The sequence below is a fragment of the Mycoplasmopsis caviae genome, assembly GCF_024498215.1.
GTDB classification, from domain to species: Bacteria; Bacillota_I; Bacilli_A; order Mycoplasmatales; family Metamycoplasmataceae; genus Mycoplasmopsis; species Mycoplasmopsis caviae.
Window position 1 is genome coordinate 807399 of sequence record NZ_CP101806.1, and the last position, 115343, is coordinate 922741.

General features: G+C 28.8%; 81 protein-coding genes, 1 tRNA gene, 3 pseudogenes and 1 riboswitch (2 of these 86 cut by a window edge). Of the genes and pseudogenes, 24 read left to right on the forward strand and 61 right to left on the reverse strand.

Annotated features, from left to right (window positions below):
* Positions 1-735 carry the 3' portion of an ABC-F family ATP-binding cassette domain-containing protein gene (locus NPA07_RS04065; protein WP_126118427.1) on the forward strand. It extends 879 nt beyond the left edge of the window, so 735 of the gene's 1614 nt are visible here — the last part of the coding sequence; the start codon falls outside the window, past its left edge; it ends in the stop codon at positions 733-735.
* Positions 736-757: 22 nt separating this feature from the next.
* Positions 758-1975, forward strand: a complete 1218-nt coding sequence (locus NPA07_RS04070) for a trigger factor-related chaperone (protein ID WP_126118426.1) — start codon at positions 758-760, stop codon at positions 1973-1975.
* Between the two features lie 23 nt (positions 1976-1998).
* Here NPA07_RS04070 and NPA07_RS04075 read toward each other — a convergent pair whose 3' ends face one another.
* From NPA07_RS04075 to rpsF, 4 genes are read right to left on the reverse strand one after another with little or no spacing between them, the layout of a single operon-like run.
* Positions 1999-2454, reverse strand: a complete 456-nt coding sequence (locus NPA07_RS04075) for a Sua5/YciO/YrdC/YwlC family protein (protein ID WP_126118425.1) — start codon at positions 2452-2454, stop codon at positions 1999-2001.
* Positions 2455-2514: 60 nt separating this feature from the next.
* Positions 2515-2769, reverse strand: a complete 255-nt coding sequence (gene rpsR, locus NPA07_RS04080; RefSeq protein WP_126118424.1) for a 30S ribosomal protein S18 — start codon at positions 2767-2769, stop codon at positions 2515-2517.
* An 8-nt stretch (positions 2770-2777) separates the two neighbouring features.
* Positions 2778-3311 (reverse strand): single-stranded DNA-binding protein, encoded by a 534-nt coding sequence (locus tag NPA07_RS04085; protein ID WP_126118423.1) that lies wholly within the window; start codon positions 3309-3311, stop codon positions 2778-2780.
* A 27-nt stretch (positions 3312-3338) separates the two neighbouring features.
* Positions 3339-3779, reverse strand: coding sequence for a 30S ribosomal protein S6 (gene rpsF / locus NPA07_RS04090; RefSeq protein WP_126118422.1), 441 nt, complete (start codon positions 3777-3779; stop codon positions 3339-3341).
* A gap of 409 nt (positions 3780-4188) precedes the next feature.
* Between rpsF and NPA07_RS04095 the strand changes: the two genes are divergently transcribed.
* The 6 genes from NPA07_RS04095 to topA all read left to right on the forward strand — a co-directional run bounded on the left by NPA07_RS04095 (position 4189) and on the right by topA (position 8215).
* Positions 4189-4389, forward strand: a complete 201-nt coding sequence (locus NPA07_RS04095; protein WP_256553151.1) for a hypothetical protein — start codon at positions 4189-4191, stop codon at positions 4387-4389.
* Between the two features lie 59 nt (positions 4390-4448).
* Complete coding sequence (locus tag NPA07_RS04100) at positions 4449-4793, forward strand: hypothetical protein (protein ID WP_256553152.1); 345 nt, start codon at positions 4449-4451, stop codon at positions 4791-4793.
* Between the two features lie 75 nt (positions 4794-4868).
* Positions 4869-5147 carry a hypothetical protein gene (locus NPA07_RS04105; RefSeq protein ID WP_256553153.1) on the forward strand — a complete coding sequence of 93 codons (279 nt, stop codon included), beginning with the start codon at positions 4869-4871 and terminating at the stop codon, positions 5145-5147.
* Positions 5135-5407: a hypothetical protein gene (locus tag NPA07_RS04110; protein ID WP_256553154.1), complete on the forward strand. Its 273-nt coding sequence runs from the start codon at positions 5135-5137 to the stop codon at positions 5405-5407. Before NPA07_RS04105 ends, NPA07_RS04110 begins: the two co-directional genes overlap by 13 nt.
* 4 nt (positions 5408-5411) lie before the next feature.
* Positions 5412-5603: a hypothetical protein gene (locus NPA07_RS04115; RefSeq protein WP_256553072.1), complete on the forward strand. Its 192-nt coding sequence runs from the start codon at positions 5412-5414 to the stop codon at positions 5601-5603.
* Between the two features lie 731 nt (positions 5604-6334).
* Positions 6335-8215: a type I DNA topoisomerase gene (gene topA, locus NPA07_RS04120; RefSeq protein WP_126118421.1), complete on the forward strand. Its 1881-nt coding sequence runs from the start codon at positions 6335-6337 to the stop codon at positions 8213-8215.
* A 31-nt stretch (positions 8216-8246) separates the two neighbouring features.
* On the opposite strand, the gene NPA07_RS04125 is transcribed toward topA, so the two are convergent.
* The 8 genes from NPA07_RS04125 to NPA07_RS04160 all read right to left on the reverse strand — a co-directional run bounded on the left by NPA07_RS04125 (position 8247) and on the right by NPA07_RS04160 (position 29895).
* Positions 8247-8489 carry a YneF family protein gene (locus NPA07_RS04125; RefSeq protein ID WP_126118420.1) on the reverse strand — a complete coding sequence of 81 codons (243 nt, stop codon included), beginning with the start codon at positions 8487-8489 and terminating at the stop codon, positions 8247-8249.
* Between the two features lie 60 nt (positions 8490-8549).
* The gene (locus NPA07_RS04130) at positions 8550-9635 is read right to left on the reverse strand and encodes a M42 family peptidase (RefSeq protein ID WP_126118419.1); all 1086 of its coding nucleotides are present in this window, start codon (positions 9633-9635) and stop codon (positions 8550-8552) included.
* A gap of 9 nt (positions 9636-9644) precedes the next feature.
* Complete coding sequence (locus NPA07_RS04135) at positions 9645-15020, reverse strand: SGNH/GDSL hydrolase family protein (protein WP_126118418.1); 5376 nt, start codon at positions 15018-15020, stop codon at positions 9645-9647.
* Between the two features lie 168 nt (positions 15021-15188).
* Positions 15189-19661, reverse strand: a complete 4473-nt coding sequence (rpoC, locus tag NPA07_RS04140) for a DNA-directed RNA polymerase subunit beta' (RefSeq protein WP_126118417.1) — start codon at positions 19659-19661, stop codon at positions 15189-15191.
* Positions 19654-23271 (reverse strand): DNA-directed RNA polymerase subunit beta, encoded by a 3618-nt coding sequence (gene rpoB / locus NPA07_RS04145; RefSeq protein WP_126118416.1) that lies wholly within the window; start codon positions 23269-23271, stop codon positions 19654-19656. The genes rpoC and rpoB overlap by 8 nt, the downstream gene beginning before the upstream one ends.
* A 299-nt stretch (positions 23272-23570) precedes the next feature.
* Positions 23571-26405 (reverse strand): excinuclease ABC subunit UvrA, encoded by a 2835-nt coding sequence (uvrA, locus tag NPA07_RS04150; protein WP_126118415.1) that lies wholly within the window; start codon positions 26403-26405, stop codon positions 23571-23573.
* 93 nt (positions 26406-26498) lie between these two features.
* Positions 26499-28508: an excinuclease ABC subunit UvrB gene (uvrB, locus tag NPA07_RS04155; RefSeq protein ID WP_126118414.1), complete on the reverse strand. Its 2010-nt coding sequence runs from the start codon at positions 28506-28508 to the stop codon at positions 26499-26501.
* 118 nt (positions 28509-28626) lie between these two features.
* Entirely contained in the window at positions 28627-29895 is a 1269-nt protein-coding gene (locus tag NPA07_RS04160; protein ID WP_126118413.1) for an endonuclease, read from the reverse strand.
* A 270-nt stretch (positions 29896-30165) separates the two neighbouring features.
* On the opposite strand from NPA07_RS04160, the gene NPA07_RS04165 reads away from it, so the two are divergent.
* Both NPA07_RS04165 and NPA07_RS04170 read left to right on the forward strand, forming a co-directional pair.
* Positions 30166-32838, forward strand: coding sequence for a lipoprotein 17-related variable surface protein (locus tag NPA07_RS04165; RefSeq protein WP_126118412.1), 2673 nt, complete (start codon positions 30166-30168; stop codon positions 32836-32838).
* 166 nt (positions 32839-33004) lie between these two features.
* The gene (locus NPA07_RS04170; RefSeq protein ID WP_126118411.1) at positions 33005-33235 is read left to right on the forward strand and encodes a DUF2188 domain-containing protein; all 231 of its coding nucleotides are present in this window, start codon (positions 33005-33007) and stop codon (positions 33233-33235) included.
* A 39-nt stretch (positions 33236-33274) separates the two neighbouring features.
* Here NPA07_RS04170 and NPA07_RS04175 read toward each other — a convergent pair whose 3' ends face one another.
* The 6 genes from NPA07_RS04175 to NPA07_RS04200 all read right to left on the reverse strand — a co-directional run bounded on the left by NPA07_RS04175 (position 33275) and on the right by NPA07_RS04200 (position 42800).
* Positions 33275-34501 carry a DUF2179 domain-containing protein gene (locus NPA07_RS04175; RefSeq protein ID WP_126118410.1) on the reverse strand — a complete coding sequence of 409 codons (1227 nt, stop codon included), beginning with the start codon at positions 34499-34501 and terminating at the stop codon, positions 33275-33277.
* Between the two features lie 159 nt (positions 34502-34660).
* A complete protein-coding gene (gene secA, locus NPA07_RS04180; RefSeq protein WP_126118409.1) occupies positions 34661-37186 on the reverse strand; it encodes a preprotein translocase subunit SecA in 2526 nt (841 codons plus the stop codon).
* Between the two features lie 172 nt (positions 37187-37358).
* Positions 37359-38477: a hypothetical protein gene (locus NPA07_RS04185; RefSeq protein ID WP_126118408.1), complete on the reverse strand. Its 1119-nt coding sequence runs from the start codon at positions 38475-38477 to the stop codon at positions 37359-37361.
* Positions 38478-38632: 155 nt separating this feature from the next.
* Entirely contained in the window at positions 38633-39517 is an 885-nt protein-coding gene (locus tag NPA07_RS04190) for a Cof-type HAD-IIB family hydrolase (RefSeq protein WP_126118407.1), read from the reverse strand.
* A gap of 287 nt (positions 39518-39804) precedes the next feature.
* Positions 39805-41337: a 2,3-bisphosphoglycerate-independent phosphoglycerate mutase gene (gene gpmI / locus NPA07_RS04195; RefSeq protein WP_256553155.1), complete on the reverse strand. Its 1533-nt coding sequence runs from the start codon at positions 41335-41337 to the stop codon at positions 39805-39807.
* A 212-nt stretch (positions 41338-41549) separates the two neighbouring features.
* Complete coding sequence (locus NPA07_RS04200; protein ID WP_126118406.1) at positions 41550-42800, reverse strand: ATP-binding protein; 1251 nt, start codon at positions 42798-42800, stop codon at positions 41550-41552.
* Positions 42801-43061: 261 nt separating this feature from the next.
* On the opposite strand from NPA07_RS04200, the gene NPA07_RS04205 reads away from it, so the two are divergent.
* Positions 43062-44018 (forward strand): SAM-dependent methyltransferase, encoded by a 957-nt coding sequence (locus NPA07_RS04205; protein ID WP_174705417.1) that lies wholly within the window; start codon positions 43062-43064, stop codon positions 44016-44018.
* Positions 44019-44146: 128 nt separating this feature from the next.
* Here NPA07_RS04205 and NPA07_RS04210 read toward each other — a convergent pair whose 3' ends face one another.
* The 9 genes from NPA07_RS04210 to NPA07_RS04250 form a co-directional block, all read right to left on the reverse strand.
* Positions 44147-45511 (reverse strand): M17 family metallopeptidase, encoded by a 1365-nt coding sequence (locus tag NPA07_RS04210; RefSeq protein ID WP_126118405.1) that lies wholly within the window; start codon positions 45509-45511, stop codon positions 44147-44149.
* 86 nt (positions 45512-45597) lie between these two features.
* Complete coding sequence (locus NPA07_RS04215) at positions 45598-46080, reverse strand: DUF3899 domain-containing protein (RefSeq protein WP_126118404.1); 483 nt, start codon at positions 46078-46080, stop codon at positions 45598-45600.
* A 49-nt stretch (positions 46081-46129) separates the two neighbouring features.
* Entirely contained in the window at positions 46130-48739 is a 2610-nt protein-coding gene (locus tag NPA07_RS04220; RefSeq protein WP_126118403.1) for an ATP-binding cassette domain-containing protein, read from the reverse strand.
* Positions 48732-49826, reverse strand: a complete 1095-nt coding sequence (locus NPA07_RS04225) for an ABC transporter ATP-binding protein (RefSeq protein WP_126118402.1) — start codon at positions 49824-49826, stop codon at positions 48732-48734. Before NPA07_RS04225 ends, NPA07_RS04220 begins: the two co-directional genes overlap by 8 nt.
* A gap of 3 nt (positions 49827-49829) precedes the next feature.
* Complete coding sequence (locus tag NPA07_RS04230) at positions 49830-51053, reverse strand: ABC transporter permease (RefSeq protein ID WP_126118401.1); 1224 nt, start codon at positions 51051-51053, stop codon at positions 49830-49832.
* A 4-nt stretch (positions 51054-51057) separates the two neighbouring features.
* Positions 51058-52134: an ABC transporter permease gene (locus NPA07_RS04235; RefSeq protein WP_126118400.1), complete on the reverse strand. Its 1077-nt coding sequence runs from the start codon at positions 52132-52134 to the stop codon at positions 51058-51060.
* Positions 52135-52159: 25 nt separating this feature from the next.
* Positions 52160-54928 (reverse strand): OppA family ABC transporter substrate-binding lipoprotein, encoded by a 2769-nt coding sequence (locus NPA07_RS04240; RefSeq protein WP_126118399.1) that lies wholly within the window; start codon positions 54926-54928, stop codon positions 52160-52162.
* Positions 54929-55066: 138 nt separating this feature from the next.
* A riboswitch (Lysine riboswitch) is annotated at positions 55067-55239 on the reverse strand.
* Between the two features lie 363 nt (positions 55240-55602).
* Positions 55603-56583 carry an aquaporin gene (locus NPA07_RS04245; protein WP_126118398.1) on the reverse strand — a complete coding sequence of 327 codons (981 nt, stop codon included), beginning with the start codon at positions 56581-56583 and terminating at the stop codon, positions 55603-55605.
* Positions 56584-56622: 39 nt separating this feature from the next.
* On the reverse strand, positions 56623-57660 hold the full coding sequence (locus NPA07_RS04250) for a 2-hydroxyacid dehydrogenase (protein WP_126118397.1): 1038 nt from the start codon (positions 57658-57660) through the stop codon (positions 56623-56625).
* Between the two features lie 241 nt (positions 57661-57901).
* Between NPA07_RS04250 and NPA07_RS04255 the strand changes: the two genes are divergently transcribed.
* Positions 57902-58783, forward strand: a complete 882-nt coding sequence (locus NPA07_RS04255; RefSeq protein ID WP_256553156.1) for a glucose PTS transporter subunit IIA — start codon at positions 57902-57904, stop codon at positions 58781-58783.
* Between the two features lie 450 nt (positions 58784-59233).
* Positions 59234-59686, forward strand: a complete 453-nt coding sequence (locus tag NPA07_RS04260) for a PTS sugar transporter subunit IIA (RefSeq protein WP_256553315.1) — start codon at positions 59234-59236, stop codon at positions 59684-59686.
* Positions 59687-59793: 107 nt separating this feature from the next.
* Here the strand turns inward: NPA07_RS04260 and NPA07_RS04265 are convergent, their stop codons facing one another.
* The 3 genes from NPA07_RS04265 to NPA07_RS04275 form a co-directional block, all read right to left on the reverse strand.
* The gene (locus tag NPA07_RS04265; protein ID WP_126118394.1) at positions 59794-60093 is read right to left on the reverse strand and encodes a hypothetical protein; all 300 of its coding nucleotides are present in this window, start codon (positions 60091-60093) and stop codon (positions 59794-59796) included.
* Between the two features lie 199 nt (positions 60094-60292).
* A complete protein-coding gene (gene glf, locus NPA07_RS04270) occupies positions 60293-61474 on the reverse strand; it encodes a UDP-galactopyranose mutase (protein ID WP_126118393.1) in 1182 nt (393 codons plus the stop codon).
* A 142-nt stretch (positions 61475-61616) separates the two neighbouring features.
* Entirely contained in the window at positions 61617-62924 is a 1308-nt protein-coding gene (locus tag NPA07_RS04275) for a glycosyltransferase family 2 protein (protein ID WP_126118392.1), read from the reverse strand.
* Between the two features lie 199 nt (positions 62925-63123).
* Here NPA07_RS04275 and NPA07_RS04280 point away from each other — a divergent pair, with 199 nt between their 5' ends.
* On the forward strand, positions 63124-63279 hold the full coding sequence (locus tag NPA07_RS04280; RefSeq protein WP_235659552.1) for a hypothetical protein: 156 nt from the start codon (positions 63124-63126) through the stop codon (positions 63277-63279).
* Positions 63280-63974: 695 nt separating this feature from the next.
* Here the strand turns inward: NPA07_RS04280 and NPA07_RS04285 are convergent.
* The 5 genes and pseudogenes from NPA07_RS04285 to NPA07_RS04305 all read right to left on the reverse strand — a co-directional run bounded on the left by NPA07_RS04285 (position 63975) and on the right by NPA07_RS04305 (position 68331).
* Positions 63975-66574 (reverse strand): annotated as a pseudogene (locus NPA07_RS04285) (DEAD/DEAH box helicase family protein).
* A gap of 1 nt (position 66575) precedes the next feature.
* Positions 66576-67724: pseudogene (locus NPA07_RS04295) on the reverse strand (site-specific DNA-methyltransferase); the annotation flags it as partial.
* Between the two features lie 12 nt (positions 67725-67736).
* Positions 67737-68081, reverse strand: coding sequence for a hypothetical protein (locus NPA07_RS04300; protein ID WP_126118388.1), 345 nt, complete (start codon positions 68079-68081; stop codon positions 67737-67739).
* On the reverse strand, positions 68033-68188 hold the full coding sequence (locus NPA07_RS05720; RefSeq protein WP_408634433.1) for a site-specific DNA-methyltransferase: 156 nt from the start codon (positions 68186-68188) through the stop codon (positions 68033-68035). Before NPA07_RS05720 ends, NPA07_RS04300 begins: the two co-directional genes overlap by 49 nt.
* The gene (locus tag NPA07_RS04305) at positions 68116-68331 is read right to left on the reverse strand and encodes a hypothetical protein (protein ID WP_235659551.1); all 216 of its coding nucleotides are present in this window, start codon (positions 68329-68331) and stop codon (positions 68116-68118) included. Before NPA07_RS04305 ends, NPA07_RS05720 begins: the two co-directional genes overlap by 73 nt.
* A gap of 146 nt (positions 68332-68477) precedes the next feature.
* Between NPA07_RS04305 and NPA07_RS04310 the strand changes: the two genes are divergently transcribed.
* Positions 68478-68990, forward strand: a complete 513-nt coding sequence (locus NPA07_RS04310; RefSeq protein WP_126118387.1) for a helix-turn-helix domain-containing protein — start codon at positions 68478-68480, stop codon at positions 68988-68990.
* A 295-nt stretch (positions 68991-69285) separates the two neighbouring features.
* On the opposite strand, the gene NPA07_RS04315 is transcribed toward NPA07_RS04310, so the two are convergent.
* From NPA07_RS04315 to NPA07_RS04380, 14 genes are all read right to left on the reverse strand, one after another.
* Positions 69286-69359 (reverse strand) — tRNA-Gly (locus NPA07_RS04315).
* A gap of 99 nt (positions 69360-69458) precedes the next feature.
* Positions 69459-69884 (reverse strand): F0F1 ATP synthase subunit epsilon, encoded by a 426-nt coding sequence (locus NPA07_RS04320; RefSeq protein ID WP_126118386.1) that lies wholly within the window; start codon positions 69882-69884, stop codon positions 69459-69461.
* A gap of 51 nt (positions 69885-69935) precedes the next feature.
* Positions 69936-71411 (reverse strand): F0F1 ATP synthase subunit beta, encoded by a 1476-nt coding sequence (atpD, locus tag NPA07_RS04325; protein WP_126118385.1) that lies wholly within the window; start codon positions 71409-71411, stop codon positions 69936-69938.
* Positions 71412-71419: 8 nt separating this feature from the next.
* Positions 71420-72292 carry an ATP synthase F1 subunit gamma gene (atpG, locus tag NPA07_RS04330; RefSeq protein ID WP_126118384.1) on the reverse strand — a complete coding sequence of 291 codons (873 nt, stop codon included), beginning with the start codon at positions 72290-72292 and terminating at the stop codon, positions 71420-71422.
* Positions 72292-73878 carry a F0F1 ATP synthase subunit alpha gene (gene atpA / locus NPA07_RS04335; protein WP_126118383.1) on the reverse strand — a complete coding sequence of 529 codons (1587 nt, stop codon included), beginning with the start codon at positions 73876-73878 and terminating at the stop codon, positions 72292-72294. The genes atpG and atpA overlap by 1 nt, the downstream gene beginning before the upstream one ends.
* Positions 73871-74428, reverse strand: coding sequence for an ATP synthase F1 subunit delta (gene atpH, locus NPA07_RS04340; RefSeq protein WP_126118382.1), 558 nt, complete (start codon positions 74426-74428; stop codon positions 73871-73873). Before atpH ends, atpA begins: the two co-directional genes overlap by 8 nt.
* A 40-nt stretch (positions 74429-74468) precedes the next feature.
* Positions 74469-74996, reverse strand: a complete 528-nt coding sequence (atpF, locus tag NPA07_RS04345) for a F0F1 ATP synthase subunit B (RefSeq protein WP_126118381.1) — start codon at positions 74994-74996, stop codon at positions 74469-74471.
* A gap of 1 nt (position 74997) precedes the next feature.
* On the reverse strand, positions 74998-75234 hold the full coding sequence (gene atpE, locus NPA07_RS04350; protein WP_126118380.1) for an ATP synthase F0 subunit C: 237 nt from the start codon (positions 75232-75234) through the stop codon (positions 74998-75000).
* A gap of 24 nt (positions 75235-75258) precedes the next feature.
* Complete coding sequence (locus NPA07_RS04355; RefSeq protein WP_126118379.1) at positions 75259-76053, reverse strand: F0F1 ATP synthase subunit A; 795 nt, start codon at positions 76051-76053, stop codon at positions 75259-75261.
* A gap of 28 nt (positions 76054-76081) precedes the next feature.
* Positions 76082-76510: a hypothetical protein gene (locus NPA07_RS04360; protein WP_126118378.1), complete on the reverse strand. Its 429-nt coding sequence runs from the start codon at positions 76508-76510 to the stop codon at positions 76082-76084.
* 118 nt (positions 76511-76628) lie between these two features.
* On the reverse strand, positions 76629-77606 hold the full coding sequence (locus NPA07_RS04365) for a YwaF family protein (protein ID WP_126118377.1): 978 nt from the start codon (positions 77604-77606) through the stop codon (positions 76629-76631).
* A gap of 2 nt (positions 77607-77608) precedes the next feature.
* Positions 77609-78970, reverse strand: coding sequence for a signal recognition particle protein (gene ffh / locus NPA07_RS04370; protein ID WP_126118376.1), 1362 nt, complete (start codon positions 78968-78970; stop codon positions 77609-77611).
* A gap of 9 nt (positions 78971-78979) precedes the next feature.
* Entirely contained in the window at positions 78980-79780 is an 801-nt protein-coding gene (locus NPA07_RS04375; RefSeq protein WP_126118375.1) for a GNAT family N-acetyltransferase, read from the reverse strand.
* The gene (locus NPA07_RS04380; RefSeq protein WP_126118374.1) at positions 79780-80022 is read right to left on the reverse strand and encodes a YdbC family protein; all 243 of its coding nucleotides are present in this window, start codon (positions 80020-80022) and stop codon (positions 79780-79782) included. The genes NPA07_RS04375 and NPA07_RS04380 overlap by 1 nt, the downstream gene beginning before the upstream one ends.
* 355 nt (positions 80023-80377) lie before the next feature.
* Here NPA07_RS04380 and NPA07_RS04385 point away from each other — a divergent pair, with 355 nt between their 5' ends.
* From NPA07_RS04385 to NPA07_RS04395, 3 genes are read left to right on the forward strand one after another with little or no spacing between them, the layout of a single operon-like run.
* Positions 80378-85894 (forward strand): hypothetical protein, encoded by a 5517-nt coding sequence (locus NPA07_RS04385; protein ID WP_126118373.1) that lies wholly within the window; start codon positions 80378-80380, stop codon positions 85892-85894.
* A gap of 37 nt (positions 85895-85931) precedes the next feature.
* Positions 85932-89792: a ligand-binding sensor domain-containing protein gene (locus tag NPA07_RS04390; RefSeq protein WP_126118372.1), complete on the forward strand. Its 3861-nt coding sequence runs from the start codon at positions 85932-85934 to the stop codon at positions 89790-89792.
* 1 nt (position 89793) lies between these two features.
* Entirely contained in the window at positions 89794-92505 is a 2712-nt protein-coding gene (locus NPA07_RS04395) for a hypothetical protein (protein ID WP_126118371.1), read from the forward strand.
* Here the strand turns inward: NPA07_RS04395 and tsaD are convergent.
* The 6 genes from tsaD to NPA07_RS04425 form a co-directional block, all read right to left on the reverse strand.
* The gene (tsaD, locus tag NPA07_RS04400) at positions 92500-93435 is read right to left on the reverse strand and encodes a tRNA (adenosine(37)-N6)-threonylcarbamoyltransferase complex transferase subunit TsaD (RefSeq protein ID WP_126118370.1); all 936 of its coding nucleotides are present in this window, start codon (positions 93433-93435) and stop codon (positions 92500-92502) included. The genes NPA07_RS04395 and tsaD overlap by 6 nt on opposite strands.
* Positions 93435-93995 carry a tRNA (adenosine(37)-N6)-threonylcarbamoyltransferase complex dimerization subunit type 1 TsaB gene (gene tsaB, locus NPA07_RS04405; RefSeq protein WP_126118369.1) on the reverse strand — a complete coding sequence of 187 codons (561 nt, stop codon included), beginning with the start codon at positions 93993-93995 and terminating at the stop codon, positions 93435-93437. Before tsaB ends, tsaD begins: the two co-directional genes overlap by 1 nt.
* The gene (gene tsaE / locus NPA07_RS04410; protein ID WP_126118368.1) at positions 93995-94396 is read right to left on the reverse strand and encodes a tRNA (adenosine(37)-N6)-threonylcarbamoyltransferase complex ATPase subunit type 1 TsaE; all 402 of its coding nucleotides are present in this window, start codon (positions 94394-94396) and stop codon (positions 93995-93997) included. Before tsaE ends, tsaB begins: the two co-directional genes overlap by 1 nt.
* Before the next feature lie 119 nt (positions 94397-94515).
* A complete protein-coding gene (tuf, locus tag NPA07_RS04415; protein WP_126118367.1) occupies positions 94516-95703 on the reverse strand; it encodes an elongation factor Tu in 1188 nt (395 codons plus the stop codon).
* A gap of 306 nt (positions 95704-96009) precedes the next feature.
* Positions 96010-98988: a lysylphosphatidylglycerol synthase transmembrane domain-containing protein gene (locus NPA07_RS04420; protein WP_126118366.1), complete on the reverse strand. Its 2979-nt coding sequence runs from the start codon at positions 98986-98988 to the stop codon at positions 96010-96012.
* 98 nt (positions 98989-99086) lie between these two features.
* Positions 99087-100091, reverse strand: a complete 1005-nt coding sequence (locus NPA07_RS04425) for a glycosyltransferase family 2 protein (RefSeq protein ID WP_164535721.1) — start codon at positions 100089-100091, stop codon at positions 99087-99089.
* Positions 100092-100368: 277 nt separating this feature from the next.
* Here NPA07_RS04425 and eno point away from each other — a divergent pair, with 277 nt between their 5' ends.
* The 6 genes from eno (at position 100369) to NPA07_RS04455 (ending at position 105974) form a co-directional block, all read left to right on the forward strand.
* On the forward strand, positions 100369-101733 hold the full coding sequence (gene eno / locus NPA07_RS04430) for a phosphopyruvate hydratase (RefSeq protein WP_126118364.1): 1365 nt from the start codon (positions 100369-100371) through the stop codon (positions 101731-101733).
* 191 nt (positions 101734-101924) lie between these two features.
* Positions 101925-102749, forward strand: coding sequence for a PQ-loop domain-containing transporter (locus tag NPA07_RS04435; RefSeq protein ID WP_126118363.1), 825 nt, complete (start codon positions 101925-101927; stop codon positions 102747-102749).
* Between the two features lie 2 nt (positions 102750-102751).
* Complete coding sequence (locus NPA07_RS04440) at positions 102752-103732, forward strand: aspartate--ammonia ligase (RefSeq protein WP_126118362.1); 981 nt, start codon at positions 102752-102754, stop codon at positions 103730-103732.
* A 140-nt stretch (positions 103733-103872) separates the two neighbouring features.
* A complete protein-coding gene (locus NPA07_RS04445) occupies positions 103873-104217 on the forward strand; it encodes an MG284/MPN403 family protein (RefSeq protein WP_126118361.1) in 345 nt (114 codons plus the stop codon).
* Positions 104218-104230: 13 nt separating this feature from the next.
* Complete coding sequence (locus NPA07_RS04450; protein ID WP_126118360.1) at positions 104231-105580, forward strand: MHO_1580 family protein; 1350 nt, start codon at positions 104231-104233, stop codon at positions 105578-105580.
* Positions 105573-105974, forward strand: coding sequence for an MHO_1590 family protein (locus tag NPA07_RS04455; protein ID WP_126118359.1), 402 nt, complete (start codon positions 105573-105575; stop codon positions 105972-105974). Before NPA07_RS04450 ends, NPA07_RS04455 begins: the two co-directional genes overlap by 8 nt.
* A 67-nt stretch (positions 105975-106041) precedes the next feature.
* On the opposite strand, the gene NPA07_RS04460 is transcribed toward NPA07_RS04455, so the two are convergent.
* The 6 genes and pseudogenes from NPA07_RS04460 to NPA07_RS04485 all read right to left on the reverse strand — a co-directional run.
* On the reverse strand, positions 106042-107742 hold the full coding sequence (locus NPA07_RS04460; protein ID WP_235659550.1) for an ABC transporter ATP-binding protein: 1701 nt from the start codon (positions 107740-107742) through the stop codon (positions 106042-106044).
* Positions 107735-109234: pseudogene (locus tag NPA07_RS04465) on the reverse strand (ABC transporter ATP-binding protein). The gene NPA07_RS04460 and the pseudogene NPA07_RS04465 overlap by 8 nt, the downstream one beginning before the upstream one ends.
* Complete coding sequence (locus tag NPA07_RS04470; RefSeq protein WP_126118358.1) at positions 109234-110265, reverse strand: ABC transporter permease; 1032 nt, start codon at positions 110263-110265, stop codon at positions 109234-109236. The pseudogene NPA07_RS04465 and the gene NPA07_RS04470 overlap by 1 nt, the downstream one beginning before the upstream one ends.
* A gap of 10 nt (positions 110266-110275) precedes the next feature.
* Positions 110276-111343, reverse strand: coding sequence for an ABC transporter permease (locus NPA07_RS04475; protein ID WP_126118357.1), 1068 nt, complete (start codon positions 111341-111343; stop codon positions 110276-110278).
* Positions 111344-111354: 11 nt separating this feature from the next.
* Entirely contained in the window at positions 111355-114183 is a 2829-nt protein-coding gene (locus NPA07_RS04480; RefSeq protein ID WP_256553157.1) for an ABC transporter substrate-binding protein, read from the reverse strand.
* Between the two features lie 33 nt (positions 114184-114216).
* Positions 114217-115343, reverse strand: the 3' portion of a protein-coding gene (locus NPA07_RS04485; RefSeq protein ID WP_256553158.1) for a rhoptry family protein. It continues 5332 nt past the right edge of the window; only the last 1127 of its 6459 coding nucleotides appear in the window; the start codon falls outside the window, past its right edge; its stop codon occupies positions 114217-114219.

Here is a 115343-nt window from a genome sequence, read left to right on the forward strand (position 1 = left end):
CTTGATGAAATTAAACCTTCTAATCGCAAGTATCCATACATAAGTTGAGATATCAATAGAGAACCTGGAAAAGATATCTTAAATGTTGAAAACCTAACTTATGTTGACGAGAAAGGCAATACACTATTTCAAAATGTTTCATTCACATTAGCTCGTGGTGAAAAAATGGTTTTAATTGGCGATGATGACATTGCTAAAACTAAATTTTTAGAGTGCCTAATTGGAAAAGTTAAGCCGACAAATGGCACTATAAAATGGGGTCAAACAATAAAACACACATATTATCCAAACGATAATAAAGAATACTTTAAAGATGATATCACAATCCTTGATTGAATTGCGAAATGACCACCATATAATTCAACCGAAGAAACAAAAGATGTTAGTGATCAAAGAATGAGAGGTTTTTTAGGTAGAATGCTATTCTCAAATGATTCAGTCTTTAAAAATGTTAAGGTAACATCTGGTGGAGAAAAAGCTCGACTAATGTTCTCGAGAATGATGCTACTTGAAGCAAACTTTTTAATACTAGACCAACCACTCGACCACCTTGATGCTGAAAGTATTGATAGTGTTATTTCAGGTCTTAAATCATATAAAGGTGGCGTTATTGTTACTACCTACAACAGAGCATTAGTTAACCAAGTGGCCAATGTTATTGTTGAAATTGCACCTGATAAAAGTTTTATATATCACGGTACACTTGATGAATATGAGAAAATAATGAACTATTAGAGTTCAAGATTAAAGAGGAACAATGATTAAATATGTTTTAGAATCAAAAAATGTGGAATATAAGGACCAAAACTGAAAACAAATTCAAAATAATTTCTTAATGGATAGTATTAAAGAGGGTAAAAAAATTTCACCAGACCAATTAATTCATGAAGCTTTTAAAAAAGATATGAACATTGCAATTAAGCAAATGGGTGACGAAATAACAGCAAAATATCCAAAAGCATTAATTTTTTCACCAATTGTTGTTGTGGAAGAAATTGACAAGGAAAAAGCAAAAGCGACAATAACTTTTGTTGTTTATCCAAAAGCTGAACTTGATAAATTCGATGTTAACATTAAACCTGATTCAAAATATGAACCAGTAACAAAAGTTGCAGTTGATGAAGTATATAAAAAGTTTATTGCAGAATACCCACTACTCAAAGAAGTTGATGAACCAATCAAAGATAATGACTATGTAAGATATGATATTGAAGTAACAAAAGATAATCAAGTGCTTTATTCTAAAAAAGATTTAGATACAAAAGTTGCAACTGACTTCTTGCCTGCTTCACTTAGCAATGAATTAGTTAATCATAAACTAAATGATGTCTTTACTTTTGAATCACCTGAAAAAGAAACAATTAAGATAACTGTAAATAAAATCTTTAGACCATTTAAAACTCAATTAACAAATGATAATATTAAGGAAATTAAGGTTGCAGGTATAAATAGCCTTGACGATTTATATAAACAATTATCAGCTAATTTTAAAAAAGAAATGGCATCAGGTTATCTTCTAAATTTCTTAAAGAAAGTTTTCATAACATTAAGTGAAAAATATGGCTTTGATTTGGCTCCAATTTTAATTGATACACAAGTTCAAAACTTTATTGATGATAAATTAGCTACCTTCCCACCTCAAAGAGCTCAAGAAATTAGAAATGCTATTGCAAACAAACAAAAAGATGGTTATGAAATTATTGATATAGCAAAAACTAATGTAAGAAACTCACTAATCAACTCAATTATTGAATACACACTTTCATCATTAATGAAAAATAAAATTAGTGATGAAGAAATTGACAAGTTTTATGAAATTGTTAAAGAAGAAACAGCCTTTAGCGGTCCAGTAAAACTAAGTAGAGAAAACGCTGCTGATATTTTAGTTAAGCAAAAGATGGCTCTTAACTTACTTAATTTAAATGATAAAGATAGTTATCAAGCTCTTTCGAATGATTTAGGGCTAAGAATTTAATTAACTGCATAAGTGCAGTTTTTTTAACGCAATCATTGGTTGCTTTGAGCATCAATAATTCTACTTGCTTGCTTGCTTCCTTGACCAAAATTATAAATGTTTTTGACTTGTGGAAAAACTTTACTTGCTTGATTAATATCAATGGGTTCATGGCCTGAAATGTTTGCACTCGTTACATACATAGGACCATTTTTTTCTAAAAATTCAAGCAGTTCCTTATTATCTGGCATTCTAAAACCTTGGTTATTACTAATTATTGAATAAGCACCAGGTCAATATTTAAGAGCTAAATTATTAGCCTCATCGCTTCATTGGCTAAATTTTTGTGCCTGTTGAATTGAAGAAACTAAAATCATTACTTTTTTATTTTTTGGGCGCTTCTTTAGAAAATAAAGTGCATCTAATGTTTCTTGGCATACTGGTCCACCTATTCCTGTGACTGTGTCAGTTGTACAAATAAAAATTTTTTCAAAATTCATAGTGGTTTAATTATATTACTAAAATAAAAATCACCTCAAAGGTGACTTTAAAATTACTAATTATTTAACTAAACGAACACGTTCTTTTGAAAAAGGCATAAGTGCCACAAAACGAGCTCTTTTGATTGCTCCAGCAATTTTTCTTTGGTCCTTTGCACAAGCACCTGTTGCTGAACGAGGTTTGATTTGTCCTGTTGTTGTAACAAATTTACTTAAGAATTCAGTGTTTTTGTAATCGATGTAAGTTAATTTTAAATCGCAAGTTTCACATCTACGACGTCTAAAGTTTGTTTTCTTTTTGTTTTTTAATGCCATGATTCTCCTTATTTAGTTTCATCAACATCAATTGAAAATGTATGATAATTTTCCTCTTCATCATCATCGCCATCAATTAAGAAGCCACCAAATTGATTAGCTGGTTGTTCCTCTTGTTTAATGTTGGCCTTAGGTGTTGTTGACTTTGCGGTTGTATTTTGTTTTTTAGTTTGATTATTATATGAATTACTTCCTGATGTAAATTCACCACTTCTACCTAATCTTTGTTCTCTAACAGAACGTGGTTCAAGTAAAGAAATATTTTCAACAGTAACTTCATATGATCAAACTGTTCCATTTTGTCCTTCATATTGTGATGAAGTAAATGAACCTTCTATTGAAACAAGTGCACCTTTTGTTGCAAAATTATTTAGAAATTCTGCTGAATTTCTTCATGCGACAATAGGAACAAAATCAGTGATTTTATCATTTGATGAACGACGATTTACTGCAACAGAAGTTCTAGCATAGGCAATTCCGCTGTTTGTTCTATACATTCTTATTTCATTAGAAATACGACCTACAAGCAATACTTTATTCATAATTTCTCCTTAATGAGAAGTTAATAACTATTCTGCTTTTTTAGCTTTACTTTGACGTGGCTTAACTTCTTTTTCTTGCGATTCTTTTTTAACTGCTACTTTTTTAGTTTCATCATTTTTTACAACTTTTTTGAATTCTCTTTTTTCTTCAAATTTAGCTCTGCGGCTTTCTTTTTTAACTTTGCCATAACCTTTTTCTGTATCTAAGTTAATTACTAAATGTCTTCAAATTTCTTTTGAAATATTAACACGACGAGTTAATTCAGCAATTAAATTACTTTCAGCTTCAAGTTCAAAAAGCAAGTATTGTGCCTTTAATGAACCATTAATAGGGTATGCTAAGTCAGTTCTTTCAAGCTTTTCAGCTTTTTTAATATTTGATTTTTTGAAGATACTTTCAACTAAACTAATGCTTTTTGATGCATCACTTTTAGGATCAAGTATCATCATAATTTCATATTTATGCATTTTTTTCTCCTTCTGGACTTCAGGGTCTCAATCGACCAAGGAGTATTATTATCCTTAAAATACTCTGCTATATTATAATACATATTTTAATTAATATACTAATGTATTTTTAAAAGTTTAATGGTTTTATTTTATTTTGTCCACCCTGTTTTTATCTTTTATTTTGTCCATTTTTAGGTTTCAATTATTATTTTAAAAAGGAGAATTTAAATTATGGAAAATCTTGTAATTAAAACCAGATTTCAAGCAGTTGATACAGGTAAAACAACTGATTATGAAGATAAAAAAATTTTAGATTTAAAAAATTCAACAATATTGAAATAGACCAAATGCCGAAATATCAAAAATATTAGGAAAATTAGGTTGTAGAACATCAACAAAAACAATTAAAAGATATAGAAATCAAATATTGATTGCATCTACAAATAACCAAGATGCAATCAGTATATCACATGGTAATAAAAATAAACTTAGGGGTGTGAAAGTAAGTGATTCAGTTATTATTGATTTAACTAATAGATATTATGAATTAGTGGAACATATTGAGAAAATATCAAAAGGTGATCTTAGTGTAGCCTTGTTGCATTTTTACAATAATGAGACTTACTAATGATGAAAAAAATTGTTGCCTTTCACTACCTTTTATAAAAGAATGCTTAGACTTGGTTATTGCAGTTCATATGCAACGAGAAAAGTAAAAAATGAGTTAAGAGAAGAAGAATGTTTTTAGAAAACGGTCAAGATATTTCTAAAATCGAGGCACAGTTTATTAAAATTTATGAAAAAATTCTAAATAAAAATCCATTAAAAGGTGTTTACCAAAATAAAAGTTCTGACTATGATTTTGGGCAAATTATTGAAATTGATGCAACACCACTTCATCTTTTTGGAGAAAGTAAGAAGTACCATATTTATAATGCTTGTTGATGCAGCAACAAAAAGTTTGTTAGCAATCTGAATTGACATTGAGGAAACAACAATTGGATATCAAAATCTTCTAACACAATTATTTAAAAGGTATGGCATTCCACAAGTAATAATAACGGATAGAAGAAGAACTTTTGAGGTTCAGATAGTACAAGAACAAATATGGAAGAAGCACTAAATGCAAGAGGAATTGAACTTATAACAAGCGAGCAATCCAAAGGCAAAACCAAATGTTGAAAGATCATTTTGAACATTGCAAAGATGAATAGGAACATTCTTTCATACAAACGGAATCAACTGTTTTGAAGACTTTTGGGAAAAATTGAACTTTTAATTGATGAATACAACAAACAATTTAAAAAGGCCGAAGCAGTAAGTAAAAATCAAATGTTTTTAGAAAGCCAAATACTGAAATTTTTGAAGAAGAGATGAATCTTGTAATTAAAAGAAAAATAGTTAATCATACTGTGAGATATGACAACAAATATCTTGCTCCATTTGATAATAATGGCGCTAGGGTTTCTATGTTTGAAAGTGGAGAGGCAAAGCTTATGGTAACTCCTGAAAATAAATTATTCTTTGTTGAGGGAAAAGAAAATATGAAGCCAGAGTACCGAAAGGAAACGAATTGAGTGCAATCGATGTATATGCAATATCAAAAATCTTGATCCACAACATCAAGGTGTAAGAGCTACAATTAAAACCATGCTTCATAATAGAACATGAACATCCAGTACATTTGAAAAACTTGAAAATATATTTAAGAATTCTGCAAACCCAAACAATAAAGACATTGAATTTATTAAAAAACTATTAAGTGAAAATCTTGAAAAGTTAAATGATATTACAAAAGAAATGAAGGAATTTATTGACGCTAATTACAAATCATTTAAGTAAGTTTTTCTTGTTTCTTCTTTTTTAAAAAGAAGAAAGCCTGTCTTAGCAAGACAAAAGAAGTTTTGCTTCTTAAGACCGACAGGTCTTAATAAGAGCCAACGGCTCAATACTTATTAAATAAGTTATTTTTTATTTCAATCAACAATTTATTTGTTGATTGAAGAATATTTAAAAGAAATTAACAAATGATGTCAATCCCCAAAAGTTATGAAAAAACTTTAGGATTGAAGACAAAATGAATTAATTAAAAGCAACTTCTTAATGATGTTGTATGTTTTAATATGCAAAATTTTAAAAAATGTAATTTAACATTTAAAAATGCGGTAAACCTTAATGTTGTACACACAAAAACAAAAAATAACACATTTTTTGCTGTTTTAGTTAAAAAATAGCCAAACTTTTATGTGTTTTGGCTATAATTTTTACAACCTTAAAAATTGGACAAAATAGAAGAAAATTATCAAATATACTAATGTATTTTTAAAAGTTGATTTATTAGAAAACTTATGTTAACTATAAGTCAAAATAATTATAAATTTTATAGATATCCTAATTTACTATAATGACTATAAAACAGCCTAATTTGGTAATTATTTTGATTGTTGAGTGCTAAGAGAAAAAAACAAAATTATTTTTTGAACATAATATTAAATTTAATATTAGTGTCGCTTTTGTGAAAAATTAGTTAAAAAAATAGTTGTAAGTTTGCAAGAATATGATAAATTAAAAATATGCATAAGTTAGTTATAGTAGAGTCACCTAACAAGGTTGAAACAATCAAAAAATATCTAGGAAGTGACTTTGATGTTATTGCATCAGTAGGTCATATTGCTATTATGAGCACGAGAAAGGGGGAACAAGGTCTAGGTATTGATTTAGAAAATTGAGAACCATATTATTCACTTGATAGTAGTAAAAAAAATGTTATAAAGGCCCTTAAAGAAGCAATTGCTAAGGCAGATATTATTTATATTGCAACTGACCCCGATCGTGAAGGAGAAGCAATAGGAGACCATATTGTTAGCTTCTTAATCAATAAAGATCGAAATAAGTCAAAAAAACAATATTATCGAATTAAGTACAATGAAATAACAAAAGAAGCAATTCAAAAAGCAATTGAAAATCCATGCGAACTGGATAAAAATTTAATTGATTCACAAAAAGCAAGAAGAATGTTAGATCGAATAATTGGCTTCAAATTAAGTCAATTAATGCAGAAAAAAATTTCTAATAGCCCAAGAGTTCCAAGTGCAGGTAGAGTTCAATCAATAGCACTTAAATTGGTAGTTGATCGTGAAGATGAAATTAATGCTTTTGTACCAAGAAGTTATCACAAAGTTGAAGCAAAGCTTAGCAATATATTAAGTGCTAATATCTACTTTGAAAATCATATTTCTGGTGAAAAGAATTGAGTTTACCCAGAAGAGTTAGATGAAGTTAAGGCTGAACTTAATATTGAACCGGTTAATATTTTAGAAGTTGTTGATATAAAAGAAACTAGAAAATCACTAGCCAAATATACACCTCTAAAACAAGCAGTTTTATACAAAAAAAGCCCGCTTACTTCTAAACAAACTCAAATTGCGGCTCAAAAATTGTATGAGGGTTATGGTGATGGTGGTCTAATAAGTTACCCAAGAACTGATAGTACAAGACTTAGTCAACATTTCTTAAATTTAGCTCGCTCTTATATTAAAAATAAATTTGGTCAAGAATATATTCTTGAAGAAATTAAAGGTTTTGCAGGAGACCAAGATGCCCATGAAGCAATAAGACCTACTGATATAACCTTACAACCTGAAGCTGCGCGAATTAAGTTCAACCTTGAAAACAATGAATACATTGTCTATAAATTAATTTATGAACACACTTTAATGTCGCTAATTAATCCACCTATTAAAGCAAGCAAATCTTACACATTTAAGAAGAACAACTTAACTTTTAAAACCAATGTAAGTAAAACAATTTTTCCTGGTTATTATGTAGTTCGTAACGAAAATGAAGATTTAGATGATCCAAATTATCAACTTTTCCAAAAAGTTGGTGTACTCAAATATGAAATTAGTGATCATGAAACTAAACCACCAGCAAGATATAGCGAAGGTTCATTAATTGAAGCACTTGATAATATAAAAGTTGGTCGCCCTTCAACTTTTGCAACAACAGTTGCAGTTAATTTAGAGAGAAAATATTTTGAAAACATTGATAAAGGCTTACATCCAACAGACTTTGGTCGACTTGTTTTAAATAAACTAATTAATGGATTCTCAAATATTATTAATGAAGGCTATACAGCTGAGGTTGAAGAACAATTAGACCTAATTGCTTCTAATAAAATAACGATCCAACCAATTATGTATGAATTTTGAAACAGATTTAACCAAACCTATGAAAATGCAACACAAACATTAGAACTTACAACAATAGCTTTTGAATACATTAATGAAAAATGCCCTGATGACAATGGTGAATTAATAATTAGAAATAATAAGCGAACCGATTCACGTTTTGTCGGGTGTGCCAACTTCCCTAATTGTCACTATGCTCGAAGTATTGAGGGTGAGTCAAATAATCAAGGTAAACGCAAATGATTCTTTAGAAAGAAAAAATAAAATATTTGTCGCACGACAAATATTTTTTTGCTTAATTATTATTTTCGTTTTTAGCGTTTGTCATTGAACGCATAACAGCTTTAATTTGTGACTCAGAAGCTTTTCTACCCATTTGTAAGAACATTGCTCTAATCATTTTTTCAGTAATAGGAGGGTTTTCTCTAATTTGTTTTTCAAAGAGTTTCTTTGAAACTATAAAAGCAATAAAACCACCCATTACAAAGAATAAAACAGCCATACCGATAACTAGTCCTATTCATCCACCTGTACTCATAATTAGCCTCCTTCATAATATAAATTAATTATTAAATATTATAAATTAAAAGTTACAAAATTAATGATATTTAATTTCGCTCTCATAAAGTTTAGGACTCATTGACTTAATAGTTTCAACAATTAAGTCACCTGCTGCCATGAGATCTTCAATGTTGCAAACACCAATTGGTGAGTGAAGATATCTTTGTGCTAGCGAGATAGTTAATGTAGCTGCTCCGCCCCTAGCGTATTGAAGTGCGCTTGCATCAGTACCACCACCCATAGCAACAAATTTATAATGCTTGATTTTTTCTTTTCTGCCTATTTTACACATTAATTCAACTAATTTTGGATTAGCCATCATTGCTCCATCCATAACTCTAATTGCAGCACCTTTACCCAATGCTGTTGTGCCTGCAATAGTACCAATTGTATCATGTGTACTAGTAGTATCAAGTGCAATTGCAATCTCTGGATCAATAAGTGATACAGATGTTTTTGCACCTCTAGTACCTACTTCTTCTTGAGCTGTACCAACTAGATACAAATCAACTGCTAAGTCTAGGTTGCTTAATTTGTGTGCTATGTATTCAAGAGTTGTAACTCCAGCACGATTGTCCATAGCCTTAGCACCAGCTAAATTTTCATTATCAAAAATTATTGTTTCCCCTGACATTAGAACTCTATCGCCAATTTGAACATTTTTAGAAATTGCTTCTTCTTTATCTTTAAATCCAAAGTCTGCATAAATTTCTTTGTTAGTTAGCGCCTTAGTTCTTGCTTCTGCTTCCATAATATGAACTGATGTGTGGCCAAAAAGTCCACAGAATCTTTTATTATCACTAGTGATAAGTGTTGCTTTTGTTCCAATAGCAACACTTGGTCAAATTCCACCAACTGGACTTAGTAATAGTTGACCATTTTCGTGAATTTGTCTAACTAAGTAACCAACCTCATCCATATGTGCAGCTACCATAAATTTAGGTGCGTTTTTAATTTTTGACTCTTTATGTAAAATAACTGAACCAAAATTGTCATAGCTAACTTTAAAGTTCTTTGAGTTAATATTTTTTACTAATGTCTTAGCTACATTTTCCTCATATCTACTAAGACCCTCTAATTCACAATATTCAATTAATCTCTTTTTAAATTCTTGTTTGTTCATATTACCTTCTTATTTATAGGGCATATAGCCTTGGTGCATATAATCAATAAGTCCTTCTTTAAATGTTTTATGAGTGAATTTATCATCACGTTTATCTTTGTAATAAATATAAACTAATACGTGGTCACTACCGTAGTTTGAACTACTCAAACCATTTGAACGACTATATAATGTGCCTGTTCAATTTCAAGTTGTTGTCATACCACTTAAATAATAATTGAGTGGATTCATGTTATTATCATAACCAATTAAAACTTTTGAATTTCCGTCTGTATATTTTGCCATTAAGGCTGTTTTATAGTCATTTAAGTTACTTGAAAAAGCATTCATAAAGCCACCCATCAAGTAACCTTCAGATGTTAAATTAGTTGCGTTTCAGAAGAGACCCCTTGGTGTATTTGAATACAAGATTGAAGCCATAAAACTATAAACTCTTCATAGTGCTTGAAAACCGGAATTGTTCTTTCTTATGTCATTATGGTCGCTATATGTTTTTTCACTTGCTTGTTTTAGAAATTCTTTAACAAGTGGAGAAGCAATAGCAGAAATTAAATTTGAAAGTTTTCCACGGATGATGTCTCATAATCCGCTTCAACCAATACCAACTTCGAATTTTTCAGTTCCTTGTGCTGAATTAAACATAACTTTATATAAACCTGCTTGGTCATTTTTAGGAGTTGATTTAAACATTAAGTTAATAAAGTCAACAATTTCAGCTTGTGGCACCTCGCTAAGCAATTGATTAATTAAAGGAATCTGGTTAAAGATATTTGATAAGTAAACCTTGCCACCTGAGCTAATGAATTTAATAGCACCTTCTTTGGTTGCATTTTTTAAGTTTTCTGAAAGTTTCTCAAAGCCATATTCATTTATTTTCTTTAATCTCTCAAAAATGCTTTCAACTATGTCATCTAAAATCGAAGTCTTAAGCAATGCTTTACCAAATGAGTGAATAAATTTTTGAATTTTAACATCTTCATTTTTATCAACACTTCAGCCACTATTTCTTAGGTTTGTTGCCAAAATTGTTCCAATTGAATAAGCAACTTCTTGGTTCTTTGTAAATAATTCACTAATATATTTTTTTATTGAATCCTTAATAATAGTTGCATTTGATGAATTCATAAATTTACTTATTGCCTCAGTTCATGAATTAAGTTGTGCATATTCAAGGTTTTTGTCTAAGACTTCTTTAATAAAAGCATCTAAAATATTTTTTAGGTTTTGCGACTTAATAACCTCTTTTAAGAAATCGCGGGCTTTTTGTTCACTTAAACCATATTGGGTAAATGGACTAACTAGATGAAAGTCATCAATAAACTTGTTAACTAATTCATCTTTTGAAGTAATACCAATAATAACCTTGTTTAGATTTTCTCTAATTACATCCTTATGTTTATTAACTATATTATTTTTAAGGATAGTTGCCACAAATGAGTATTCTTTTAATTTAAGTCCATTAACCAAAATTGGCGAAATATCTTTAATAATTTGGTCAAAATTATTGTATTTCTTGAAACTATCAACCATTGTGTTAGCTAAGTTAGGCACCATTTTTAATTCCACAAAGAAATTATGTAGATTTGCTAATAAATCATCAACTAGTGCTTTGTTTTCTGCTGATGTTGAATCAATGTCATATGGTTTAACATGTTCATCAAACAAACCTCTTAATAGTTTATGTAATGACTTATTTTTTAAGAAATCTTTTAAAACATCTTCAAGATTTTGTGCTAGTTTATCAGCTCTCTCTTGAGGCATTACATAAATTTTTAGAATATCAATTAAGCTATTTGCACTTTGGTATGAATCAATATCATTAAATAGTGAGTCTAAAATATTGTCAACAATTCTTTGTAGGCCTTCTGTGTGTTGGAATAGATCAATAAACATATTGTTAAAGTCAGCTTCACTTATATGTTTATCAATTACACTGTGAACTTTTTGAGGCAATTGTTTAAATAATTTGCTACCTAAAGCAATATCATCGCTTACATAAACTAGAATATTTTTAATGAATTTTCTTAAAAATGTATGGTGTTTAGATACTGTGTTTTTAGTTACTAAAATTTTAATTAACTTAACGCTGTTTGCTTCTCAATTAGTTTTATTAAAGAATTTTTCATTGATACTTTTAGCAAATTCAAGCATAAATGCCTTAAAGTCAATTTGTGTACCTTTTGTTTTTAGTTCAGGTAATAGTTTACCTAAAATATCTTTTGTAATGTTAAATTCTTTATCTAACGTTGGAACAATAGTCAAGAGATCACTAATAAAGTCTTGCATTTCTTGTTGAGAAATACCTTTAATAAGATTTTTTCTTTTAGACAATGACTCATATAACAATGAAGTTAATATTCTTTTAATTGAGTCTTGTTGTGAAACATTTAAGACAAATTTAGAAGCTTTTTCCACAAGATAATCTATATTGTTTTGTTCATTAAATCACAATTTGATTATGTTATTAAAATCACCTAACTTATCAATTGACATTGAATTATCAAAAATTGCTTTTGTTAAAAAGTTCTCTAGTATGTCCTTAAATTCTTTGTTATCTAAAATGTATGCAACAATATCAACAACATCTTGATCATTAAGGTTTTTAGCTTCATCAGTAGGTAATTTAGCAATTAGTTTTTTAAATAAACTTTTTGTCTCAGGGAAGTCAAAAATTTTCTTAATTAATGGCGAAATATAGTCATATGCTGACGTATTTACAAAGTTTTTAAAGATAACTTTTAGAGCATCAAATAGATTGTTAGTATTAGCCAATTGACTTTGATCAGTTTTCAATAAATCATTAATCAACTGAAATATTAAGTTTCCGAATTCATCTGTTTTAAAGGTCTTTTCGAATAATTTAGTCAAATCTTCTTTACTAATGTATTCACTAATTTTAGGTTGATTTTTATCATAAAATAAGTTAACTATTTTTTCTGCAATTGAGTTTTTAGAATTAACAAATCGAAGTGCATTTTTAACTAATTGTGAAATTGTTGCACGATATTGTGATAAGTTCGAACTAGAAACAATTTTAATCAACTTATAGGTTGATTCTTGTCAGTTTTGCTTGTCAAATATCTTGTTAAATTCATCAAGTGTGTTAGATATCACATCAGAAAATTTAAAGTTCTTAATATTACCTTTTGACAACTCGCTTAATAGAGAATCAATAAATTTGGTACTTAATTGTAATTCGTTATTTACTTCACCACTTAATGAAAGAAGTTCATAAATTAATTTTTTTAAATTATTTTCATCAATATCCTTAACTAATTCTGGATATTGTTTAATAACATTACTACCTAAACGAGAAATAATTTGTTTAAATTCATTATCATTAAACAAGTCTTTTGCAATTGATTCAAAAAACTTTCTGATGTTTTCCTTGTTTTTATTGTTGTTAATAAATACATTAAATAATTCAATGAAATTCTTACATTTAGCATATTCATGTGCACTATCGATTAGTTCAACAACCAAATTGCCAAAAGCTTCCTTAAGTGATTTTGTATTTAAAATTATTTTTATTAAGTTAGTTAAGTCGCTTTGCGAAATAAATCTTGCTATATTGTCATTATAAAATGTTTTAACAAGTGAATGAATGTCATCGTAATCTACTTCTTGAGCTACAATATTTGAAAAAATTTCTTCAAAAATTGATTTTAGTTCATCCTTATGGCCACTGATTACAGGATTTGAGCAGAAGCTTGTGATGAATTCAATAATTCTTTCTTCTTTTAAAATCTGTGTCTTAAGTGATTGCAAAAAATAAGTTAGTTGATAATTTTTTGCTCCAGGTTCATTATCCTGATCTCAGTCATATTCAAAAAGTTGCTTTTGAACATCAAGCAAGAATTTAGCCACAAACTTTTCATTAAAGAATCAATCACGAAGTGCTTTTTGATGTTCATGGTCATTTTTATACATAAAATTCTGAAGTCTTTTATTTGGATCAATTTTTGCATAAACATTTGACTTAAACATTGAATTCATAAGGTCAATAAATATTAGATTTCCTAGACCATTGTAACTTAAAACTCGATTAATATAGTTTTGTTGACTAATTTTACTCTTGTGAACTAAAAACAAATCGTCCTCTTGTTTTAAAAAAGCTTCCAAATTATCATTAAATATTTCTTTAATCTTTTCAAAAGGTTTTTCAACGTCAATTTGATGTTCAAATGAGTCTTGATCACTCTGTAGATATTTGTTATCTCATAAAATCTTATTTTGATGATATTTATTAAGATCACGTGATGGATTAATTAGTTTAATAAATACATCCATTGCCATTTTTTTATATCCAAATGTTGATGGGTGTATATCAAAAATATTTGGAGTTAGTAACTTCAAATCATTTTTTCATAAACTACTATGATATGGATTTATAAAGTATGTCTTATTACTTATAGCTGTATACTTATTTTTTTTATTAAGCAAGTCTAAAAGAATATGTCCAATGCTTAAGAGATTACCTTGGTCATTCTTGTTAATTGCTTTATCAACTAAATCCATCAAAAATGTTAATGGTAATGGATAACCCACGAAATTAACATTAGCCTTATTATTAATTTTTTTAAGAGTGCTAATAAGTTCCTTTTGTCTTATTTCTAATTTTTCAAAAACATTTTTGAAAATTACATTGAAATGTGAAACAAGCATATTATAGTCAAGGTTCTTACTTCTAATTTGTTTAACTAGATCCAAAATTGGAATATTAACTATTGCTTTTGATAATAGTTCCTTAATAAAATCATTAGCACCAAGTGTGATAGTTATTAAATTCGAATTTTTTATTTTTTCAATAATTTCATTTTTGACACTTAATAAATCTGGTCCAAACTTTGTGTTTAATTCCTTTAAGTCATCATTGTTTATTGAACTATTAGATTCATAATTTAAAAGCAGGTTTCATTCTTTGAATGTAGAACCTGAGACAGCTTTATTGTCAAAAGACTCAAGTTTATCATTAGACAATTTTTGTAGAAATGAAGCAAGGTAAGCAGGGAATGATAGTCCTTCCACACTTGAGTTAACTAGTTTTCCAGGATAATCATTATCAAGTTTTGCATCAAAACCTGCTGATATTGAATCACCAAGTGCTAAATATTTAACTGACTCATTTTCTGAAATTAAATTAAGAGATTTGGGACGATTATTTAATACTAATGCAGGTTCGCTATTATTTTTTGGCGAACTTTCGCTAGGTAGTCCTGGGATATTTGGATCATTGTGCTTTTTTGTATTATTATCAAATGATTGACTTCCACGTGGAACTACTTTGTCTTTGGTTGGCAGAAAACTTAGGCCTGTTGCTAGACCAACTGTTCCTACTAGTGTAGTTGACAAAATAATTATTGTCTGCTTTAATTTAACTTTCATAAGTTATCACCTATTTTTAATTAATAAAGAATATAAGCAATTATACTAAATTGATGCAAAAAACAAAGCAAGGGGACTACTCGCTTTGTTTTTTAGTACTTATATTATTTTTTTGCTAAAAATACTGTTTTATAGTACTTTTAGTAAATTATTAAAGTAGTTAAAATGTTAATTATTTTCGTCATCGAATGTGTCGGTGTAATAATCATCCTCATAAATCTCTTCAATGCCCATTTCTTCTTCGGTAGCTAAATCCTCAACATTTATATTAGTAAATTGTTCAAATTGGTTGTGGATATTACCAAAAACATCGCCAAAATTTGAGTCGAATAAATCAGGTCTATCGGCAAATTTATTTTTGAAATATGAACGTGGATCACGGATATCATACTTACCTTTTTCTTCAAAGTTGCAATTTGTACCCGCTGGAATTCTATGACCTAAAATAATGTTTTCTTTAAGACCTTCAAGTCTATCAGACTGTGCTGCAATAGATGCATTAACAAGAATTTTTGGAGTTTCTTGGTATGAAGCAGCTGCAAGGAATGAATCAGATAATAGAGGTGTTTGTTTAGCACCTTTAATCTTAACTTCACCAAATGGTGGTTTTTTACCTTGTGAAATTAAACGCGCACTTTCATGTTGATATGCAAAAATATCTACAAGGTTTCCACTAAAGAATTTACTATCACCTGGGTCAGTAATAACAATTTTTGAAAGCATTTGACGAATGATGATTTCAATATATTTATCACTAATTGTAATACCTTGAAGACGGTAAAGTCTTTGAACTTCTTTTAATAAATAGTTTTGAACTGCACGTGTGTCAGCAACTTTAAGAAGTTCATTAAGAATAATTGGCCCTTCAACAATTTTTTGACCTGGAACAACTTTCTCATTCTTCTTAACTCTAAGTCTACGGTCCTTACGAGCTGTATAAATCTTGCTTTGTGTGTTACCCTCTTCATCCTTATATTCAAGAGTAATTGCTTGATAATCTGTTGAGTTTCCAAGAGTGTCTTTTCTATCTTCAATCTTGGTAATCTTTCCATAATGTTCTGCAATAATAGCAGGTTTACCTCATGGAGAATCATAAGCATCAATTAACTCCATCAAACGGCCAAAACCACCTGTGATATCTTCAACGCCAGCAACACCACCAGTATGGAATGTACGCATAGTAAGCTGAGTACCTGGTTCACCAATTGATTGCGCAGCAACAACACCAACAGCTTCCCCTATATTAACAACACGGTTAAGAGATAAATCTTTACCATAACATTTCTTACATACACCATTTCTTGTATAACAAGAAAGAACTGAACGAATTTCAACAGATTTAATTCCCGCTTTAATAATTTCTTCAGTAATTTGAGGTGTAATTAATTTGTCAGCATCAAGAATTACCTTTTTAGTTTTAGGGTGAATAATTGGAACGTTAGAGAAACGACCTTCTATTCTTTCAGCAAGCGATTCAATTATTGTGTTTGTCTTTGTGTCAAGAATATCTTTAACTTCAAATCCATAATCAGTTCCACAATCATCCTCGCGAACAACAATACCTTGAGCAACGTCAACTAATCTACGTGTTAGATAACCTGACTTAGCTGTGTTAAGAGCTGTATCAGTAAGACCCTTACGAGCACCGTGAGTTGATGAATAGAATTCATAAGCTGTAAGACCATCAAGGAAAGATGATTTAACTGGAATTTCAACAGTTGAACGAACAACACGTTCATTTTCAGCATCAGCCTTAAGAATTTTAGTGTTGTTATTCATAAGACCACGCATACCAGCTAATTGAACAAAGTTTGATGAATTACCACGAGCACCTGATGTAAACATCATAAATAATGGGTTATCAGGGTCTGTTTTTGTAACTTCTTTTAAATCTTTTTCAATTGAGTCTTTAATTTCTGCTCATTTTTGAATAGTTAATGCATATCTTTCATCATCAGTTAAAAGACCTTGTTCAAAATAGTCTTTCAATTCTGCGATGTATTTATCGCCTTCCTTAATTTTGTCTTTTGTAGAAGGTAATGTTGTAACATCAGCAATTGAAATAGTTGTACCAGAAATTGTTGAATATTGATAACCAAGTGACTTAATTTTGTCTAAAACATCAGCCACAAAGTTTGTGTATCTAAATCATACTCGATCAAGCATCTTTGTATATTCGCTAACTCTTCAACCGATCTCATGATCTATTTTTCTGTATTCCATCATTAATTCTTCATTAATTGTTTCATATTCTTCTTTAATAATACGAACTAAGTTTTCAGTATGTCATACAGGAATTGGATTGTTGTTGTAATCAACTAAATTTGCACAACTGTTGAATAAATCATTTATTGTCTCACTATTTAAATCAGCAATAATTGTGGCCAAATCTTCCATTGTAACTATTGCTACGTAACGGTCAAAAATACGACGCACAATTTTTGCAATATCCTTTTTGTTTAAAGGTAAGTTCAAAGGCATATTTTTAATTACCTCTGGAAAATTAATTCCATAAGGTAATAAATAATTTTTTAATTGGTTTGCATCACCTGAAGTGTGTAAAACTTCTTTTTCACCTACTTTCTTAACTCCATCAACTTCTTTGATTTCTCTTTCAATATATTTACCAAAAATAAATTCAAAACTGTCCGGAAGAATTGAGTTGAAAATGAATTTACCAACTGTTGAAACAATGTAACGATCTTGTTCTTCAACTGGTAGAACCCTTTTGTTAACTTGACTAATCGGTAAAACAATACGAGCGTGAAGTGAAACAAGTTTGTTTTCATATGCTGTCATCATTTCATCAAATGAATTGAAATAACGACCCTCACCAACTACTTTTTCACCACTTGATTCTTGAGTTAAGTAGTATAAACCAAGGATAATATCTTGGCCTGGGTTAATGATAGGTTCACCATCTTTTGGTCCAAGGATATTTTTAGATGCAAGCATTAATTCTTTTGCTTCTCTAACAGCTTCATCACTAATAGGTACATGGACAGCCATTTGGTCACCATCAAAGTCAGCATTAAATGGAGTACATGAGAGTGGATGAAGTTTAATAGCTTTACCACGAATTAAAACAGGTTCATAAGCTTGAATTGATAAACGGTGCAATGTAGGTGCACGGTTTAGTAAAACTGGACGCCCTTGAATTGCTTTTTCAACATATGGTCAAATAATAGGATCAAGATTTTCAACTGCTTTCTTACCAGCTTTAATTGAATTAATTTGATTATCGCCTTTAATTAATTCTTTAATAATTCATGGTTCAAACAATTTAGCAGCCATTTCACGTGGAATACCAACTTGGTGCATTTTAAGTTCAGGCCCAACAACAATAACTGAACGACCTGAATAGTCAACACGTTTACCAAGTAGGTTTTGACGGAAACGACCTTTTTTACCTGTTAGTGCATCTGAGATAGATTTAAGTGGACGGCTATCTTTTGATGTAACAGGGTTTGGTTTTTTACGTGCATTATCAATTAATGAATCAACTGCTTCTTGAATCATACGATACTCATTTTGTTTAATTAACATAGGAGCATCAGTTTCTTCTCATTTTTTAAGACGGTTATTTCTAATAATAATACGACGATAAAGTTCATTAATATCACTAGTTGAGTGACGACCACCATCTAATTGAACAAGTGGACGTAAATCAGCAGGAATAACTGGAAGATCATAAATTAACATACTTTTTGGATCTTGACCAGAGTTAATAAACGCATTAATTACAGCTAAACGTTTGTATAATTTTGCTCGTTCCTGAGTTCTTGCACTTGATTGACTTTTATCCTTAAGTGAACGATTAATTTTCTTAATTTCTTCATCAATTAGTTTTGCTTCTTTATGTAAGTCAACATGTTCTAATAAGTATTCAATTGCTTTTGAACCAGTTGAAATAATTGCATCACTATATTCATGAATAATTTCATTATATTCATAGAAATCGATACCATAATCTTTACCCATTTTACTGGTTGCATATGATTCAAGTTCGCCTAATGATTCGCTGATTATTTCGAATTCTTCTGTACCTTCTTCATATTTGCTTTTAATTTCTAATAAAGCATCACGGTAGATAACAGCAGCATCAGCAATATCGATTATTGAATTCTTTTGCAATGATTTTATTCCACCACTTTCCAAAACTATGTGGCTCTTGTAGTAAATAAGTTTTTCTAAGTCAGCTTTTGAAACTGCTTTAGAACTATTAGCAACTTTTAAACCTAATAATTTTGAAATAATTGAGTGGTCGATTTTAAAGAATCAAAAGTGAACAACTGGATTTTGTAGATGAATGTGCCCCATACGACTACGACGTGAAATTTTAGCTAAAATTGTTGCTTTTGATTTTTCACATAATGGAGTTTTTGAACATTGAGTTCCCTCATCACTTCTTTTGTATTTAGTTCCACAAACTGGACACTTAAAATCAGTTGTTGGTCCAAAAATTAATTCATCAAATAAACCTTCACGTTCAGGTTTGTAACTTTTATAATTAATTGTTTCAGGTTTTGTTACTTCACCATTTGATCATTCCAAAACATCTTCTTTAGTTGCTAAAGAAAGAGTAATCTTTTCAATTTCACGATCTTTATTCATTTTTTCTCTATCTGTAAAATTATTCATTTGAATCTCCTCCTCTAATATCGAAGTGTTGTTGGAAATCATTTTCGTCTTGTTTTACTTTTTTAAGACCAAGTTTCATTCCTAATCCTTTTAATTCGTAACTTAATACATTAAATGATTCTGGAACACCTGGCTTAGGTAATTCACGACCTGATGCTAGTGCTGCATAAAGTTGGTTACGACCATTAATATCATCTGACTTATATGTCAAAATTTCTTGAAGAACATTTGTAGCACCATATGATTCAAGTGCTCATGTTTCCATTTCACCAAATCTTTGGCCACCGTTTTGGCTTTTTCCACCAAGTGGTTGTTGTGTAATGAGTGAGTAAGGTCCAACTGAACGCGAGTGCATTTTATCGTCAACCATGTGGTTAAGTTTTAACATATACATAACACCAACTGAAACTGGTTTGTCGAATTTATTACCTGTAATTGGGTCAATTAATCATTGTTTTCCACTTAAAGGTAATCCGGCTTCCATTGTAACATCGTGGATTTCTTCTTTCTTAACACCATCAAAAGTAGGTGTAACAAATTTACATCCAAGTTTTTTAGCAGCCATACCTAAGTGAATTTCAAGTACTTGGCCAATGTTCATACGCGAAGGAACACCTTGTGGATTAAGCATAACATCAACTGGTGTACCATCTTCAAGATAAGGCATATCTTCCTCTGGTAAAACTATTGAAACAACACCTTTGTTACCATGTCGACCTGACATTTTGTCACCAACTTTGATTTTACGTTTGATAGCAATTGAAACCTTAACGATTTTTTCAATTCCATCCTCAAGAGTATCACCATTATCACGACTTAATACATCAACACCAATAACTGTACCATTATGACCATTTTTAACTTTTAATGATGTATCTTTAACATTTTGTTGTCTTTGTTGAAGAACTGCTGAAAGAAGTTTTTCTTCTTGTGATGGATTATCATCGCCTTTTGGACTAACACGACCAACCAAAACATCACCAGGTACAACTTCTGAACCAATTCTTACAATACCATATTCATCTAAGTGTCTTGTTGCATATTTAGAAACGTTAGGAATATCTAATGTTAATTCGTCATCGCCTGCTTTTGATGTTCTAAATTGAATTGTTTGCTCTTCAATATGAATCGAAGTGAAAACATCATCCTTAACTAAACGTTCATTAAGAATAACAGCATCTTCATAGTTATAACCTTTGTATGTTGTGAAAGCTACAACAACATTTTTACCTAATGCTAATTCTCCATCTTTAAAGCTTGAGCCATCTACAAGTAAGTCGCCTTTTTTAACTTCTTGACCCTCTTTAACAAGTGGTCTTTGGTGTACTACTGTATCTTGGTTTGAACGTTGGAAATTTTTAAGATAGTAAGTATCAAGTGCACCTTTTTGGTTTCTAACCTTAATTTTCTTACCATCAACAAACTCAACAACTCCGTCATTTTTAGCAACAAAGTTTCCTGATGAGTATTTAGCAATATCAGCCTCAATACCTGTTGCAACAAAAGGTGCTTCTGGAATTAATAAAGGAACTGCTTGACGTTGCATGTTTGAACCCATAAGTGCACGATTAGCATCATCGTTTTCTAGAAATGGAATACATCCAGCAGCAACTGAAACCATTTGATTTGGTGCAACTTCAATAAAGTCAACTTCTTCTGGTTTACCAATAATGTATGAATAATTATGACGCATTGTTAATTGATTATCAACTAACCTGTTTTTTTCATCAACCTTAACAATTGATTGTGCAATATTAAAACCTATTTCCTCAGCAGCTGTTAAGTAATGAACTTCTGAATAGTCAACTACACCATTTTCAACTTTAAAGTAAGGAGTTTGAAGAAAACCATATTTATTAACCTGAGCATATGTTGCAAAGTTTAAGATAAGACCAATGTTAGGTCCTTCAGGTGTTTCAATAGGACAAATTCTTCCATAGTGTGTTGCATGAACGTCACGAACTTCAAATTGTGCAGTATCACGATTAAGACCACCAGGCCCAAGAGATGTAATACGACGTTTGTTTGAAATTTCAGCAAGTGGATTAATTTGATCCATAAATTGAGAAAGTTTTGATGAGTTAAAGAATGTTTTCATTTGTGTTGAAATGAGTTTATTGTTTGTAACATTCTTTGGTGTTACCTTATCTGGTTCTTTTGCCCCCATTCTTTCACGAGTTGTTTTTTCAAGTTTAGCTAAACCAACATTTAATTGGTTTTGTAATAATTCACCAACGGCAACAATACGCTTATTAGTCATTGAGTCTGGATCATCATCTTGTCCAATACCATCAAGCAAGTTAAAGTAGTAACCAACTGCAGCAATAATGTCAGAAACTAATAAATGTTGTTCATTAGATTTAGGATCATTACCAATAACTTTAACTGGTTTAAAACCTTTATCCATTCATTTTTTAGTTGGATAAACCTTTAAAACAATAATTTTGTTTCTGTGTTTTAGTGACTTATTTTGTGCATCACTTAATAATTTAGCATAAGCAATCTCAGGCTTAACCCCTTCAATTTCAACAGAAGGTAATTTACCACTATCAAAATTGCTTTGGATTAATAATGCAATTTTATGTGTGATTAATGTACCTTTTTTTAGTTTTTCTTCATTACCTTTTGCGTTAACAACAACTAAATCTTCAGCTAAGAATGTATCTGAAATACGATCCACTAAATTTAGTTTTTTGTTTAACATGTAACGACCTGTTTCACTAAGGCTGTAACGTTTTCAATGGAAAAGTAGCCCTGGAATTAAGTTAGCAATTGACTCATCAGTAATACGATCACCACGACGAAGAACTCTAAATAATTCTTCTTGACAATTCTTGATAATTAAGTCAGCATCATGTTCAGGGTTAATTTTTTTATCCTTTTTGATTGTTTCTTTTAAAACATCTGAATTACCAAAAAGGTCTACAATGCTTTCTTGGTTTAAGCCAAGTGAACCTAAGAAAGTAACCAAGTTAACATTTTTATTTTTGTCAATTCTAATTTTTACAGTATCAGGGGTTTTGGTTGTAACCTTGTGTGAAATTTCAATTCATGAACCAATACGTGGAAGAATTTCTACCTTGTTAAATAGGTCATCAGATTGTTTATTTCTAACACCACGACCAAAGTAAGCACCTGGTGATCTAATTAGTTGGCTAACAATAACTTTTTCACTACCGTTTATGATAAAACTTCCACCGCTTGTCATAAGTGGAATTTCACCTAAAAGAACCTTGTCATCTTTAACGATACCTGTTTCGGTAGTAGTTGCTCTAAATTTTGCATAAAGCTTAGCTGAATAGTTTGTACCTTTAACTCTTGCTTCGCTAATTGCTTCATATTCCCTAGATGGAATTTCCAAATCAGCAGAATTTGGAATGTATTCTAATGAAACTTTTCTGTTGGTAGCTGAAATTGGGTAATGTTCTCTCAATGATTCTTCAATACCTGTTTTTTTGAATCACTCAAATGATTCCTTGCTTGTAACTAAAAAGTCAGGAACATTTCAAGTTAATTTAGTTACAGAATAGTCACGACGTTCAGTAATAGGCCCATATTTACGAACTTTGTAAGGGTATTTATTTACATATTTTTTTGTTGCAACATCCATACAGTAATACTCCTTTTGTACATATAATAAAAACTTGCTAGTTTATTTATATACCATAAAATTTGAATTTCTAAAATAAATATTAATATTAAATAAAAATAGCAAATGTGTTTATATTTTACCAATAAAAACAAAAATAACAAGAAAAAAATTTTTTGTTTTTTTCGCTTTGTTTTCTTTTTCCTGAATCAAATAGTTTTGACATTTTTTAAATTTTCCAAAACAACTGTTTTATAGTTGTTTTGGTCAAAACTAGGCTTTTTCAATATAATAAAAAGAAGCCTTTAAACTTCTTTAAATTATGGCCTTAAAATCACTTTTAAATATTGGCCTGTGTAACTTTTTTCATTTCTTGCAACTTGTTCAGGTGTTCCAGTTGCAACAATATGACCACCGTTTTTACCACCTTCTGGACCTAAATCAATTAGATAATCACAACATTTAATAACATCTAAATTATGTTCAATAACCACAACAGTGTCGCCGTTATCTACTATTTTATTAAGCACATTTAATAAATTCGCAACATCATAAGAGTGCAATCCTGTGGTAGGCTCATCCAAAACATAAATAGTTTTACCAGTTGCTTTTTTCTGCAAATAAGTGGCTAATTTTACACGTTGAGCTTCGCCACCGCTAAGTGTAGTTGATGATTGACCAAGTTTAATATAACCCAATCCAACTGAAGCTAATGTTTCTAATTTAGTCTTTATATTACTTCTATTTTGGAAGAATTTAAGTGCTTCATCAACACTCATATCAAGTACTTGTGCTATATTTTTATTCTTATATCTAATTTGCAATGTTTCAGCATTGTATCTTTGGCCCTCACATTGATCACAAGGGACAAAAACATCAGGTAAAAAGTGCATTTCAACTTTTATTGAGCCATCTCCTTGACATTTTTCACATCGTCCACCAGGTACATTGAAACTAAATCTTGAGCGACTATAAGCTCGAGCTCGTGATTCTTCAACTGAAGCAAAAATATCTCTTATATCATCAAAAACTGAGGTATATGTAGCAGGATTTGAACGCGGAGTTCGACCAATTGGGCTTTGATTTACTGGCACAATTTTATCAATTTGATTTACGCCACTAATACTTTTAAATTTACCAACTTTGTGATTGATATCTGAGCGACTAAGTGCTTGTTGAATTCCTTTAACTAGGATCTCATTAACTAGGCTGCTTTTACCACTGCCACTTAATCCACTAACACCTATAAATTTACCAAGAGGAAATTTAACATCGATATTTTTAAGGTTATTTTCACTGGCGCCACTAATAGTTATTACTTTACCATTACCACTTCTGCGAAAACTTGGTACCTCAATTTTGTATTCACCGCTTAGATATTTTCCTGTAATACTGCGAGGCTCACTGATTATATTTTCTATTGAACCTTGAGCAATAATTTCACCACCATCTATTCCTGCTTTTGGGCCAATATCAACTATGTGTTCAGCTTCTCTAATTGTTTCTTCATCATGCTCAACAACAATTAAGGTGTTACCAATTTCAACCATGTCTTTAAGAGTCTTAATCAGTCTTTCATTGTCTTTTTGATGTAGTCCAATCGAAGGTTCATCTAAAACATATAAAACACCTGTAAGATTTGAACCGATTTGAGTGGCTAATTTAATTCTTTGGCTTTCTCCACCACTTAATGTTTCAGCATTTCTATTGAGTGTTAGATAGTTAAGTCCAACATTTTTAAGAAAACTTAATCGATTAATTAATTCATTTATAACCAAAGTTGAAATCTTTGACTCTTCTTGATTTAATTTTAAATTTTCAATTGTTTCCAGTGCATCTTCAACTGACATCTTGCTTAGGTCTTCAATATTAAGATTGTTTATTTTAACTGCAAGAGCATATTTGTTTAGTCTAGTACCCTTACATTTTGAACAATCAAAAGTACCCATATATTTTTTGAGTCAATCTCTTATTCTCTCACTAGTTGTTTCCATATAGAGCCTTTGAATTTTGGCTAGAATACCTTCAATTTTTTTATTTCTTCTTCATTTGTTTCCACTTTCAGAAATTAAGACATATTCAATCTCATCCTTTGAACCATATTTAATAATTTCTAAATCATTTTTACTTAGGTCCTCGACTGGTGTATTTTTGTCTATTTTATAGTGTTTTAGTAATGTATCGAATTCTTGCCACTCTAAATTTTGTGTATCTTTTGTATTTTCAAAATATTTAATTGCACCCTCATTAATTGATCTTCATGGCTCAGGAACTATGGCACTAAAGTCAGCTTTTAAATCTACTCCAAGACCCTTACAGTTTTGACACATACCATAAGGCGAATTGAATGAAAATAACTTGGTTTCAATTTTTGGCATTTCAAAGTCTTTATAAATACAAGAGTGTAATTTTGAATATGATTTAATTAATCCATCGGTAGTTTCAACTTTAACTAAGCCTTTGCTATATTCAAGGGCAACTGAAATAGCTTCGCTGATTCTAATTCTATTTTCTTCACTCAAAACTACACGGTCAACAAGAATGTCAATTGTATGGCGAATATTTTTTTCTAACTTAATTTCTTCATCAAGATTTCTAATTTCGCCATCAACTTTAACTCTTAAAAAGCCTTCTTTTTTTAGTTTCTCAAGCAATGCAACTCATGTACCTTTTTCACCATCAACAACGGGTGATAGAATATATAATTTTGAACTTTCAGGAAGTTCAAAAATTGAGTCAATAATATCTTTATTAGTTTGGCTTGTTATCTCAATGTTATGATTAGGACAATAAGGCTTGCCAATACGAGCAAAAAGTAATCTAAAAAAGTCATAAATTTCAGTTACTGTACCAACAGTTGAACGAGGATTATTGTGCGTTGTTTTTTGCTCAATTGATATTGAAGGACTTAGACCTTCAATACTATCAACATCAGGTTTACTAGTTCCGCCCAAAAACAATCGTGCATAGTTACTTAAACTGTCGACATATTTTCTTCTCCCTTCCTCATAAATAGTATTGAATGCTAAAGAAGACTTTCCACTTCCTGAAAGTCCAGTAAAAACAATTAATTTATTTTTAGGTAGAGTTAATGAAACATTTTTTAAATTGTGTTCTCTTGCACCTTTTATAATAATCTCTTCTTTTGCTGACATATTGTTCCCTTTCTTGTGTTCTTAATATTATGTTTTAGTTTTAAAAATTTACCAAAAAACCTGTTTTAAAGGTTTTTTAGGAAAAATACAAAATTATTCATTGCTAACTTTATTGCTGCCTGCTTGTAATTCAAGAATAATATCACGAAGTTCAATAGCTCTCTCATAATCAAGTTCTTTTGCTGCTTGATTCATTTGTTCTCGTAGTTTTTTGATCAATTCTTCCTTGGCTTGTTTGCTACTTTTTGACTGATTTCTTTTCTCATTTTTAAAAAAGAATTCAATTTCACCACTAATACCCTCGCCAACTAGTGGCTCTGGAATTGGTTTACTAATTGTTTTAGGAACAATATTGTGCTCCTTATTATATGCTATTTGCATAGCACGCTTAATCTCATTATCTTCAATACACTCTTGCATACTTTTAGTTACTTTATCACCGTAAAAAATAACTCGCCCGTTAGCGTTACGTGCTGCACGACCACTAATCTGAATAAGACTTTTTGTTGAACGCATAAAGCCTTCTTTATCAGCATCCAGCACTATAATTAAACTTACTTCAGGTAAGTCAACACCTTCACGTAATAAGTTGATTCCAATAACACAATCATAAACGCCTTTTCGCAGTTTTCTTAAAATTTCATTACGTTCAAAAGTGTTATGTTCTGAGTGAATATAAGCTATTTTTTGTCCTCTTTCCAAATAGTGTCTGCTTAATTCTTCTGAAAGTCTTTTTGTCGTTGTTAAAATTAATGTACGCTCATTTTTCTCTTTTTGTTTTTGCAGTTCATCAAAAATATCTTCAACTTGATTTTTGCTGCTTCTTACTTCAATTTTAGGATCAAGCAACCCCGTTGGACGTACATATAATTTAGTTAACAATCCATAGGTTTTGTTTAATTCATAATCGTCTGGTGTAGCTGAAATATAGATTGTTTGAAAGTTAAATTGACTTTCAAACTCACTAAATTTTAGGGGTCGATTATCTAGTGCACTAGGAAGTCTAAAACCATAGTCAACAAGGTTCTTTTTTCGTGAATAATCCCCTGCATACATACCATTTAATTGTGGAATCATCATATGGCTTTCATCAATAATCAAAAGTGGATTTTTGCCACTAAAATAGTCCAACAAAGTATAAGGTCGCTCACCCTCTTTACGTCTATCCATAAAGCGAGCATAGTTTTCAATTCCTGGGCAAATACCAAATTCTCTTAAACTATCAACATCCTTTTCAACTCGCTCTTTGATTCTTTGTGCTTCAATTAATTGATTATTTGATTCAAAATATTTAATTCTCTCTTCGAGTTCTTCTAAAATTTTTTCACATGCCTCATTGATAACACTACGATCAACTGTATAAGCATCTCCTGGGAAAATTGTATATTGTTTATGGTGCTCAATTATCTCCTTAGTTAATGGATGACAAGTAGTAATTGAGTCAATTTCATCGCCAAAAAAATCAATGCGAATTAAATATTGATCACTGTGAGCTGGTTGAATATAAACGGCATCACCTTTTGAACTAAATGAACCAAGTTCAAGATCAATTTGATTACGCTTATAATTTCGTTGAACCAGTTTTTTAAAAAATTCATCTCTTTTAATTTGCATCCCTACTTCAATAACAAAAACAGATGCATAGTATTCGCTTGGATTAAGAGCACCATAAATAGCAGAAACTGATGCTACAACTATAGTATCATTTCTTGACATTAGTGAATTCATTGCTGACATTCGCATTGCATCTAATTCCTTATTACCTTGAGACACTTTATCAATATATGTATCTGAGGATGGTATATAAGCTTCAGGGCGATAGTAGTCAAAATAAGAAACATAATATTCAACATTATTGTGCGGAAAAAAGCCCTTAAGTTCACTATAGAGTTGTGAAGCAAGGGTTTTATTGTGGCTAAGAACTAGAACGGGGCGATCAAATTCCTTGATAACATTAGCAATAGTAAAGGTTTTTCCACTGCCAGTTACCCCTTTAAGTACTTGATGCTTCATATTTGCTTTAATATTTTCAACTAGTTCGCTAATGGCTTGTGGTTGGTGGCCTGCTGGTTGATATGATGAAGATAACTTATAAATTGACATATGTTTAAATTATAAACATAAATAAGAATTATTAATTTAGGTTACATTATTTTTTGAACTTGGTGCACACTTGCCTTGAGTTGACAAATAAAACAAGCACAGTGTGTGCTTGTAAATATTATTGATTTAGGCCTGTCATAATTCCATGGTTTTCAAAAACCTTATTGTTATTTCCTCAAATTAGATCAGTTAGTTCAGGATAATCACTAAATGGGTTTCTAAGGCCACCATAATGACTAGCTATTGCATTGTTACGTTCAATATCAATAATATCAATTTGGTCTTTAATTGACCATTGAGAATAAACGCTTAAGAAGTGTTGTTTTACATATGGAAATGAACTTCTATTAAATACTTTATCACCTTGAGCATGACTAACTAAACTATTAATATGAGTTATAGCAAAATAGAAATAAGCACGAGCAATGTCACCTTTAAAGGCATCAATTGGTTCACAGGCAGTAGAACTAATTTTGGTTCCATTTAAGCTTGTTCGAGAAGGCCTGCTAACGTTATCATGTGGTAAGTTTCCACGAAGTGCATTGACCTTAATATCTGTTGGTCATATAAAGTGAGCATCATTTCTAGCAGGTTGTTTTTTAGCAAATCATGATTGCGGAATTAAGTGTTCTCGATTAAAACCGTCTCCTTCGCTTCTTCCGCCTTTATGTTTTTTGCTTCAAGTAAAAGTATATGGGTCATCACCATTTGGATTTTCAGAATAAATGTCTAAAATTGTGCCATCTTTTTCAAAATATTTATCAATGAAGCAGTCTTGGTAAACTGTGTAAAGATAGTCATAACCTTTAATATTATTAATTCTACTTTGTTGATTTCCTAATAGTGCTATAAACAATTCCTCGCCTTTTAATCCTTGAAGTGATGAGTAGTAGTTATTTGATGAATCATATATGTATTTGCCAACTACTTTTACCGCATTATTTGGCTGAGCAGGTGTATTAGTTTCACCAGGATTTACTGGTGGATTATTTGGTTGACCTGGTGTATTGGTCCCTAAATTAATTACAAAAATACTTGTTTTTAAATAAGTTGTTTTATAGGTTTTTGTGTCAAATAGTTCATAATTCAGTGTTAACAATTTTGTTGCCGGATCATATGAAGTCTTAATATTTTTTACTTCTTCTCAAATTGCTTTACCTTCAAAATTAAATCATTCAGCCTTTGGTTTTGAGAACTGATTAATCTTCGTAGTTAAATCAATAACAGGCTTAACATTAATATCTCTATATTGTTTAATAATATCATCTTGCTTAGTTTCGCGATCTCGCTTTACTAATGATGTAGATATTGCTAATGCTGAAAATAATGCACCAGTAACAATAATGTTTGCACCAACCACGATACCAATTTTTGTTTTAGTTCTCATCTATTGCACCCCCTTTACTTTACTTAATTACTTACTTAAAAATTATATATTTTTCTATCATAAAAAGTCTTTTTGCAAAGAATAAAAATTTGCTCACTAAATAAGAATAATTCCCAAAAATTCTGTTTTATAGCATACTAGGATTAAAAAGTTAAAATGTTAATATTTTTGTTTCTTATGAGAAAAAAAGGTTTTTTTTCACTACTGCAAAAAGTTTTTTTATTATTTTATAATAAGTATATAAGAATAATTTATAAAGAGGGGGTTTTAATGAAAAATAAAATTAAATTGAGTCTAATTTTTACTACAATTAGTGCTGGTACTTTACCATTAGCATCCTGCTATGGTACTGATAAAAAAGAAGAAGAAATAAAAGCACAAGATGACTTTAGACTTAAGTCAATTGCTAATATTAATAACGCTGTTTTTGATCAAGGACAAAAAGTTTATAAAATTAGCAACACTACTAAAGTAGCTAGTGAAATTGAGAAAGAACATATAAAATGAGAAAGTGTAAGTGGTAAATATTCTTACACAATTGACAAGTTAGATGCTAATGATTCAAAAGGTGAATTAGAAATTTTTCTTACGCAGAAAAAAGGTACAAGCGAAATTTCTAAATTCACTATTAGATTTCAAGGATTTTATGTTGACAAATTTGACGAAAAGCTCAATTTTATAGAGAGTTTTGACTTAAAAGAAAAAGAGAAGTACACTGTTAAAGAATATGTTGCTAAATTTGATAATCTGCAAAAATTACAATCAAATTTAGTATTAAAGACTTCAAATAATAAAGATTTAAACACATTTCTTAATGAATATGAAGTTTCAATTAAAAGCATAACAATTGAAGAAATTAGTACATTTGATGGTGAAGCAAATTTAAAAGTTACATTTGAAAACAAAACTAAATCAAAAACAAAAGAGATTGTTTACAAATTAGTTGGTTTTAAAAAAGAAATTCAAACACTCGAAAAGGTTTTAAAATCTATTTTTGACAGAATTGATGTTTTAGAGGATAAAAAGAATTCAAATGTGTTTAACTATCAAATTAGCGATTTAAGATATTTTAAAAATAATCTATTGGTTGATGCTACACAAGAATTTGCTAAAAAAGGTATTATAGTAAAACAAAAAGAGACTGATTCTTCATCATATGAAACTGATGCTTTTGCTGGTATGTTGAAAGTTAATATAACTTTTGGTTGAAGTGATCTAAATAAAAGCGAAACGTTTACTTGAAGTGAAATTGTTGAAGGATTTAAAGAAATTAAAAATAATACAGAACTAGAAAATTCCTTTAATGTTGATCTAAAAGAAAAATCAAATAAAACCGCTCAAGAATATGCAAATAATTTTAATGCACTTGATGATGCACAAAAAGAAGCACACATTGAATTCACAAATCCAGAATATCAAAATAGTTTTGCTAAACTTAAATCTGAAGAAGCAATTGAAAGTTTAAAATTCGAAATTAAGGTAATTGATAATTTCTTAGGCAAAGTTGAACTAATAATTAAATGACAACAATGAAAACAATTACCATATACCTGCAAAAAAATAATAGTTGGTTTTGTTCAAAAGGAATCGATTGAACAAATAATGAATAAGGTAACTAACGTTAACCTTAGTGATAAAGAAACAAAAACTGTTGAAGAATACATAAGTGAAAACAAGGACAACCTAACTAATAAGATAACTGCTACCACTCCAGACTCAAGCACATTAGTTGATTATTTAACCTCAAAAAAAGTCAAAATTGACAAACATGAATTAATTAATATCAATCCTGTTGAAGGTGTTGCTAAATTGAAATTAACTTTGAGTTACCTTGACAAAAGCCAAGAGGGTGCTGTAATTGAATATACAATTAGTGGATTTAAAAAAGTTAATTCATTGAATGATGACAGATTTAAAAACTTAATTAACTCATTAGAAATCATAAACAGTCCAAACAACTACTATGGCGATTTTGTAAAAGAAATTAGTCTTCTTAAATTACAATATACAAACCCAGATAATAATAAAAAAGAAGACTTCAATGAAGAAAATCTCAAGAAGTTAAATATTAGTCAAATTGATTTTACTCAAAATCTTTATGAAGTTAAGCAAATTGAAAACAAACACAAAATAGTTGTAAATGTTAAATATACTATCAGCGGTTCTGGTGAAACAAAATCAGTTGAACTTGTCTTAAAAGAGGGAACTTTCGGTTATAATTCTCAAACTTTTGTTGAAGAAATTAAGGCAAGCCTTGATGCTAACTTCGATCCAGAAACAGTTAAAGATAGTGATCTAAAATATGACCAAAGTAAAAAAGATAAAGAAACAACAACTAATTCTTTATTCAAATTTGTTTCAGTTCAAATAGATTGACCTAAACAAGATAGTTATAAAAAAGATCTTCAAAGTAAAGGACAAGTTAGAGTTAAATATATCTTTATAAATAGTGAAACAAATAAAGAATATGAAGTGCATGACATTATCGAAGGTGGTAAAAAGAAACCTAAAACAACGGATGTTGATGTTGAAAAGTTAAAAGAGTTAGCACAAAATAACACTATATTCACTATTGATAAGACTCATTCAAATTACAGTTCAGATATTGAAGCAATTAAAAAAATGATCGGGACAGATGGAAAGGGCAAAAATAGACTAGATCAAGTAAATAATAAAAACAAGTTCCAACTTAGAAAAGGAAGTAAAAATAATGGAACAGTGCTTGAGTCTATTAAACTAAGTGAAGATGCTTGAAAATGTTTTACAACTAAGAAGAAAATAAATGATTTTATTGCTTCTCCAAGTAGATTTAACACAGGTCATAAAGCAGGAATATCTAAGTATATGTGTTTCGGCTTAGATAATAGTGGAAAATTAGTAATAATGTTCTCAATTGTTGATGTTGAAGGTAATAGAACAGATTATCAAATGCCAGTTGAGTAGTTAAAATAGTCGCTGTAAAAGTGGCTATTTTTTCTAAAATACTATAAAAAAGCATTATTAGTAAAATAGTTAGGCAATTAATTTCATGTGCTAAATGCAAAAAATTTTAATAATATTGTTTTTAGCATATAATTTATTTAATACTAATTTTAAGAAAGGATAATTTATGGCTGAGTCAAAAAATAATAAAGAAGCAACCATTTACCATGTAACACCAAAAGGTTTAGGGTGACAAGTTAAGGGTGTTGGTAATTCAAGACCAACAAAAATTGTTAAAACCCAAAAAGAAGCAATTGAATTAGCAAATGAAATAGCAAAAAAACGTGGTGGTTCTGTATTAATTCACAAAACAACAGGTCGTGTTAGAGATTCAATTAGTTACAAGGACAAAAAATAATTTCACTTAATAATAAAAATCGGGAATAACCCGATTTTTTTAGTCTAATGAACTTTGATTAATGTTAGTGTCGCTTTGTTCTTGTTTATTATCTTTGTTTTTGCGTTCTCTACGTTCAAGTGTTTTAGTAAATAAACTCTTATAATTTTCAACAGAAACATAGAAATATCCATCTGCTTTTTTAAGGTCTGTAACTGTAAATAAAGCATTTTGGTCAAACTCGCGCACAATTTCAAGTAAGAGAGCTGCATCTAAATATAAACACATTGTTAATAATACTTCCTGTTCTTGACCTGAATAACCACCTTTAACACTTAAGTGACTTGTTGCAAAGCGAACGTTCGTCAATGTATTAATTTTGTCTTGAATTTGTGGAATCTTTGAAGAATAAATTTCAGCTTTAACAATTTTATATTTTGGAAATAAAACATTTAAGACAACACCATTTATTAAAACCATAATTATGCCAGCCACAAATGATGGATTAAAGAAATATTCAGGCTTAAATGCGTCTACTTTAAAACCACCGGTCGGTTTAGTTATTAATGGAATATATGTACCAATTAAATTTGCTACTGTTAAAAATGCTAAATGAACAAATATAAATGTACCACCCACATCCTTAAATGTTTTGTGAGATCAATAAACACCAAGAACATCGCTTCCACCTGTACTTGAACTAATTATCAATAGTGCAGCTGCAATTCCTGCTTGCAAGAATGCTCAAACCATTGCATAAACAAAGATAGTCAAATCACTAAATTGTGCTTTTTCTCATGTTAACTCTTCTGCTTTAATGTGTGTAAATATAAATCAACCATCGCTCCCTGGTATATAACCAATTATTAAACCGAAAATTGTGGCTGTTGACATAAATATTATTGTTAGAAAACCAAAACGTTTATTAATTTTTTTATAACCCAATATAAATAAAGGAATATTAGCAAGCAAGTTAATTATTCAAAATAAAGAATTATAGACAATATTAGCAATCTTATCATTTATTATAAAATGCTTTGCAATTCTGGCTACTGATTGACAAAACGCGTCTAACCCAAGATTATAAAGGCCTGTTATTTGGACTAAGAGAAATTGGCCAATCCCAAAAATTAAACCAATTAAGACACTCAAGATCACTTGAACCCTAAGTTTTTTAACACGATATAATGTCCCAAAATGCAAAAATGATTGTCTCACCTTTGATCTCTTGATTTCAACTTCAACTCTCTTGTCATTTTTGTTCTGTTCATTATTTGCGTTATTCATATTTTTATTATATTTAAAAAATAATTTATATATATCAAAAAAACTATAAAATGGACGTTTTGACAACTTTTTGCATATTTTTACAAAATAAAAAGTCCGTCTGCGGACTTTTTCGCCATTAAAGTTTTAACCTCAATGTCGGCTCAATGAAATTATAAACTAATTATCATTATTGCTATCAATTTGTTTCTTAATATTATTATACATTTCAAGAAGTTGTATTTCTTTGTCTTCAGGTGAAGTATTTTCATTAAAAATAATTGTGTTTTGAATTTGATCAAATAGCGGATCTTCTTGAACTTCAAGTGGAATAATTGATGGAACACCTAATCGATCATCAAATATTGTTTTTGTTACATCATAGGCTATGTTTTCAAGCATTTGATCAAATTTCCTGCTACCTTCATCAGTATAAACCTGATAAGGATTCTTTTGAGAGTATTGAACAAGGTTTACATTAGATCGTAATTTATCCATTGTATCAATATGACTTTGTCAATAACTATCAATTATTCTTAAAACAATATCTTTTTCATATCAGGCAATATACTCAAAATCTTCTCGTACATTTTCGCCAGCAATTGATTTTCATTTCTTATAAAATGAAATCAATTTATCAGCTAAAAAGTCTTTAATATCAGCATCATGAATCTTTTTAACCTCTTCATAAATCAATCGTTCTTTTGTACCTTGACCTAAGAAAACATTATTTATATAATCAGTAAATACTTGGTGCTTAAATAAACCATTTTTTTCTTTGAAATTAGGGTAATTGCTTAAAATTTGTGCTGTTTTCTTTATCATTCTTTCAACAATAAATGAAACATCTTCATTAATCAAAATTAGGTCACGTTGTGCATAGAATAAGTCTCTTTGCTGTCTAATAACATCATCATAATGAAGAACACTTTTACGACTATCATAGTTAAAACCCTCAATTTTCTTTTGAGCTTGTTTAAAACCATGTAAAAGTGTTTTTGAAGTTATTTCTTTGTCGCCTTCTGATGCATAAGATTCCTTGAATTCTTCATAGTTAGAAAAACGTCTCATCAATTGATCATCAAGTGAAATATAAAACTTAGAAACACCAGGATCACCTTGACGACCACTACGACCTCGTAATTGGTTGTCAATTCTTCTACTTTCTGCTCTATCGGTGCCAATTACATAGAGACCACCTAATTCAAGTGCTTCTTTACTTGGTTTAATATCAGTTCCACGGCCAGCCATATTTGTTGCAATTGTAATTGATTTAACTTGTCCAGCCTTTGAAATAATTTCAGCTTCTGATGCATTTTGCTTAGCATTCAAGACAGTGTGTGGAATATTTGCATTATATAAATATTTGTGAAGTATTTCACTATCTTCTATTTGTGCCGTACCAACTAAAACAGGTTGACCTTTTTCATAAAGTTCTTTAATTTTTTCAGTAACTGCTTTTCATTTTGCATCATATGATGCATAAATTGAATCATCTAAGTCTTGTCTAATTACTGGCTTATTTGTTGGTACAACATTTACACGCATGTTGTAAATGTCAATAAACTCTTGTTCTTCAGTTTTTGCTGTACCTGTCATTCCACAAAGTTTATCAAACATACGGAAAAAGTTTTGATATGTAATAGTAGCTAATGTTTTTGTTTCAAATTCAATTTCGACAATTTCTTTAGCTTGTATTGCTTGTTGTAGACCTTCAGAATATGATCTACCTTCCATAACACGGCCTGTAAAAGCATCAACTAATTCAATTTTGCCATCTCTAACAATATATTCAACATTATCTCTCATTATTTTATGAGCTCTTAAGGCGTTTTGAACACGGTGAACTATTTCAGAGTTTTCAATGTCATAAAGGTTCTTAAAGTTGAAGAACTTATTTGCTTTTTCTATACCACTTGAAGTTAATGAAATTGCTTTTGTTTCTTCATCAATTTCATAATCCTTTTCATCTAGTGTTCGAACAAATTGATCGGCTGCATAATAAATGTTAGCATTAGAAACCTTGCCGTTTGGTCCACTACTTCCACCACCTGAAATAATAAGAGGTGTCTTGGCCTCATCAATTAAAATTGAATCAGCCTCATCAATTAAGCAAAAGTGTAAACCACGTTGAACTTTTTCACTAAGAGATTGTGCCATATTATCACGTAAATAATCAAAACCTAATTCTGAGTGAACTGAATATGTTATATCACAATCATAAGCTTTTCTTTTTAAATATGGATCCATTTGAGCTTTATTAACACCAACTGTCATGCCAAGAAAGTTGAATACTTGACCCATTTCTTCTGCGTCACGTTCAGTAAGATATTCATTAACTGTTGAAACAATTGCACCTTTACCTTCAAGAGCATTCAAATAAACTGGTGCAATAGAAGTAATTGTCTTACCTTCACCAGTTTTCATTTCTGCAATTGAACTTAAATCAAGTAGAACACCACCAATCATTTGCACATCAAAAGGTCTCTTACCTAAAACCCTTTTTGTGGCTTCTCGACAAACCGCAAAAACCTCAGGTCTCATTCTTTCTAACGTTTCGCCCTCTGCAAGTCTTGTTTTAAATTGATGTGTTTTTTGTTTAAGTTCATCATCACTTAAACGAGAAATTAGTGGTTCAAATTGATTAATTTTTTTCAATGTTTTTTCTGCAATACGCATTTCAGTTGATTTAAAATTAAAACTCATAATATTTTAATTTTATACTAATATTAATAATTAATATTAATATTAATTATCTGTTACAAAATATGTTACAAAAATACGTAAATTTATTTGACCAAAAAGGTTGTTTTATAGGTAAATACAAAAAACCTGCACGTCTGCAAGTTTTTTATTATTTTTATTTATTTTGTTAAATTTAACGTGGATTAAATCCATTAGGATTTTGCATGTTTGGGTCTGGGAACATACCTGATGATTGTTGTGGACCGTATGGGTTAGGTTGTTGTGGACCGAATTGTGGACCTCTTGGAGGAACATTGAACATACCAGTTGGTTGTTGTGGACCGTATGGGTTAGGTTGTGGTCCTCTTGGAGGAACATTGAACATACCAGTTGGTTGTTGTGGACCATATGGATTTGGTTGTGGTTGTGGTCCTCTTGGAGGAACATTGAACATACCTGTTGCTTGTGGATTTGGTTGTGGACCAAAAGATTGTTGTGGTTGTGTATTAAACATACCTGATGGTTGTTGTGGACCATATGGGTTTGGTTGTGGTCCTCTTGGAGGAACATTGAACATACCTGTTGCTTGTGGATTTGGTTGTGGGCCAAATGGTTGTTGAGGTTGTGCATTAAACATACCAGTTGGTTGTTGTGGACCATATGGATTTGGTTGTGGTTGTGGTTGTGGTTGTGGTCCTCTTGGAGGAACATTGAACATACCTGTTGCTTGTGGATTTGGTTGTTGGCCAAATGGTTGTTGTGGACCATATGGATCTGGTTGTGGTTGTGCAGAATAAGAACCTGTGTATTGTCCAGTTAAAGCAAATGTACGTGTTTGTGAACCTCATGCAGGATTGAATCCATAGCCATTAGCAGCTGAATAAGGATTGAACACTTCTTCTGGTTCAGGTGGATCCATTCTTCCATTCAATACTGAACATCAAATTAGCATAAATGGAAAAATAACTATCGAAATTATAAAGAATACTTTCGCAGTCTTAAATGCTTGCTCACTTCTTCCTATTCATAATACTAAGAAATAAATCATCAATATTAATGTAATCAAGAAACCTCATGAACCAAAGAAAATTAAACAAACATAAGCTTCAATTTTCTTGCCTGAACCATCTTCAGGTTGTGCAAGGAAATATGACCCTAAAATAACAAATATGAGCATTAATGCCATAATTGGTCCAATTACACCAAAGTATCATCACTTTTTAGGCTGCACTAATGATGCATTTCATTCGTTCGGTCTTCAGAATTTTGGGCTAGGTGTTTGATTCATATCAAAATCGTTGTAATAATTCATAAATAACCTATTACCTTTCTATTTAAATTTTTATTTTAATTAAAATAAGACAAATTATATAATTTGCTTAATAGAATTATATATTAATTATTTTATTTACATAATTTTTTGAAAAATGAGAAAATTTAAAAAAACAGGCTTTAAAATAGCCTATTTTAATACTTACCACGCTTTTTTTGGCTGTCTAATTTGTTTTTTAATTCTTGTTTTTCAAGTAATAAATGAGTTCTAAAAATATAATCATTTATTGCTTCACCTAACCCGTTTTGGTTGACATCACTTGTATAAAATTTAGCAGCATCTTTTGCTACTTTTTTAGCATTATCCATAGCATATGAATACCCAGCTGCTTCAAGCATTGCTACATCATTTTCACTATCGCCAATAGACATAACATAATTTGGATCACATTTAAAAATGTTATTGCAAATTCATCGTAGTCCATAACCTTTATCAACATTATTAGGTGTGATTTCAATATGAGATCCAAAGAAAATAACATTAAGTTTTAAATTTAATTTTTTAAGTTTCTCATATGCTTTCTTAACTTCTTCAACAGTTCCAAATAATTCAATTTTGTGTATATCATCATTGATAATTCCACTTTTATCTCATGCATCATACTCACTAAATTTTGTTAAAAATTCTTCCATTTCAACTGATGCATTATAAAGGTAATATTGTTTTTTTCCAAAGTAATATAAATGAACAAAATCAGGATTTTTAGAAGATAAGTCAAATATTTTTTTGGCTTCACTTTTATCAATTAATTCGAGGTGAATATATTCATCTTTTTTCATGTCATAAACACCAGCTCCACCAGCTGTTATTATGTATCTTGAACCCATAGTTTTAGCTAATTTTTTGATTTTTTCATTCGCTGGATTCCCTGTTGCAATAATAAATTCAAGGTTATATCTTTCTTCTGCATCTTTAACAGAATCGACAACATCTTGTTTTAATTCTTTGTTTGGAAATCCATAAATTGTTCCATCAACATCACTAAAACAAACTCTTTTAATTAATTTTTCATTACTCATACATTAATTATAAATTTAATTTAGATTTTAAAAAATCTTTAATATTCATTTAATTAGTGTGAATTTTATAAATAATTTAGCATTTTAATTATCTCGTTTGACAATTGAAAGAAGTACTCCATTATAACACATTTAATAAATCTCATTTTTACTAAACTAACTATTTTATAGTGATTTTAGTAAATTCAAGATTTTACAATTGTCAAATAAGTTTAATTTGTTTTAAGTCTTATACATGATAGCTTAAAGTATAAAAAAATGCCAAATAATGGCATTAATTTATATTACTAACATCCACAACTTTTGGCACATTTACAATCGCATGATTTAATTAGCAATGATTTTTCATCCATTTCTTTTGGTTGTTTAACACCAATGTAATCTAGAACTGTTGGAGCAATATTTGCTAATTTACCATCTGCAAGTTTAACACTTTTATCAGTACAAATAAGCATTACAGGACTGCTTGTGTGTTTTGTTGCCGGCTTACCTTTTTCATCCTCTGTGATTTCTGCATTACCATGATCGGCAGTAATGAAAATTGTTACATCATTTTTAGCAGCTCAGTCTCATAATCTTTTAATTTGAGAATCAAGGAATGTAACAGCTTCAATAGTTGATTTTAGGTTTCCAGTGTGACCAACCATATCAGGGTTTGCAAAGTTCATAATTGTAATATCATAATCTAAAACATTTTTAATTAATTCATCTACAATACCTTCAGCAGACATATGTGGAGCATCAGCATATGATTCAACCTTTAATGATGGAACCATGATACGTTTTGAGTTTTTAAATTCAATATCATTTCCACCATCCATAAAGTAAGTAACGTGAGCATATTTTTGGGTTTCAGCAACACGTAATTGGCTTTTTCCTGCTTTTTCCAAAACACGACCAATAGGCATACTTACTTCCATTTCTTCAAATGCAACAAGTGTGCTTATTCCTTCATATTTCATCATTGAGCAATATTTAGAAATTTTAACTGGGTGTTTTGGTTTGTTATCATAAAGTTTTGAACCAATAAATAAATGTGTTAACTGTCTTGCTCTATCAGGACGGAAGTTAAAGAAGATAATTGAATCATTATCTTTAATAAAGTGAGCACTCTTATCAATTGCTGGTACAAAAAACTCATCTGTTACATTTTCAGCATATTGTTTATTAACATAGTCAATAACTGATGTATATGTACTTGTTGAATTACCTAATAATGCTTCATAGTGTTTTTCAACTCTATCAAACATTTTATCTCGATCCATTCCATAGAATCTTCCACCAATTGAGGCTATTTTATAGCCATATTTGTCAACTTGTGCTTGTAATTTTTTAAGTGAATCTAAGATACTTTTTGGTGCTACATCACGACCATCACCAAATGCATGAACTGAAACTTTTTTAAGTCCATATGTATGTGCCATATCAATTAATTTAAATAAGTGATCTTCAAGTGAGTGAACACCACCAGGACTAAGTAAACCCATTAAGTGAAGTGTTGAGTCTTTTGCTTTTACATCAGCAAAAACTTCATTAAAGGTTTTATTTTTTTCAAATTTACCATCTTTTAATGCTTTATTAATTAAACTTAAACCTGTGTAAACAACAGTTCCTGCTCCAATGTTTAAGTGTCCTACTTCTGAATTACCCATTTGACCTTTTGGTAAACCTACGTATTCTCCACTTGCTTGAATAATTGAGTTTGGATATTCTTTAAATAATTTATCAAAGGTAGGGGTTTTAGCTAATTTGAAACCATTCCCTTGTTTTTCATCACGTAATCCTAAACCATCAATAACAACTAAAATTGTACGTTTCATATTTCTCCTTATAATTAGTTAATAATATTTTATTATTTATTTAGCTATTTAAGTTCAATAATTTAACAATGAGATCAAAAACTATGAAAACATAAGCATATAAGCAAAATGCAAAATGAGTATAACAGATACCTAAAATATGCACATTTGCATTAAAATTATAAATTTTCTACATTACGCTTTTTTTCTAAAACAATTGTTTTATAGTTGTTTTAGAAAATATTGTCATCTAACAGAAAATCAAACAGGTTAATAGTTTCGATTCCATAATTATCTCTTTTATAAACAAAAGCATCTTTTGTAATTATTATTCTTCTATTCGCAGTTTTTAGCAATTTGAGTGGTTTTTTCTCTCTTGCCTCATTATTCTCATTAAGTTGCAAGCAACATTGAATATAAATGATTTGACCTGATTTATTTGCAACAAAATCAATCTCAAATTCTTTTCTTATATATTCACCTTTCTCGTTATATTCTCTCTTTTCTAATGAACCAATTGAAACATTAAAACCTCTTCTCTTTAATTCGAGTGATATTACATTTTCCATAATGTGGCCTTCATCACTTGAAACAAGGCCACATAATTGATTTCTAATTCCTAATTCAACAAAGTAATACTTATTTAGACTTTTAAAAATTTCATAACTTTTTACACTTTGCCTACTAACTTGATCAACAATAAAGGCATCACAAAAATAATCTAGATATTTACTTATGGTATTGTAACTTATGTCTGATTTTTTTAAACTTTTGAAATAATTAAAAATTTTATTAGTATTAATTAGTGATCCAATATTTTGAGCTAAAAATTTAATTATCTCTCTAAGATATTCCTTATTTTTGATTTTGTATCTTAATACAACATCATTTAAATATGTGTTATTAAAGAGGTTTTGTAGATAGTCCTCTTTTCTAGCAATTTCTTGATATAAAGCTGTCATAGGCATTGAGCCAAATTGGCAGTATTCTCTTCATAACTCATCATTAGATTTATCTTTATTTATACTTTTAAATTCCTGAAAACTTAAAGGATATAATCTTACTTCCTCTCCTCTTGATGCAAATTCAGTTGCTATATCACTTGAAAGTAATTTTGAGTTGCTTCCTGTTACATAAATATCAATATTCTCTCGTTGCATAAAACCATTTAAGACATCAATAAAGTTTGAGACATTTTGAATTTCATCTAATAAAAGATAGTATTGCTCATCTTTATTTTTTATTAAACTAATCACATAATTAAATAATGCTGTCCCATCTCTCAAATGAAGGCTCTCTATTGAATCCAATGAAATTCTAATTATTTGTTCCTCACTAATACCTGCATTTAACAAGTGCTTATAGAATAAATTGAAAAGCAAATAACTTTTTCCAACCCTTCTTGGTCCAGTTATTATTTTGACAAGTTTATCACGTTTCATTTGAATCAATTTATTTAAGTAAAAATCTCTTTTAATTTCCATAAGTTACCTCAAAATAATTATACTTGTTTGCATATTAAAGTGAAAAAATATGGTCATTTGACCAATTTTTTTCAGTTAAAATATTCTTTTTTGCTTCTTTTGTTATATTTTAGTGAAAAAAGTTGGTTATATGACCTAGTTTTTTCACTAATATGATTTATGGCTAATTACTGATTCTATTCAAATTAAAATTTTTAATTTTTTTAGTAAAAACAAGCAAATAAATATAAAATAATAATAAGTTAAGGAAGATAAATTAAAATGAATAATTTTGAAAGCAAATACAAATATGTTAATGGTAGAAAAATGGTTATAAACCAAAAAAATATTTTAGACCAGTATTTTACTAAATCACAAATTGCATCAGAACTTTATAAGGATGCAATTGATATTATTTCAAAATATGAAGACATAAATAAATATGTATGAATTGAACCTTCTGTAGGTGAAAGTTGTTTTTTTGATTTGCTTCCAAAAGATAAAAAAATAGGAATTGATATTGAACCAAAAAGAAATGATGTAATAAAAAGTGATTTCTTACAATACAAATTTCCTAATCAACCTACAATTGTTATTGGAAATCCACCGTTTGGACACCGTGGTGTTTTAGCACTTGAATTTATTCAGCATTCTAAGGAAGCTGACTTTATTTGTTTTATACTTCCAATGTTTTTTGAAAGCAAAGGAAAGGGCTCAATTAAATATAGAATTAATAAAGAATTTAATTTATTGTATAGTAAGCAATTGCCACAAAAATCTTTCTACACACCCGATGGAAATGATGCGGATGTTAAATGTGTTTTTCAAATTTGATCAAGAAAGCATAAAATCGAAAATAAAAATGACTTTAGTTGATATAGTTTAAAAGAAAATAACCCTTTTGAAAAATTTGTTTCACTCTACACTGTATCAACTGCAAAAAATAGAGAATGTGGTAAGAAATGAATTCATGAGAAAAAAGCTAACTACTATCTATCATCTACATTTTTTAAAAGTAATTCGGTTGTTGGCTCATTTAAAGATGTTAAATATGGAAGCGGAATAGCAATTGTTTATAATACAAGCGACATCAATGTTGTTAAAAAACTTGATTCAATTTTTAAAAATGCTAATTGAAATAAATATAGCAGTCTTGCAACTAACTCTTGTAGACACATTGGAAAAGCACATATTTATGAACTATTATGAGACAATAATATCCTAAATGAGGAATGATAATATGGATTTTAATGAGACGTTACTAAAAGCGATATGAAGCCTATTGAGAACATTGTCAGTGAGTTATCAAAAGTTTTATAAAATGACCAAAACACTTGTTTTATAGGTGTTTTGGTCATTTTTGAATTTTATTTCAATAAAGCAAATTCAACAAGAGTATCTATTAAGACACCTTGTGGCTTCCCTTTAATGTCTGCTGTTCCAGCTACATCACAGTGAATGTATGGAACATTATTTGTAAATTCTTTTAAGAACATAGCTGCTGTATTACAATCTGATTTTTCATCATTATTGTAATTGTTTAAGTCTGCAACTATTGATGCAGTATTAGGTTCATGAAAGTCTTTATGAAGTGGCATTCTTCATACTTTTTCCTTTGCAATATTCGCTGCCTTGTTGAATATTTCTCAATTGTTTTCGCAAGTTGAATAAATACCTGAGTAACTTGAGCCTAATGCTCTAACAATTGCACCTGTTAGTGTTGCTACATCAACTAATGTTGTTGCTTTAAGGACTTTTGCACCATAATAAAGACCATCAGCTAAAACAAGTCTCCCTTCTGCATCAGTATCAGTTACTTCGACACTAATTCCACTCATTGACTCATAAACATTTTCAGGAAGTGAAGCATCTCCGTCTTGTCTATTATCAGTTATACACATAACTGCTGCAACATTTTTCTTAGCCTTTAATTGTGCTAGTGTTTTAATTGTATATGCAACAATGACACTACCTGACATATCAAATTTCATACCTTCCATATGATAACCTTTTGTATTCATACCGCCAGTATCAAATGTTATACCCTTGCCAACATAAACAATTTTATCTTTGCTTTTACTATCTCCATTGTATTCAATAACTACAACACGTGGTTCATGTGTAGAACCTTTGTTAACCGAAAGCAATAAACCCATATTTAATTTTTCTATGTCTTTTTTATTTAAAACACTTACTTTTAAACCATCTATATTTTTGAAATCATCAACAATATATTGTGCTAATTGTTCGGAGTTACAAAAGTTTTCAGGCATTACTTGGAGATTTCTTGCTAAATTTCTATTTGTTGCGATTATTTCAAATTTGTTAGCTAAGTCTTTAAGTGAGTCGTCTTTCAATAAGAATGTGAATTCATTTTTCTTCGTTTCTTCTTTCTTCTTATTAAACAAGTTATATGAGTAAAAAATTACTCTTGAATAGAATGCTTTAAGAACTTCTTTTCTAGTAATTTCATCTGTCACAAAACTTTCTAAATCTATTTGGTAATCTCTTGAACTAGTTACTATTTTAGTGTCAATTAATTCAATTAATTGATCATATGTCTTAAACTTTTTATCTAAAAAAATGTAAGCTGTTTTTTGAACAAAAAATTCAGTGATTGCACCTGTTTTACAGTTAATTTGGTCAATTTTGACCTCGTTGTTTTTGCTTACTTCAAAATAAGCTTTTAATAATATTTTTTCATCTCTTTTAGTGTTGTATAAATTTGCCATTTTTACTCCTTTTAAAGGTTTATTTAATTATATTATAATTATCATTCTTATTGGTATTGATAAATTAAAATGCACAAATTGTGCATTTAATTAATGTACGCTACTATGCTGCTTGAAATAAGAAAAATTGTACCTATCACAAGCATTAAATAATATATAAAACGATTGATTTTTTTATTTTCGCATTGTTCAATCTTTTCGCTTTTAATTTTAATTTCTTTTTCTAAAATACGAATTTTTGCTCTTTGTTCTTCACTGCTTGGTTTTCTTTTTTCACTTTCTAATTCATTTTTTGCTCTTGTGAGTGAATTGTTTCTTATACTTTTGAAAAAAGTTGTTCCAAAACCTAAGCTAAACAGTATAACAATAGTTGAATAAGCTAAATTAATTGCACCAATTACTAGTAGCGTGTCGCTAACATTAGATTTATATGGAATCTCACTTTTATAACTGCGGCGGTAAAAATAAAGTGAAATACCTGCTATTATGGATAATAATAAAACAATTGTGAAGTGAAGTATTTTCTTTCATCCAAAAGCTTCTTTAAAATATTCTCTTGCTGGATTCATATTAGTGAAATTTTAACAAAATTTATTTTTTTATTGTTTTTTTAGCACTTTAAGTCTTTCTAGAAACACTTTTCTTTTTAGTCTCTTTGACTTCAGGTTTAGTTTTATCACTTTCACTTAAGCCTGGTTTTGTGAAATCAAAATTTGATGATATTTTGATTTCACTGGTTTCTTCATCAATTTTGATCTCATCAGTATATTCAATATTTGAGGGGACATCATCACGACCATCATATGGCTTATGATCAATTTGTGAATCATACTCTTCATCAGTTTGCTTACTTGTTGCAAGGTTGAAATTATTAATACCAAAAGGTTTAATTCATTCTTCAATTTGCGTCATAGTTCCATAAAGATAATGGTCACTTTCAACTTTGTAAAGTTGAGGAACATTTGGATAAACTTGTTCCTTAAGATAATCAAGTTCAAAACTAACATTTTCAAATTTTTCACTGGCATTAGAAATCTTAGGCACAGCTTTAAATAAGTTAATTGTATAAGGATGCATTGGACGATTATAAACAGATTCTGTACTTCCACTTTCCACAATCTTGCCAAGGTGCATAATTTGCACTCTATCAGCTATATATTCAACCATTGATAAGTCATGTGCAATGAAAATCATACCTATGTTCTTCTTTTCACATAAGTCTTTGAGTAAGTTAACAACTTGGGCTTGAATTGAGATGTCTAATGAGGCAATTGGTTCATCAGCAACAATAACTTTAGGTTCACTAATTAATGCTCGAGCAATGACAATTCTTTGTCTTTGACCACCTGAAAATTCATGTGGATAACGATATGCAAATTGTTTAAGTAAACCAACATCCTCAAGAGCTTTGTAAATTGTTGTTTTAGTTAACAAGTTTGAAATTGATGAACGATAGTAGTATTTTGCAAAGTGTTTTTGGATAAATTTACCAAATTTATTTCCAAAAACCGCAAGCATTTTGGAATTTTTAATACCAAGTAATTTATTAATATCATTAATATCTTTTTTAAGATATTTAACTTCAATATGGAATGACTTAAGTGTATTTAATTTGTCAGCAATTTTTGTTTTATAGATATTTTTTAACTTAACAAGCTCTTTGTATTTAGTCTTGTCAGCTTTTGCAGCTAAAATTAATTTTCTTAGTTCATCAAAGAAAATATCTTTAACTCTTGTAAATTCACTATCAGCTATTGATTGCTGTGAAACAAGCGAGTGATATTGGTCGCTTTGTTGCTTAATCTTGTCTTGAATTTGAGCAATAACAGACTTGTTTTTTTCAATGTATTTAGCTAATTCATAATCATGAACTTCTTGTGCTAAATCTAATGATTTTTTAGCCTTTTCTAAGTCTTCTTGAGTTTTTGATGGTTCTTGTGCAGACTTAATTATAAATTTTAATTGAACAATTTCTTCTTTTAATTTTGCAACAGCAGTAGCAAACGCTTCTTCTTCACTTTTATCAATGCTTACAAATTTATCATAACTAAAATTGAATTTCTCACTTATTGTTTTCTCCACAAGTTTTATAACTTTTCGTTGATACTTAATTGGTGTTAAATATTGTTCAAAAAATTCTTTTGAATATTGTTTTAAATTCTCAATAAGTTCGCTAATTTGAGCATATGATAAATGAGTTAATTCCTTTTTAATTTTGCTAATAATTTTAGATATTTTTTTGTTGATTAACTCATTTTTATAGTTAAATAAGTAAAAATCTAAGTCATATGATGTTAGTCTTGCTACACGACAAATTCTTGACTCACTTTTATATTCGGCTATAAAATTTTTAAAAGTGTTTCTGTTATCGTTACTCTTTTCGTTTTGAACTTTAATTAATTCCTTAAGTTCATTTTTCTTTTGAGTAAGCTTATTTTTTGCTTCATATTGCTTTTGAGATATTTTTGTTAATTGTAAGACTCTTTCATATCTTTCTTTTGCATTAATCAAACCAGTTTCAGCAAAATCTAAGTTCTGATTTCGATAATCTTTTTGCTTTTCATAGAAAAAACTAATAAGATTATCGGTGTTTGAATACATATTATCAACAATTTCGCTTTCCATATTTTGTTTTTCTTCTAAATAGTTAAAGAAATTGTTGAAATTATCTTCTAGGTCCAATTCACTATCATAGTGAATTTTTTTAAACTTCTCAATTCAATATGGGAAGAATTTTTGTGCTAAAAGAGTAATTGACTCAAGATTACTTAATTCAAGTTCTAGTGCTCTTTGTTTAAAGGTATAGTGAAAGTTTTCTTTAATGTCATATCAATCTTTAAAGATGTCGTTTATTCGTTCTTTTGTAATTCCATTAACAACTAGTGGTTCCTTAAGTGTTGAATAAATGTTCTTTTGACCGTTAAGTGCAGCATGTGGATCTTGGAAAATCATTTGAATATTTCTTCTCAAATGTTTCCTTTGCTTATTTGAAATTCTTGAACCACTAACAATTTTGCCATCTAATGTAACAAAACCATTGAAGTCATCATAAAGTCTTAAAAGCGATCGACCAACTGTTGTTTTACCACTACCGCTTTCGCCTATAAGTCCAACTATTTCACCTTCATGTAGACTGAAAGTTATATCATCTGCAGCTTTGTTAGTAATTCCACTATTAGTAAAGTATTTTTTGAGACCTTTAATATCTAAAACAATATTTTTATTCATCTTTAAATACCTTTCTAAAGCTTTCTATTCTAAATTTAAGCTCTTCTGGTTTTTCAACTTTCGGACTATCAGGGTGCAGTAGTCATGTGGCAGCTGAGTGAGTTGAAGTAACTTCAATAAGCGGTGGTTCTTTATAGAAGTCAATTTCAAGTGCATAATCATTACGTGGAGCAAAAGGATCACCTAGCGGTAGGTTAGCCATATCTGGTGGGGCACCTTTAATTGAATAAAGTCTTGATTGAGAATTTTCTGGAATGGCTGAAATTAGTGCTCATGTATAAGGATGTCTTGGGTCAGTAAAGATTTCTTTTCTAGTTCCTTTTTCTACAATTTTACCTGCATACATTACATAGATAAAGTCACAGAATTTAGCAACAACTGAAATGTTGTGTGATATTAGAATAATTGAAATGTTCATTTCTTGGCGAATTTTTTCAAATAATGCAAGAACAGAAGCCTGAACTGTTGGGTCTAAAGCTGTTGTAGGTTCATCGGCAATAATTAAGCTAGGTTTAAGAGCAACTACCATTGTAATAACAATACGTTGCTTCATACCACCACTTAATGTATGTGGATAACGATCAAAAACTTGTTCTGCATTTCTAATACCAAATTTGTCCAAAAGACCTACCAAATAGGTTCTCTTGTCTTTATAACTCTTGCCTTTTCAATCATTGTTTAAGTTAAGTGCATCTAAAAGTTGAAGACCAATTTTTCTGGTTGGATTTAAACTTGTTAGTGGATCTTGAGGAATATATCCTATGTATTTACCTCTAATTGATTGTCATTGACGTTCTTTTTTAAATTTAGTTAAATCAATATTGTCAATTTCCATTATTTCTGCTTTTGTTGTAGCACCTTCATTAACATTAATTAGTGACTTCGATGTAACTGTTTTACCACTACCACTTTCGCCTACTAGTCCAACAATTTGACCTTTGTAGATATCTAAGTCAATACCTCTAACAATTCTTAAATACTTGCCTCTTCCGACCTTAAAGTCAACTCTTAAATTTCTTACTTTTAAAAGTAAGTCATTTTTTGTTGAGTTTTCTTGAATATTACTTGTTTCTTTTTCAAAAGTCATATTTTATCCTTTTACTTTAATTACTCTTGGATCTAGTGCATCATGAAGACCAATAGCAATAAATTGTAAACTTACTGAAAGTGTTAATAAGATTAAGGTTGGAAGTCACATCAATCATACATTTGTTCTTGAGTCGATAATGTTATCATTAATAAACTTACCTAGGTTTATGTCTGTATCTTTGTTATAGAAACCTAAAAATGCAAGCGATGCAATTGAAAGAATTATTGCTGGAATTCTACGAACATAGTTCATAGCAATTTTACCTAAAATTGCTGGTAATGCGTGTAAAAATATTTGTCTTGTTGTTGAGGCACCAACACTTTTAGCAGCCGTAATGTATTCTTCATCTTTAACAGTAATAATAAACATTCTAGTTGCTCGAATTGGCCAGGTTCATCCAACAAAAAGTAAGCCTAAAATTAATATACCTTCACTTGTACCAGCAGCTGAAATAAATAAAAGTAATCAGATAACTGATGGTGGTGCTTGAAAAATTTCAATCACTCTCATCATAACTGTATCAATTCATTTTCCAGCATGGAAGCCGAGTATAGCACCAACTGCAACACCAATAACAACTTCAATAGTAGCAACAATTAGTGCAATTTTGATTGAACTTAATGCACCAAATCATACTGATGTTCAAATATCAACTTCTTTAAATGTTGTTCCAAAGTATGTTTTCAATGTTGGCATTGAGTTAACAATTTGTTGAATATCTGAAGCACTTATACTACTTCCTTTTGATATTGCATGAGTGTAAATATAGTTAGCTTTTCAGAAACTATATGCATTATAAGTTAATAATTGTGTATCATAATCTGCTTTAATATCACTTAGATATTGATCAAGTGGCCTAAATGAAATAGTATTGTTTCATGCAACCATTCTTTCATATGTGATAAAGTTGTCTGCATTAGTTACAATTGGACTAAAAAGTGGTGGTAAATTTGATGTTAGTTCATTCCCGTCTTTAAATATTTTGCCAGTAGCTGAATATGGAGAAGTTAAAGTTACAATAATTCCAGTTAATATTAGTGTTATAAAAACTGCAAAAGCAATTAGTACAACTGGGTTTTTGAAAAATCGTTTGCAAATTTCATAGAATAAAACCTTTGGTTTACCAACAATGTTGGTTGACTTTTTTTCTTTGTCAGCAAACTTAATTTTTTCAATTAAATCTTGTGGAATGTTGTACTTTTTGTTAAAAGTTTTTTGTTCCATAATTTTATGCTTCTCCTTTTGCTAATAATTCTTGATCTTGTTGCTTAAATAATTCTTTTTCAGCCTTAATACGAGCTTTCTTAGCTTTAATAACTTCAAATCAGTTAATTCCACCACCTTTTGAATACTTAATTCTTGGATCAATTAGTGTAAATGTTACATCAACAAGAACATCGGTAAATAATGATAAAGTAGTAAAGAATAAGATATTAAACATTACAATGTTTGTTTCTCCATTAGGAAATGCATTAATAATTAAGTCTGAGGTACCTTTAACTAACCAGAATCTTTCAATAATAATACTTCCGCTTAATAGTGTAATATATGAAGGAATAATAATAGCAGCTAATGGAATTGATATGTTTCTAAAAACATATTTAAAGAAAATTTGTGAACCGCTCAAACCTTTAGTTTTAGCAATTAAAACATAGTTTGATGTTAATACAGTAATAACTTGGTTTCTTGAATAAAGTGTGTAAACAGCTAGAGAACCAAATGACAATAGTGATATAGGTGCAATAATTGACTTAATTGTTTTGGCTCATGAACCACCTAATTCATATGGTGATATAAATGAACGACCAAAGCCCATTTTGTTAAATATGTTAATAAAGAATGGTGCTAAAACAAATGATGGCACTGCTATAAAAATGAAAACAAAGACATTAATTAACGAATCTCAAATTGTACCTCTTTTGTAGCCAGCTAAAATACCAATTGTGGTGCCTAAAATTGCACTAATAATAAAGGCAGGTAGTGAAATTAAAATAGTTCACTTAAGTGGATCAAAAAACATTTCAGGAATTGTTTCATATTCAGATTTATATGTATAAACTTTTCCATATTCGAATTTGAGAATGTCTCCTAAGTAACCAAATAACTTAACAATTCCAGGAATTTTATCAAATTCATCTGCATCTCTAAGTCTTTGAGCCCTTTCAAAGGTGCTTAAGCCTTCTTGTCCTGCAGCAATACGATAAGGGTTTTGTTGAAAAGCAATTATAATTGAGTAAGAAAATATAATAATAATAAATAATGTGAGAATAGCAAAAGCTATTCTCTTAAAAATATACTTAATCATTGTAATTTAAGTAATTTACATTATTTTATTTCTTAACACTTATATCTGCTAATCACAAGTTGTTATCGGCAACAAAAGGAACGTTATAGTTTTTGTTTACTAATGTTGGTTCAAGGTTTTCATTTGAAATTGTCTTTCTTTCATCAACTTGAATTCCTAAATAGTTAGCTATTTCTTTTGCAAGTCTTATAACTGTTTCATTTGTATTCTTTTTAACATATGAAATAAAGAATTCTGCTGATATACTTGAAGACATTGTGTAGTTTGCTGTTTCATCAAGAACAAATTTTTTGTCTGTTTCATCATATTTTAAGTGATGTAACTTTTCGCCTAGATCAAATGAATAAGCAGTAGGAATTTTATTGAAGTCATCAAGTTTGAAACCAAATTTGTAGTCATTTTTGGTATCTTTTGCAAATTCCAATAGTTTTTTTGACGCTTCAACAAGAGTAGGAAAAGCAGTTTTTAATTTATTTTCTAATTTTGTGTTTGTTGCAATTGCTAACATTACACTTAAGAAACCACTGTTTGACACACCATCAAGACCTGAACCAATACTATCAACATCATATCCTCATGAAATTATTCTAGCTATTGACCCACCAAATAGTGCATTAATTCATTGAGACTTCTCCGTAGTCTCATATCTCCTATAAGTTGGAACCAATCTTGGATCAATGCTTTTAATAAGAGATTGAACGTTGCTAAACACACTTTCCATTTTACCTGGTCTTCAGTTTGCTCATCTATGTGGAACAATTCATTCAACCTTAAATCCATTTTTTTGTTCAGAAGACAATTTTTCTTGATATTCATCTAGTATCTTTTTGATTGCTTCTTGAATTTCTTTAAACTTAGCTGATTTATATTTATCAGCAGTTGTTGTTGCTGTTGTTGCAATATTAGCATTATCAGATGGTTTTATTGTGTTTGTAATATTACCATTCTCATCAACTGTGTAAAGAGTATTTAAATCTTCATAGTAATCAATAGGTCTTTTTTTAGTATTTGATTCTTGATCAGTTCCACCAATTGAACTATGAGGAGCAACATTAGCTAGTCATGGTCTATCATTGTTGCTTGATAGGGTGTTTGCAACAGCATTTCAGTTTATAGCAGCACTTAATAACGATCTAAATGATACAGATCTACCTGATAACATATTTTCGTATAGTTGTTCATTTGTTTCTTCATCTTTTGTTCCATTTAAAACTTGCTCAGCTGACAAACCATAGAACAATTTGGCTGCATGTTCATTCAAAAACATATCTGTTGCTTTATCATTTGCGCCTTTTGCATAAGGAATTACACTTGTTAATAATCTAAATGCACCAGAACTTCTATTCAGCGATTGTTGATATGTTAAGCCATACTCTTCAGGGTTTGCTCGAACATCCGCTTGTTGAGAACTAAGTAAGTCTTTAAATGAGAATCTAAATGAATTGCCTTTTCTATATTCATTAAATGTTTGATCTATGAAAATATCACGTGATGTTTTGTAGTATTTTGTTACAGCCATAGCAACATTTGTCTCTGATTCAACAAAATCTTTGTCAAAATGAAACCTGTTCTTGTAATATCTGTATTCTTGCGCCTCTGGATAGTATCCACCTGAAAAGTATCGTCCAGCATAAAGAAGTTCTGATTCATTTTGACCATATGTGTAAACTCCAGCAAGTCTTAATAAGTTATCTTCTGGCAATTGTGATAATGCATTTAATAATGATGCTTTTGCACCCTCACCACGTTTACCATTTTTAGCTGTGAATCTTGGTTCTTTTAATGTTTCTTTAATATATTGAGATGGTGCAGCAAGGAAGTCCTTAGCTGTTGCAAAATAGTCCACTAAATCCTTAAAACTTAAAATGTCAGTCTTATTTGCAAGTGGATGAAAGTTAAGAAATTCTCTACCATCTTTTTTGCTAATAAAATCATCTTTCTTAGAAAATTTACTGCTGTCAATTCCAAATAGAGCGTAAATATATTCATTTGGATATCTTAATCCATCAGTGAAATTCTTCGTTCCTTCTGAAAGCATTTCTGTTTCATATTTATCAAGTTCAGTAACTTTGTTTTCAAGTGTTGTACCTTTTAGATAATTACCACGTGAACCTCTTGAAAGAGTGTGCGTTCTTATTCAAGAAATAAAGAAGTCTTCAGCAACAACATTATATTTTGTTTGTTTACCATAAGCATCTATTCATTTAACATCTTTTCTTATACGAAGTTGTACTTTCTTTGCGCCTTTTAATGCCTCCTCGAACTTTTTACTATTAATACTTCTTTCATTATTCGAAGTTGCTTTATAGTTTGCAAAATTATAATGAGCAGGAGTTCCTTTTGTTTGGTCAGCCGGGTTTTCTGCACTTTGTTTTAGCTCAGCATCATCTTTATCAAAAACTTCCTCAGTGTTGTCACTTTTAGTTACAACAACAGCATCGGCATATTCAAGTGAATATTTTCAATATGATGGTTCAATAATGTACTTTTTGCCATCTTCTTTTTTTGTTTCAATCTTAGGTACTCCAAATGTTCTTGCCATAAGCAAGTATGCACCAGTTTCTTCTCTTAATTCACCTAAAAATCCACCGTAAATTGCAGACATATCATTTATAAATGAGTCACCTGAAAAATCTGCATTTGCCGCACTTCAAACTCTTTGTCCTTTTAATTGATCAACACCTTCAATTGTACGCCCTTTTTTGCCGCAACTTGCACTTATTAATATTGGTGTAAGTGCACTAAAAGCTGCTAACGGGGCTAGTGATCAAAATATCTTTTTACTTTTAGTCATAAATTCCTTTCGATATAAATATCTACTTGTTGTTTTATTATTATCTTTTTTATATAAATTTAATGTTATGTGTATAAATAAAAATTTTGTAAAGCTCTCTTAAACTTCACAAAATAATAATTTAGCATTATTTATTTGTAAAGTTATAGCACCAATGGTTAAAAGGACCAAAGAATAACAAACTATTATGAATTGTTACCACTAACAACTACCGCCGTAGTTAGTAGTTCGGCTCCCATACCCTTTCTATTAGTCTCAACACATACCTGCTAAACTAATATACTTTTGTTAAGAGCTCCTCTATAACTTTAATATAAAAGCAGGTCTGTTCATACCTGCTTAAAAACTACAAAACTTATATATTTTGAAACCTTAAGAGGTATTGAATTAAGAAATAATCATCATCATGTGTGAGATAATGCAAATATTCTTTCCAATACGATTAAAGTTTCTATTTTTTAACATAACGCAATAATTATATATGCTTTTGCTTTATATTTCAACTATTTTTTTATTACCGGGGCTAAAAATTTTGCTAAAAACCAATCAAAAATATGCAAAAAGTTATTTTTAAGCATAAAAAAATGCAATTTTTTAACTTTTTGCATATTTAAAGTTTTTTATAAAAAAATTAAAAATGAATTTAACTTTTAGGTTAAATTCATCAAAAATTATTATTTTTCTACTTGTGTTTTATCACTTTGTTCACTTTGCGATACATAATGACTAGCTCTGTTGTTTTTATGATTCATCATTCACAATAGTGCACCATTACCATATTTTTCTGTAAATCCTTGTGAAAGTGCATAAAGAACAGGAGATAATAAGTTACCTAAAATCATTGAGAATGTGGCAACAATAATATCATATTTAGCCATTGCATTTAAATTCTTCATATCAAAGAATAGTGTTGGTACTTGTTGAGCTAGCCCACGTGCAGGGTTAATCGCTGCTGATCCTAGTAAAATACCCATTCAAACATCCAAACTAATAATAAAGCAAATAAATGTATCACGATATTTTGCTTCTAATCTAGGGCTAAAAATTGGAAATAGTAAAATAGCTCCTAAAACCATTTCTCCAAAGAATATTCAAGTAGCACCACTTCAAATTGTTTTATTGCTAATTGCTGAACCTTGCTTAAATGAAGAGTCAAATTGACCAATAAATGATTTTAAACTAACGTTGTGAGCACTAATATAGTGGTTAGCTTGAATACTTGCCTGAGTTGAGTTAGCTGCATAAGTTGTTGAGAATGTAACACTTGAAGCATAATGTCCAATAGCATAAATAATTAAGCCAGCGATAATTGCACCAACAATTTGGATTGCAATTTTAACAAATACATAAGTGCTTTTGTTAGTTCCACTAAGTCAGCGATAAATTGTAACAAGTGGATTTAAATCCACTGATCATCTTCCAAAGAAGATTAGACATGAACCTACAATTACAAAACCAGCATAAAATCCAACAATGACATTGTGTAATAGGTAGTGTTCAACTATTTTGTCTTTAACAATAATACTTAATCCAGCAAGCCCAAGCGAAATTCAAATTGTTCCAATAAGTTCACTAATTATATGACTAATTCAGTGCTTCGCCTTAGCTGGTTGCAAAGCATTCTGTCGATTTTTAAAATTAAAAAATTTAAACATAAATTCACCTTTTTTAATAAAAGCCTGTTTTATAGGCTTTTATCCATTTCTAACTTTTCCATTTTCCATAATCACAAGTGATTTAGAAAAATCTCCATTTTGAGCACTATCAGCATTGTCTAATGTAATTTTTGCAATTTGAGTTAGCGCTACATCTGTTAAGAACGCTTGGTGTGAAGTAATAATTACATTTTCATTACTAATTAATTCTTCTCATTCAGGATCATTCTTCTTATATTCTTTAGCTTCAACTGAAATATCTTGATAAAATCTTCCTTCTTCTCTTTCAAGAACATCACTAGCAAGACCTCTAATAATACCTTTTTTAAGCCCATAAAGAACACCAGGAATGTCAATTAACTCACCTCTAGCTGTATTAACTAAGATGACACCTTTTTTCATCATCTTAACAGCATCTTTGTCAATTAAATGGTTTGTCGAAGGAAGTAATGGTGCATGAAGCGAAATAAAATCACTTTCTTTTATAACTTTTGTAAATGAAACATATTCAAAACCTAACTCACTTGCTAATGCTGGAAAGTGTTTTTCATTATATGAGTCAAATACTAAAACACGAGCTCCCATACCTTTCATAATTTTAATAAAGCATTGTCCAATTTTACCAGCGCCAATAACACCAACTGTTGAGCCATAAATTGCTTTACCATCAAGTCCATTAAGTGAGAAATTATATTTTGAAACCAAACGGTCAGCTTTAACTATGTTTCTATTAATAGCCATAAGTGTTGCAGCAGCAAATTCTGCTACACTTTCAGCTGAATAGTTTGGTACTCTAAAAACTTTAATTCCCAATTCTGCTGCCTTAGTTAAGTCAACTTTGTTATATCCCATTGATCTTTGCAATCAAACTTTAACACCCATTTTGGCTAATAATTCAAGAATGTACTTGTCGCCGTATGTGTTAACAAATGCACAAACTGCATCAAAACCCTTTGCTTTTGTAACAGTATTAATGTTCAAGTTTTCTTCAAAATACTCAATTTGGTGTCTTGAGTTATTAACTGCATTAAAATATTTCTTATCATACTCTTTTGCATCAAAAAAAGCTATTTTCATCTTTTCTCCTAAAAAACATACAAAATTTAATTAAGTTAAACTTAATCATTATATTTAATAATTATATGGAACATATTGGCTTTTAAACTTCGCTTTTTAAAATAAGTTACCTTATTAATGTTAACATTTTCACATATTATTTAAATATTAGTTTAAAGATAAAGTTAAAATGACTATATTTATATTAATATTAAGGTATATAGTTAAAAAATCTTGTTATTTTTAAGGAGTTAATCAAATTATGGGTTTAAAAAATTGATTTAAAAATCTTTTTGCTCGTGGAGACAAAAATAAGCAACAGCCTGCATTAAAAAAGAATGTTGAAGTTTCTCAAATGTCTCGTGATATTGTAGAAGCAATGGGTGGCATTAAAAACATTACAGGCTTTAACAACTGTGCAGCTAGATTAAGATATGATGTTAAGGATACTTCATTAGTTAATGAAGAAGAACTTAAAAAAATTGGTGCTAGTGAAGTTATTTTCATCGGTAAGAGACATGTTCAAGCTAAATTTGGTGAAGTTAGTGAAAAATTAAATATTGACATTCAAGCGGCAATACCAACATTGGAAGATGAAGAAAGAAAGAAGAAAGTTATTGAAGTATCTTCTGATGTAAACTTATTTGAAGAAAAGCCAATTGAAGTTAAGAAAAGCAAAGATGACTTTACAATCTATGCACCTTGTATAGGCACTAGAAAATCACTTGAAGATTTAAGTGATTCAACATTTAGTTTGCTTGGTTCAGGTTATGCAGTTGAATTAGATTCAAAATTAAATAAAATTGAAATCTATGCTCCTATTAGTGGTACATTAATTATGACATATCCTACAAAACATGCTTATGGTATTGTTAACGAGAGTGGCCTTGAAGTACTAGTTCACATTGGTATTGACACAGTTAAATTAAATGGTTTAGGTTTTGAAACAAATCTTAAACAAAATGACAAAGTTGAAAAAGGTCAACTATTAGCAACTGTAGATCTTAAAAAATTAAAGAACAGTAAAATATGCAGTGATGTAATTATTTTAATTACAGATAATGAAAATAAAACTAAACAAACAAAATTACTTTGCCCACTAGAAATTAAAGAAGCCAAAACTCCTTGATTCAAAATGGTTTAGTAATAATATTAGTAACTCTAATGAGTTACTTTTTTATTAAAACTTAAACTTTTCCCGAGTTTCGGAGTTAGACACACTAAAAAGGCTCAATTTTTGGCAAAAAGCACAAAAAACATTAATTTTTAGGCATTTTTTAAGCTTTTTCTCAAAAACGTGTTATATGCATTTAATTACACTTTTTCCCTTATTATTGACAGAAAAAGAATTAATTACATTTAACTATTTTGTGGTATTATTTAATTTATCGGCACATTTTAACCTTAAAATTGTAAAAGTGTTATTAAAATTATTGCCAAAATTTTACCAATATGCCTATTTTATAGGCAAATTGTTCATTTTTTTAATTTTTAACTCCGAAAGTCGGAGAAGAAAGTTATTGAAGTATCTTCTGATGTAAACTTATTTGAAGAAAAGCCAATTGAAGTTAAGAAAAGCAAAGATGACTTTACAATCTATGCACCTTGTATAGGCACTAGAAAATCACTTGAAGATTTAAGTGATTCAACATTTAGTTTGCTTGGTTCAGGTTATGCAGTTGAATTAGATTCAAAATTAAATAAAATTGAAATCTATGCTCCTATTAGTGGTACATTAATTATGACATATCCTACAAAACATGCTTATGGTATTGTTAACGAGAGTGGCCTTGAAGTACTAGTTCACATTGGTATTGACACAGTTAAATTAAATGGTTTAGGTTTTGAAACAAATCTTAAACAAAATGACAAAGTTGAAAAAGGTCAACTATTAGCAACTGTAGATCTTAAAAAATTAAAGAACAGTAAAATATGCAGTGATGTAATTATTTTAATTACAGATAATGAAAATAAAACTAAACAAACAAAATTACTTTGCCCACTAGAAATTAAAGAAGCCAAAACTCCTTGATTCAAAATGGTTTAGTAATAATTCAAGTAGTTCTAATGAACTACTTTTTACAAAGTTTGACGAATCAATTTAAAAATGACCAATACGCCTTATTTATAGGTGTATTGGTCATTTTTAAAATTTTAGCCATGTGTTATAATACCCTCAATTTCATCGACTTTTCCCATCAGAGGAAGCCTTTTAATATTTAATTTTTCAATTAAATCAAGGTATTCAATTGGTTCATCAGTTCTCATAAAATACTCTGTATCATTCTCATAATCTTTAAAAGTTATTAGTTCAACTTCTCTAATACTGTTGAGTATTTTTTCGGTAGTAAATTTGTGATCATCTTCAACTATTGAGTCAATAGTGAATTCTAGAAATCATTGGAGTACAAGAACTAAATAACAAATAAGAAAATGCCCTTCAATTGTCTTCATTTTTTACAAATTTTGTATCTTTACGATCTCTAATAAAGTAGTTTTCAGTTATTTTATCATATAAATCTAAGTCAAGTATTTCAGGAGCAATTTTGCCTTTTGCTCTAATTTTTTCTGCCATTATAAAGTTAAAACCATTGTCAATTATTGCTTGTCAAAAAAACTTATTCTTGTTTATACGAAGAATAAGTCTAAAAATTTATTTATTTTCTTTTAATGATTTTGCAAAATCAATTGCTTTTCTAACGGCTTGATCCATATTTATGTATTCATATTTTGCAAGACGTCCAAGTTGATATAAGTTAGATAAACTTTTTGCTTTTTCTACATATTTATTGTATTGTTCTCTGGATATTTCATTTGGAATTGGATAATATCTTTCTGAAAATAATTTATAATTTTCATTAAATTCACCTGGAAATTCTTTTGAAATAATTGTGTTTTTTTCATTAGAAACTTCTGGGTAAAAGTTTTTATATTCACTAATTCTTGTCATTTTTGGATCTTCAGGATAATTAACTACTGCCGTTTCCTGAAAATGAGCTTTTTTTAATTCTTCGAATTTAATATTTAAAGATCTATAAGGCAATTTTCCAAATTCGAAATTAAAAATTTCGTCAATTGGAGCACAGTTAATTATTGGATTCACTATTTGTTGATTGTCAATTAAAATTTGGTTATTTTTAATTTTTAAATGATCTTTAATGTTGCAATTTAAAACAATATCAACATTATTTCCATCTAACATTTTTTCAACCATTTTTGTATAGCCTTCAACTGGCAATCCTTCATATTTATCAGTAAAATAAGTGTTTCTTTTGCTCATATAAATAGGAACTCTAGCAAATACAGACACATCAAGTTCTTCAACTTTTTTATTTCACATTTTAACTGTATAGCTTACAAATACTCTTTTGTATAATTCTTGAAAAATATGTTGAAATTTATCAATTTTTGATAATTCCAATATTGTGATTTTTTCTTGATTTGGAAACTTTTCTTTTAAATAACTAATAAATTCTTCTGCTTCATTTGGAAACAAAATATTTATTGAGTCAATATTTATTGGCAATGGAATTAGTTTATCGCCTAATTTTGCTTGCACAACATTTTTATATGAATTAAATTTTGTATATTTTTTCAAAAATTCAAATACTTCTGAATCATTTGTGTGAAAAATATGTGGACCATATTTTTGCACTCATATTTGATTTTTGTTGTAATCAAAAATATTACCTGCTATATTTTCTCTTTTTTCTATAATTAATATTTTTTTTGATTTAGGTAAATTGGCAACAACTGTTGCTGTGCTTAATCCACATCCAATAAAAATATAATCATAATTGTTCAATAATTTTGGCATATTTTTTAAAATCTTCATTTGTGCCTACCGTTTTTTGCGTATATTTAATTAATAATTTTTTAAATTATATATGATTTTATTTTTTATAAACATATTATGTTTAAAGAAGTGCAAAATAAAATGAGACTTATCGCAAATCTCATTTTTTTAGTCTAAAAAATTAAATCATTGTTTTTGTCGATCTTTCTTTTTTAGTGTTAACAAATTTCATATTAATATTTTTTTGTGCATAAATTGAAATTGGAACATTTAGGAATAAGAAAATAGGATATCCAAAAAGTGCTTTGAATTTGCTTCAGCCACTAATCCTTTTCATCTTCTTACATTGTCTTATAATGACTGCCAGACCCATAAATCAGGCTGATAAGTAATATCAAACAAACATAAGCGGTAATGATAAAACACCTAAGAATTTTCAAAAGTCTACTTGACCAAATCCTAATAAGACTCCATTTAATACTGTTAGAGTCGTGTTAAATATAAATAAAACAACGAATCAAATTCAAGCAGGTGATAGCATTGCTATGTAATCTAAATAATTCAATTTCTTTTGAGGCGCTTCAAATTTAAAGAATAAGTTTTTAAATATTTTTCCTCAAATGGTGTGTCCTAATTTAAGGTTTCCAACAGTTCATCTTGTTCTTTGTTTTCAAGAAACAGACATTTTTGTTGGTTGTAAATCGTAGAATCTGGCACCATCTACATAAATACCTTTATAGTTATTACTTAAAGCATCAAATGAGAATTCAGTATCGTGAACCATTGATTTATATTTTCCTCAATAGTCGTTCTTTTCTAAAATTTCTCAACGAACCATAAAACCTGTTCCACCAACCATGTGTGGATTTTTGAATACACTTCTTACTGTTGCAATTTGAGAAACTAAACGATAGAATTCAATTGAGTATGAAGATGAAATTCAGTTGTCTTCAAAGTTTTGTGTATCTCTAAATGATGTGAAATAATCATATTTTTTAGGATGATTAAATGCATCATTCATTTTTGATAATCATTCTTTTTCAACAATGTTATCAGCATCAAATCATGAGAATGAATCGAATGTTCCAAATTCATCTTTAATTTTTAATAAAGTTTCATGAATCGCAAAGTTAGGTCCAATTAATTCTTTATTAAATCTTTCATAAACTTTATCTGCTCCAGCTTCACGAGCAACATCAGCAGTATTGTCAGTGCAGTTATCTGCAACAACAAAAACCTTAAATTTATCTGCTGGATAGTCCATTGCTTTAAGTGATTTTACTAAATCAGCAATAATGTGTCCTTCATTGTGAGCAGGAATTAAAATCGCATGATTATTGTAAACATCGGTCTTTTTAAATTTTTTGTTCTTAATAAATAAAGCTAAAAATGTATAAGCAATTTGTAGAAAAAATATTAAGAAGAACAAAATTGAAATACCTAATGTTATATAACCAATAATAACTGTACTTAAATTAAGCTTTTCCATTTTTTGATTTTCCTTTTTTTATAATTTTTTATATATCTTTAAGGACTAGTGAAATTTATAAATTTTTTTACATTAATATTTATAGGCACTTCACTTTTATAATTTGCAAATTTATACAATAACACAGACCGTAATAAGATTTTAAAATTATATATAATTTTAAAAATTTATAAAAAACTTTAATAATATAAATTGCAAAATGAAAAAAATTTCATATACTTTAGTATATGAAGTGTTTATTTTTATTTTTGGTTCGTCAAACTTGCGAGATAATGAAAATAAAACTAAACAAACTAAATTACTTTGCCCGCTAGAAATTAAAGAAGTCAAAACTCCTTGATTCAAAATGGTTTAGTAATAATTCAAGTAGTTCTAATGAACTACTTTTTTATTAAAACTTAAACTATTTCACAGTTTATACTACTAATAGGATTTAATTGTATATTTCATTGATGAAAAATTAAATTGAAAAAGTGAAATAGTACATTCAACAATTTCACAGCAAAAAATTCATACATAATTCTTCACGCTTTTTCACAAGATTGACAGTTTGAAAATTGACTTTCCGGATTTGCTTATTTTATAGGTATTTATGGAAAATCTATTTTTTAGTTTCTAGTAAAACCTATTTTAATTTGTCATCCTTAGATGGTTTGAAATGTGTTTACAATTTAATAATTTCTCATAAATTGTGAAACTTTTACTTTTACAAACTCGTATGAATTTTATTATCTACTGTCCTTTTCAACTAATGATGCAAAGTCGTTTTAAATATCACAATACTCATGAAAAAGATTTTTTAAATCATCATATAACTTATTAGATTGTTCTTGTACTCCCGACTTTTGGAGTTGCGGCTTAAAAAAATAACCCATATGCCTATAAAATAGACATATTAGGAAATTTTAATTATTATTTTTAATAACACTTTTTGCTTTTTTGTCTTTAGATTATTTATTCAATGGAAAAACAGTAGACAAATTTTTGTTGCTTGTTTTTACATTTAATGAGATTCTTTCTTATTTTTTTCTGGCATATTATTTTATCCATTTAAGCAATGAAATTTTTATCAAAATACTCATTGAAGTCATCAAGAGTGTTATCTTGATTAAATAATGGTGTTCCCCAAATTTTATAATCATTATCATCAGCAAATTTAACTATTGGAACAGCTGATTTTGAAAATTCTTTTAATGCCTCTCCCTTCCATGAATCTTTTTCTAAAAGATGTCCTCCTTTTGCCTCAACAAATATATTTAAATATAAATTTTTTGGTTGTTTTTTCTTAATTAATAATAAAATGAAATCTGGCTCAAAAGCCTCTCCGTTTTCAAATGAATATACCTTTACCTGTTTTTCATTTCTTATTACATATATTTTGTCGTAGATTTTTCTAAGGCTATCAATTTTGGATGCAAAATATTTAATAAACAATTTTTCTTCTGTGGTTCCATAATTATTATTGAAAACATACCAATCTTTATCAGTAACATCATATCTATATTTTTCATCTATACATTTATCATTTTGAGGAATTCCTTCTCCATTATTAAAATCCAATCTGTCTTTACTATATTTTCTAACTAAATTTGTAATTTTCTCATTAATTGGAACAGCTCTAAATTCTTTAGTCCCTTCATAAGTAACTTGTATTTTACTAACAAAAGAAGATACTTGTTCCATTACTTTTTCACACGCTTTTAATTGGTCTTCTCGAGTAACAATTTTGCCATCAAATTGATAAAAAATAATTCCGATATTTCCTAAATACGAATCTGATGTTAAAAATTCCTCAATGTTATTCAAATTTGGAAATTTACTTTTCAAAAAATCAAAACCTAATGATGCACTAAATTTTCTATAAGATTTATACAAAATAGATAAATCAATTTCAGACATTTTTTTAGTGCATACTTCCTTTCTGGTTAAAGAGTGCTCGCTAGTTCTTTCGAACAATAATCCTGTTTGTGAAGAAAAAGAATAACAATTAAAAGAAATAATTAAATTCCTGATTGCACTTGGTAAGCTAGTAATTGAATTTCTGGACTTTTCGACCTTTTCATTTACAAAAATATAACCAGTCCTATAAATTGGATTCTTTTTAAAACTATCCTTCAAACAATAATGAACTTCTATTGTTTCTTCTGCTGGTGTTAAACCAGTTTCAATTAAAGCACGCTTAAGTTCTTCTATATATCTAGAATCCTGCATGCAATGATATATTAATGTTTCACATATAGCTTCTGGTGTCCCAATAACATTACTATATTTACGTTTTTCTGGTACCTGATCGCTTTCAAATTTGAACGGATGATATCTAGCACCACGGCCTATTAGCTGAGCCTCACTAATTGTATATTTTGATACTGTGCCTTTAGCTCCGCCTTGTCTGGTATCATAAAGACGCACAATATCGAACAAGGATAAAACATCCCAGCCTTCAGTTAATTTATCAACAATAAAAATTAATCTATACTTATTATCTTTTTCATCTAGATTATTAACTATATTTTCATTTTCAGGGTCTAATTTATTCATGTTTACGGAGAATTCTTCTGAAAAATCTATTTTTAACAAATCAATTAATTTAGTATCAGTTAATCTATTTTTGGCAAAAAAATCAAAAGCATTGGCTAAAAAAACATTAGAATTAGCACCAGATTTTATCGATTGAATTGTAGCCAGGTCTAATGACTTTAACTTTTCAAAAAATTCATCATAAAAAGTTTTAGAGTCATTTATCGTTTTTGATTTTAATAAAACAACAGGTTTTATAGATATGTGTTTGCTTTCAAACATTAATTTTCTAAATTCACTTAAGATAAGAGCTTGCAATGTTCTTGTGAATTTATCTCCGTTATTTTGATTATTAGAAAATTCTTTTGTGTATCCAGCTTCTCTAAACTCTTTTAATCTAAAATTGAATATTATTTTATCCTTGTATTTTGCTTCAACATTTGGATCACGAAGATCACATGTTGCAGTGTACTCCAATAAAACATTATCTTTATTTGTTAAAAACATTTTATAAACAATATCTTCCCATGTTTGATTATCTTCATTTTCCTGCTTATCTTTTATTGTTGTTGTATTAAGATGGTGTGCTTCATCAGCAATTAGAACAACCTTATCATTTTCAAAGTCAGATATATCCAATCTGCCTTCATGAAGAAGGTTTAATGAACTTTTAATTCCCTGAACAGTGTTAAAGCAGATATTTACAGAATCTTTTTCACTTTCTTGAAAAGTCTCTACTACATTAATTGGCACATATTTTCCATCTATGACTATTCGATCAGAAAATAAAAATTTAATTGATTCCTTTTTTGTAAAATTTATTTTAGTTTTTGATACAATGTTCGTTCTATTTGTAAAAAAATAAAATTTCTATATCCTTTTTTATAGTAATAAAGGATATCCATTGCCATTATGACTGTTTTTTCGCTTCCAGTTGCCATATGGTAAAGAATATGCGTTTGTTTATTTTTCGATAATTCAGACTCAAGATACACTAATGTATAAACTAAGGCATCATTTTGATAAGTTCTAAGTTTAATATTTTTTGATAAATTATTTGCAATATATTCAGGAACTTCTTTTTTTACAAAACCTGATTTTAAAATACTATCAATTGTTTCAAATAGATACATATTATTTTACCTCATAGAAACTACGCGTAAATTGTTTATCATCATCACTTATTTTATTTTTGTTATCATCTATATCTGAATAATTAACATATAGTGTATTAACATCAATCAATTCAAATAATACTTTTTTCTTTTCTTCTAGTGTTAATTGCTTAAATTGTGACATTCCTTCCTCAGATTTAGCAAAATATGCATCACACCTATAATTCAATACAAAGGGATTGTTTAATATTTCAGTTAATAAAGTCACACATTGTTCATCATTAGCTTTATTAATTTCTTCGAAGTATGAAATACTGTTTTCCATTAATTCTAAACTAATAAATGAACCTCCACCTGTCCAATTTACACTTTGTGTTATTCCATCCTCATCTAATCCATCAACAATTTTTTCATGTCTAGGTAAAACAGAACTGTTAAAATAATTCATTTGATCTATTCCAATATATCTTCTTTTCATCTTATGTGCAGCGGCGGATGTTGTTCCACTTCCTAAGAAGAAGTCCAAAACTATGTCGCCTTCATCGGTTGCTGATTCAATTATTCGCTTAAGTAATTTTTCGGGTTTTTGTCCTTTAAAGTTTCTGCCATCAACTATGATGGTCTCGCCAACTCTTGATGTGGAACTTTTGATTGCAATGCTTTCTAAATCATCTCATTTATTGCAATTCCATGTATCTTCTAATGCGTATCTTTCTCCTCTTGATTCGTGATTGATATATTCTAATATTTCGAGACATGTTTTTTCGCTTATTCCTCTTTTTGCAAATTCTTTTATTAAATCTTTACTAGGTTTAACAATTTCTTTAAAATCCTTATTTTCAATATAGTTTTTCTTAAAATCTAATAATTTTGAATTCTTAGAATAGAATAATATAGTATCATGATTTCTTACAAAACTATTAACCATCGTTTTGTATCCAGAAAGAAAACCCATACGCCAAATAATTTCTCTCTGAAAATTATCAGGTCCAAACACTTCATCCATCAATACTTTTAAATAGTGAACCTCATTATAATCAATAGTTAGATAAATACTCCCATCATCAGATAATAATTCCGTTGCAACTTCAAGTCTATTCTTCATAAAAGTTAACCAACTAGAATGATTAAAACTATCATTGTATTGGAACGTATCACTATCGGTGTTGTATGGAGGATCTTAAAAAATAAGTTTTACCTTTCCTCTAAATCTAGGTAACAATGAATAAAGTGCAAATATATTATTACCTTTAATTAATAAATTTTCCTCATTGTATTGTGTTACATTTTGATAAGAGCCATTGATATATTTTTTTATTTTTGTAAAACATTTAGGTAATGTTAAAACATCAATTTCATCTTTTTTTATTTTTGTGTTAAAAAAGACTTCATTTCTTTTCTCGTCACCCTCTTTTTGATCACCAACTAAAAAACAATCTTTGAAAGGAAAACTCAAACAAACGTCATTGATGTTTTTTATAAAACTGCCATCAGAGTTAATAAGTCCAATTTTGTTTTTATACATAGTATAACTATCTGGTAAAACTCTTTATTTGAAATTAACCAAATGAACTCATTTCTATCAAAAACTTGTACGCCATTAACTTCTTTAAAAAATCTTTTTTTAAATAATCATTTGATAGAAGAGCGGAAATTAAATCAGTATTTAATTGTAACGCTGACACCTTTGTGATTTCTTTGTTTAATTTACCATGTCCATCTAAAAAAATTTTTTTATCTTTAAATGTTTCTTTTAAAATCGAATAAATGTTCATATAACCACCTCAAAACCGAATTATACAATTTTTCATAAAAATTGTCTAGTATACAATAATAACAAGAAACTATATTTGTTCAATTTAATTGATTTTGTCCCTTTTTTAAGAAAAATTATTAAAATTTTAGAAAAGGAGAAAGAACTATGAACCTAAGTGGCGAAAAATTAATGAAATTAACATTATATGAGTCTAAAAAGCTCAGAAGTCTAACATTTATTCTAAAAGAAACAAAAATGAAAGCAAGACAAATTGCTAAACGTCTTGGTATTTCAGTAAAGACAGTTAGAAGATATAAAAAAGAATTGCAAGACACCCCTGTTATTAATGAAAACGGAACAAGAATACTATGTATTCAACATAAAAACAAATACAAACCAAATCAAAGAAGAATTGATGATGCTGTGTTTGAAGAAATAGGAAAAAAGTATTTTGAGATTTGTAAAGATCAGGAAAGTAGAAGAAATAGTGAATTAGTAATTTCTTTTAGTGATTTTTATTATGAATATGTTAAGGATTTTTATCCTATTAGTAGATCGACATTCTACAAAAGAATGCTTGAACAGGGTTTTTGCAGTGCTTTCGCAAATAAAAAAACATTAAGAAAAGCAAAAAGAAATTTAAATATAAAGATTCTTGAAAAGAAGTGTAAGTTTTAAAACAATTTGAGCTCTTTTTTATGTTTAATTCCAAAACAATTTAGCGCTTATAAGTACTAATTTTGTTTTGGAATAAACTATTATTTTTTAAAATAAAAATGAAGAATTAAATTCTCCGTTTGAAGTGAACCCCTAAAGTTGTACAAAAGAACTTTGGGGGTTCACATCACTTTTTTGCCTTTATATTTTTCTCCCTAAAGAGGGAAACATAGGAATAATATTAGTAACTCTAATAAGTTACTTTTTTATTAAAAAAGTCTTCCATTTAAGGAAGACGAAAGGAGATATAATCAAATGGAGCGGATGACGGGAATCGAACCCGCATAGTCAGCTTGGAAGGCTGAAGTTCTACCATTGAACTACATCCGCACTTGCTTTAAAGCATTGTTATTATAGTATAAAATTCATTTATAAGAAGCAAAAAAAATAAAATAATGAACCTCATGGTGGTTCATTAAAATATTTTAACTAGTTATTATTGCGATTATAGACATCAATACGGTTTAGTGCTTTGCGTAATTTGATTTCATATTGAACTTCTTCTTTTGTGTCACGGAATTTTTCAAGTTGAGCAAGTGCAAAATCACGGTCAATTTTTGCTCTTTCAATATTAATATTTTTACCAAAAATAATGTCATCAGTAATTATATTAATATTACTTGCATCAGCATAAACTAAACCACCACCGATTGAGCAAATTTTATAATCTTTGTCTCTTGGAGTATTAATAGTTAATTCACAAATGTCAATGGTACTAAAAAAAGGGGTTCGGTTTGGTTGCAAGCAAATAGCACCACCTGCTTTTGTTCTCAAAGTTACACTTTTAACAGGACCTTCAAAGAAAATTTCTTGCAGTGTTGTTATTTTTAAATATGTTGTTTTTCTATTTATCATTTTTCTAAAAAACCTATAAAACAGTTGTTTTGGTAAAATTAAATTATTAATTTATTGTTTAATTTGTGCTTTCTTGCTGATATAGTCGCGGTATTTGACCTCGACATCGTCAATTGAACCTACATATAAGAAGAAGTCTTCAGGACAATCATCATATTTGCCATCAAGTATATCTTTGAAACTTCTAATTGTGTCTGATATTGTAACAAACTTACCTTTCTTACCTGAAAACTTCTCTGCAACAGTAAAAGGTTGAGATAAGAAGTTTCTTATTCTTCGGGCACGTGCAACAAGTAATTTGTCTTCTTCACTTAACTCACCCATACCAAGAATTGCAATAATATCTTGCAATTCCTTAAATCTTTGAAGAATGTTTACAACTCCATGAGCTACTTCATAGTGTTCTTGTCCAACAACAAGGGGATCAAGAAGTCTTGAGTTTGACTCTAGTGGATCAACTGCTGGATAAATACCTAATGCAGCTATATTTCTATCTAGCACTGTTTTAGCATCAAGGTGACTAAATGTTGTGGCTGGTGCTGGATCAGTTAAGTCATCAGCTGGTACATAAACAGCTTGAACTGATGTAATTGAACCTCTCCTTGTTGAAGTAATTCTTTCTTGTAACTGACCCATTTCAGTTGCAAGTGTTGGTTGATAACCAACAGCTGAAGGCATACGACCTAAAAGTGCAGAAACTTCACTACCCGCTTGTGTGAAACGGAATATGTTATCAATAAATAAAAGCACATCTTGATTTTCTTTATCTCTAAAATATTCAGCCATTGTTAAACCTGTAAGTGCAACACGCATTCTGGCTCCAGGTGGCTCATTCATTTGACCAAATACTAATGCAGTTTTATTTAAAACACCCGATGCTTTCATCTCATGATAAAGGTCATTACCTTCGCGGGTACGCTCTCCAACTCCAGCAAAAACTGAAAGTCCACCATGTTCAGTTGCTATATTATTAATTAATTCTTGAACAAGGACAGTTTTACCTACTCCTGCTCCACCAAAAAGACCTATTTTACCACCTTTTGCATATGGAATTAGAAGGTCAATAACTTTAATACCGGTTTCTAAAACTTCACTAACCGTTTTTTGCTCTTCATAACTTGGTGCTGGTGCATGAATTGGCATAAGAGGTGAATTAGGTGCTTCTTTAAGGTCAATTGGCTGACCTAAAACATCAAACATACGACCTAAAACACCATCACCAACCGGTACACTAATAGCAGCACCTGTATCAATAACATCAAGACCTCTAGCAAGTCCATTTGTAGAAACCATTGCAATGGTTCTAACAGTATCATCACCAATATGTTGTGCCACTTCAAGGGTATAAACTTGATTGTCCAAATAAACTTTAAGTGCATTTAGTAAAGAGGGTAAGCAACCTTTATTGAACTTAACATCAACAACAGGTCCTAGAACTTGAACTATTTTACCAACATTACTTTTGTTTGCTTTTGTAGTATTTTTAGTAGTTTCATTATCTTTGGTAACTTTTTTTCTTGTTGCCATAATACCTCCTATACTGCATCGGCTCCAGCAACTATTTCATTTAATTCCTGTGTAATAGATGCTTGGCGCTTTCTATTGAATTCAAGGTTTAAGTTGTCAACTAACTCATCGGCATTATCTGTTGCCGACTCCATTGCACTTCTTCGTGCTGCCATTTCACTTAATTTTGCAGAAGCATAAGCTAGGTAAAGAGTGGCATTGATATAAAGTGAAATTGACTCACTTAAAACCTGGTGGGCACTTGGTTCAAATTCAATAGTTGAATTAAGTGATTCTTTGTGTTTTTCAGCATGCACTTGCTTTTTAGTTTCATCAAATTTAAATGGGAAAACCTGTTCACTAACTTCTTGTTGAACCAGATTGTTAACATATTTATTGTAAATTACATTTATACTATTAATTTGTTTTTTGTTATATAACTCAAGTACAATAGTCATAATGTCATAAACTATGTTGTAGTTTTTTTCGTTACTATCACAATTAAACTGCGTAATAATTTGGTTTTCGAATAATGTCCCTAAAGCACTTATAGCTTTTCGACCAATTAATATTACCTTATCAGTCTTTTTTATAGTGTTTTTGGCAAATTTAATAATGTTTGAATTATAACTTCCAGCCAACCCTAAATCGCTTGTCATAATGATGTACATTTTTGACTCAACATTATGAATTGGAAATAAGTGTTTGATTTCTGTGCTACTGAGATGATCTAAAATTAGGTGAAAGGTCTCACTAATTAGATCATTGTATGCTTTAACATTCTCAAATTCAACTCTTGCTCTTCTCAGTTTACTAGCTGCCACTAACTCCATTGCATGTGTAATTTTACGAATTGACTGCACGGCAGCAATTCGACTTTTAATTGCTTGTGTACCAGCCATTATTTTTTGCTTTCTTGTAAGTACTTTTCAGGCATAGGTAAATAATCACTTGGGTCATAGTTTGGAATTGTAGCAATTATTTTGTTAACTATTTTAAGAATTGCCTTAGTAATGATTGATAGATGCTCATCGCTAAATTCATTATTATTGTTATGAATTTCAAGAGCTACTGAAACACCTTCTGGATCACTCTCAATATATTTAATTACTTCCTCGCGATACCTTGAAATATATTTTTTAGGGAGAGGATTAATAATTCTTTCTTTAACACCAAGTAAAATTGCTACTTGTGCAATTTGACTAATAGGTGCATATTGTTCTTGTTTCAATATTTCGTAAACCTTTGCACCATGTTGCAAGATTGCTTTTGTTGAATCATCTAAATCAGAGCCAAATTGAGCAAATGCAAGCATTTCGTTATATTGAGCTAATTCTAACTTAAGTGAACCAGCTACTTTTTTCATTGCTTTTATCTGAGCAGCACTACCAACACGGCTAACACTAAAACCAACATCAACTGCTGGTCTTTGACCAGAGTTAAATAAGTTTTCTTTTGTAAAAATTTGACCATCGGTTATAGAAATAACATTTGTTGGAATATAAGCTGAAATATCGCCTTGTTGAGTTTCGATAATGGGTAGTGCAGTTATTGAACCACCGCCATATTCCTTTGTAACTCTGGCAGCACGTTCTAAAAGTTGAGAGTGAAGATAAAAGACATCTCCTGGATATGCCTCTCGACCTGGGGGTCTTCTAAGTAGAAGTGAAAGTGTTCGATATGCAATAGCATGTTTTGATAGATCATCATAGACTATCAAAACATCTTTACCTTTTGCCATTCATTCTTCAGCAATAGTAACGCCTGAATATGGAGCAATATATTGTTGGGGGGCAAGTTCACTAGCACCTGAAACAACAACAGTTGTATATTCCATAGCACCTGTGTCTTGTAGTTTTTTAACAATTTGAGCCACTGTTGAGTTTTTTTGACCAATAGCAACATAAATACAATTTACACCTTTACCTTTTTGATTAATAATTGTGTCAATTGCAATTGCACTCTTACCAGTTTGACGGTCACCGATTATTAATTCACGTTGGCCTTTGCCAATTGGAATCATTGAGTCAATTGAAATAATTCCTGTTTCAAGTGGTTGATTAACCTCTTGTCTGGTCATAACACCAGGAGCAACCTTAAAGATTTCTCGTTTTTCTGATGTATTAATTTTACCTTTTCCATCAATTGGTTGACCAAGTGCATTAACTACACGACCAAGCAGTTTGTCACCAACAGGAATGGAAATAACTTCTCCGCTTCTTTTGCAACTATCACCCTCAGCAAGTAAATTAGCATCACCAAAAATTGTTACACCAACTACTTCTTCTTCAAGGTTTAAAACTAGACCGTAAATATTATCTTTAAATAGAATAATTTCACCATTTCTGGCATTATCAAGACCTTTAACTAATGCAATTCCATCGCCAATAGTAATAATTGTTCCAACTTCTGAGTAATCAACTTTTGAGTCGAAACTACGAATACGATCTTTTATAATTGCACTAATATCGTCGATTCTGCTAGTCATTTAAACCTCCTTTTTTAGTTAAAATAGTATTTATCTCTTCTAAATCCTTTTTGTAGTTTTGTTCAATAACCAAACTATCCATTTTGATTTTAAAACCCGAAATTAAACTTTCATCAATTTGATGTTTTAAGACAATTTCGGTGTTATATTGTTTTTCTAACTTTTGTTTAATTTTCCTAAGTTTTTCATCGCTTAATTCAAATGCTGTTGTAATTAATGCAAAACGAATATTTAAATGCTTATTAGCTAGTTTTAAATAATGTTCAAGCGATCTTCTTAAAAGACTAACTGCATTACGTTCAACTAGTACTTTAAGAAAATTTGCTATAAGTTTACTATTTGAAATATTTTTAAAAATTTTGTCAATGTAATCATATTTTTTGTTTTTTTCAAAACTTTGATCACTAAGTTTTTCAACAAGAGAATTACTTTCACAAATTACATTGTAAAGTGAAACAACATTGTCATTAATTGCTTTCATTTGCTTGTCCGCTTTTGCTAATTCAAAAAGAGCTAAAGCATAGCCTTCTGGGTTCGCTTTTGAGTACATAATTTTACCAATTTAACTGTTTTATAGACAAGTACAGAAATTAAGATTCGAGAAACTTGTCAATAATTTCACTTTCAGTTTTCTTTGAAACTTCTTTTTTGAGTATTTGTCTTGATAATTCACTTGCTGCTTTAGCAATATTGTTTTTTGAATCTTCCATTAATGAATCTCTTTGTTGTTTAATATCTAATTCTGCTTCTTCTAGTATTCTTTTTGATTCAATTTTAGCTTTTGCAGTATAAGAAATAATAACTTTCTCAGCCCTTACTTTAGCATTTTTGACTAAGTTATTAGCTTCTTGATGTGCTTGAGTTAATTTGTCATTTGCTTCTTTTAATTTGTCTTGTGACAAATCATTAGTTTGCTTAGCTTGATCAATATTACTTTGAATATAATCTTGTCTTGCTTTTATAGACTTTTTAATTGGTTTGTATAGTAAGAAGAAAAGAATCAAAATAACAATTGCAAAAGCAACTAATGTTGCCACCATCATTGGCACACTAGGAAATAGTCCACTTAATTCTTTTTGAATTCTAGCGCCTAGTGTATCTTTGTAAACTACATGCATATTACTTGTTGTATGCAAATGCAAGAATGAACGCAATAACTAGACAATAAATAGCTGATGATTCTGCAACACCTTGTCCAATAAGTAACATTGAACGAATTTTAGCTGCTGCTTCAGGATTACGACCAACTGCTTCGGTTGCTTTTCCAGCAGCCAAACCTTGACCTAGTCCTGTACCAAAACTACCTAACATTGCAATCCCGATACCGATTGCAACTAATCCACCACCTTGTGTCATAATAACCTCCTAATTAAAATTTAATTAATACACATTATTTGAATGCGATCAAGCAGCTGCTTTAATTTCAACATTGGCAACTGCTTGGTCTGCTTCGCTTTTTTCTTGTGCTTCTTTAATTCTTTTTTCTTCATTGGTTTCAGCTTCCTTTGACCAATAAACAGTTGTTAATGTACAAAAGACCAAAGCTTGAATTATCGCACCAAACATATCAAAATACATATGTAAAAGCGGGGTAATCAGTGAACCAATAAAGAATCACTCACCTGGTAACCCAGGGATTTTAGTTCATATTCAACCAGTAAAGATGTAAGTTAGAAACACAATAACTCCACCACCAGTTATATTTCCGAAAATACGAAATCCTAGTGAAATTAAAGGAGCAAATTGACCCACAACTTCAATAGGACTTAAAAATCGACTAAAGAACCTAAATTTTTGATATAGTAAACCAACTACATAAATACCAGCAAAAGAAATGAAAGCCAGTGAAAACGTTATTGAATAGTTAGTTGCTATTGGTTTAAGTCCAAAAAGGCCTAATAAATTCCCTAAAAGCAAAAATGTAAATAGTGCAAAGATATAAAATTTTGCCTTTGGCAATGCACCTTCGGTGTTTTCATCAAAACTTGAGTCTAGGAAATTAACATACCCTTCCATGACTATTAGAAAGCCAATTGGAGCTTTATTTGGTTGTGCTGTTTTCTTAATTAAAATAAATGTTGTTAATGAAACAATAAAAATTAAAATCACTAAAACAAATAATGAAAACATTTGCTCCATATTTCATTTTCACAAATTTTGCGTTAATGTATTCACTAAACCTCCTTTCTGCTTATTATCTTAATTATTTATCTTTTGAACCTACATAAACAATAAAAATTGATATGTAAAAAGTTAAAAAACCAGGTATAAAAGCAACAATATTAATTGGTCAAAAACTATTTCTTTCAATTTTGCTACTATAAGGATTATTAAGTGCACTTGAGTTAATTTTAAAAAGTGCAAAGAGCAATAATCCAATTCATACCATATTTAAAAGTGTTCCACCAAAACCAAGTGCAAAAGCTCTTGGTTTGTTGCTTACTATAATCTTGTAAGATAATAAATTTCTTAATTCATAAGCTAAAAATCCTGATGCTGAGCCAATTAGATAGCCAAGTGCAACAGCAAATCTAGTGTTTTTATAATTAAAAAAAGAAAGTGATAATAAACCTAAGATAAGTGTTAAACATCAAAAGATTATATGCACTTTTTTTTCTTTTTGGTTATCCATTAGATCTCTAGTGTATTTTTCATTAAAAAGTACACAAAAAGCATGTTCGAAACAACTAACATGTAAGTATTATAATACTTATGTTTTTTTGAATAAAAATTTTTAAGATTTTTTTACCTTAAAAATTTTGGTTTTCTGTTTCAAGATTTGTATTGTTGCTTTTTGAACTTTTTAGTTCACTAAATGAGTTCTTATATATTTTTCAATTTTCACTTTTGGCTCATTTAAATACTCATTTATTGTCTTCTTTTGCAAGATAAACTTTATCTTGAACACAGTAAAATATTGTTGAAATAATAATTAGAACAGCGCCTAAAACTATATATGTCAAAATATTAAATGGTCACCTACTTAGTGGTCCAAAGAAGTTTTTAAATCCATTAAACTCATCTTTTCCTAAGTATCAATAATTTATTGTTTTTCAACCAAAATCGCTTGCATATGTGTAAACAGCTCAATTTAAGAAGAAAATAATTAAAGCCAGCGCTACGAAGAATGCACCACTATAAAGTGTATCCTTAAATTTAATTTTATCATTGCTTAAAGCATAAAAAACGGTTGGAATAATTACAACAGAACAATGTGCAAAAATATAGTCTCAATAATAAATGTTGTCTATTCCAATTGGAAATGGTATAGTTTTATCTTTTTCCTTCAAGAAGTTAAAGTCAGGCTTCATTAGGGCTAAAAGACCACAAATGATTGCAAGATATCCATAGTATTTAACATATTCCATTCTATTAGTTATTAAACTTAATGCAATAAACAATAACATTATCCTACAAAAATGGAGTGGTAAATATTCTCAATAATTGTAAAACTTATCTATGGATAAAATAACAATGTGGATTATCATGCCAATTAAAATAATAGAGCCACAAATTAGTCAAAATATTCTTTTGCTTAAGAAAAGAATTTTTTCTTTTTGTTCATAATTTTTCTTAATTTCCCTGCGAAACAGTCAAATTAGTAAAACTGATATAAATGTTAAGGCAGTAACTATAAAGAAAAATACATATGAGAAACCACTAAAATTCAACTTGTTACCTGTATAAGAAAGAAAACCTTTCGGATGATTTGGATCTATTTTTCACATAATTAAGACATACCTCCACCTAATCCACCCATTTTGGCAATATCGCCAAAATTACCTGAATTTATTCTTTTAGCCATCTCAGCCATATTTTTAACTAACTGCTCGAAATCATTAAGCAATCTATTGTATTCTTGGACACTTCGGCCACTACCTTTAATAATTCTTGCTTTACGGTTTGCATTTTTGAGTAGTTTAGGATTTTTTCTCTCTTTTATTGTCATTGATGAAATCAATATTTCATATGTGTGCATTTTAACTTCTGCTTCTGCAACTTTTTCTTCATCAATTTTTTTAGCTAAACCAGGAATCATTTTTAAAATTTTGCTCATCTTACCAAGTTTTTTAATTTGAGCTAATTGTTCCATTAAATCATCAAGAGTAAAATTACCTCTTAAAATTTTGGCGACCATATTATTTGCCATTTTAGGATCAATAACTTCTTCTGCTTTTTCAATCAAGCTCATTACATCACCCATGCCTAAAATACGATCAGCCATTCTATCAGGGTAGAATAAATCTAAATTAGAAACTTTTTCACCTGTACCAATAAATCTAATTGGCAACTTTAACATTTTACTCAAACTTAATGCTGCACCACCACGAGCATCAGAGTCAAGTTTTGTAATAATTGAACCTGTTAATTTAAGTTTATTGTTAAATGTTTCAGCAACATTTAAAATATCTTGACCACTAAGTGCATCAGCAACAAAGAAAATTTCATTTGGATTTGCAATCTTTTTTAAATCAAACAATTCTTGCATAAGAGGTTCATCAATAGATAAACGACCAGCTGTATCAATAATTATTAAATCGTTCTTTTGACTATTAGCAACACTTAGTGCTTCCTTAACTATTTCCTGTGCACTGAATTTTGTGCCTTTTTCAAAATAATCTATTTGAATGGTTTTGGCTAGTGTTACTAATTGTTGAACAGCAGCTGGACGATAAATATCAGCTGCCACAACAAGCGGTTTATTAATAAAGTTTTTCTTTTTCAAATAGTATGCTAATTTAGCACAAGCAGTAGTTTTACCTGAACCTTGAAGACCAGCCATCATAATAATATAAGGACGTGAACTGATTTTAACTTCTTGCACACTGCCACCCAAAATATCCACTAATTCAGCATGAACTATCTTAATCATTTGTTGGCTAGCGTTTAATGAACCAACAAGTTTACTTTCTAAGGCTTTTTGTTTAACATTAGCAATAAATTCCTTAACTACTTTTAGGTTAACATCAGCCTCTAGAAGAGCCATCTTAATATCTCTTGTTACTTCTAAAATATCTTCTTCATTAACTATAGTTTTCTTAGCCATTTTTGCAATTGACTTTTGAATCCTACTTTCTAAAAAATTAAGCATTTTTCTCCTTTATTTATTAATTTTAACTGTAAAAATTTTGCCAAAGTCTTCAAAACCTATTTTATAATAAAGTTTACCCGCTGCTGGATTATCAAAAAATAATATTGGTGTTCTTTTGTTTGAAATAATATGATTACACAAAGCACCAACAACTTGAAGAGCATAGCCTTTTTGACGGTGTTCTTTTAATGTATAGACTCCACCAATCATAGAAGCTTTATCTGTGGATATTGCTATGCAAGCGTGCGATGCTATGTAACCTTTTTTATCCTTAATAATAAAAGGCGTTGAAACTTTTTTAATTAAAGCATTCTTATATGTTTTAAGTTCTTGTTGAAATGTTCCTCTAAAATCTTCAAATTCATCAATTAAAAAACGACTTCTAACAATGGCTTCCAAATCATCAAAAATTGCTTTTTTGGCCAATGAGGTATCACCGCTATAACGGTGTTTTAGCAAAGCCATTGTTTGTCGATGAATATTATACTTGTCTTTATTTGATTCAAATTCTTCTTCATAATGTCGGTACATCTTTTCACTTAAATTAATATTAACAAGAGAGTGTTTTTCAATTAGTAATTTTAAATCATCCAGACTAATTTTAAACTCTGGATCATAAATTAATATTGTTTTATTAAAGATTAAAGATACTGCTTTAATCTCTTCTTGTTCCTTAATAATATAAGTAAAAATAAAAGATGTTCTCACACCATAAGTCATTATGTCACCAATAATTAATAAATTATTAATTGGCTCTTGATTTAAAAATTTTAGAATTGCATCCTTATCATTTCTGGTTGCAAGAATCATTATTTAATTCTTTCTAATTCTTGTTCAATTAATACATATAAACGTTTTAATTCTTCAAGATTAAGTGTAATACCTTTACTTGAACGTGTATGGTCTTCGCTTCAATCTCTTATGTCATATTTAGCTTCTTCATTGTTTCATGAAACTAGATTTAGTTCTTTTTTGTAACCGCTATTTGTGGTTGAAATTTCGCCCATGTGATGAACAATTTTGTTTGTGATTTCTGGTTTTCTGTATGCCATGATTTAACTCCTATATATAAATAATATATAAATATTATATTAAATTATATATTAATAGTAAATATATTTTTTACGACATAAATTTCCACAATAATCATATTGTTTTATATTAGACTAAAAAACCTATAAAACAGGTTTATTGGTCAAAATTTGGCATTTTTTATATAAAAAACATATCATAAAAATTAAAAAATATTTTTCTATAATTTTTTGACAACTTTTTTGCCCAAAAATGCTATAAAACAGATTTATACAAAAAAACAATTTTTTTGTTTTATTTGCAGGCTTTTTTTATTAAAAAATAGCAAAAAAATATAATGTATAATTTATAAATAAATTATAAGTAGGGGATAATATGATAAAAAATAGAAAAAGAAAGGCAATGGTGGCTATTACCATGGCTCTTTCGCTAACAACTGCTGGTGTTGTTGGTATGACAACTCTTTATAATCTAAATAGTTGGTCAAAAATATCATTTAAGTACACAAGCAAAACTAATGAGGTTAAAAAACTAGATCCAATAAGAGTTAGATCAGGAAGCACATGAGAACAAGTTTTTCAAATTTTACAAAAAAATGAAGAAGTTAAGAAAATTTGTATAGATAACAATTGAAGAATCGATGAATATACATCAAAAATAAATGACAACGATCTAAAATTAGATGATAAATTTACCGCAAACAAAACAGTATATTTAAATTTTGTTCCAACTGAGAGCAGACAAGTCAATGTTGACTTGCATTTTTACTTTACTAAAAATATCATTGACTGAAGTAACTCGAATATTGCAAACAAGATAAACTTCGAAAAAATTAAAGACGAATTAACAAGAAGATTTAAAAGTAAGTTAATTAACTTTGGTGAAAAAGTATCAAAAGTTGAAGCAGTTAAAGGTCAAGTGCAAGACCCAAATTATGATGTTGTTATTTTAAAAGTAAATAATCTTTTTATAAATTCAGGCGATCCATCAGTTGAGTCAAAAGATAATACAAAGTGAACTATTAATTTGAAAAAATTGTTCTTGGCGAAAGGTTTTATCAAGGAAGAAACATTTAAGATTGAGAATAACAATAAAATAAATGTTGATTATCCATTTTACTCAAGTGAACATCTAAAAGATCAAAACTTTAGAAACTCAGCTGTTTTTGGTAATGAATCAAATAAGGTTACAATTGCAAAAGACTCAGTCAATACTTATGCTATAAGATATGACATTTCTCCAAGAATAAAAATAAACAACATTGGCATTGATCTATCAAATGCTAATCATATCAACGAAATTAATTCACTATTGACATCTAATACATTGGCCGATATTAAAAATAAAGAAATTTTTAAAAATAATAACAGTGATGAGGAACTTTTACCACCTGAAAAGTTTGCTAAATTGTCTAGTCGCATAAGTTACGATGATTTTATTACATCATATGCAGAAAACAGAAAGTACAATACCAAATTAGTTTCTGCTAACATTAATAGCCCATTAGTTAATCTATACTTTATTTGAGAAAACATACTATACAAAGTACCTGAATTCAAAGATGAACAAAATGAGGTTTACAAGAAGTTTAAATTATATTGAGAGTCTTCAAATGAAGGCGAGATTCACTTTTATACAAATGTAAATTTATACACATATTCAATTAAAGTTTTAAATCAAACATTTAAGGTAAAACGAAAAATTGAAAATGGTAAGTGAACTCTTGGTGAAGAAGATTTTAAACGGTTGGTTGAAGCACTTAAAATTAATGACAGGCGTGAATGATTTGAGCAAAATGTTCCAAGTCATAAAACTTTTTATCGAACTGAGGATTTGAAAAAATATATTGTTGATAACAATATTAATTTGTCTTTTATTGATCCATCACAAAATGACACTAAATATGAAAAAATCAATATCTCCTTTGTTGGAAGAAATAATGAAAACAGCGACTATGAACAAGGAACAAATGGTAGCAGTAACAGAGATGTTGCTATTACATCATTAAATATTTCTGTTAAAAATATTGCAAGTTGAGAAAAAGATGGTCGTTCAAAATTAATTAGTGAACTAAACAAAAGATTAATATCTGATCATAATATTCATAATAAAATTATTAGTCTAATTACAAACCAATACATAAATACTTCAAACAATAGGTATTACACAGAAGATTTAAATAATGTTAATTATAAAGTTGTAGACTGCTTACCTGATATAGCAAATAAAACATTAAATTTATCATTTGCTAAATTTATGAACATTAAGTTTGCAGCTAACAATAGCACAATTGAACCTGAGGTTTTCAAAGAAACTAATAAAGGATTTAGTCTAAATTATTATGACAGTTTGGAATTTTTAACTGAAAGAATTGGCAAGGACCAAAATTATCCAAGTAGTTATATTTTGAACCAAAATGGTTATGGTTTATTTTTACTTGATGCATCAAAAAGTGGGGCTTATGAATTTAACACCAACAAAGATTACTTTAAGATGCCAATTTGAAAATATGACAACAATTCTGCACCTTTAAGTATTCAAACAAACAAAAACGTTGTAGTTGAAACAAAATGAATTAGTGCAAAAGTATTTTATTTAGGAAATAATAAATATATACTAATGCCTAATCTCGAAGATGATGATACTCGTAAAATTGTTAGAGAATATGTTGATAAATCATTAGACCTTAATGATAAAAATGCAATATTTAAGGCATTTGTTACTAAATATATTGTTTCTAGTAACCTAGAAATTTCTAAATTTACAAGCTTGTTTGAAAATATACTTTTAAGTACAAGTAGTGAAAGAAAAAGTTTTTATTATGATAATCTAACTTTTTCAAATGTTGAAGATAAATTTAACTCAATTATTAATTTCTTCTATCCATCAAATTCTCAAAGTTCTTCTCAATTCTTCAATAATTTTCCTAAAAATGAATTTACATACCAAGCACAATTACAAAATACTAATTACACAAGAGTTATAAAAAATGCAGGTCAATTAGTAAATGAAGTAATACAAAATATCAATTTAGACAAATCTATAAGTGTAACATATAACATTGCAGAAGGAACTTATAGATTCAACAATACCGGTTTGTTTTCAACTGGTGTAATTGACAATTTAGTCAATGCTCTTTTTAGTGAAAAAAATAATATATTCAAATATCCATCTGTAATTTGTAGCTATGAAAAATGTAAAAGTGATTTAGTTTTAGCTATTCAAAATGATATTAAGAATAAATTAATTAATCCTTATGTTAAAACAATAAACAATGAAACTAATTTAAGTAACATTAATATTAAACATGACATTAATTATCCACTTGAGTACAAGGATAAAAATATCAAAATTCACACACTTGAACAAAGTTCATTAAATTCTTACGATGAAGATGCTATTAAGGGTTATTTAACTAATAATGTGACATTTGTAGAATTCGAAAATGGTAAATGAGAAATAATAAAAAATGACAATGTACAGAAGACAAATTTAATTAATGAAATTATTTCTAAAATTAAAGCAAAAATAGGTGAAAATTCACAAGAAAATTGTGCAATTATTTTGAAGGAAATATTTAACTCTATTGATCATAATGGCAAGACAATAAAACTTATCAATGCACTTCAATTTATTGATAAAGATTTAGATGGCAATAAAGTTGAAGTTAAATACTTGCCATCAACGCTTAATGAAACTGATTTTAATACTTTAATAAGTTCGTTTTTTGATGCATTAAATAATAAAAACTTATTTAAACCAAGTACAGGCATGGACCAAAAAACAAACTTTACAAATGATTTCGAAAACTTGTTAAAGAACATCAATGTTGTTAATGGTGACAAGATAACACTTCGTAAAAGTGATTTTGAAAATGTTGAATGAACAAGTTCACTTGATCAAAAAGTGTTTATCCTTAATGCTGCTGGCTATACAAAAACATTTGTATACAAAAATGTTGTTGATTTACAACAACTAATTGTTGATTACCTTAAAAAAATGTATGATGAGAATATTTTTGGAATTTTTGAAATCCATAAAAGCAACACTGGACACACAACAAGATCAATGCATAATGAGTTTGCAACTTGATTATGTAAACGTGATGAAATAGTAAATAACAAAAATATATATGAAACTGACATATATGGTTATTTAAATGATTTTAAGAAATATAATGGTTTTACAAGCCCTAGCTCTAACTATGACATATTAATAAAAAAATATAAAGAAGTAAGGTGACAAGAAGTAGATGGAACGATTAACAGTCTTAACTACTTTAATGTTACTCATAACTGACATAATTTTATTAAGCAAATTAATGAAAAAATAAAAAACTTACCTCAATACAAAATTTTGAGTATAAGTATAAATGGTACAGCTACAATTAGAGATATTGAACTCCTTACAGATACAAATATTAATAATATGGAAACTAACGATAACACGATTATTAACATTGATGAACTTGCAACAAATAGTAACGGATATTTGGTTACTTCATTAAAAAATCGTCAATTAGATAAATATGAAAATATAGATATATCACACTATAATGGTAAAAATCGTTTGTGGTTCCAACACCTTTTATTTAACAATGCTATGCATTTTAGTAACAGTGATTCATTAAATAAATTAATCAATAATTCAGTATATAGAAATTATTTTAATGATTATACGCAAAATAAAAAATCTTTATTTCAATCTATTAAAGATTTACTTGATACTAACAACCATGAATTAAGTTTTCTATTTTTTGTAAATAATTATTTACAAAACAATAAAGTTACTGGTACAACTCACTATTTAACATTCAACCATTCAAATTGAAACGAGCAAAATATTATTAATAATTTATTTAATAAAGAAATAAAAGATAATTTTGATGATATTTATAATTTTTTATTAGAAGATCCTTATGGCATCACACTTGCTAAATTAGTTAAATCTAAAAATATTTTTAATTTTATGGTAGAAAAGAATAAATTAATTTTGAAAGTTAAAAATGGATACTTCAATAAATTTATAAATAACGTCCATAATGCCACTGCTGTAATTGATTATGGAATTGAGAATTTGAAAAATAATAATAGTAATATTTTTAATTTTAAATCAAGTGATAACACTCACAAGAATATTGATGAATTATTATTTCACTACTTTAATGGATGGTTAAATACTTTTTTGGATAACAAAATAGCTGAAAAAGAATTGATATTTTATAAGGAATTTTTAGGCACTAATTCAGAATTTAAATATGCTATTGAAGAAAAACCCAAAAGTGAAAATATACTTTCTAAACTCAATAATACTTCTTATAAACAAAATATTCTAAATAATATAAAAGATGATTTACTAAGTTTGGTTTTTGAATATCAATACTTTAAAAATACTCAAATTACAAGAAGAAATAATGGCGGATACAATATCAATTTTGACAAATCATTTGATGATAATCAGGTAATGATACATAAAAGAATACTAAATTATTGTAAAGACCTTAATAATCAACTAATCTTGAAAGAAAAAAGAACAGACAAAATTAACAAACAATTATTTTTGGTCGATAACTCGGGTATAAAAAAAATTGATTTACTTCCTATTTTTTATCAATGTGATTCAATAAAAGATAATAACTATGTAGATAATATTATCTATTTAATTGATGCTTGTCTAAGACTAAACTTTAAAAAACAAATTGCTTTTTATGATGCAACTAAAGATGAATGATATCGTTTAGATTCCGATTTTTATAAAGCAAACAAAGAAACAATATATAAGAAATTAAAATCAATTGTAATAAATAAATTAAATGAAAATACAGGTTCTATTCATATTGATAATTTTATAAGTGAATTCAATAAAAACAGTGAAACTATTCAAATTGTTTAAAATTCAAAATTTTTATTAAAAATATTTAGGAGCAAATATGAATGCTAAGAAGAGAAAAATAATTTTCAGCATATTAGGTTCAAGTTTAGGAATAGGAACAATTGCAACAATTGGTGCAGTTGGTAATTACTATTCAAAAATTTGAACTGAATTAAACTTTTATGCAAAAGATAAATGAGGAAATAACATACATCTATTTAGTAGAAAATTTCGTGCTGGAACAACTTTTGAACAAATAAAGAATAGTCAAATTATTGAAAATAATAAAACATTAAATAGTTTACTTGATGAAAATCAAATTATCGACTTTGATAATGTTAAAGATGCCAAGAATCATCTAATAAAACCTTCTCACTCATTTACAAAAAATGAGAAAATTTATATAGACTTTAAAGCTATTACAAATGAAACTAGAAATCTTGAATTAATCTTTGATTTAAAGAACTTTGACTCATTAGAAGAGATTAAGAAGAGTGAAATTGAAAAAAATATAAAAAGTGAAGTATATTCAAAAATTAATAAAATATTATGAAACTTTCCAAAAGATCAACTCACTATTGAAAGACATACAACCACACAAGCAAACAAGATAAAATTGCTTATTAAAAATATTAATGTTTTTAATAGCAAACAAAATAATTATCTCGTTAATGATGGAAGTCAATACAAAGCTAATGTTGAAAAGTTCCTAGTCTTTTTAAACCTACCTAAAAAAATAGAATTAAGCAATGGTTCAAGTTTGTTTGCATATAAAGAAATTAATGAACAAACCTTTACAAATTCACTTTCATATGTATGGAATAAGGACAAAACACTACAAATAAATTATGTTATTGAAGCTAATCTTAAATTATTTCTAGATGGTAAGCCAATATATAATAACAATATATTAGGTTACAATGATGTAAATTCACTATTAAGTGATTACCGTGAAAATAAATTTAACCAATATTTTGATAATGGTAACATTAATAGCGCAAAGCAATTAATTTACTATAAAAATAATGACAAATATTTTGAAATAAGTAATGATGCTAACTTTGTAGACTACTTTGAAAAGAATAAAACACAAGAAATTAAACTATATTCATTTGTAAAATCAAAAGAATATAAAATTAATATTGACAATTCAATATATAACATTAAATATACAAATAACAACGAATGATTACAAAAAAATAATGATAATTGAGTTTCTTTAAATAGTACTAATTTAACTAACTCAATTGTTAACCAATTAAAAAGCAAAACATTCAGTGACCAATTTAATAAAGTTAATGAATTTCCAAACGATATGAATAATATTTTAGAAACAATTGAATTTATCAATAAGAAAGAATTAATTCTTAAAAGACAAAAAGAATTACAAGTTAATCAAATTCGGCTTACATATTGAAATCAAAAGTACTCTTATGATATTAAAACACTAATCAATAGTAATTTAATAACTGTTGAACAGGTTAACCAAATCATTAATGAGGGCAAAATTCACGATTCACTTGTTGAATCAATCTTCAAAAATGAATTAAATACTCTAAATGACTCATTTAGAGAGTTTTCTTTTAATATTGTTGACAAAACAATTGAAGTAAGTGTTAGAGAATACTATAAATATAAAAATAAATCTGATGGCATCATCGAAGAATTAAACAAAAAAAGTAAAGATGAACAATTCTTACATTTATATGCAAAGGAAGAAAATAATACCTTTGATATAAATAGAGATATATATAATATATATGATTTTTTACTAGAAAACAAAATTTATGTATTAAAAAATACTACAAGTGAGTCGCTAATTACAATTAATATGCCACATAACTTATCATTTAAATATTTTAAATGAGAACACAATTCTAATGAACAAAAAAAACGAATAGAACAATATAATAAGATGAATAATGTTGATGATATCAATAAAATTATTTGAAAATCGCTTGGAAATAGTGTTAAAAATTACTTCTCGAACAATTTTAATTACTTTAAATCAATTATAACAGATCTAACAAAATTTGAAGAGATAACTGAAGGTAAATATAGATTAAAAAGTAAACCAACCGAATACATAATAGAAAAAGATTTTCAAATTGGAAATAAAAAAATAAGAGCCAATTTAAAGTTTGACTTCATAACCAAAGAGATGTCAATAGTGAACATTGACACTGTTATTAAAAATATAAAGCCTATATACAATAATAAATTTATTAAAGATAGAACTGCTGGTAAAGAAACAAATATTAAAACATTCTTAATAGATAAAATTTTGAATAATTTTACAAAATGAAATTCATACACAGATACTAAAAAATATTTAGATGAATTAAATGTTATTCGAATTTCACAAGGTGAATTAGAAGCGAAATTAAATCATAAAGAATGAAATGATATTAGTATTACATTAAAAGATGGCACAAATGATTCAAAATTTAAAATAAATGACAATGGAAATACTAATTTTAAAAATATTGGCGAGTTTATTACTTATGTTATGGAAAAAACAAATGAGAAATATGCGAATAGATTTTATATTGAAGGAAATGAGATTACTAATTTAATTAAACAAAGCGAATTATTTGATAATATCAATAATTTTTTAGGTGAAATAAACGAAAATAATTTAAATTATGAAATTTCTATAAAGTCAAATCATTTTTCAAAGGACAATATTAAAAATATTAATCTAACAATAGGTTCATATGATACCTTGAATAAAATATTAATAAATAATAATGGTTCATGGAACGCAAAAGATGAAAATGAATATAAAAAATGGTTCGAAAAAGCAGTAATTAAAATTGAATATGATGAGAACAAAAAATATTTTATAAGTAATAATTTTATAGGTAATAATATATTTAATGCAAATAAATATGATCGGAGTAAATTCAATATAGATAAACTGATTAATTATGATTTAATCAAGAAAATTAATAATACTATACAAAATAATAGTTATGATCTGACTTCTTTAAACGATACTAATTTAAATTTTTCTTATAATAAAGGTGAATTAAATGTTGAAACTGGAGATAATTTTATAATTAATAAAAATTATGTAATTAAGGAAATAAATGATGGTAATTTAGAAGTTTATAAAAACACATTAAAATATGACTATAATACTATCAAGGAAAGATTTACTAGTGCACTAAATACTTTGATTACTAATAATCCAGATGTTAAGGCTATCAAATTAGTATCTAATAATAATTATATATATTTTATAAAAAATCGAACTAGTGTCAAAGGAAACACAATTAATTTTTTATACAATGTCAATGAAGAAAATAAAATAGAAGAAACACTTGGTGAATTTGTTGATCATGCAACACCAATACTCAAAGATTATTTAATTAATAAAATTATAGATAGTTCAGTAAGTTTCACATTAGAAAAAAACGGTTCTGACAATAGCTATAAATTAGACATTTATGAATGATTAAAAGAAGATAATAAACTTGCATTCTTACTTTATTTTTTGAATAATAGTATTGACACAAAAAAACAATGGTTTGGCGTAAGCAAAAATATAAAGTTTCAAACAGGGAATAACTCTTTTAAATATTTATTAAATAATGGCAAAACAATTAGTGAAGCATTAGAAGATTTTAATAAATTATTTAAATTTAATATCAATAATCAAATTGTAGAAATGGAAAAAGCCTTGGCAGTTGCAATTAATGACAAACCGTTGATATGGATGCTTTATAAAATTATTCATCATATATGAACTAATTTTGAAATATTAGCGGCAGAACCAAAATCAAAAGGCAAAGGGGATATTATAAAAGATCTTACAACATGATATAACGAAATTGTTAAAGAATATAATAAATATGCCAAAAACAACAATATTAAAGAACTTAATGAACTAACATTAATATCGGAGCCGGAGTAATATGAAAAAGAAGTATAAACGTATATTAACTTTTAGCTTAATTACTGCATCTATTGGTATAGGTACATTATTTAATGCAATTTCACTTAAAAAATACACAAACAATAAAAAAAGTGTAATTAATATTTATGATACAAGTAATAACTTCTTAGGCTCTAAAAAAATTAAATCTGGTTCTTCACTACAAGAATTAATTGAAAGTAAGGAAATAGAGTCAATTAGTGCTATTGATAAACAATTAAAAAATGGCAAGAAAATTGATTATTCATATATAACAACAAAAAAGGGTAATAATTTCATTGAAAAAGACTTTAAGTTCAAAGGTAAAAATGAAATATCAATTAAGTTTTTAAATACAGATGATATTTCACTAAAACAAAATTTTACCTTTAATATTCCAACTGCTGAAGACCATCTTATTGAAAATTATTCAAAATCTCTAAAGCAAATAGTTAAAAATTTATTAAATGAATCAAATCTAAGTAACGATTATAAGATTTTTGTTTCTACAAATAAGCAAATTGCTCAAACACAAATTAAATTAACTGTAATTAACTTTTTAGTTAATAAAAATTGATTAAATAATTATTTAATCCAAGGTACAACTAACAGATTTAAAACAAACGAGATTTTAAATGCTTTAATGATTAAAAAAAATATAGTTCCTAATATAAGTTCTGCAACCGATATTAGTTACCTTAACTTTGAAATTATAAAAACACAAGAATCACTCTTTGATAATAGTGCTAGTTTTAAAGAAAATGAAAATATAATTGATATAAATTTAGAATATGATCTTTGTTCAATTGTTGATTTTTATCACTATAAGGACTCGATTAAAGACAATAAGTTGTTTTTAACAACCAAATATAGTTTTAAGGATTTTGAATCATTTAAAAATGATTATATTAGTGGCAAATTTAATAATTCAATACCAGGAGTAAGTTCGAAAAATAACTTTAGAAATTTATACTACTACAAAAATAATCAAATCGTTAATCTTAATGATACATATTACAATAATGAACAAGAAATAACTCAAAAATTAGAAGAATTTTGAAAACAAAATCAATTCGAAAAGAAAATATTATATACAGATAATAAATTTAATTGAATTGAATTAAATATCGATGGTAAAAAATATCACATCAAAAAAGATGATGTTCAAGGATTAAGATCTATTTTTGAAAATAGTGTTGCTAACCAATATTATTTTAGCCCCTTCAACAATAAAGTCATCTTTTATGAAAATAATGATATTTCATTTAATGAATTCAAAAATAGTATTATTAACATTGACCAAGTAGTTTTATTTAAAAAGGAAGATTGACTTGAAAACATCAAACAAGTTGAATTAGTAAACACTAATGACAATAAATCGGCAATTACTGACCTTGAAATAAGTAATGACTTAAAAAAGATTAGTAATCTAAATAAATTAAATAAAAATGAATTAATTAACCAACTGAACGAAATTATTTCTAATAAGCATGAAGTAATTAATAACACATTTTATTCAAGTGATGCAATATATAAATGAGATGTTATTGGCTGTGAAACTGTAATTAATAATGGAAATTCAAAGTTAAAGATATTTATTCAGAGAAAAAAACACTTCGTTATTAAATATAACAATGTTGAAACCTACTATTATATAAAAGATGGAAATAGTCTATCAATTGATAAAGATTTTATTTTAAAACACATTAACAGATTAGATACAAAATATAAATTAAATAAAGTTGTGTCTAACAATGAAGAAAATAACTCTATTGTATTTAAATATACAAACAATGAGACAAATGCTAAGTGAATTACAAGTAATGAAGACAAAAATATTTTAATAGACTCTTCTACTTATATGAAAAATAATTTGGTAACTACAATAAGCATTAATGTTATCAATGATTTTAAAAAATATCATATTATGGATAAACAAGGTTTTGGACATTGAATTAGTATTCCTTATTATTCTAAAAATAATAAAAATGAGGAACATAGTGATTTTATTTCCGCTGATGAATTAAACGAAGTAACTAAACTACTTAAAAGTTCTGGTTATACATTTTATATGAATATAACAACTATAAATAAATTATTAAATAGCAATTTTGATAAAGAATCTTTATTTACTACTCAGGTTATTAGTAATCACAATTTTGATAATATTAATGACATTATTTCAAAATTTGGTATTACTTTTATAATAGATTTAAATCAAAACACAGTTAATGTAAAAGAACTTAATATTGAACTCATGAATCTAAAAAGTGTTAATAATACTTTTTGAACTATACTTAATGTGAATAGAGAAGAGTTAATTAAAGAAAACTATAAAAAACTTATTAATGAATTATTAAACAAAGAATTTAACCTTAAGAATGAATCAATCACGAATGAAAAATTTACAAAGTTTGCGAAAACTTTAAAAGAAAAAATTGAAAAAGATAAATATCATACCTTAGATGAAGTTAATATAATTAAGAGAAACTTTATATTTAAATATAGTGACGATATTTCTTTCTCATATAATGAATACAATAATCACCATACACTTGCGAATGAAATAACTAAATTCCTAAAATATAAAGGTTATAGCAGCCTTGAAAAAAAATCCGTTTTTGATTGAATTGAAAATTCAATGAATCCACAAATAAGTGGAAATATTGTAATTAAATCGTTTGAAGATGCCAAAAATGAACTAAACCTATAACTTATGTTTAAGTTGACAATAAGCACACATAGCTATCATAGCTCCATTGTCTGTTGAATATTTTAAATTAGGCACTATTGCATTAGTGCTTAATTTTAAAAAACGCTTTCTAAGTTCACTATTAGCACTTACACCACCAGCTAGAACAACACTTTTAACTTCTGGATAATTTTCTAATGCTAATTTAGTTTTATTAATTAAATAGGTAATTGCCGTTTCTTGAAAACTAACTGCTAGTTGTTCATTGTTAATTGCTTTATTTCTTTGAAGTGCATTATTGTAATGATTCAAAACTTGTGATTTTAGTCCACTAAAACTAAAATCATATAAACCATCTGTATGTGGGAATGTTAAAGATACAAAATTACCTTTGTAATTTTGATGCATTTTGTCAATGATGGGTCCACCAGGAAAACCAAAATTGAGTCTAGATGCCACCTTATCATATGTTTCGCCAACAGCATCATCTAAGGTTTGTCCTATAATCTTAATATCAAAGGGACTTTTAACTAACATTAATTGAGTATGGCCACCTGAAACTAGTAAACAAAGTGCTGGGTATTTAATTTCTTGTTCAATTGCCGCTGAATAGAAATGACCCTCTAAATGATTAATTGGAATTAATGGTTTATTGAGTGCTAATGAAAGAGCACTTGCAAACAAGTAACCAATTTGCAATGTCCCAATAAGTCCTGGCTTTTGAGTATATACAATATAGTCAATTGTATTTAGATCAAATTCATCAAGAAACAACTTTTGAATTAGGTTGATATTTTTAACATGTTCTCTTGAAGAAATTTCGGGAATTGTGCCACCAAATTCTTTGAAAATGTCAATTTGACTTATTGTTTTTAAAGCCAATATTTTGCCATCTTCTAATAGTGCAATACTTGTATCATCATGACTTGTTTCAATACCTAATATACGCATTATTTTTTTGCTCCTATCTGTGGCATCTTGATATAATAAGGTTCAATATCCATTATGTCATCATAAGTTTTAAAATCTTCCAAATAATCTATAAAACAGTCAAATAAGGAAAAATAGTTGACCTTATCATATGAATTAAATGTGCCTGTTTCAATCGCAATATCATTGTGATTGAAACAATTTTTTTTGTTTGATTTATATAGATAATATTTATTTCCCTGCGCATTTATTTTAAATGCTCTTTTTCTTTTATTTTGTCTAGCCAAAATTTGCATTGTGCTAATTGTTTTAATTTTAGCACTTGTTATAAGTGCAATTGTTCTTAAATATACTAGAGCAATTCTAACACCTGTAAAAAAACCTGGGCCAATGTTAATATAAAAAGTATCAAAGTCTTGAATTTTCAAATTGTTTTCTTGCAATATTTGTGTTGTCATTTGAGGTATAAGTTCAACTTTTTTAGGATATGACTCTAAAACTTTTTGAGCAATTACATTATGATTATCATCAAGTAAAGCCAATGCAAAATCTTCATTTGCTGTATCAAGATACAACTTCATTATTTGACCTCCTTGATACTAAATATATGATTATTGTCTTTATCTAAGGTTATATTTATATCTAAATAATTATTATAATAATGCTCAATTTTATTTGCTCATTCAATTACTATAACTTTGTCTTCAAAGTAGTCCTCAAATTCACTTATGTCCCCTTTAAGGTTATAAGCATCAATGTGAATTAAATAATCATAGACCTTCATATAATTAAAAGATGGTGAAGTAATGACTTCATCAATTTTTAATCTTTTTGCAATTGCTTTTGTTAGTGTTGTTTTGCCAGCACCCAAATCTCCATTCATTAGTATTAATTTGCTACTAGTTAAGTGTTCTAATAGATATTGAGCAACATCTTCAACTTCTCTAACATCTTTTGTAATAAAAGTCTTAATTGTTTTCATAGATACCTTAAATATTATTTTAAATTATATATTAAATACTTAAAAGGTTGCCTGATTAATTTTATACAAAAAAAGCAGGCAATTTTGTCTGCTTTTTTAATAATGAGTTGGTAATCAAATTATTTAATAATTTTTGTTACATTACCATAACCAACTGTACGGCCACCTTCACGAATTGAGAATTTTGTACCTTCTTCAACAGCAATTGGAGAAATAAGTTTAACAGTTAAGTTAACATTTTCACCTGGTGTAACCATTTCACGGCCTTTTTCAAATTCAACACCACCGGTAACGTCTGTTGTACGGAAGTAGAATTGAGGTTTATAGTTTTTAAAGAATGGAGTGTGACGGCCACCTTCATCTTTTGTTAAAACATAAATTGCAGCAGTGAATTCTGTGTGAGGAATAATTGTTCCTGGTTTAGCAAGAACTTGTCCACGTTCGATACCTGTTCTTTCAATACCACGAAGTAATAGACCAGCATTGTCACCAGCTTGAACCTCTTTAAGGTTTTTACGGAACATTTCCATACCTGTAACAACTGTTTTCTTAGTTGGGTGTAAACCAACGATTTCAACTTCTTCGTTAATGTTTAATCTTCCACGTTCAACACGACCTGTAGCAACTGTACCACGTCCTGTGATTGTGAAAACGTCTTCAACAGCCATTAAGAATGGTTTGTCAAATTCTTTAACTGGAGTTTGAATTCATGAGTCAACAGCATCCATTAATTCCATAATTTTGTCTTCGTATTCTTTTGTGCCTTTAAGACCTTCAAGAGCTGAACCACGGATAACTGGTGTGTTGTCACCATCAAAACCGTATTTTGAAAGTAGTTCACGAACTTCCATTTCAACAAGTTCGATCATTTCTTCTTCACCTTTAAGCATATCGCATTTGTTTAAGAAAACAACCATACGAGGAACACCAACTTGTTTTGAAAGAAGAATGTGTTCACGTGTTTGAGGCATAGCACCATCTGTTGCAGCAACAACTAAGATAGCACCATCCATTTGTGCAGCACCTGTAATCATGTTCTTAATGTAGTCAGCGTGCCCTGGACAGTCAACGTGTGCATAGTGACGTTTTTCTGTTTCATATTCGATGTGTGATGTGTTGATTGTTATACCACGTGCTTTTTCTTCTGGTGCATTATCGATAGCAGCATAGTCTTTAGCTTCTGCAAGACCTTTCTTTGATAATACTGTTGCAATAGCAGCAGTTAAAGTTGTCTTACCGTGGTCAACGTGACCAATAGTACCAATATTAACGTGGTCTTTTGTACGATTAAAATCTTGTTTTGCCATGTAATATTTCCTTTCAATGTATTAATAAATTGTATTTTAGCGCTAAAACCAACCTAAGTGCAGCCTTTCATCTGCATCCTATCCATACTATTTACTAATATAGTCTTTATAAATATTTATAAATAGCATTTTATATTTTAGCACAATAATAAAGTTTTAACTATATTTTTTAAAATTTTACTTATTTATTTTTTGTCTAATTTAACTGATATTTTGAATATTTTTAGTCCTCTTTTTAATTTACTAATATGCCTATAAAACAGGTTTTTAAGAAAAAAATAGACACTACAAAAGTGTCTATTGATATTATGCATATGAGCCTAATAAAGGGCATAATACTAATATTGATAATGCTAGAATTATAATTGCGTAAATTGTAAAGGAAATTTTATAAAATCTTGTTTTAGTTCGTGTTGTAATTGAAACGTTATCATTTTGAATTAAACGTAAATTCTTTTCCTTAGTTTGATATACATCAACTCTTTTTTCTCCAATAAAAACTAGGATTAAGAAGATTGCTGAAATTATTGATCCTAAGACTGTACCTCAAATTGAACCAATACTTGTCATTAATTTAGCACTACCAATTGAACTTAATGAAATTTTTTCTCCTTTAAAATTTCAAATTCTTTCCTTCATAATTGAATTATAAATTAGGTTTGTAAAGAGTTCATTTGTCCCCTGACCACCTGGGGTTATACTTACTGAATTACCTATTTTAATTAATGTATTTGAAACAAGAACATTAAAGTATCAACCACCTGTTAGATCAGGTTTTAGTGTTCCTGTTGCTTTCATAAATAATGCCATAGGTGAAAGGAATGTTGGTAACATTTTTCAAATAAAGACTTCTCCAAATTGATATCATTTCCTAAATGTCTTTTTCATTCCTTGACGCATTTCATAAAATTCATATTCATGTTTAGCTTTAACTAAAAGTGGATCATAAATTTTTACAAACGGTAATCATTCAAGAAATCCTATAAAAATTTTAAGCAATCAGTTTTGAATCTTTTTGTTAAAAGCTAATGCGAAGAATAAAGCGGCAAATGTTGAATCTGTTATAAGCCCGATAATAAAGAATACATAGAATATTTTTACTTGTGGATTTGAAATATTTGATAGAAGATCTTGATAAAATCAAATTCCAAAAGGTAAAAACAATAACGTTGTAAAGATATTGCCAACCTGTCATAAGAAAGTGTTAGTAACTATTGCAGGTAGTAATACTGGTCGCTTAATTCCTTTTCTTCTTAAATATCAATAAGTTGCTAAATCACCGCCAATTGATTTAGGTGTAACATTTTGCACAATTGTTGCAATTAATGAACTAATAATAATGTCATTTCAGCGGACTTTTTGTCCTTGGAAATCCAAAAGCCGTTTGAAGATAATAGTATTAAATAAGGCTCATATAAAAAATGAAAGTGCAATTGTTAGAAACGAAATTCGTGTTTTGTTGTTTTCAAAAATAACAATTCACATAATACGGAACATCTCGCCTATGTTACCATTTGTTCCAAAGAAATTGTCATCTTTAAAATTATAGATTGTAAAATAAAGAAAAACTATAACTCCAATAAACATTGAAATAAAGATAAATCATTTAATAAATGTTCAAGGCGTTACTTTACGAATTTTAAAATCTTCCTTTAATTCTAAAATCCCGTCCATTAACTCTCTTTCAAGAATAATTAATTTTGTATGATCATCTTGTGTGTTACTTTTTGCAACTACTTCACAATCAACTGAGAATTCTTTTTCCATAATCGAATATTTAACTGTTAATGAATTACCACCTTCAAAATAAAGTTTAAGATGTACATTATTATTAACAATGGCTGTATTTTTATATTCTTTAAGATTAACAATTTTGTGGTTACCAATTGCCTCAGATTTAATAATTCTCTTAATAAATCTTGAAGCCATTTCGTCATCTAGTGTAAAGTTTTTACTTACAACATGATGAAGTCCATAATTGTCATAAATTTTTTGCAAAACATCATATAACGAAAGGTTTTTATCCTTATAAAAAATAATCATTCTTATAAGTTCTAACATAAATAAATTGGCATCAAAACCATTGAAAAGTCTGTTAAAAGGTGAAAACTGGCTAAACCTTGTAAAGGCAAAAATAAGATTTTTGTCGCTGTTTCTTTTTGAAATTTCTCAAATTTCAGAAACTTTTGAAGTTTCTTCAACATGAATATTATGTTTTAGTGCAATCTGACTTGTTAGTGTACCGACACCAAGTGATTTAATAATATAACTATTTGTTAGATTAGTTTTATCAAAGGTTTGGTCATCCTCTAGTAAAAAATTTAAATAAAGTGCAGCTATTTCATCGGGTTTAAAATACTTAAATACTTTTTTATGTCTTATTGATAAGTTAACACCTGAACCATCATGGCTAATTGAAAAATTTGCATTTGTTTTCTTGAATAATGTTTTTCAATAAATTCTACGCAAGCAATCTGGATTATCAGCATTTATGTTAAAAGCATCTTTTTTTCTATTTGTATCAACATATTCAATATGAAGTCTTTTTAAAATATCAAGATAAAAATTTGTTGTTGAAATTTGAGAAATATCAATACCAAATTTTAAATCCTTATCTTTTAAGTCTTTAAATAAAGGTAAATATCTTTTGTAAATTTCTTTACTATAATCTAGAGGGCTATGATTATATCTAAAACTAATACCTTGATTTGGAATATCAAGATTTAGATAATTCACCGAGTTTAACTTGAATAAAATTCGTGCTACGTCAACATGATTAAAAGGTCTTCCATCGCCTCAATTGAAGCTTATTTGCATTATGTTTTTAAGCCCTTTAAAATTTTCAATACTAATAATAGCTTGACAATTATCTTCCTTGGCTGCTAAATTTTTAAGCACACTTGGATATGAACCGTTTTTTTCAAAAATATGTGATTTAAAGCCTTTTTCATCAAAAATACGAGCCAAAATATTTATATAGAGTAATGAGTGAAATGAGTTATCATTTACTAAAAAAATTCTAAATTCGCTGTTTTGTTTATGAACTTCATTCATAACATCACAAAAAGCATGACCAAGTGCTGTAACCGTATAATCATTAATTAGGTGGCTACCTACCCCAAGTTTAGCAATAACTTTATTAGAAATAAAACGAAGTGGCCTTGAAAAAGCTGAATCAATATCTTGTTTCTCTTTTTTGAGACCAAAAGTTAACAACTTTTTAACAAATTCATCATCATCTGATGAATTTTTGTTTCATTTGTTTAATATTGGATTATTTGCCATTATTCACCTTCTAATATTTTTAATATTATATATTAAGTTAAATATACTTAATTAAATAAAGAACTTAAATTATTTGAACAAAATTTAAAGTTTTCAATTTATCTCTTAATATTTTTGGTTGAAAGCAATTTATGTGAAAATATTTTGTAAAGTACTTTGCAAACAAAACTTAATTTATATGGCTCTCTAATTTTATATTTTGTAATATATTCTTTTAATTTAGTAACAAGAAATTCCTGAACTTCACATTTCTTGTTTTTTTTGTTTGTGCGAAGAAGCATTCAAAAAAATGTTTTTAATTGGTAAAGTGTGTTAGACTTCATTAAATCAAAATCCTGCTCATTTAGCAAATTAAACTTCGCTATTTTTTTAAAAAATTCATCATACTGCCATATTACATTACCAACAATTTTATTTACATTTTCTATTTTCATTACAAGCGAATTCGGTCTTAATAAATATTTAATTAGAACTTTATTAACATACTTATATTTTTGGCAGTTTAAATATAGAAAAAGCATAAATCTTTGATCTTCAAAGATATGTAGGTCAAATTTTTCATTATATTTTTTGCATATATCTAAATAAAATTGCTTTTTAATGAATACCCCTCAAGAAAAAGATAAAGTGTTAATAAAAGTTGATTTTGGATCATTTCAGTCTATGTTTTTATTTTTAAAATAAGGTGCATTCATTCTAATTGTTCCACTCTTATTTAATGGAATATTAACAACATATTTATAGCGAATTAGTTCTAAACCTTTTTGATAGTTTTTAGCAAAACTATCAAAAACACTTGGATATATTTTATCATCGTCATCTAGGAATAAAACATATTCACCTTGGGCTTGATTGATTAAAAAATCACGATTGAATCCTAAACCAATATGCTCATGATAATCCTTTAAATCAATAACTCTTATTCTTTCATCTCTTTTCGAAAAATCATTAAGAATCTCTAACGTGTTGTCAGTAGAATAATCATTTAAAACAAGTATTTCAAGATTTGGATACTTAATTTTAACTGCTTCTTTTAGTGAAAAGAAGCGATGGCTTGAAATATTGTGACATGGAATAAGTAAACTAACTTTTGGTAAATTCATTGCAACTCCTAGATAATTATTCATGTTTCATAATTATACACTATGCAACTAAGCAATATTAAAGATGCAGACTTGACAAGTCGAAATTCAATTAAGAAAGCAAAGTGTTTTGTTTTTATTTGTGCATAAAAACAATAAACACAAATAATTTAAAATCTTAAATATGAGTAATGTTTCCATAATAATAATCTCAAAGTACACAAATCGAAATATTTGCATATTTTTATTTTTGTATAATAATATTAAGTATGAATAAACAATACATTTAAGGAGAAAAATGTCAGCAATTTACAAGATTCACTCACGCGAAATTTTAGACTCTCGTGGAAACCCAACAGTTCAAGTTGAAGTTTGAACAGAAGCTGGTGGATATGGTTTAGCTAATGTTCCATCAGGAGCAAGTACAGGTTCAAAAGAAGCACTTGAATTAAGAGATCAAGGAACTAAATATGAAAAGAACTGATTCGGTGGCAGAGGTGTTATGACTGCTGTTGATCATGTTAACAAAGATATTGCACCAAAATTATTAGGTATGGAAGTTACCGATCAACGTGCAATAGATATGAAAATGATCAAATTAGATGGCACAGCTACAAAATCAAAATTTGGTGCTAATGCTATTTTAGGTGTTTCATTAGCAGTTGCTAGAGCAGCAGCAGATGAATTACAAATTCCTCTATATAGATACATTGGTGGTACAAATGCACACGTATTGCCTTTACCTATGTTAAATGTTATGAATGGTGGAGCTCATGCATCAAACACAGTGGACTTCCAAGAATTCATGATTATGCCAGTTGGCGCTAAAAGCATTCGTGAAGCATTACAAATGGCAAACAAAGTATTCCACAACTTAGCTAAATTATTAAAAGCTGCTGGTCATGGAACACAAGTTGGTGATGAAGGTGGATTTGCACCAGATTGCAAGAGCCATGAAGAAGTTCTTGACTACCTTGTTCAAGCTATTAAAGTCGCAGGTTACAAACCAGCTACAAGTGGTAAAGATGCAGTTGCTATTGCTATGGATGCGGCTTCAAGTGAAGTTTATAATGCAGAAAGCAAAAAATATGTATTCAAAAAACTTAAAAAAGCCATTGAAGAAAAGCGTCCAGGTTTTGAAAAACTTACAAATGTTAAACTTGAATACACAACAGACGAAATGATTGAATACTATGGTTCATTAATTTCTAAATATCCAATTATTTCAATCGAAGATGGTCTTGCAGAAGATGACTGAGCCGGATTTACAAAAATGACAGCTAAATTTGGACACCAAATTCAAATTGTTGGTGATGACTTAACTGTTACAAACCCTAAGTTATTAGCACGTGCTATTAAAGAAAAAGCAATGAATGCTATCTTAATCAAATTAAACCAAATTGGTTCATTAACAGAAACTATTGATGCTATTAATATGGCTCAAAAAGCTGGAATGGCTTGTGTTGTTTCACACCGTTCAGGTGAAACAGAAGACACAACATTAGCTGATGTTGCTGTTGCATTAAACACAGGACAAATCAAAACTGGTTCAATGTCACGTACAGATAGAATTGCAAAATACAATCGTCTATTAATGATTGAAGAAGAATTAGATGGCGTTGAAGAATTCGAAGGTCGTGAAGCATTCTACAACATTAAATAATTGATGTCAAAAATTAGAGTTCATCATTGAACTCTTTTTTTTGATTCATTAACAGCCAAATTTCATTATTTGGCTGTTTTATAGTACTTTTAGTAAGTTATATATATTCAATTTAGACAAAACTTTGTAAATTTGACAACAAAAATCAAATAAATTTATAACCATAAATATTAATAATATATAATTAAATTATGAATTTTTTACGTAGTTTTTTTGCTATCAAAGACAGTGTTAATGATGGAGTTAGTGTCTTTATAGCAATTGTTGGAATAATTGCGTGCGTTGCTACAATTAGCGTATCAATTCCGCAATTAATTTATTTATTAAAAAGAAAGAAAACAGGAAAGGTTAAATTTTATTCATTTTGAATTTTCTTTGTTGCATTATGCAGTTGAATAATTTTTGGTTCATTTACTGGAAAAGATGCAAAAATGGCTGCTGTGGTTTATGCCAATATTTTTTGTGCTTATGTTTATTGTGTACTCTTATTTTTTATGTACAAATATGATGAAAAAATTATCAGAAACAAACGAAAGTGAATCGTTTTGAGTATAACCTTAAGCTTAACAACAATTTGTTTAGTTGTTGGATTAATTGGCCTATACTTCAAAAAGAAAGATGGAAGCACTCTAAATTTTGATGATAATACAACAGCAATATTGTCTCAAATAGTACCAGTAATGACTACTTTTGCATTTTTGCCACAAATTTTAAAAACATTTGAGAAAAGAGATATTGAAGGGCTATCAATAGGCTTAATTCTAATGTTTGTTTTAACTAACATTTTCTGAATTGTTTATTGATTTTCACTTATTATTGCTGAGGGTAGACTAACACCTGCACTAACCTCAACACTATTGTGGCAAGTGCTTTCATTATTAATATACACTTCGCAATTGTCAATGATGATCAACATTATAAAATCACATAAAAAAAATATGGAAAACCAAACTAACCAAGATCAAAATAACATGACAATTGTTGACCAAAACAACTATAAAACAGGGGTTAACTAAAAATGTACAAAAGTAAATTAAACATTAAAGAAACTCAATTAGCAATACAAGATTTAAAGTTTGCATTCACCAAAAAATTAAATAAAGAACTCCATTTAACTAGGGTTTCTGCCCCTTTATTTGTAGCAACAAATACTAAACTTAATGATGGTTTAAATGGTGAAGAACCCGTTTCATTTGTGCCTAAAAACTTTGGTGAAAAAGTTGAAATAGTTCACTCTCTTGCTAAATGAAAAAGATATGCATTAAAAAAATACAACTTTAATACCTATGAAGGTATTTGAACTGATATGAATGCTATTAGAAAAGAAGAGGACCTTGATTATTTACACTCATATTATGTTGATCAATGAGATTGAGAACTAATTATTAAAAATGAAGACAGAAATCTTGAATTTCTTAAAAAAATAGTTAATACTATTTTTAAATGTATTCGTCACGTTGAATACAAACTCTTAATTGATTTTCCACAACTTAATCAAAAACTACCAGAAAATGTAACTTTTATTAGTAGCAAAGAATTATACAATCTATATCCAAACTTAAGCCCTGAAGAAAGAGAAAGCGAATTTGTTAAAAAACATAAAGCAATCTTCATTTATGAAATTGGTTATCCGCTTTCTGATGGAAAACCTCAATCTAAACGGGCTTATGATTATGATGATTGGAAACTAAATGGAGACTTAATTGTTTATGATGCAGTTAATGATAAAGCATTAGAAATATCATCAATGGGTATTAGAGTCGACAAAAAATCACTACTTGAACAAGCAAAATTTTGCAAAATTAATTCTGATGCTTTTAAAGAGTATCACAACAATATAATTAATGAAGTTTCTCCACTAACTATCGGTGGTGGGATTGGTCAAAGCAGACTTTCAATGTTTTTATTAGAGAAGAAACACATAGGTGAAGTTCAAGTTGGGATTTGACCTCAAGATTTAATAAAGAAACTAGAAGATGAAGGAATATTCTTGCTTTAGGTTCTCTTATTGTGTATAAAAAATAAAAAAATAATTTCAAACTGGAAAAAATTGTGAAAAAACGTGCTTTTTTCTTAATTTTTTCCAGTTTTTTAATTTGCCTTTATATTTTAGGCAAGTTTTAAATTGAAAGGAGGAAAATGAACTTAACTTTTAATGATTATTTTATGGGACTAATTTCGCATAAGGATCAAAGCAATATTATGCAAAATATCCTTACGATGGAAAAAGTTAATGAAGAAGCTTACAAAAAAATAAGTGAAAATGAACCAGAAAAGAGTTTACTTCTGACTGAAAGTAGACCTAAAAACAAAAGCAAACACATTTTAAGTATTATGAAACCACAGTTAGCAAAAATTATTCGGGAGGATTTTTTGAACAGAAGCAATAAAAATTGATTTAAAGACTTTTATTCAAAAAACACCTATTATAAGTATAGAAAACAAGCAGTAGAGGAGTTTTTGTACCATTTTTTTAATACCTAAACCACCAGTTGAGGTGATTAACAATATATCACAAGAACGCTATACTTATAAGTCCCTATATTCAAAAATATCTAATATTGATGATTGAAACGAATATTATGAATATGATTCATCAAAGGCATGTAATGTGGTTCAAGGAAATGTCGAAATAAGAAGATATTTTCATGAGGACAGATTTGCTATAAAAATCTTTTTTATTCAACCATATAAATTACACAAAAAATTCTTTGACAGTGTACGAATTGAAATTAATGGAAAACCAGTAAAAAGTGAAATACTTGAAGCTGCAACCGATACAACTTGGGCAAGGGATAAAATTGCACGTGATTATCTTAGTATAGATAAGTGAACTAAAAAATATAAAGAAAAAGAATCTATGATTGGAACAATTGTTTTATCTCCAAAATTTATTGATTTACCATATGAAAAATTTAGAAATCTAAGAATTTTTTGAAATAGTAAGAAAAGCGATGCGGAAAAACAACTTTGAGAAATCAACAGAATTCCAGAGGAAAGAAGAGAATATACATTTAATGCAAAAGACAATAAAGTTACATTCATGATACCACAATTATATGAATTTGACTTTAATGGCTATGGTTGAAAAGAAGAAAATAGTTCAACAATTAACTATATGAGAACCGACATTACATTAAATGAATTTGATAAATTTAAGAGAAAAAATGAATTAGCTAATATTGAAACAACTGAAGTTGTCAAAAGTTCAATTAATGAAGGTGTAATCTATACTTATGACCGTACACATCACTGGTATGGCTTAAGTCAAAGTGATTATAAAAAAGAATCAAAATCAATAAGAGATTTCAAGAGAAAATGAGATAGTTTTTATTCATCAATTGGGCTTGATAATTTTAGTATTAAGAGCATTCACAATGAATTATTCAATAAAATTAAAAATGAGGTTTACACCAAAACAATAACTAAACCTGAAGACGTAACTAATCATAAAGACTATAAAACAGTAACATATGACAATTTCATTGACTATGATTATAATAATCCTGGTCTTGTGCAATCAACAAAAACACTAACACCTGGTGTATTTATTCCTTATAATCACAAAGGCGAATTCAAGACAAATTACCTATTTGCCTTTAATGATAAAGCAATGACACCAGGAAGTAAGCCAATAATACTAAATATTAATAACTATCAGTTTGTAAAACAAAAACTTCTTGATCCAAGTGAAGGCTTAATTGAATATAAATACAGCGACAGCAGTGAAAAATTTGTTCAGGATATGAATTATAAATTTAATTACGAAAAAATTGAACAGTTCCTAAAAACTAAAGATATCTCTTCGATATTTGTGCTTGATAAATACAAGGTAACTAATGAGTAGTAAGAAAAAGAAAATATTAATTCCTATCTTAGGGACAATTGCCGCTTTAGCGGTGGTAACGCCAATTGTCGTTGTTTCTGCTGCTAAAACCAAAAGAAAAGATTTCAAGAAGCAAGAAAAAGCCACTACATATGACATCTTTCCAAAACTAGATTACAACAATTATTATAGATTTATAAAAATTGATGATAATGGTAAGGAATATATTGACGAAAATGTGGTGCCACTTATAGTTAAGGATGTTCTTGAAAAAATGAATACATCTTTTGATGGCAAGGTTTCATTTGATTATAAATTTGTAAGTAAAAATCATTTAGAACTCAAGTTTATGTACACAGGTAATAATGAGGAATATTACAAAACATATACACTTAGGACAAAGAACGTGTCTTAATAAGGGTTCAAAAAAATCGCAACTTTGCTTGCGATTTTTATTATTTTTTTGCTTTTTTTACTGAATCTTAATTTTTTGTTTTCTTAGCACCTGGGGCTTTCGCTACTCGTCTTGAGTTTTTCCCTTTAACTGGTTTTTTAGCCTTGTTAGTTATTCTTCTAACTTTGGCATTTTTAGTTGAATGCTCCACCTTGTGAACTTCATTTTCTAGTTCAATGTTAATTGTGTTTGAACCACTTTTACGGTTTTCAATTAAGGTTTCAGTAGGCTTCCTATTGGTTTGCTCATCATAAATAATGTTTGAATTATTTTCAACATTTTTACTAACAGATTCATTAATTGAAGAAATTAACTCATCAATTTGAATACTCTTGTTATCTTGTTCTTCTTCAATAACAAAGTCATCAAGTGTAATTTTTTCTTTTCTTTCCCTTTTTTCTTCTATTTTGTCTCATTTAACTCTGTCTTTTTTGTATTCAGCCAGTTCCTCATCAGTGGCTAAAACAAAGTGATTATTTCCTAGATTTTGTCACACAGGTTGATTCTTTTCATCATACTTATGCATACTTGGATCATAGATATAGCCTAAAAGAGAACCCTTTTCACTTTCAATTGAAGGTACAGCATCAAGTAAACTTCTTGTATATGGATGGTGAGCATTATGAATAATCTCATCAGTTGGGCCAACTTCAAGAAGTACTCCTTTATTAATTACTGCAATTCTATCTGAAATGTATTCAACCATACGTAAATCATGAGCAATGAAGAGAATTGTTAAGTTATATTTTTCTTTAAGTTCATTAAAAATGTTAATAACTTGGGCTTGAATAGAAACGTCAAGTGCTGAAATCGGTTCATCAGCAATTAATAATTTAGGTTGAAGTACCACCGAGCGACAAATACCTAGACGTTGTTGTTGACCACCAGAGAACTCTAATGGAAAACGACTAAGTACAGTTTCATCTAAACCTACTTGTTTAAGAATGTCGACAATTAGTCGTTTTTTACACTCTTTTTCATTTAAATTGTTTAATGTTTTACGTTCAACTTTCTTGATTTCTAAGAAATCAACAGCATTCTTGTAACCTGCATTTTGTGAGTATCTTCTGTGAATTTCTTCATATATTGTTTTATAAACAAACTCGTTTGATTTTTCAATAGATTGTTCAATTTCACGGCTTGTTTTTATCCAATTTTTAACAAGTGGTTTATCAGGTTCAACTTGAACAACTAATTGATTAAGTTCTCTAAGAACTAACTCATTATAGCGAGTTAAATAAATATATTTTGAGTTTTTTAGATTTGTTAAACCTTCTCCAACAACTGTTTCAACATTTTTATATGGGTTGAGTGAGTTGGTTGGGTCCTGAAAAATCATTTGAACCTTGTTGACCATAAAGTTAACAATTTCTTTATATTTCTTTGTTCACTTAAAGCCTTTATCAAGATTCTTTGGGATAACACGATCAAGGATTTTAATATAGCCAAATGTGTGTGGGGTTAAGCCAATTATTGCTCTTCCCGTGGTACTTTTACCACTACCACTTTCGCCAACTAAACCAAGAACTTCACCGTCATAAATATTTAAATTTAAGTCTTTTATAGCACTGAATTTTTTTGTACCAAAACCATAATCTACATCTAAGTGCCTAATTTCTACAAGAGGTTTTTTATCAGGATATGCATTAAGCATTTCATCAGTCCCTTGCTTAATTTCTCTTGCAAGTGACTTAGCAAATTTTCGCTTTTCAATGTAATATTTAGGCATTTTTTTCTCCTGGTTTTTTAACTTCAGTACTTTGTTTAATAGCTTTTTCCTCTTCTCTTTTTGCAATTAGCTTTTTGACCAATTCATTATTTTCATAGGCTTTTTGGACAAATTCATCATAAACTTTTTGGCTTACATATTTATCATCACCATAAATCGAGTTCATTTGATTTTCATATTTATCTCAAAGTCTCTTAATAATTTTTGGTGGTTCATATTTTGACACATTTTTATTAAGCAAATTACTCTTAACAAAATGTGTTGTTGAAATTTGATAATAAGGAGACTCTTCTTCAAAATCAATACCTAATGCATAATCATTTCTAACTGCAAATGCATCACCTTTAATATTATTTAAGTTAGAAGGAACAGCACCTCTAATAACTTGAAGTTTAGAGTCTTTGTTAAAGTCAGGCATTGAAACAATTAAACCTCATGTATATGGATGCTGTGGATTTTGGAGAATTTCTTATTTCGTACCACTTTCAATTATTTGGCCAGCATACATAATGTTAATAAAGTCTGAAATTGAGGCCACAACACCAAGATCATGTGTTATAAATGCTATTGCAATTTGAAATCTCTCTTGGAGTTCTCTAATAATATCTAGAACTAAGGCCTGCACAGTTGGGTCAAGAGCTGTAGTAGGCTCATCCATAACCAAAATTTTTGGTTTCAATGAAACAATTGCAGCTATCGCAATTCTTTGGATCATACCACCTGATAATTCATGTGGATATAAATTCATAACTTTTTCTGGGTTATTAATCTTGGTCATTTCCAAATATTTAATTGCTTCTGCTCTAGCTTCTTTTCTAGTTTTAACAATTTTATTAATAAGCATACCTTCAATGATTTGGTTTCCAACTTTCATAGTTGGATCCAAAATTGACATTGGGTTCTGGAATACAGCACTAACTACACGGCCTCTAAGTTTAGATTTTTCTCAATTATACATTGTAAAATTTTGAACTTCTAAGCCGTAGAGTTTAATTTTACCTGATTCAATAATTGAATTTGAACCAGTTAGTCCATATAATAAGGAAGTAATAACACTTTTACCGCTGCCACTTTCACCAATAATTGCATGCACCTTACCTTCATATATTTTTAGCGACGGTCCCCTTAGGACTAGATTTTTTTCTTTTGGATTAGCTGGGTTTCTAAATGTAAGATAAATATCTTCAATTTCCGCAGCTACTTTCGTTTCTGTACCAAAAACATTTTCAACCTTTGCTTTCTCAATATATTGAGCAAAATCAATATCTTTTTCTTCTTGTTTTTTGCGAATATGTAATCACTCACCTATTTTTTTGCCTGCCTTCACTACATTCTTACCAAAGTTAATTCAAGCATCCTTAAAACTTCTTCAAAATGAATTTTTAGGATTACCTTTTACTTCAAACAAATCCAGTGGTGCTGGTTTGTTTTCATAAATAACTGGTTCTCTAAATAATTTTGAATACCCTCTGTTTTTTTCTTTTGTACTCATTATCTTTGTCTTAGTAAACTATCTTGTACAGCAGCAGACATTAATTGAATGCTTGTTGTTACAATAATTAACATTGTTGAAGGTATTAAAACATAACGAGGAAATGTAGTAAAGATTTTTGAACCATCATTGATTAAGTTACCTAATGTAGGTATATCTTGAATTGATAGCCCAATAAAGGCAAGTGAAGTTTCTGAAAGAATAATTCCTGGAATATGGAAAACAATTTCAGTAACAAGAAGTGGAACAACCACAGGTAAGTAGTTAAGCAAAATTTTATAAGTTGGTGTTCCTAAAATTTTTGAGGCACTAACTCACTCGAAGTTTTTAGCACGTAATACTTGAGAACGCATTTGGTTTGCTATTCCCGTTCATGAAGTGAACGTTAGTGCAAAAACAATAACTCAAAATGTTGGCTTAAGAATAATTGTAATAACAATAAGAATAATAATCGATGGCACGTTTGAAATAATTTTAATAATGAATGTCATTATTTTGTCAAATACTCTAAAATGCCCCATCATAATTCCAATTGTTAAACCAACAAAAACCTGAATAAATGTAGCTATAAAAGCTAAGGCAAGTGAGTAACGTAAGCCTCATCAAAGTCTTGCTCAAATGTCACGCCCTAGTGCATCAGTACCAAAAATGTGGCCTTCACTAAAAAATATCAAATATCTTTTTGAAACACTAACTGTGTTTGGATCGCTAGTTGTAAAAGGTAAGAATATTGCAAGAATAATCAACAATGAAAGTGTCATAAAGCCGAAAACTCCAGCACTTGAACGACTGAAACGATAAAAGAATTCAACGAATGGTTTCTTTTGCTTATGCATTGAAGATGTTTCATGAAATTCAAGTAGGTTACCAATAATTTCTCATTTTTTGTAATTAAGCGGTTGAAGTAAAGGATCAGGAGCTAGTTCTTTGCCGTGAATGTTGTTAGGACTTTGAGCACTTTGCTTTATTCTTTCTGCTCTTCTTTCACGGCGTTTTTTTGATTTTTCCGCAATTGTTTTGAATAAATTCATAGCATCCTTTCTATCTTCTTCTTACACGTGGGTCAATGATACGGTATAGAGCATCACGACAAGCATACGAGAGAATTGTAATTAATGAGAATAATGTAACCATAAATAAAATGATATTGTAGTCTTTTGAAGTAATTGCTTGGATTAATAAACCACCACTACCTGTTATAAAGAAGATTTGCTCAACAAAGATTGAACCAATAAAACTACCAAAAATAACAACAGGGAAAAATGTGGCAATAGGAAATAGTGAAGGTTTAAGTGCATGTGTTCAAACAAAACGTCTTTTTGTTAAACCTTTTAAGTAGCAGAATTTAGCGTGTTGCGAGTTGAGTTCTCTATTTAATTCCGTACGTATATATTTAATATAAACAATAATTGAGCTTAAACTTAGTGCTAATCCAGGCAGGATATATGTTGCTATGTCTAGTTCATTAAACAAATATGGAAGATTTACGCTTCGGCCTATTAATAAGAGTAATAAGGCAAAAACAAGCGATGGAATTGATGAGAATACTGAAACAATTAAAGTTGCAATATGGTCAGGTAGTTTATCTGGGTTCATACCTACATAAACACCTACAGGTATTCCTATAACTAAGGTTAAAAACACAGCAAAAATACCGATCATAAAACTTTTTAGGAATCTAATTCACACAAATGAATTGATTTTTTGACCTGGGAAAACTGAAAGCGAAATTCCAAAATCAGCTCTTAGTAAGTTTCCAAGGTAAATTCAATATCTTTGATAAAGTGGCAAATTTAGTCCGTATTGAGCTTCAGCAGCTTGTCGAGCAGCATCATCTAAACCGGCTGAAATGGTTGTTGAACCTGGGACCGAATTAATTAGGAAGAATGTTATTGTAATAACAACTCAAGCAATAAGCAAGAATTCTAAAATCATTCAGGAAATTTTCAATAGAACTTTAAGTGCAGGTGATTGAACATTGAACAATCTTGCTCATCATCTGATGTCTTTTTTGGCCTTACCACTAAAATCTACATCCCGGTTGTACAGGTTAATTTTCTTTATATCTAATTTACCTGTGAAATATTGGGGATCATTTTTTTTCTGCATATAACTCCTTATTATGATTTTATATTGGTTGGCAATGTTGCTCTAGGAGGTCTTGCCACATCATAAGCATATTGTAATGAATAAGTAAATAAGTTTTCTGTTCCATTAACTCTTGAGATTTCTCAGTATGTATCAACTTCCATTAAAGGTACAACTGGTGCCGCATCACGAACAATTTTTTCTAATGCAGTAATAATACCAAAAGCACTTTGTTCAGTTCAACCTTCAGTTTTTTCACTTTCGCTAAATTGGTTTGAGAAAAATCTTAGATATCTTTCAGTAAATTTGCTTATTGATTCATGTTTTTCATTTGCTTCATCAACATAAGTTTTTCTAAACACTAACTCAACAATTTTGTTTCAGTGTTTTTCTTCTAAATTTAGCCTATCAATTGTTTGCTTTACTAAATCAGGCTTTGTTGAAGATAACTGTTGTGTATTTTTGTCTCAAATGTAACCTAAATCTTCAAAATATGCTTGGTATGTTCAACTGCCTGCGGGGTTATTTCTAAAACCAGTGGTTTTTTGGTTAGCTTTATCAATTTCATCTGGTTTGAAGAATACTTTTACATAACTATAACTATCTGAGCCAAAGGTATCAAAGTTTCGATAAATTAAGTCATATTTACCTGTGGTTCTAAAATCTTCATAAACGTTTTCTGGTAAACCTTGAACATCAATTGATACAAAACCATCAAAAGCTTTCTTGACAAAATCTTTAAGTGCAATACCTGCATTTTGTTGCTCATCTGTTGAATTTGAAATATATTTAAGTGTAACGTTTTTAAGATTTGGGTGTTTATCCTTAAATCTCTTCATATAAGAGCGAGCAACTTCTAAATCATAACCCTTATCAGTACGATCTACGTGCTCGTTATTATATTGTTTTGCCAAGTGATCAACGTGGTTGTAATTTTGAATTGGGAATTGTTTATCTGAAACCTTTGTTCTCATAAAGTCGTGATCAAAACCAATTTCAATAGCATCACCAAAACTTGATGAACCTTGACCAAATGCAGTTCAAGTAATAACTGGGAATGATGAGTTTCAACCTACTATGTTAAGCATTTCGTTACGGTTAATTGCAAAATATAGAGCATTACGTAAATCCTGGTCATTAATAAATGAATTAGCGTTGGTTTCTTTATCTAAGTTGAAAGCTAATGCAATAGTGCCAAAGCCAGATGATTTTTTCATAAATGGACGATAAGTTCTATTAGTTCAATAATTAATTTGTTGAACTGCTGGAATCTTTGTAGCAGCTATATAACCATCATCATACATTGCTGAGTTGATATTTGGATCCGAACTAAAGAAAATCTTAATTGAATTGCTAATTGTTTTAGCAGATGAATAATAAGTATTATTCTTAACAAGTTTCATGTAACCTTGAGGTCCAAGCACTATATCTTTAATATAGAAAGGTCCATTGGTTAAAAATTTTGAATTGTCTAGTCCAAATTCAGTAATTCCGCCTATACTTTCAACGAATCTTCTATTAACTGGAATTAAGTTTGATTGAATATCAGTGTATGCATTGTTAAGAGAAGTAGGTTCATTACTGTCATATTCGACTCTTAATGAGTATTCATCCAGAGCAAGCACTCTATTTTTCATATATTTTCTTGAATCAAGTGTATTAACAAAATCATTATCAAGTGTGTTGTTGTTACCATAAAGTTTGTTGACAGCCATATTATATTCATTAATATCAGTATCAGTTGAAATATCATCACTTAATCTATCTTTTAATTTTCTAGCATCTTTAACAAGTGATTTAAATAATGTATCTGAATACTCTTGTCGAGGATCAAAATAAAGATATTTACGAATTTTTGTTGCAATTCTTTGTGGTATTGTCTTTAATTCTTCTGCACTGTGTTTATTTAATGAATACTCAGGGTTAGGTAACATAACTGTTGTAATTTCATCATTAGCATTAAAGTCAGGCGAGTAAGGAATAGCAGCCAAAATTGTTGCATTATCATAATTTCAATACATACGACCTGAATAAAGACCAAGGTTGAGAGCTTCTTTTTTAATTTTTTCAACTTCTTCCTTGTCTGCATCATTTTCTAGTTGACTAGCTCATGGTTTGTAGTTTGGATTTAAGACATCATAAACCCATTGGCCATTTTGCTTGATTAATTCAGGATAAGCAAAAGGGTTTGTGTAAGCTTTTTTATGTTTTTTGATGTATTCTTGTTGAGCATCAATAAAGTTGCTACTTGCTCTAAATTTTCTTTGTAAAACACTTGTTTGCTTTTGACTACCTGTGTTAATGTCAAGAATATAGTGCATAGCATCAATATAATCATCAGCTGTAACTAGATCACCATTACTTCATTTACTTTCTCCTCTATTTAATGTTAGATGAAGAGAAAGTATTTTATTATTTTTAGTCATAACAACACTAACCGGTTGATATTCAGACTTATCTGAACTAATTGTCCCTGGTGCTGAACCAAATTGATCTAATGGATAGTAACGACCTGATGATTGTTTTGGAACTTCATTATTTTTTAAATAATCATCCATAGAATTACTTTTATCATCGTTACCATAAATACCCATAGGAATTTCAGGTAAGTTTAAAATTCTTTTAAGAGAATCATTTGGTCCGCTTTTTAGTGGGCTTTCTACTATTGATGGTAAAACTTTTGATACAGAATTAAATTTCAAGTAATTTAAGGAGTTAATAGGTTCAGTTACAAGACCGAGATTGTAGTCTACTTTTTTATTTTTTGTATTGCAACCACTACTACATGAAATTGTTGCAAAACTAGTTATTCCAATTGTACTTATACTAGCAAGAGAAAGTATTATTTTATTTTTTTTCATTTGTCTAAACCTCCTGTTTTATAGTATTTTTGGTTAAATAACTCCATTAAATTGATCTTGAACTCTAAGTCTAAAATTACCATCTGCATCTTTATAAATTGATATAGGTGCTTGTGAAAATGTCTTACCGTTTTCTGCAATTGATTCTCATTTTCCTAGGTCTGCTTCTAGTGCTTTACTACCATATACATCTGATGCAAAGTATACATAGTATTCTTCATTAGTGTCAAGTAATCTATTTCTATATCTTGACATAATTCCATAATCTGAAACTCATGCAACAAAACCTGTACCTTTTTGATGTCCATTTTTGTCGCTAAAGTTATAAGGTTCATCACTTAAATAGTGTCTTACTTTTTCACCATTTTGATGTCTTTCTTCATTATTAATTTGTTGTTCTTTGTAATAAAACATATTGCTTGCATTTTGTTTTGTAATTCTTAGTGTCTTAACTTGACCAGTTCTTACATTTTTGAATGCTAAATAATTTGCTTTGTCAGCAACTGCACTTGACAAGTAACCAAACATTGCCACAGCATCTTTGTCAGAATCTCTTCAGATACCGCTAATATTTCTTCGTCCAACACCTTGTGATTGAATATAGTATTGTCAATAAGCTCTAGCACGTGTTTTAACGCGTTTACCTTCTAAGTCATTAATTCTAATAGTATCATCAACAATGTCCTTACCTTCATCATCATAAAGTTTGAAGTCTAAGAACTCACGATATCATCTATCCTTAAATCATCCATTGTTAATTGTTTGGAATTTTCCAAAATAGTTACTACTGTAATTTTGACCATAAATAATGTTGTCACTATTAGCAAAGAATCGCTCAATATGTCTAGTATTTAGAATTCTTGCTCTTCTCTTTTCTTCATCATTTAAAAGAGATTCATAATCAATAAGTGTATCTCTAATTCCTGCACTATTTTCGTTACCTCTAAATTTAATTAGTAATTCTAATCATTTAGAAGTTGAAGCACCATCAACAACATATTCAAGTCCAGTATTAGCTTCACTAAGACCGCTTAGATATGATGGCATATTACCAAAATTGCTTGTTGCTGGACTATAAGTAATTTGTAAGTTATCACGGTTAATAACTTCAGCAAAGTTATATGTATAGTCTGTAAAGAATTCATTAAATTTACGTTCAG